The 115343-nt window shown below is 55.1% G+C and carries 108 protein-coding genes, 2 tRNA genes and 2 rRNA genes (2 of these 112 only partly in view); 73 read left to right on the top strand and 39 right to left on the bottom strand.

The features are described 5' to 3' along the window. From J4G78_RS08830 to J4G78_RS08815, 4 genes are all read left to right on the top strand, one after another. Nucleotides 1-683: ribosomal RNA gene (locus tag J4G78_RS08830) — 23S ribosomal RNA — on the top strand; it begins 2114 nt to the left of the window's first position. 165 nt (nt 684-848) lie between these two features. Beyond that, a 5S ribosomal RNA gene (gene rrf, locus J4G78_RS08825) occupies nt 849-963 on the top strand. Between the two features lie 132 nt (nt 964-1095). Continuing rightward, nucleotides 1096-1172 (top strand) — tRNA-Met (locus J4G78_RS08820). Nucleotides 1173-1454: 282 nt separating this feature from the next. Continuing rightward, a complete protein-coding gene (locus tag J4G78_RS08815) occupies nt 1455-2021 on the top strand; it encodes a hypothetical protein (protein WP_207990205.1) in 567 nt (188 codons plus the stop codon). 36 nt (nt 2022-2057) lie between these two features. Here J4G78_RS08815 and J4G78_RS08810 read toward each other — a convergent pair whose 3' ends face one another. Next, nucleotides 2058-2489, bottom strand: a complete 432-nt coding sequence (locus J4G78_RS08810) for an MAPEG family protein (protein WP_207990203.1) — start codon at nt 2487-2489, stop codon at nt 2058-2060. A 216-nt stretch (nt 2490-2705) separates the two neighbouring features. Here J4G78_RS08810 and rpmF point away from each other — a divergent pair, with 216 nt between their 5' ends. From rpmF to J4G78_RS08790, 4 genes are all read left to right on the top strand, one after another. Then, on the top strand, nt 2706-2885 hold the full coding sequence (gene rpmF, locus J4G78_RS08805; RefSeq protein ID WP_207990200.1) for a 50S ribosomal protein L32: 180 nt from the start codon (nt 2706-2708) through the stop codon (nt 2883-2885). A 68-nt stretch (nt 2886-2953) separates the two neighbouring features. Next, nucleotides 2954-3997 carry a phosphate acyltransferase PlsX gene (gene plsX, locus J4G78_RS08800; RefSeq protein WP_207990198.1) on the top strand — a complete coding sequence of 348 codons (1044 nt, stop codon included), beginning with the start codon at nt 2954-2956 and terminating at the stop codon, nt 3995-3997. Continuing rightward, the gene (locus tag J4G78_RS08795; protein WP_207990197.1) at nt 3994-4965 is read left to right on the top strand and encodes a beta-ketoacyl-ACP synthase III; all 972 of its coding nucleotides are present in this window, start codon (nt 3994-3996) and stop codon (nt 4963-4965) included. The genes plsX and J4G78_RS08795 overlap by 4 nt, the downstream gene beginning before the upstream one ends. A 121-nt stretch (nt 4966-5086) precedes the next feature. After that, nucleotides 5087-6127: a helix-turn-helix transcriptional regulator gene (locus J4G78_RS08790; RefSeq protein ID WP_207990195.1), complete on the top strand. Its 1041-nt coding sequence runs from the start codon at nt 5087-5089 to the stop codon at nt 6125-6127. A 17-nt stretch (nt 6128-6144) separates the two neighbouring features. Here the strand turns inward: J4G78_RS08790 and J4G78_RS08785 are convergent. Further along, nucleotides 6145-6219, bottom strand: a tRNA-Val gene (locus J4G78_RS08785). Between the two features lie 43 nt (nt 6220-6262). After that, a complete protein-coding gene (locus J4G78_RS08780) occupies nt 6263-6640 on the bottom strand; it encodes a response regulator (protein WP_207990193.1) in 378 nt (125 codons plus the stop codon). A 142-nt stretch (nt 6641-6782) separates the two neighbouring features. Between J4G78_RS08780 and J4G78_RS08775 the strand changes: the two genes are divergently transcribed. Then, nucleotides 6783-7670: an N-formylglutamate amidohydrolase gene (locus J4G78_RS08775; RefSeq protein WP_207990191.1), complete on the top strand. Its 888-nt coding sequence runs from the start codon at nt 6783-6785 to the stop codon at nt 7668-7670. A gap of 312 nt (nt 7671-7982) precedes the next feature. On the opposite strand, the gene J4G78_RS08770 is transcribed toward J4G78_RS08775, so the two are convergent. Both J4G78_RS08770 and J4G78_RS08765 read right to left on the bottom strand, forming a co-directional pair. Beyond that, on the bottom strand, nt 7983-8762 hold the full coding sequence (locus tag J4G78_RS08770; RefSeq protein WP_207990189.1) for a SapC family protein: 780 nt from the start codon (nt 8760-8762) through the stop codon (nt 7983-7985). Between the two features lie 49 nt (nt 8763-8811). After that, nucleotides 8812-10263 carry an FAD-binding oxidoreductase gene (locus J4G78_RS08765; RefSeq protein WP_207990187.1) on the bottom strand — a complete coding sequence of 484 codons (1452 nt, stop codon included), beginning with the start codon at nt 10261-10263 and terminating at the stop codon, nt 8812-8814. Between the two features lie 140 nt (nt 10264-10403). On the opposite strand from J4G78_RS08765, the gene J4G78_RS08760 reads away from it, so the two are divergent. Next, nucleotides 10404-10898, top strand: coding sequence for a hypothetical protein (locus tag J4G78_RS08760; protein ID WP_207990185.1), 495 nt, complete (start codon nt 10404-10406; stop codon nt 10896-10898). A gap of 140 nt (nt 10899-11038) precedes the next feature. Then, entirely contained in the window at nt 11039-12400 is a 1362-nt protein-coding gene (locus tag J4G78_RS08755; protein ID WP_207990184.1) for a DEAD/DEAH box helicase, read from the top strand. A gap of 35 nt (nt 12401-12435) precedes the next feature. Here J4G78_RS08755 and J4G78_RS08750 read toward each other — a convergent pair whose 3' ends face one another. Both J4G78_RS08750 and J4G78_RS08745 read right to left on the bottom strand, forming a co-directional pair. Next, a complete protein-coding gene (locus tag J4G78_RS08750; protein ID WP_207990182.1) occupies nt 12436-13038 on the bottom strand; it encodes a hypothetical protein in 603 nt (200 codons plus the stop codon). A gap of 98 nt (nt 13039-13136) precedes the next feature. Beyond that, on the bottom strand, nt 13137-14564 hold the full coding sequence (locus tag J4G78_RS08745; RefSeq protein WP_207990180.1) for a sigma-54-dependent transcriptional regulator: 1428 nt from the start codon (nt 14562-14564) through the stop codon (nt 13137-13139). A gap of 179 nt (nt 14565-14743) precedes the next feature. Between J4G78_RS08745 and J4G78_RS08740 the strand changes: the two genes are divergently transcribed. The 9 genes from J4G78_RS08740 to J4G78_RS08700 all read left to right on the top strand — a co-directional run bounded on the left by J4G78_RS08740 (nt 14744) and on the right by J4G78_RS08700 (nt 22760). Further along, nucleotides 14744-14869 carry an aa3-type cytochrome c oxidase subunit IV gene (locus tag J4G78_RS08740; protein ID WP_207990178.1) on the top strand — a complete coding sequence of 42 codons (126 nt, stop codon included), beginning with the start codon at nt 14744-14746 and terminating at the stop codon, nt 14867-14869. 12 nt (nt 14870-14881) lie between these two features. Continuing rightward, on the top strand, nt 14882-16009 hold the full coding sequence (locus J4G78_RS08735) for a Re/Si-specific NAD(P)(+) transhydrogenase subunit alpha (protein WP_207990176.1): 1128 nt from the start codon (nt 14882-14884) through the stop codon (nt 16007-16009). 11 nt (nt 16010-16020) lie between these two features. After that, a complete protein-coding gene (locus J4G78_RS08730; RefSeq protein WP_207990174.1) occupies nt 16021-16380 on the top strand; it encodes a PH domain-containing protein in 360 nt (119 codons plus the stop codon). Nucleotides 16381-16388: 8 nt separating this feature from the next. After that, nucleotides 16389-16685: an NAD(P) transhydrogenase subunit alpha part 2 gene (locus J4G78_RS08725; RefSeq protein WP_066743604.1), complete on the top strand. Its 297-nt coding sequence runs from the start codon at nt 16389-16391 to the stop codon at nt 16683-16685. A 149-nt stretch (nt 16686-16834) separates the two neighbouring features. Then, entirely contained in the window at nt 16835-18256 is a 1422-nt protein-coding gene (locus J4G78_RS08720; RefSeq protein ID WP_207990563.1) for an NAD(P)(+) transhydrogenase (Re/Si-specific) subunit beta, read from the top strand. 37 nt (nt 18257-18293) lie between these two features. Further along, a complete protein-coding gene (locus J4G78_RS08715; protein WP_207990172.1) occupies nt 18294-18989 on the top strand; it encodes an aspartate/glutamate racemase family protein in 696 nt (231 codons plus the stop codon). Between the two features lie 506 nt (nt 18990-19495). After that, nucleotides 19496-20254 (top strand): hypothetical protein, encoded by a 759-nt coding sequence (locus J4G78_RS08710; RefSeq protein WP_207990170.1) that lies wholly within the window; start codon nt 19496-19498, stop codon nt 20252-20254. Between the two features lie 299 nt (nt 20255-20553). After that, nucleotides 20554-21744 carry a parallel beta-helix domain-containing protein gene (locus tag J4G78_RS08705; RefSeq protein WP_207990168.1) on the top strand — a complete coding sequence of 397 codons (1191 nt, stop codon included), beginning with the start codon at nt 20554-20556 and terminating at the stop codon, nt 21742-21744. Next, on the top strand, nt 21744-22760 hold the full coding sequence (locus J4G78_RS08700) for an SO2930 family diheme c-type cytochrome (RefSeq protein ID WP_207990166.1): 1017 nt from the start codon (nt 21744-21746) through the stop codon (nt 22758-22760). The genes J4G78_RS08705 and J4G78_RS08700 overlap by 1 nt, the downstream gene beginning before the upstream one ends. A gap of 299 nt (nt 22761-23059) precedes the next feature. Here J4G78_RS08700 and J4G78_RS08695 read toward each other — a convergent pair whose 3' ends face one another. Both J4G78_RS08695 and J4G78_RS08690 read right to left on the bottom strand, forming a co-directional pair. Further along, entirely contained in the window at nt 23060-23488 is a 429-nt protein-coding gene (locus J4G78_RS08695) for a DUF2147 domain-containing protein (protein WP_207990164.1), read from the bottom strand. A 21-nt stretch (nt 23489-23509) separates the two neighbouring features. Continuing rightward, on the bottom strand, nt 23510-24784 hold the full coding sequence (locus J4G78_RS08690; protein ID WP_243457283.1) for a multidrug effflux MFS transporter: 1275 nt from the start codon (nt 24782-24784) through the stop codon (nt 23510-23512). Between the two features lie 108 nt (nt 24785-24892). On the opposite strand from J4G78_RS08690, the gene J4G78_RS08685 reads away from it, so the two are divergent. Next, a complete protein-coding gene (locus J4G78_RS08685) occupies nt 24893-26464 on the top strand; it encodes a hypothetical protein (RefSeq protein WP_207990160.1) in 1572 nt (523 codons plus the stop codon). Continuing rightward, nucleotides 26461-27564: a DNA polymerase IV gene (gene dinB, locus J4G78_RS08680; RefSeq protein WP_207990159.1), complete on the top strand. Its 1104-nt coding sequence runs from the start codon at nt 26461-26463 to the stop codon at nt 27562-27564. Before J4G78_RS08685 ends, dinB begins: the two co-directional genes overlap by 4 nt. 162 nt (nt 27565-27726) lie before the next feature. Here the strand turns inward: dinB and J4G78_RS08675 are convergent, their stop codons facing one another. From J4G78_RS08675 to J4G78_RS08660, 4 genes are all read right to left on the bottom strand, one after another. Then, nucleotides 27727-30003 carry a TonB-dependent receptor gene (locus J4G78_RS08675; protein ID WP_207990157.1) on the bottom strand — a complete coding sequence of 759 codons (2277 nt, stop codon included), beginning with the start codon at nt 30001-30003 and terminating at the stop codon, nt 27727-27729. Nucleotides 30004-30516: 513 nt separating this feature from the next. Continuing rightward, nucleotides 30517-31890 (bottom strand): glutamate--cysteine ligase, encoded by a 1374-nt coding sequence (locus J4G78_RS08670; protein WP_207990155.1) that lies wholly within the window; start codon nt 31888-31890, stop codon nt 30517-30519. Between the two features lie 340 nt (nt 31891-32230). After that, nucleotides 32231-32812 carry a YqaA family protein gene (locus tag J4G78_RS08665; protein ID WP_207990153.1) on the bottom strand — a complete coding sequence of 194 codons (582 nt, stop codon included), beginning with the start codon at nt 32810-32812 and terminating at the stop codon, nt 32231-32233. 234 nt (nt 32813-33046) lie between these two features. Continuing rightward, on the bottom strand, nt 33047-34618 hold the full coding sequence (locus J4G78_RS08660) for an alanine/glycine:cation symporter family protein (RefSeq protein WP_243457282.1): 1572 nt from the start codon (nt 34616-34618) through the stop codon (nt 33047-33049). 184 nt (nt 34619-34802) lie between these two features. Here J4G78_RS08660 and J4G78_RS08655 point away from each other — a divergent pair, with 184 nt between their 5' ends. The 4 genes from J4G78_RS08655 (at nt 34803) to J4G78_RS08640 (ending at nt 39358) form a co-directional block, all read left to right on the top strand. Next, nucleotides 34803-35882, top strand: a complete 1080-nt coding sequence (locus J4G78_RS08655; protein ID WP_243457281.1) for a DUF2855 family protein — start codon at nt 34803-34805, stop codon at nt 35880-35882. Nucleotides 35883-35971: 89 nt separating this feature from the next. After that, nucleotides 35972-37759, top strand: coding sequence for a patatin-like phospholipase family protein (locus J4G78_RS08650; RefSeq protein ID WP_207990151.1), 1788 nt, complete (start codon nt 35972-35974; stop codon nt 37757-37759). 195 nt (nt 37760-37954) lie between these two features. Then, a complete protein-coding gene (locus tag J4G78_RS08645) occupies nt 37955-38611 on the top strand; it encodes a DUF6151 family protein (protein ID WP_207990149.1) in 657 nt (218 codons plus the stop codon). Between the two features lie 153 nt (nt 38612-38764). Beyond that, nucleotides 38765-39358, top strand: a complete 594-nt coding sequence (locus J4G78_RS08640; RefSeq protein WP_207990146.1) for a PEPxxWA-CTERM sorting domain-containing protein — start codon at nt 38765-38767, stop codon at nt 39356-39358. 130 nt (nt 39359-39488) lie between these two features. On the opposite strand, the gene J4G78_RS08635 is transcribed toward J4G78_RS08640, so the two are convergent. Beyond that, complete coding sequence (locus tag J4G78_RS08635) at nt 39489-41477, bottom strand: hypothetical protein (RefSeq protein WP_207990144.1); 1989 nt, start codon at nt 41475-41477, stop codon at nt 39489-39491. A 499-nt stretch (nt 41478-41976) separates the two neighbouring features. On the opposite strand from J4G78_RS08635, the gene J4G78_RS08630 reads away from it, so the two are divergent. The 5 genes from J4G78_RS08630 (at nt 41977) to J4G78_RS08610 (ending at nt 46712) form a co-directional block, all read left to right on the top strand. Beyond that, a complete protein-coding gene (locus tag J4G78_RS08630) occupies nt 41977-42687 on the top strand; it encodes a hypothetical protein (RefSeq protein WP_207990142.1) in 711 nt (236 codons plus the stop codon). Beyond that, on the top strand, nt 42677-44023 hold the full coding sequence (locus tag J4G78_RS08625) for a DNA-packaging protein (protein WP_207990140.1): 1347 nt from the start codon (nt 42677-42679) through the stop codon (nt 44021-44023). Before J4G78_RS08630 ends, J4G78_RS08625 begins: the two co-directional genes overlap by 11 nt. 262 nt (nt 44024-44285) lie before the next feature. Beyond that, nucleotides 44286-45422 carry a phage portal protein gene (locus J4G78_RS08620; RefSeq protein WP_207990138.1) on the top strand — a complete coding sequence of 379 codons (1137 nt, stop codon included), beginning with the start codon at nt 44286-44288 and terminating at the stop codon, nt 45420-45422. Nucleotides 45423-45960: 538 nt separating this feature from the next. After that, entirely contained in the window at nt 45961-46269 is a 309-nt protein-coding gene (locus J4G78_RS08615; RefSeq protein ID WP_207990136.1) for a DUF6127 family protein, read from the top strand. After that, entirely contained in the window at nt 46266-46712 is a 447-nt protein-coding gene (locus J4G78_RS08610; protein WP_207990134.1) for an HK97 family phage prohead protease, read from the top strand. Before J4G78_RS08615 ends, J4G78_RS08610 begins: the two co-directional genes overlap by 4 nt. Nucleotides 46713-46882: 170 nt before the next feature. On the opposite strand, the gene J4G78_RS08605 is transcribed toward J4G78_RS08610, so the two are convergent. Then, a complete protein-coding gene (locus J4G78_RS08605; protein ID WP_207990132.1) occupies nt 46883-47992 on the bottom strand; it encodes a hypothetical protein in 1110 nt (369 codons plus the stop codon). A gap of 137 nt (nt 47993-48129) precedes the next feature. On the opposite strand from J4G78_RS08605, the gene J4G78_RS08600 reads away from it, so the two are divergent. From J4G78_RS08600 to J4G78_RS08525, 16 genes are all read left to right on the top strand, one after another. After that, the gene (locus tag J4G78_RS08600; RefSeq protein WP_207990130.1) at nt 48130-49299 is read left to right on the top strand and encodes a phage major capsid protein; all 1170 of its coding nucleotides are present in this window, start codon (nt 48130-48132) and stop codon (nt 49297-49299) included. A gap of 397 nt (nt 49300-49696) precedes the next feature. Beyond that, entirely contained in the window at nt 49697-50260 is a 564-nt protein-coding gene (locus J4G78_RS08595) for a head-tail connector protein (RefSeq protein ID WP_207990128.1), read from the top strand. After that, on the top strand, nt 50257-50601 hold the full coding sequence (locus tag J4G78_RS08590; RefSeq protein ID WP_207990126.1) for a phage head completion protein: 345 nt from the start codon (nt 50257-50259) through the stop codon (nt 50599-50601). The genes J4G78_RS08595 and J4G78_RS08590 overlap by 4 nt, the downstream gene beginning before the upstream one ends. Next, nucleotides 50601-50819, top strand: coding sequence for a hypothetical protein (locus J4G78_RS08585; RefSeq protein WP_207990124.1), 219 nt, complete (start codon nt 50601-50603; stop codon nt 50817-50819). The genes J4G78_RS08590 and J4G78_RS08585 overlap by 1 nt, the downstream gene beginning before the upstream one ends. Then, on the top strand, nt 50816-51220 hold the full coding sequence (locus J4G78_RS08580; protein WP_243457280.1) for a DUF3168 domain-containing protein: 405 nt from the start codon (nt 50816-50818) through the stop codon (nt 51218-51220). Before J4G78_RS08585 ends, J4G78_RS08580 begins: the two co-directional genes overlap by 4 nt. Nucleotides 51221-51652: 432 nt before the next feature. Next, nucleotides 51653-52060: a phage tail tube protein gene (locus tag J4G78_RS08575; RefSeq protein WP_207990122.1), complete on the top strand. Its 408-nt coding sequence runs from the start codon at nt 51653-51655 to the stop codon at nt 52058-52060. Beyond that, nucleotides 52053-52367, top strand: a complete 315-nt coding sequence (locus J4G78_RS08570; protein WP_207990120.1) for a gene transfer agent family protein — start codon at nt 52053-52055, stop codon at nt 52365-52367. Before J4G78_RS08575 ends, J4G78_RS08570 begins: the two co-directional genes overlap by 8 nt. A 407-nt stretch (nt 52368-52774) precedes the next feature. Then, nucleotides 52775-52990, top strand: a complete 216-nt coding sequence (locus tag J4G78_RS08565) for a phage tail assembly chaperone (RefSeq protein ID WP_243457279.1) — start codon at nt 52775-52777, stop codon at nt 52988-52990. Next, entirely contained in the window at nt 52983-53567 is a 585-nt protein-coding gene (locus J4G78_RS08560; protein ID WP_207990118.1) for a tail tape measure protein, read from the top strand. Before J4G78_RS08565 ends, J4G78_RS08560 begins: the two co-directional genes overlap by 8 nt. A 3-nt stretch (nt 53568-53570) precedes the next feature. Further along, a complete protein-coding gene (locus J4G78_RS08555; protein ID WP_207990116.1) occupies nt 53571-55922 on the top strand; it encodes a DUF2460 domain-containing protein in 2352 nt (783 codons plus the stop codon). Then, complete coding sequence (locus J4G78_RS08550) at nt 55919-56749, top strand: phage/gene transfer agent baseplate hub protein (protein WP_207990114.1); 831 nt, start codon at nt 55919-55921, stop codon at nt 56747-56749. Before J4G78_RS08555 ends, J4G78_RS08550 begins: the two co-directional genes overlap by 4 nt. Nucleotides 56750-56751: 2 nt before the next feature. After that, a complete protein-coding gene (locus tag J4G78_RS08545; protein WP_243457278.1) occupies nt 56752-57183 on the top strand; it encodes a peptidoglycan endopeptidase in 432 nt (143 codons plus the stop codon). Then, nucleotides 57184-59400, top strand: a complete 2217-nt coding sequence (locus tag J4G78_RS08540) for a phage tail protein (RefSeq protein ID WP_207990112.1) — start codon at nt 57184-57186, stop codon at nt 59398-59400. A 55-nt stretch (nt 59401-59455) separates the two neighbouring features. Beyond that, the gene (locus J4G78_RS08535; protein ID WP_207990110.1) at nt 59456-59929 is read left to right on the top strand and encodes a DUF2793 domain-containing protein; all 474 of its coding nucleotides are present in this window, start codon (nt 59456-59458) and stop codon (nt 59927-59929) included. Between the two features lie 162 nt (nt 59930-60091). Further along, nucleotides 60092-61198 (top strand): OmpA family protein, encoded by a 1107-nt coding sequence (locus tag J4G78_RS08530; RefSeq protein ID WP_207990108.1) that lies wholly within the window; start codon nt 60092-60094, stop codon nt 61196-61198. Between the two features lie 192 nt (nt 61199-61390). Beyond that, complete coding sequence (locus tag J4G78_RS08525) at nt 61391-61900, top strand: AHH domain-containing protein (protein ID WP_310737261.1); 510 nt, start codon at nt 61391-61393, stop codon at nt 61898-61900. A gap of 8 nt (nt 61901-61908) precedes the next feature. Here J4G78_RS08525 and purQ read toward each other — a convergent pair whose 3' ends face one another. The 6 genes from purQ to J4G78_RS08495 all read right to left on the bottom strand — a co-directional run bounded on the left by purQ (nt 61909) and on the right by J4G78_RS08495 (nt 67646). After that, nucleotides 61909-62565: a phosphoribosylformylglycinamidine synthase subunit PurQ gene (gene purQ / locus J4G78_RS08520; RefSeq protein ID WP_207990104.1), complete on the bottom strand. Its 657-nt coding sequence runs from the start codon at nt 62563-62565 to the stop codon at nt 61909-61911. A 3-nt stretch (nt 62566-62568) separates the two neighbouring features. Then, a complete protein-coding gene (gene purS / locus J4G78_RS08515) occupies nt 62569-62823 on the bottom strand; it encodes a phosphoribosylformylglycinamidine synthase subunit PurS (RefSeq protein ID WP_207990102.1) in 255 nt (84 codons plus the stop codon). A gap of 117 nt (nt 62824-62940) precedes the next feature. After that, nucleotides 62941-64395, bottom strand: coding sequence for a surface lipoprotein assembly modifier (locus J4G78_RS08510; RefSeq protein WP_207990101.1), 1455 nt, complete (start codon nt 64393-64395; stop codon nt 62941-62943). 9 nt (nt 64396-64404) lie between these two features. Then, nucleotides 64405-65652, bottom strand: a complete 1248-nt coding sequence (locus J4G78_RS08505) for a HupA family protein (protein WP_207990099.1) — start codon at nt 65650-65652, stop codon at nt 64405-64407. A 154-nt stretch (nt 65653-65806) separates the two neighbouring features. After that, a complete protein-coding gene (gene purC, locus J4G78_RS08500; RefSeq protein ID WP_207990097.1) occupies nt 65807-66586 on the bottom strand; it encodes a phosphoribosylaminoimidazolesuccinocarboxamide synthase in 780 nt (259 codons plus the stop codon). A 121-nt stretch (nt 66587-66707) separates the two neighbouring features. Continuing rightward, nucleotides 66708-67646 carry a DUF4349 domain-containing protein gene (locus J4G78_RS08495; protein ID WP_207990096.1) on the bottom strand — a complete coding sequence of 313 codons (939 nt, stop codon included), beginning with the start codon at nt 67644-67646 and terminating at the stop codon, nt 66708-66710. A gap of 314 nt (nt 67647-67960) precedes the next feature. On the opposite strand from J4G78_RS08495, the gene parC reads away from it, so the two are divergent. Both parC and J4G78_RS08485 read left to right on the top strand, forming a co-directional pair. Continuing rightward, on the top strand, nt 67961-70234 hold the full coding sequence (gene parC / locus J4G78_RS08490; RefSeq protein WP_207990094.1) for a DNA topoisomerase IV subunit A: 2274 nt from the start codon (nt 67961-67963) through the stop codon (nt 70232-70234). 186 nt (nt 70235-70420) lie between these two features. After that, nucleotides 70421-71146, top strand: a complete 726-nt coding sequence (locus J4G78_RS08485) for a PEPxxWA-CTERM sorting domain-containing protein (protein WP_207990092.1) — start codon at nt 70421-70423, stop codon at nt 71144-71146. A gap of 107 nt (nt 71147-71253) precedes the next feature. Here J4G78_RS08485 and J4G78_RS08480 read toward each other — a convergent pair whose 3' ends face one another. The 5 genes from J4G78_RS08480 to J4G78_RS08460 form a co-directional block, all read right to left on the bottom strand. Next, complete coding sequence (locus tag J4G78_RS08480; RefSeq protein ID WP_207990090.1) at nt 71254-72093, bottom strand: SDR family NAD(P)-dependent oxidoreductase; 840 nt, start codon at nt 72091-72093, stop codon at nt 71254-71256. A gap of 31 nt (nt 72094-72124) precedes the next feature. Then, nucleotides 72125-73339 carry a CCA tRNA nucleotidyltransferase gene (locus J4G78_RS08475; protein WP_207990088.1) on the bottom strand — a complete coding sequence of 405 codons (1215 nt, stop codon included), beginning with the start codon at nt 73337-73339 and terminating at the stop codon, nt 72125-72127. Continuing rightward, nucleotides 73336-73938 (bottom strand): CoA pyrophosphatase, encoded by a 603-nt coding sequence (locus J4G78_RS08470; protein ID WP_207990086.1) that lies wholly within the window; start codon nt 73936-73938, stop codon nt 73336-73338. Before J4G78_RS08470 ends, J4G78_RS08475 begins: the two co-directional genes overlap by 4 nt. A gap of 5 nt (nt 73939-73943) precedes the next feature. Then, a complete protein-coding gene (locus tag J4G78_RS08465) occupies nt 73944-74522 on the bottom strand; it encodes a DUF1285 domain-containing protein (RefSeq protein ID WP_207990084.1) in 579 nt (192 codons plus the stop codon). Between the two features lie 76 nt (nt 74523-74598). Beyond that, a complete protein-coding gene (locus J4G78_RS08460; protein WP_207990082.1) occupies nt 74599-75123 on the bottom strand; it encodes a GNAT family N-acetyltransferase in 525 nt (174 codons plus the stop codon). Between the two features lie 164 nt (nt 75124-75287). Between J4G78_RS08460 and J4G78_RS08455 the strand changes: the two genes are divergently transcribed. Both J4G78_RS08455 and J4G78_RS08450 read left to right on the top strand, forming a co-directional pair. Beyond that, entirely contained in the window at nt 75288-76151 is an 864-nt protein-coding gene (locus tag J4G78_RS08455; protein WP_207990080.1) for a DUF1499 domain-containing protein, read from the top strand. A gap of 34 nt (nt 76152-76185) precedes the next feature. Further along, nucleotides 76186-76908 carry an extensin-like domain-containing protein gene (locus tag J4G78_RS08450; RefSeq protein ID WP_375140363.1) on the top strand — a complete coding sequence of 241 codons (723 nt, stop codon included), beginning with the start codon at nt 76186-76188 and terminating at the stop codon, nt 76906-76908. A 54-nt stretch (nt 76909-76962) separates the two neighbouring features. On the opposite strand, the gene J4G78_RS08445 is transcribed toward J4G78_RS08450, so the two are convergent. After that, nucleotides 76963-78132, bottom strand: a complete 1170-nt coding sequence (locus tag J4G78_RS08445; protein ID WP_207990076.1) for a PQQ-dependent sugar dehydrogenase — start codon at nt 78130-78132, stop codon at nt 76963-76965. Nucleotides 78133-78308: 176 nt separating this feature from the next. Between J4G78_RS08445 and J4G78_RS08440 the strand changes: the two genes are divergently transcribed. From J4G78_RS08440 to J4G78_RS08420, 5 genes are all read left to right on the top strand, one after another. After that, nucleotides 78309-79643: a methyltransferase family protein gene (locus J4G78_RS08440; protein WP_207990074.1), complete on the top strand. Its 1335-nt coding sequence runs from the start codon at nt 78309-78311 to the stop codon at nt 79641-79643. Between the two features lie 63 nt (nt 79644-79706). Beyond that, on the top strand, nt 79707-80282 hold the full coding sequence (locus tag J4G78_RS08435) for a DNA-3-methyladenine glycosylase I (protein ID WP_207990072.1): 576 nt from the start codon (nt 79707-79709) through the stop codon (nt 80280-80282). A 58-nt stretch (nt 80283-80340) separates the two neighbouring features. Next, nucleotides 80341-81555: an FAD-binding domain-containing protein gene (locus J4G78_RS08430; protein WP_207990070.1), complete on the top strand. Its 1215-nt coding sequence runs from the start codon at nt 80341-80343 to the stop codon at nt 81553-81555. Further along, nucleotides 81555-81734: a hypothetical protein gene (locus J4G78_RS08425; protein ID WP_207990068.1), complete on the top strand. Its 180-nt coding sequence runs from the start codon at nt 81555-81557 to the stop codon at nt 81732-81734. The genes J4G78_RS08430 and J4G78_RS08425 overlap by 1 nt, the downstream gene beginning before the upstream one ends. Nucleotides 81735-81824: 90 nt before the next feature. Further along, entirely contained in the window at nt 81825-84179 is a 2355-nt protein-coding gene (locus tag J4G78_RS08420) for a putative bifunctional diguanylate cyclase/phosphodiesterase (RefSeq protein WP_207990066.1), read from the top strand. 10 nt (nt 84180-84189) lie between these two features. Here the strand turns inward: J4G78_RS08420 and J4G78_RS08415 are convergent, their stop codons facing one another. Continuing rightward, nucleotides 84190-84930, bottom strand: a complete 741-nt coding sequence (locus J4G78_RS08415; RefSeq protein WP_207990064.1) for a helix-turn-helix transcriptional regulator — start codon at nt 84928-84930, stop codon at nt 84190-84192. A 163-nt stretch (nt 84931-85093) separates the two neighbouring features. Between J4G78_RS08415 and J4G78_RS08410 the strand changes: the two genes are divergently transcribed. The 5 genes from J4G78_RS08410 (at nt 85094) to J4G78_RS08390 (ending at nt 89891) form a co-directional block, all read left to right on the top strand. Further along, nucleotides 85094-85591 (top strand): hypothetical protein, encoded by a 498-nt coding sequence (locus J4G78_RS08410; protein ID WP_207990062.1) that lies wholly within the window; start codon nt 85094-85096, stop codon nt 85589-85591. A gap of 100 nt (nt 85592-85691) precedes the next feature. Further along, complete coding sequence (locus J4G78_RS08405; protein WP_207990060.1) at nt 85692-86693, top strand: threonine aldolase family protein; 1002 nt, start codon at nt 85692-85694, stop codon at nt 86691-86693. Then, a complete protein-coding gene (locus tag J4G78_RS08400; RefSeq protein WP_207990058.1) occupies nt 86690-87616 on the top strand; it encodes a DMT family transporter in 927 nt (308 codons plus the stop codon). The genes J4G78_RS08405 and J4G78_RS08400 overlap by 4 nt, the downstream gene beginning before the upstream one ends. A 159-nt stretch (nt 87617-87775) precedes the next feature. After that, entirely contained in the window at nt 87776-88174 is a 399-nt protein-coding gene (locus J4G78_RS08395) for an MAPEG family protein (protein WP_207990056.1), read from the top strand. A gap of 10 nt (nt 88175-88184) precedes the next feature. After that, complete coding sequence (locus J4G78_RS08390) at nt 88185-89891, top strand: N-acyl-D-amino-acid deacylase family protein (RefSeq protein WP_207990054.1); 1707 nt, start codon at nt 88185-88187, stop codon at nt 89889-89891. A gap of 78 nt (nt 89892-89969) precedes the next feature. On the opposite strand, the gene J4G78_RS08385 is transcribed toward J4G78_RS08390, so the two are convergent. The 5 genes from J4G78_RS08385 to J4G78_RS08365 form a co-directional block, all read right to left on the bottom strand. Continuing rightward, nucleotides 89970-91310: a TrkH family potassium uptake protein gene (locus J4G78_RS08385; RefSeq protein WP_207990052.1), complete on the bottom strand. Its 1341-nt coding sequence runs from the start codon at nt 91308-91310 to the stop codon at nt 89970-89972. 48 nt (nt 91311-91358) lie between these two features. Further along, a complete protein-coding gene (locus J4G78_RS08380) occupies nt 91359-92024 on the bottom strand; it encodes a potassium channel family protein (protein WP_207990051.1) in 666 nt (221 codons plus the stop codon). Between the two features lie 141 nt (nt 92025-92165). Continuing rightward, nucleotides 92166-93518, bottom strand: coding sequence for an ABC1 kinase family protein (locus J4G78_RS08375; protein ID WP_207990049.1), 1353 nt, complete (start codon nt 93516-93518; stop codon nt 92166-92168). Nucleotides 93519-93521: 3 nt separating this feature from the next. Beyond that, a complete protein-coding gene (locus J4G78_RS08370; RefSeq protein WP_207990047.1) occupies nt 93522-94019 on the bottom strand; it encodes a DUF427 domain-containing protein in 498 nt (165 codons plus the stop codon). Further along, nucleotides 94016-94375 carry a thiol-disulfide oxidoreductase DCC family protein gene (locus tag J4G78_RS08365; RefSeq protein ID WP_207990045.1) on the bottom strand — a complete coding sequence of 120 codons (360 nt, stop codon included), beginning with the start codon at nt 94373-94375 and terminating at the stop codon, nt 94016-94018. The genes J4G78_RS08370 and J4G78_RS08365 overlap by 4 nt, the downstream gene beginning before the upstream one ends. 138 nt (nt 94376-94513) lie before the next feature. On the opposite strand from J4G78_RS08365, the gene J4G78_RS08360 reads away from it, so the two are divergent. Continuing rightward, entirely contained in the window at nt 94514-95449 is a 936-nt protein-coding gene (locus J4G78_RS08360; RefSeq protein ID WP_207990043.1) for an NAD(P)/FAD-dependent oxidoreductase, read from the top strand. A gap of 28 nt (nt 95450-95477) precedes the next feature. On the opposite strand, the gene J4G78_RS08355 is transcribed toward J4G78_RS08360, so the two are convergent. Beyond that, entirely contained in the window at nt 95478-96278 is an 801-nt protein-coding gene (locus J4G78_RS08355) for an SDR family oxidoreductase (RefSeq protein WP_207990041.1), read from the bottom strand. Between the two features lie 94 nt (nt 96279-96372). Here J4G78_RS08355 and pepN point away from each other — a divergent pair, with 94 nt between their 5' ends. The 4 genes from pepN to J4G78_RS08335 all read left to right on the top strand — a co-directional run bounded on the left by pepN (nt 96373) and on the right by J4G78_RS08335 (nt 102712). Next, nucleotides 96373-98985 carry an aminopeptidase N gene (gene pepN, locus J4G78_RS08350; protein ID WP_207990039.1) on the top strand — a complete coding sequence of 871 codons (2613 nt, stop codon included), beginning with the start codon at nt 96373-96375 and terminating at the stop codon, nt 98983-98985. Beyond that, nucleotides 98978-99760, top strand: coding sequence for a peptidoglycan editing factor PgeF (gene pgeF, locus J4G78_RS08345; protein WP_207990037.1), 783 nt, complete (start codon nt 98978-98980; stop codon nt 99758-99760). The genes pepN and pgeF overlap by 8 nt, the downstream gene beginning before the upstream one ends. 172 nt (nt 99761-99932) lie before the next feature. After that, nucleotides 99933-101339: an SLC13 family permease gene (locus J4G78_RS08340; protein ID WP_207990035.1), complete on the top strand. Its 1407-nt coding sequence runs from the start codon at nt 99933-99935 to the stop codon at nt 101337-101339. A gap of 47 nt (nt 101340-101386) precedes the next feature. Then, nucleotides 101387-102712, top strand: a complete 1326-nt coding sequence (locus J4G78_RS08335) for a cystathionine gamma-synthase family protein (RefSeq protein ID WP_207990034.1) — start codon at nt 101387-101389, stop codon at nt 102710-102712. A gap of 163 nt (nt 102713-102875) precedes the next feature. Here the strand turns inward: J4G78_RS08335 and J4G78_RS08330 are convergent, their stop codons facing one another. Then, nucleotides 102876-103547, bottom strand: a complete 672-nt coding sequence (locus J4G78_RS08330; RefSeq protein ID WP_207990552.1) for an HAD family hydrolase — start codon at nt 103545-103547, stop codon at nt 102876-102878. Between the two features lie 115 nt (nt 103548-103662). On the opposite strand from J4G78_RS08330, the gene J4G78_RS08325 reads away from it, so the two are divergent. The 4 genes from J4G78_RS08325 (at nt 103663) to J4G78_RS08310 (ending at nt 107226) form a co-directional block, all read left to right on the top strand. Next, nucleotides 103663-104775 (top strand): ABC transporter permease, encoded by a 1113-nt coding sequence (locus tag J4G78_RS08325; RefSeq protein WP_207990032.1) that lies wholly within the window; start codon nt 103663-103665, stop codon nt 104773-104775. Then, nucleotides 104775-105578: an ABC transporter ATP-binding protein gene (locus tag J4G78_RS08320; protein WP_207990030.1), complete on the top strand. Its 804-nt coding sequence runs from the start codon at nt 104775-104777 to the stop codon at nt 105576-105578. The genes J4G78_RS08325 and J4G78_RS08320 overlap by 1 nt, the downstream gene beginning before the upstream one ends. 76 nt (nt 105579-105654) lie before the next feature. After that, complete coding sequence (locus J4G78_RS08315; RefSeq protein WP_207990028.1) at nt 105655-106602, top strand: MlaD family protein; 948 nt, start codon at nt 105655-105657, stop codon at nt 106600-106602. A 27-nt stretch (nt 106603-106629) separates the two neighbouring features. Beyond that, on the top strand, nt 106630-107226 hold the full coding sequence (locus tag J4G78_RS08310; RefSeq protein ID WP_207990025.1) for an ABC-type transport auxiliary lipoprotein family protein: 597 nt from the start codon (nt 106630-106632) through the stop codon (nt 107224-107226). 31 nt (nt 107227-107257) lie between these two features. On the opposite strand, the gene J4G78_RS08305 is transcribed toward J4G78_RS08310, so the two are convergent. Both J4G78_RS08305 and lgt read right to left on the bottom strand, forming a co-directional pair. Beyond that, a complete protein-coding gene (locus J4G78_RS08305) occupies nt 107258-108322 on the bottom strand; it encodes a class I SAM-dependent methyltransferase (protein WP_243457277.1) in 1065 nt (354 codons plus the stop codon). Next, nucleotides 108315-109175 carry a prolipoprotein diacylglyceryl transferase gene (lgt, locus tag J4G78_RS08300; protein ID WP_207990024.1) on the bottom strand — a complete coding sequence of 287 codons (861 nt, stop codon included), beginning with the start codon at nt 109173-109175 and terminating at the stop codon, nt 108315-108317. The genes J4G78_RS08305 and lgt overlap by 8 nt, the downstream gene beginning before the upstream one ends. Before the next feature lie 105 nt (nt 109176-109280). Between lgt and J4G78_RS08295 the strand changes: the two genes are divergently transcribed. Further along, nucleotides 109281-110987, top strand: coding sequence for a class I adenylate-forming enzyme family protein (locus J4G78_RS08295; RefSeq protein WP_207990022.1), 1707 nt, complete (start codon nt 109281-109283; stop codon nt 110985-110987). Further along, the gene (locus J4G78_RS08290; RefSeq protein WP_207990019.1) at nt 110984-113767 is read left to right on the top strand and encodes a [protein-PII] uridylyltransferase; all 2784 of its coding nucleotides are present in this window, start codon (nt 110984-110986) and stop codon (nt 113765-113767) included. The genes J4G78_RS08295 and J4G78_RS08290 overlap by 4 nt, the downstream gene beginning before the upstream one ends. Here the strand turns inward: J4G78_RS08290 and J4G78_RS08285 are convergent. Together J4G78_RS08285 and J4G78_RS08280 are read right to left on the bottom strand one after the other, a co-directional pair. Beyond that, nucleotides 113764-114306, bottom strand: coding sequence for a YceD family protein (locus J4G78_RS08285; protein ID WP_207990017.1), 543 nt, complete (start codon nt 114304-114306; stop codon nt 113764-113766). The genes J4G78_RS08290 and J4G78_RS08285 overlap by 4 nt on opposite strands. Beyond that, nucleotides 114303-114830 (bottom strand): ubiquinol-cytochrome C chaperone family protein, encoded by a 528-nt coding sequence (locus J4G78_RS08280; RefSeq protein WP_207990015.1) that lies wholly within the window; start codon nt 114828-114830, stop codon nt 114303-114305. Before J4G78_RS08280 ends, J4G78_RS08285 begins: the two co-directional genes overlap by 4 nt. Before the next feature lie 213 nt (nt 114831-115043). On the opposite strand from J4G78_RS08280, the gene J4G78_RS08275 reads away from it, so the two are divergent. Then, nucleotides 115044-115343 carry the 5' portion of an outer membrane protein assembly factor BamE gene (locus tag J4G78_RS08275; protein ID WP_375140356.1) on the top strand. The gene runs 183 nt beyond the window's last position, so only the first 300 of its 483 coding nucleotides appear in the window; it begins with the start codon at nt 115044-115046; its stop codon lies beyond the right edge, outside the window.

Genomic DNA, 115343 nt, shown 5'->3' with positions numbered 1-115343 from the left:
CTAGATCCGTTATCCGGATCAGGGACCCTCTGTGGCGGGTAGTTTGACTGGGGCGGTCGCCTCCTAAAGAGTAACGGAGGCGCGCGATGGTGGGCTCAGGACGGTTGGAAACCGTCTGTTAGAGTGCAATGGCATAAGCCCGCCTGACTGCGAGACTGACAAGTCGAGCAGAGACGAAAGTCGGTCATAGTGATCCGGTGGTCCCTCGTGGAAGGGCCATCGCTCAACGGATAAAAGGTACGCCGGGGATAACAGGCTGATGATTCCCAAGAGCTCATATCGACGGAATCGTTTGGCACCTCGATGTCGGCTCATCACATCCTGGGGCTGGAGCAGGTCCCAAGGGTTTGGCTGTTCGCCAATTAAAGTGGTACGTGAGCTGGGTTCAGAACGTCGCGAGACAGTTTGGTCCCTATCTGCCGTGGGCGTCGATAATTGAAAGGAGTTGACCCTAGTACGAGAGGACCGGGTTGAACATACCTCTGGTGTACCAGTCATGCCGCCAGGCGTGCCGCTGGGTAGCTATGTATGGACGGGATAACCGCTGAAAGCATCTAAGCGGGAAGCCTCCCTTAAGATAAGTTATCATAGAGTCGTGGGAGACCACCACGTTGATAGGCTGGGTGTGGAAGTGCAGTAATGCATGAAGCTAACCAGTCCTAATTACTCTATTCGCGCTTGTAGAATCCCGCCATCAACAACAATGTTGGATTAATTCAACTTGTCGTAGATGCTGGACATTATAAGCTCAGCCCACGGTAATATGTGCATGGATTTAACATGCATATCTTACCAACGATATATCGATTAAAAGACCCGTGATTACAGCTTATGCGCTTGCTTCATTGCTTGGTGGCCATAGCGTCTGTGCCCCACCCGATCCCATCTCGAACTCGGCCGTGAAACCAGATTGCGCCGATGGTACTTTGTCTTAAGGCATGGAAGAGTAGGTCGTCGCCAGGCATTGCAGCAGGCGCATGGAGATGTGGTCACGAGGAAATAACCCATTCACTTTTTCAAAAAGCGGCCTGTCCGGCAACGGGCCGGCCGCTTTTTTAGTTTTGGACGCTGTTGCAATATGGCTTCCATTGGTGGCGCGGGATGGAGCAGTCCGGTAGCTCGTCAGGCTCATAACCTGAAGGTCGTAGGTTCAAATCCTACTCCCGCAACCAACAAAAAGCCGCTAACCTAATGGGTTGGCGGCTTTTTTGTGTTTTGCTGACGGCGCAGGGCGTTGCTTAGCATATACCGGCCCGCATGACCGATATACCTCGCTTTAGCGGGTTCTGACCTGTCTCCAGCGCGCCGGATTGACACTATCGGTCACGTGCTTGTTCGATCAATTTCTCATCGATATGACCCGCTAGCGGTTCATCAGGGAGTTAACTATGACGCGTGCTGCATTGATGGTCATATTGGTCATATGTTTTGGCTTTATAGGATGCTCAGAACCAGTGGAAGCCCAATATCTTGCCTTCGAGCAAGATGGTAGGCGGGTTGAAGCGACCCTAGTTGATGGAGTGTATGAAGTCGCTCTGAAAGCAACGGAATTTAGCATTATTCCTCATCCCGATTTATTTGAGGGCGATGCGTTTGACAGTGAACTGGGGATAACCGTTGGCCGCGAAACATTGCTTCGGCCTCAGGTGCAGAAGTGCCAGAGCTTGATCGATGGCCCGCTGTTTGAGGCTTTGAATAAATACTCAGTGAGCACCGATCCGATAGCTACGCTATTTCTCGATACCCCGCCTCGCGGGGGACGATTTGGCTGGCATGGCGTTGGTGGTGAAGATCCTGGAGTAGTTGACACAGGAGCTATCACCATAAAATCTATCATTGATTTGAAAAACGATAGGACAGAAATTTTGCGCGCTGGAGAAGAAATTTTCCTTATTTCTTATGACTTTCCGCCGGCATCAATATTTTTGTCGCGCCCATGTGATCCCCCGGCTGGCACTGACACCAGCCAGGGAGTTGTGGATCCCAAACGCATGCAATTGTGGCGATTGGTATTTAAGTAAGACCGTCTCCATAAGGTCCATGGCCATCGTTTGCCATTATCCCGCCTGAACTGTTACCGGGGCTGTGCTGGCGTCAGTTGTACTGAAATAGGGTATTGAAATGGCATATGCGCCGAGGCCCAGCATGATGAGCATAGTCAGGATTGTTCCTACCATCCGCCCCTTGCCCAGCTTGCCGCCGTCCATACCAATGCCGTGAGCAACCCGACCGAGCATATAGACACCGCCAACAATCCAGAGCCATGTTTCGGAACCGCTAGCCAGTTCTATTGCTGCGAGCAGGATCAACACGATAGGCAAGCTTTCGCCATAATTGGCATGGGCACGCATCCGTCTTATGACTTTGTCATTACCGCCGTCCCCGACGCTTACTTTCTCCGACGTACGCACTTGTCCGACACGGATCATCAGCCAGATATTGACCAACGCAGCTGCACCGGCGATGGTAAGTGTAATAGGTAAAATCATGGTTCCCCCAAAAGCTTTTGAAATTATCACGCCCCTATAGAAGCACAATGCTTGCAACGCACAGGAAAATCGTTATACGCGCCCATTCGCGTGGAATAAACCAATCGAACGGGGCTAGTGATTCTCTATAAAGTTTAGAGGTTAGCTTGCTCCCAATTGGCATTTGGCTTATTACACAGTTATATAAAATTTGAAATTTAACGAACAGGCTGAGCAATGGCTGTCCCTAAACGAAAAACTACGCCGTCCAAGCGCGGTATGCGCCGTTCCCACGATGCTTTGAAAGTCGAAGCTTATCAGGAATGCTCGAATTGCGGTGAACTAAAGCGCCCACATCATATGTGTGGTTCTTGCGGTCATTATAATGGCCGTGAAGTCATGGCCGTCGATCTATAGTCTTTTTGACTTTAATCGACTAACGTCACGACTATCACACAGCTAATCAAGGGGAATAACCGGTGGGGATGAGGCCGCGAATCGCAATTGACGCGATGGGCGGCGATATCGGCGCACGCGTAATGGTCGCAGGTGCGGCCCTCGCTCGACATCGACACGAAGGTTTTCAATTCCTGTTTGTTGGCGATGAAACCCAGATTAAAGAGGCGCTAAAAAGCCACCCTAACCTCAGCGCAGCGTCCGAAATATTGCATGCTGAAGATGTTGTTTCGGCAGATGCCAAGCCCAGTCAAGCGCTGCGCGGTTCCAAGAAAACATCAATGGGTATGGCAGTCGGCGCCGTGAAGTCCGGAGACGTGAGCGCTGCGGTGAGTGCCGGCAATACTGGCGCACTTATGGCTATTTCGAAACTTGCGCTACGAACTATGCCGGGCATCGATCGGCCCGCACTGGCAGCTTTATTGCCGACGATGAAAGACAGCGATGTCGTTATGCTGGATCTCGGCGCTAATGCTGAATGTGACAGCCGCAACCTGGTGCAATTTTCTATCATGGGCGCGGCCTATAGCCGAATTATGCACGGCTTTGAGAGACCAACGGTCAAGTTGCTGAATATCGGTACGGAAGACGGTAAGGGGACTGGAGCGCTGCAAGTCGCCGCTGATGCGTTAAAAAGTTCCGACGGGCTGGCAATGGACTTTCAAGGTTTTACGGAGGCCGATAAAATATCGACAGGTGACGTGGATGTTATTGTGACCGATGGGTTTTCCGGAAATATTGCCCTGAAAGCGCTTGAAGGAACCGCCCGTTTTGTTACCGATCTTTTGAAGCGTAGTTTTTTAAGTTCTTTACGATCCAAAATCGGGTTTCTCATCTCTCGGCCTGCGACAGAGCTGCTTAAGGAGCATCTCGATCCCAACAATCATAATGGCGCTGTATTTCTTGGTCTCAACGGCGTGGTTGTAAAAAGCCATGGCAGTGCGGACGAAAAAGGCGTAGCCAATGCCGTGGAAGTGGCAGCACGGTTGGTAGAGGATAGCATTTTGGAACGTATCAGCGAAGATTTGAATAAAATCAGCAATGTGACGCCTCTGGAGGCAACCGCGAAATGAGCGCCGTGACCGCTCGCCGTGCGGTCATTAAAGGCACTGGTTCTGCTCTGCCGCGAACGAAAGTCTCAAATGCGGATCTTGCGCAAAAAGTTGATACAACCGACGAATGGATTGTTGAACGGACGGGCATAAAATTCCGTCATATTGCTGAGGATGACGAAACAACTTCAAGCTTGGCCACCGAAGCCGCACGCAGAGCGCTCGAAGCATCGGGTATGGCGGCACAGGATATTGACTTGATCGTATTGGCCACGGCTACACCTGATCAAACTTTTCCTGCGACAGCTACGACCGTACAAGATCAACTAGGCTGCAACGGCTGCGTTGCTTTTGATGTCGCTGCGGTCTGTTCCGGATTTCTATACGCTCTGTCGGTTGCCGAAAGCATGATTCGCGCAGGCAGCGCGCAAAATGCGATTGTAATCGGTGCGGAGACGTTCAGCCGTATTCTGGATTGGGAGGATCGCACAACATGCGTCCTGTTCGGTGACGGTGCTGGCGCAATTATCCTTTCGGGCGAGGAAACGGACAAAGGTGTGCTGTCCACCCGGTTGCATGCCGACGGCGAGCATAACCAATTGCTCTACGTCGATGGCGGAGCCGGGACTACCGGAACAGTCGGAAAGCTAAGGATGAAAGGTCGAGAAGTATTTCGCCATGCCGTCGTTAATCTTTCGTCCGTTTTGAAAGAGGCTTTGGATGCTGCCGGTGAAGATATGGACAATATCGACTGGGTTGTGCCTCATCAAGCCAACGCGCGGATATTGGACGCAACAGCAAAGAAACTAAAATTGGCGCCGGAAAAAGTGATCAAGACGGTTGATCAGCACGCCAACACTTCCGCGGCTTCTGTCCCCCTGGCACTTGATACAGCTGTGCGGGATGGCCGTGTTAAGGCAGGTGACCTGTTGGTCTTAGAAGCTATGGGTGGCGGGTTCACCTGGGGTGCGAGTGTCATTCGTTACTGAAAATCTAAGCATCAGAGCCATTATCTCACTCGATATAATGTAAACGACCTGTTCGTCGTCAATTTTACATCTTGGTCGAAAGAGCGTTGAGCTTTTAAACCTGCTGCTCCTAGCTGTTGCAATGGGGCAGACTAATTTAGACGATATAAGCGTTTCGTCGCAATTTTTATTCAAGGTTTTCCGTAGTTGCCAAGATCTCGGCGCGCGCAAGCCAGTTTTATTAGCTGCACTAAATGTTACAGACTTCAAGTTGCGCGATCCCCAAGCGCGTTTCGATAGCGATGCCATAACCGCATTATACCAAGCCACGGTTCACGAACTTGAACGCGACAATATCTTCCCCGACATCGGGCATGAGATGATACCGACAGGATTTTCGGACATCGGTTACACCGCGATGTTTGGTGAAACGGTTCAAGATGTAATGCAAGCGGCAGCGGCAGCTGTTGATTTTGGCACTAACCGACCGCTGCTGAGATGGGAGCAGACTGCCTCAACTTGTCGTATGGTGTGCGATCCAACTTCCAGCGCTGGGAAAGACCTTATCTTCCTTATCTTTTCAATCTTGTCGTACATCGGTGCTCAGATAACAGGCGGCGGGCTCCCGCCCATTAAGGCGGCCTATTTCAAACATCGCGAACCGAAGACTTGTGATGATTTTGGTCGCACTGAGAATCACCCCCTGCATGTCCCTTGTTTTTTCAATCAATCGCAGACTTATCTCGAGTTCTATCCGCACGTGATGCTTCTATCCAATCCTCTGCGAAACCGGATGGTGGTGGAGGCGGCTCGGGAACATTTTGACGAGTCTCAGCCCGATGAAAAGCAGGTAATGCTGCTGGCGGATCTCAGCTATAATTATCTGTTCTACCTATTGGACAAATCTGGACTTAGTTTGGACGCCGCGGCCGAAACTTTTGGCATGGCTGAACGCACCCTGCGCCGCAAACTAGTCGCAGAAGGAGCTTCTTTTCGTCAAATATTGGAACGCGTGCGCCGGGATGCCTGCCAACTCTATTTCCTGGAAGGCACAAGGTCTCTTTCCGAGATTGCCACAAAATTGGGTTATAGTGAACTGAGCGCATTTACCCGCGCCTACACCGCGTGGCATGGTCGTTCCCCAAGCCGGGACCTGGCCGCGCATATTGCGCTTGCAGCTTAATCACAAAATTCGAAAAATGGTGGGCGTAGAGAGAGTTGAACTCCCGACCCCTTCGATGTCAACGAAGTGCTCTACCACTGAGCTATACGCCCACGCTGCAGGCCGTCTAGCTAGCCCCTAGACAGGGTGCAAGACTTAATTCAATTCGCCGATACTATCCGGTTCAAATAGCCGCTGCACTTCGAGAACCAGGTCCTTAAGATGAAACGGTTTCGAAAGAATTTTTGCTTTGGGAACAGACTCGCCTGCGCGAAGGGTAACACCTGAAAAGCCGGTAATGAACATGACCTGGGTATCGGGCGAAATTTTGGCGCAATGCTGTGCCAACTCAATCCCGTCCATTTCTGGCATGACAATATCGGTCAACAGCAAGTCGAATTTCTCTGTTTCAAGATAAGGCAGTGCTGCCGTCCCGCGATCAACCGCGACAACGTCATAATTGGACTTGGTCAATGCACGGGTCAGATGTTCGCGCATTGCTTGCTCATCTTCTGCAAGAAGAATTCTGATCATCGGTTGAGTCATTCCCTATCAATATCAACTAAAAATATTATACTGCTTATGCCTAATATGGCTTTTAGGCGCAAATCTCTTAATAATTTGGTTCTGTCGGCGGTTTTTTTACGATATTGAGCATCCTAACGAGTGGAGCATCATGCCTGATCAAATCGACGATAACTTGCTGCAATCAGAGCCCTATGATGGACCTTTTTCATTCTACAACATCGATGATTTGCAATTTCCCCTCCTGATTAGCGTCCCGCATGCTGGACGGCTCTACCCAGAGGAGATTGTGGAGAATCTTGCCGTGCCAGCAACACATTTGTTGCGGTTGGAAGACCGTTATGCGGACCGTCTCGCTAGCTCGGCTATTGCCGCCGGTTTTCCCGCCATCATAGCCCGTCGACCGCGTGCTTGGGTGGATTTGAATCGCAATAGGTCGGAAATCGATACAGCTATGGTTGTCGGGCTGTCATCCTCGCAACTGCCGACACCCAGCCGAAAAGTGCGCGGCGGATTGGGCGTTGTCCCAAGCCGTTTGCACGGTATTGGCACTCTGTGGAAAAAAAAATGGGCGTGGGAAGACATAAGCAACCGATTAGAATGTGATCATGAGCCGTATCACAGCAATATCACTACGATTCTGGAGAATATGCGCCGGAAATTCGGTGGCGCTATTTTATTGGATCTACATAGTATGCCCCCGTTAGATGAAGATGATAGTGTTGATATCGTCATCGGCGACCGTTTCGGGCGTAGTGCGGGGTCGCGTTATTCAGAGCTCAGCCTTGCTTTATTTCGCCGTTCGGGCATCGCAGCGCGGCTGAATCACCCCTATGCGGGCGGCTATATCTTGGAGCGGCACAGCAAGGTGGAAGCGGACATTCATGCGCTGCAATTAGAGGTGAATCGGGCCTGTTATCTGGACGCGGCTTTGCGGGAACCGGGTGATCAAATATCTATGATGGCGGATCACATCGAGAATTTGTCAAGGCGGCTAGCGGATCAGGTTAGTGGCCAGTTTCTGCTTGCCGCGGAATGAAACAGGTACCGGTCAAGTCGAAAAAAAACCACCTCGCCAATTCGGCGAGGTGGCCAAGGTTCAGGGAGGTGGCATTCTGAGAATGCCCGTACCGGTCCAATCGGGGGAGATAGACCCGTACGACTCGTAATGTGGTCGCTTATGTAACGAGTTGCAAGACCCAATCAGGAATATTTGATCCGATTTCGTGTGATTTCCAAGTCTATGGCGCACAAGCCCTCCGGCTAGCCCCTCAAATACCAGTAGCAGCGGTGTTTTATTCCGCCGCTCTCATCGGATGATGATATTTTCTATCGGTTGATTGTATAAGATTTAAACGGTCGGAGCCTCTGTTACCTGAGGTACTTTTCCGGCCTGAACCTGTTTGGCAAAGACTTCCCGCATGATTTGCAACGAGAAAAGATGTGCATAAATCAATGGCAACATCCCGTTCTGGTTGATCTTGCGTAATTCGTCGCCGCGCATGTCGCGGAGCTTCTCTTCGTTGACCATTTGGAACCCGCGATAAACAAATGGCTTTTCGACACCTGTTTGTTGAATAGCGACTTCGCCTTCCATCAAAAGGTCCAGTTTTTTGAGCTCTTCCACAAACTGACCAGTGCGTTGGCCTGCCTGTTCAAATTGCTCACAAAATTCCAATATGCTCTTGGTTTTCTCAGAAGGTTGATCTTTATCGAACAACGGCTCGCCGTCTTTATAGTCGCCAATCGCGCCTGTAGTGGGGTCAAAGCAGAGTGACAGCTCATCGGCGTCTGGCTGTAATTTGGCGAGCATGAAGGGATAGCGGCGAACATAGGCGGGAACGTAAGCAGGTTGATTGAACCGACCATCTTCGCCCATGAAAGTATTCACGCCTTCGTTGAGGCCCATCAAGATCAACGGAACACTATTTTCGCCGACTGAAAAGACGATCGGATAATTGCGCGCTGCATTGGAAAATTCGTCAATCGTCAACGGAATCGCATGCTGTTCCTGCATGAACGATGCATCATCGAGACCTTTCACTTTCCACTTGGCATGTTCCTTGGAGTTGAGCGGAACGAGGTCCTTGTAAAACATAGGAAGAGCTTGGGCTTGAGGCGCGCTGGCCATATGGGTTCTCCGAAAATAGACTAAAATATATAAATCTGTTGCAGTCGCTTTAAGAGGCTGGCGTGTTCGACGCAAGAGGAACTAGCTTGCCCGGATTCATTATGTTTTTGGGATCAATGGCGGTCTTGATTGCGCGGAGCGTTAACATACGCGCATCACTGGATAGGCGGCCAAGCTCATCGCGTTTGGTTTGGCCGATACCATGTTCTGCCGAAATGGAGCCATTGGAGGCTATAACCAGATCATGAACCATCGGCGAGATCACCTGCGCGGATTGGGACATCCAATCTTGCGGACCGCTGGTGCCCGGAGGAGCCTTGACGTGAAAATGGACATTGCCGTCACCCATATGACCGAAGGCTGCGACCTCGGTACCGGGAAAGCGGGCTTCGATTTTCGCGCCAGCTTCGGTAATGAAATCAGCCATTTGCGCGACAGGCACACTGATATCATGCTGCAAGGCCGGTCCATCGGCGCGCTCGGCTTCCGAGATTGAATCGCGTATCTTCCAAAAGGCTTCGGCCTGACTTTCATTGGCGGCGATTGCGGCATCGCTAATCAGCCCCTTGTCCATCGCCTTGGCTAGCAGGCTTTCGGTCAGCTCGCGCGGGTCGATAGAATCGGATTGATCGCGAATAATTTCAATAAGCACATTCCAGGGCGCGGCTGGCTCAAGCGGGGCGCGGGTATCAGGAATATGGGTAAGCACAGCGTCTAGGCAGGATTTTGGGATAATTTCAAAGCCCTCCAGCGACTGGCTCTCGCGTGCGTTGAGAAACTGAAAGAGCTTATACGCCGCTTGCGGGGACGAAACACCGGCCCATGCCACGCATCGATCAATTAGGGCAGGAACGGTTTTCAGCGTTGCCGCCGTGACAATACCCAAGGTGCCTTCACCGCCGACCAGCAGCTGCTTCAGGTCATAGCCGCGATTGTCTTTTTTCAGTGGCGCCAGCCCATCGTAAATCGAGCCATCGGGCAAAACCGCTTCCAGTCCGGCGACCAGCGCCCGCATTGTACCGTGACGCAGAACTTGTGTGCCCCCCGCATTGGTCGATACCAGTCCGCCAATGGTTGCCGATCCTTTGCCGCCCAATGTCAGCGGGAATCTTTGGCCATGTTCATCCAGCGCTGCATGAAGGTTTTGCAATATGACACCAGCATCGCAAACTGTCAGCTGGCTGCCTGCCGAGATTTCCCGAATCCGGTTCATCCGGCGCAGGGACAATAAAACTGATTGTCCTTTGCTATCGGGTGTCGCGCCGCCGACCATGCCGCTATTTCCGCCTTGCGGTACCAACGCAACCGAATGGGCATGCGCAATTTTTACAATCGCCGAAACCTCCGCGGTAGACGCTGGCGAAACCAGCGCATGCGCTTTGCCAGTATAGCGCCCGCGCCAATCGGTCAGCCATGGCTGCATGTCTTCCGCGGCACGCGTAAAACCTTTTGGTCCCACGATTTCTGCCATGTTATTCAGCCAATCGGGTGTTTCCGACATGATTTGCTCCGGCTATTTTCAGGATAATTACGAATATAGATGCTTTATGTGAAAACACCAATATACCAGTGGACACGATAGTTCATCAAATGTTCAATCGGCGTTGTTATAGGCTTGGCGATGATAACTAGGGGTTTTCAGTGAGTCTTTTTCTCTATGGATCATTGCTGTTAGCCGCGCCCATTGCCGAGGAACCGCCGGCAACTGACGGTCTTTCTGATCCCGAGGGTATATTTGTAGCGCCTGTAGAGCGCCGATTTGCGCAAGTCCGCATAGAGAAAAGGGTCATTATCCGGGTGCCTCGCCGGCGTAACGTTTTCTCTTCGGCTTTGGCTGACATCAACCGCCGATCCGAGCCGCCGACCTACACACAAAAGAAGATAGGCAAATGCCTGCCGATGAATAACATCCTGGGCGTGCAAAGATTTGGCAAGCGTTACGTCGATCTGGTGACAAAAGATCGTAAGCAAATCCGTGCCCGGCTGGAAAAAAAATGCCAGGCGCGCAGTTTTTATTCCGGCTTTTATATGGAGAAATCCAGTGACGGGAAAATCTGCGCAGACCGGGACATATTGCATTCGCGCACCGGGTCGAAATGTGAGATTGACCGGTTCCGGTTGTTGGTGCCGGAATGACCGTAGGCATAGCGGCGGTTTGCTGACGAGGCCAACACGCTAGATAACTTGACAAAAGTGATGTTTGGCACCATCCCCCGATGCGGCTTTTACACGCCTGCTAATTGTGCAATATTGCACCGTTATTTTCCGGAAATATTATGAAATTTGCCGACCTCGGCCTCTCTGATGAATTGTTAAAAGCGGTAGCCGATGCAGGCTATGATGAACCGACGCCGATTCAGGCGCAGGCCATTCCGCCGGTGCTGATGATGAAGGACATTATCGGAATCGCGCAAACTGGTACCGGAAAGACGGCAAGCTTTGTCCTGCCGATGATCGACATATTGGCACATGGCCGGTCGCGCGCGCGGATGCCGCGGTCGCTGATTCTGGAACCAACCCGGGAACTGGCGGCGCAAGTTGCAGAAAATTTTGAAAAATATGGTAAGAACCATAACCTCAGCATGGCATTGCTCATCGGTGGTGTTTCGATGGGGGATCAGGTCAAGGATCTGGAAAAAGGCGTGGATGTTCTGATTGCGACGCCAGGCCGTTTGATGGACCTGTTTGAACGCGGACGCATCTTGATGTCCGGCTGTGAATTGCTGGTCATCGATGAAGCGGACCGGATGCTCGACATGGGTTTCATTCCCGATATCGAGGAAATTTGTTCGAAATTGCCGGCGACCCGGCAGACGATGCTGTTTTCGGCGACGATGCCGCCACCGATCAAGAAATTGTCCGACCAGTTTCTCAATAATCCAAAATCGGTTGAAGTTTCCAGACCGGCCACCGCCAACACCTCGATTGACCAATCGATCATCCATGTTGCTCCGAAAGCCAAGCGCAAGCTGCTCTATGGCATATTGGACAATGAGGGCGTCGACACCGCGATCATTTTTTGCAACCGCAAAACCGAAGTTCGTGACCTGTGTCAGCAGATGCGTAAAGATGGATTCGACGCCGGACAAATCCATGGCGATATGGATCAAAGCTCGCGTCTTGCGGAGCTGGAACGCTTTAAATCGGGCGAAATCAATATCTTGTGCGCGTCTGACGTCGCGGCCCGCGGGCTAGATATCAAAGGCGTCAGCCATGTCGTCAATTACGATATCCCGTGGCATCCCGATGATTATATTCACCGAATCGGCCGGACCGGTCGTGCCGGCGCAACCGGCGTTGCGATAACTTTTGTCACCAAGCGCGATGATGAGCATGTCGACAGCATCCAAAAGCTGACCGGAATGAAATTGCCGGTACGTGACAGCAAGTCGGTCAAGCCCGAGAAAAAGCAGGGCGGCAAAAAGCCCGCCCCAGAAAAGCCTGCTGCTGGCAAGCCAAAAACCGACAAGCCCAAACAACAGCGTTCTGACGATCAGGCGACGGATACAAAAAGTCGCCCGAAGAAATCTTCAAAACCACCTAAGCCGTCACCTAAGTCACAGCCCGTTGATGATGCGGATGATGATGGTTGGAACGGGCCAGTTCCAGGTTTTCTGGACGCGAAACTGGATCGTTAAGCCAAGTTTTCAAAACTGCATTTTTGCGAATTCCGCTATTGCAGCGTCAGGCTATCCAATATTTGTTGGGCCAGCGGATCGACCGCTTCGGCGCTATCGGCAGGATAAGTTACTATGGCCCTGATCATGGTGCCATCGGGTTTGCGCAATATGCGCTGGGCCGTTTTGCTACCTTCTTCGATAAAGCCAGAGGCGCGATATTCGTTTTCATTGACATAATCGCCGGTCATGCCTTCCCCGGCCTCTTCCAGCGTTTTGACTGCGGCGGTCAGATCGGCATCTTCGCGATTCTCTATCCAGCCAGCGGTTAGCGTGGCTTTTGAATCTGCGTCATTAAATACCTGGCCATTGTCATCGCTGGCGGCTTCATCAATGGCCCAGTTTTTTGGCACCATGATCGAAAAACCGCGCAGCGCATTCGCATAGCTGGTCATTTCTGCGCTATCGACAACCGGTGCGCCTTCGGCACTAGCGGCGGCCTCTTCATCGCGAATGGCTTTGCTTGCGGCATCAGCCTGTTTGGCCAGTTCATCGCTGGAAGGAACGTCGCCAACAGCTTCCTGTTTGCCGCAAGAGGACAGAAGCACAGCCGCAGTGAGGGCAATGCTAATCGAGAATGGAGATTGGATGTTTTTCATATTCGCTAGACTTAGGGAGTAGCGCGTTAAACATCAACTTAGAAGATGAAGCAATTCGCTTGCGCTGTGCAAGTGAGCGCGCGTTGACGGTGTCTCGATCAAGCGGCGTTGTCGATTCCCAGGTCGGCCAATTTGCGATAAAGAGTCGACCGACCAATGCCAAGTCGGCGCGCGACTTCGGTCATCCGGCCGCGATAATGGCCGATGGCAAGGCGAATGACGTCCGCTTCAATTTCTTCGAGCGGCCGCAAATTCCCATCTTCCTTGTAAAGCGTTATCCCAATGCCTTCGGGGCTGCTGGATAAATGCGACGGGGTGTCACCAGAATCGGCCACGAACGAAGCGATTTGCGGAAATTCATCACAAGTCAGTGCATCACGGTCGCACATGACAGCAGCGCGAAATAAAACGCTTTGCAGCTGGCGGACATTGCCCGGCCATTGATAACTGCGCAGCAGGTTCAGCGCTTCATCGGTAATGCCGAGACTGCGAAGCCCCGGCTGGTGCGCAAGCCGAGCCAGAAAATGCCGCGCAAGCGCTGGAATATCACCAGTGCGATCGCGTAGCGGCGGGATGGTGAGCTGCACGACATTCATGCTGTAATAGAGATCTTCGCGGAATCGTTCCTTGCCGACTTCCTTCTCCAACCGCCGGTTGGTCGCGGCGATGATGCGGACATCAATCTGATAGCTGTTGGGGCTGCCAAGCGGTTGAATTTCGGATGTCTTCAAAAAACGGAGCAAGCGAACCTGCGTTTCCGGCGGAATCCGGTCCACTTCATCCAGGAATATTGTACCGCCCTCCGCCTGTTGCAACAGGCCGATTTTGCGGTCAAAGGCACCGGTAAACGCGCCTTTTTCATGTCCGAACAGGATCGAATCGAGCAAGTTGCCGGTGATTGCACCGCAATTTATCTTCAGCATCGGGAGTTTGGAGCGCGGGCTCGCCGCGTGAATGGCATCGGCGATGACTTCTTTACCGACACCGCCTTCGCCTTCAATCAGAACCGGAACACGCGCCCGTGCGGCCTTGGCGGCAATGGCGAGCGCGGCCCGAAAGGCGGGTGCTGCGCCGACAATTTCTTCAAATTCCAGCGGCGCCGAAATTTTCTCGGTCAGCGGCTGAAGTTCGCCGGTTTCCTTGGAGCTTTCCACCGCTGCGGTCAGCGCCTGTAGCATTTGTTCCGGTGCAACTGGCTTGATGAGATAATCGGTTGCCCCAGCGCGAACCGCATCAACCGCTTCGGTAATCGAACCAACGGCGGTGAGCATCAATATCGGCAGGGCTGGACGGCGGGATTTCAGCTCGGCGATCAATTCGGTTGCTTCGGATCCCGGCACCCAATGGTCAAGGATGATCGCGTCCAGCATCATCCCGTCTTGCGTGCCCAATGTGGCAATAGCGGTTTCGGCATCGCGCGCGAATATGGTGCGATAGCCAGCCCGGGATGCGAGAGCAGATATTAACCGGCATTGTGCCGGCTCATCATCGATTAACATCAGCAATTTCGTGCCGTTTTGAGCCATTTTTATCCCATATGTGCCAGAATGAACCAATTCTGTAACAACGAGGGGTAAAGACTGGATTAAGAAGCCACTATGTTTTCTATCACTCTTATTAGGGCGAATCAGGCCGCGAGGCCTTGAGCGATGCGATATATATGGTTAGAGCATCGGCAATCTTTATTCGAATATTTGGAGGAATCATGGCTTCTGACAATAATATGAAATCTGCAGAAGAGACTTATGAGCGGTTTTTGGGCTGGCTGAAAATCGGTTCGATTATTACGGCTCTGGTGACAATATTGGTCATCATTCTTCTTGTTACCTGATTGGAATAATCCTTGAAAATAGCGGTATTGAAAGAACTCGCCGAGGGTGAGCAGCGGGTGAGTGCTTCCCCGGAAACGGTGAAGAAGTTTACAGCACTGGGCGCTAGCATGGCGGTCGAAAAAGGCGCCGGCCTATCCGCCTCGGTAACAGATGCCGATTATGAAGCGGAAGGGGCCAGCATCGGCACCCGGGCGGCGGTTCTGAAAGATGCCGATATTGTGCTGGGTGTGCAGGGGCCGGACCCGAAATCGCTCAAGGGTATGAAAAAGGGGGCTTGGCTGGTTGCCAGCCTCAATCCCTTTGGTGAGCGGGCACGGGTTGATGACTATGCCAAGCTTGGCATTGACGCGCTGGCGATGGAATTCATGCCGCGGATTACGCGCGCGCAGTCGATGGATATCCTGTCCTCGCAATCAAACCTCTCCGGCTACAAGGCCGTCATTGAGGCGGGTTCGCATTATGGACGCGCTTTTCCGATGATGATGACGGCTGCGGGTACAGTCAGTGCGGCTAAATGTTTTGTCATGGGCGTCGGTGTTGCCGGCTTGCAGGCCATTGCAACGGCCCGGCGTCTCGGCGCTCAGGTATCGGCAACCGATGTGCGTGCCGCGACCAAGGAACAGATTCAATCGCTCGGTGCGAAACCCATTTTTGTCGAAGATGTCGCGGGCATCGAAGGCGAGGGCACAGGCGGCTATGCCACCGAAATGAGCGAGGAATATCAAAAAGCACAGGCCGAACTGGTATCCAAACATATCGCCAAGCAGGATATTGTGATCACCACCGCGCTGATCCCGGGGCGCCCGGCACCGCGGCTGATCAGTGACGCCCAGATCGCGACAATGCGCACGGGCAGCGTGATTGTCGATCTCGCCGCTGAGCAAGGCGGCAATGTCGAAGGCGCAGTTGCTGGCAAAGTCGTCGAAAAGCATGGCGTGAAAATCGTCGGCGCTGATAATATGCCATCCAGCATGGCAGCCGATAGCTCGGCTTTATTCTCCCGTAACCTCTATAATTTCCTCAGCGCTTATTGGGACGAAGAGGCCAAACGGCCTGTGCTGCCCGATGACGATGAAGTGACGATTGGCATCCGGCTGACCAAAGACGGCAAAGTTGTGAATGAGCGATTGCTGGGGTGAGGGGGCGATAAATGGGATTATTGAACGCAACAGCGTCAGACCCTTCTGCATTCGTTGATGCGCATGGGCATGTCTTAACTGATGGCGAAGACGTGCTTGTGGTCTTCAAAACTGTTCGCGATTGGATTGCGTTTACAGATTGGCGCGTCATTTACATTGACGTTCAGGGGCTCACAGGCAGCAAGAAAGAATATCTTACGATTCCGTACCGTTCAATAAGCGCCTATTCGATCGAAAGCGCAGGAACGCTGGATCTGGATGCAGAAATCAAAATCTACTTGTCGGGACGCGACCCTGTGGAGTTCAAGATTGGCAAGAATTCTGACGTGTCAGGTATGCAAAAACTCATGGCTGAAAAGCTAAACCGTTAGGGCAAAAAATGGACTTTATATCAATTCTCTCAATTTTCGTGATGGCCTGTTTTGTTGGCTATTACGTCGTCTGGTCGGTGACACCGGCGCTGCACACACCGCTGATGGCGGTGACCAATGCGATTAGCTCGGTGATCATTGTCGGGGCGCTGATTGCAGCGGCTGCGGGGTCGCAGGCTGACGGTGGTCAGACCGCGAAATGGCTGGGTCTGGTGGGCGTTGTTCTGGCCAGCGTGAACATATTTGGCGGCTTTGCCGTGACCGAGCGGATGCTCGCCATGTATAAGAAAAAGGAGCGCAAATAATGCGCCGTGATCAATCTGCTGTTACCGTCATCCCAGCGAAAGCTGGGACCTCCTCAAGTATAGCGCCGAGCATCAGGCAGATCCCAGCTTTCGCTGGGATGACGAAAGTCTTGATGGCCGCGCTTATGTTCTGTTTTGCCACGCCGGCCATGGCGGCATCAGGCGAAGCGGTAAATCCATGGGTCGCCGTGGCTTATCTTATCTCGGGCGTGTTGTTCATTCTCGCTCTGCGCGGTCTGTCATCACCGGAAACCAGCCGTGCGGGTAACCGCTATGGCATGATCGGCATGTTGATCGCGGTGGTGACCACTTTGGTCACCCATGATATTGCCAGCCTGCCGGAAATTGGCGTGGCGATTGCCATTGGTGGCGGTTTCGGATTCATTGTCGCGCGCAAGATTGCGATGACCGACATGCCCCAACTGGTGGCCGGTTTTCACAGCCTTGTCGGGATGGCGGCGGTGCTGGTCGGTGTGGCTGCCTATCTTAATCCCGGTGCCTTTGGCATATTGGATAGTGCCGGCGAGATACTGGTTGTCAGCCGCGTTGAACTGGGCCTGGGCGTTGCCATTGGTGCGATTACCTTCTCCGGTTCCGTCATTGCCTTCCTGAAACTCAACGGCAATATGTCCGGCGCGCCGATCATGCTGCCGGGCCGCCACGTTATCAATCTCGGCGTGCTGACCGGTATTATCGGCTTGACCGCCTATTTTGCGATCCTGCCCACGGCGGAAACCGCGCTGGTCTTCTGGATCATCCTGGCGCTGGCCTTTATCATCGGCTTCCTGCTGATCATTCCCATTGGCGGCGCGGATATGCCGGTCGTCGTGTCGATGCTGAACAGCTATTCCGGCTGGGCCGCGGCAGCAATGGGCTTTACGCTTGGCAACACCGCCATGATCATTACCGGCGCGCTGGTGGGCTCGTCCGGTGCGATCCTGTCCTACATCATGTGTAAAGCGATGAACCGCAGCTTCATCAGTGTGATCGCCGGCGGCTTTGGTGCCGACAGCGGGCCATCGGAAGGGGCGGAGAAGATTGACCGTCCATGGAAACGCGGCAGCGCCGAAGACGCGGCCTATATGATGAAACAGGCGGAAAATATCATCATCGTGCCGGGCTATGGTATGGCGGTGGCGCAGGCCCAGCATGCTTTGCGCGAAATGGGCGATATGCTCAAAGAAGAAGGCGTGAACGTCAAATATGCCATTCATCCGGTCGCAGGCCGGATGCCGGGCCATATGAATGTGCTGCTGGCTGAAGCCAATGTGCCTTATGACGAGGTATTTGAGCTCGAAGATATTAACAGCGAATTTGCCCAGGCTGATGTGGCGTTTATCATCGGCGCCAATGATGTCGTGAACCCGGCGGCGAAGACCGACAAGGGATCACCTATTTATGGCATGCCCGTTTTCGATGTCGAGAAAGCCAAGACCATCTTCTTCATCAAACGTTCGATGGGCGGTGTCGGTTATGCTGGTGTCGATAATGAGGTGTTTTATATGGACCAGACGATGATGTTGCTCTCCGACGCAAAGAAAATGTGTGAGGATATTGTAAAGGCGCTATAGCCACCTGATTCGACATTTATCGGGGAAGTTTCTCATCATGCGTAAAATTGGTCTTATTGGCGGGATGTCCTGGGTCTCGACCGAGAGCTATTATCGCCGGATCAATCGGGAGGTTCAGCGTAGGCTGGGCGGTTTTGCCAGTGCGCATCTCTTAATCGAGAGCGTTAATTTTAACGATTATGCGCGGCTGCAACTAAGCGACGATTGGGATGCCGCCGCCGGTCTGATGACGCGCTCTGCCAAGCGGCTGGAGCAATCCGGTGCGACCGCTATTTTGATCTGCTCTAACGCCATGCACAAGATTTACGAGCAAGTCGCACCGGAAGTCGACATTCCGATTTTTCATATCGCGGATATGGTGGGCGACAAAATGATTGCCGATGGCGCCAAAACGGCAACCCTGATTGGTACGCGCAACGTCATGACAGAAGGTTTTTACCGCAAGCGGCTGGTGGGCAAGGGCATCACGCTGACCCCGCCAAATGAAGACCGGGTCGAAGAGATCGACCGGATCATCTATGAAGAATTGATGTTCAGTAAGGTCAAACGGGATTCGGAGCGTACGCTGAAAACCTTCATCACCGATATTGCCAAGCAGGACGTTGATGCGGTTATTCTGGCCTCTACAGAGTTAGCGATGATCGTTGACCCGAAAGCCAATATCCTGCCGATTTATGACAGCACTGAAATTCATGCCGATGCCGCGGTCGACTGGATTTTGGCGGAAGATTAGCCCGATCGGGTCTGATTTACTGAAAGCTTATATTTTTTAGCAGGTTACGTCGTTTTTCCAGTTGGACAACGATGGACACATTATACGGCTTATACACAGAATCGCCTAAAAATTTTCCGCAGGTTTGGGGCGCAAAATTGCAGCGTATAATATGCGGCCAATAGGCTCTAGTGAGCGAGAACGGCTTGAAAATATCACAGCCTGATCCGTGTAGGAAAGCGCTTTTTCTGGCGGCAGTGGAATGCCGAGAGCGGGTATTAGGTTTAGTAGTGTTTAACAACAACAACTGGGTGGGAAGCTGAAGTGCGGGTTTTGGTAGACATTCTAGAAAAGCGAACGTCTAAAGTGCGGATACCGTCACTGCACATAGAAAGCCAAAATGAGCAGAGCTAGAGCTGAACAAATGCATTTTGAGTCCCTCACAAGAGATAGAGTTTGATTGCCCCATTTCCGTAAAGTTAACCAATCAGTGCCTATGATACTATACTAATATCATAGGAATAAAGATGTTTGGAAAACGTACTTCAGTTTTTGGAAAGAAAGCGGTGGATACTCCGCCTTCTCCTCCTCCCGGCCCCCCAGTTGATAGCTGGGAGCCTGAAGACAAGATGATTATAGCGCTCGAAGCCGCGATCCGTTTGTTCTCCCGAACGCTTGAACAAGCTGGTCTAGATTGTGGTCGCCTCGCTCTGTCAGGAGAACCCCCCGCCAAAGTTTCTTTGCTACTCGCCGATTGCATCGTATACTCCGGCAAAGAAGGTAAAGAATTTCTGGCGCTTGGACGCTCGAAAGATTTTCGCAGCTTTAGCTTTGAACCTCACTTTCGCATGTTCCTAATTTTAAATGCAGTATTAATATTGGAGGACTTGCCACCCTCGGTCGAAAGGTCGCAAATTGCCATTTCTGAAGTTCCTCGGCAATTGATGGATGCCCACCTAATGCTATGTTGGGTGCGATTCATAAGGCCCCTCGGCAAGGCTTGGACGGGGCCGGAAGCAGAAATGGGGGAAATGATACACGACATGCAGAATGAACTGGTGGCAGTAGGCCAAAGCGCTCCGGGTTGGTTGACAGAGCGGGTTTCAACAAAAGATTGCGTACAGGAGTGGGGTTCTGCTTTCCCTGCGACTTTGGGCCAAACACTGGAAAAAGATACTCCGCGCATCAATGGATTGCCAATGACCGATATTATCGAGGAGGCAACCACAAAATTTCTCGTCGATACACAGGTCCAAGGATTGAAGCAAAGTCAGGGTCGCATTTAACCTAGCGAACTCAAATCGTTGGAAGGGTCTGCTTTCGGGAATAGTCAATCAATGTCAGAATGACCGTCTATGGGGTCGTTTGCCGACAAACCCCTATAGTATCCACAATGTCGGCTTTTGCGCCTAAAGTGGGCTTTAGCTTAGCGGGGCGAGAATTCCTCTTTCAATCCCGATAGTTGGGCTGCATCTGGTGTGGAGGACAGCCTGTGCTTTTGCTTTCCCCTATTGACATCCCTGTCAATGCCCTTGGCAAGAGCGCAAAATTGCGTCATTATTGCTTGTAACTGGGAGAGAGAAATATGATCCGGACGTTATTGGCCGCAACGGCATTATGCTGCACTATGCCAGCCCTGGCAAAAACCATTGCCGTAGAGGCGGGCGCAGACGCGCAGGAACGCTTGCAGGAAGCGCTGATCCTTGCGGAGCCGGGTGATGTTGTCGAACTGGGAGCCGGTAGATTTGAACTGACCGATGGCTTGTCGCTGGATGTCGATAATGTGGTCGTGCGCGGCGCCGGGATGGATAAAAGCATTCTAAGCTTTGCCGGACAGCTTGGCGCTGGCGAGGGCTTGCTCGTCACGTCCGATGATGTGGTACTGCGCGATTTTGCGGTTGAGGACAGCAAAGGTGACGGCATTAAATCCAAGGGTGCGGACCGGATTGTCTATCATGCAATCCGCGTCGAATGGACCGGCGGTCCCAAGGCGAGCAACGGCGCCTATGGCATCTATCCGGTCGAAGCGAGCGACGTCCTGGTGCAGGATAGCGTCGTGCGCGGCGCGTCGGATGCCGGTATCTACGTTGGCCAGTCCAAAAATATCATCGTCCGCCGCAATACCGCGATTGAAAATGTCGCGGGGATCGAGATAGAAAACAGCTTTGATGCGGAAGTAACCGAAAATCTGGTGACCGGAAATACCGGCGGTATATTGGTGTTTGACCTTCCCAATCTGCCGCAAATGGGTGGTCATAATGTGCTGGTCGCGCGCAATGCGATCATCGACAATAACACGGATAATTTTGCCCCCGAAGGTAATATTGTGGCCAGCGTTCCGGCGGGTACCGGCGTGATGGTCATGGCCAACCGCAACGTCCAAGTCGTCGAAAATGCGATGATCAATAATGGTACGACCAATGTGATGGTGGTGGCCTATACCCAGAGCTTTGATGACGCGAACTATGATCCGACCCCGCGCGAGGTCTATATAGCTGGAAATGTTTATGGCAGGGCAGGATTTGCGCCGGATTTTGAAGGCGGAAAACAATTGGCCGCTGCTTTTGGCGGGGCCTTGCCGGGAATCGTGTATGACGGACTCGGGCGCGACCTTATCGTCAATGATGCGGTGCCAGTTCTTAGCCTCGGTCTCACCAAGGTCGGTCAGTCGCCGACCGAAGCACAGCCGTCGCTCTATAAACAAGATGGAGCCGGAGAAACGGTTGCATTGTCGCCAATCGTCTTGCCCGCTTCCATGGAGGCGGCGCTGAAATAATGCGCACCTTCTTTGCCGCCATTGCCTTGTGCCTCATCGGTTTTGCGGTCAGCGCCGCACCAAGCCGGCCGGTTGCGGACGCGGTGATTATATCGGCGGGGATGCCGAAAAAGCTCTCGGACTTTGGCTTTTTCAAGGATGCTGCGGGTTGGCAGCCTAATGCAGGCGTTGAGCTTTATCAGCTCAACAGCGCGCTATTCACTGACTATGCCGAGAAATATCGCTATATCTATGTTCCCGCAGGGCAGCAGGCCGTGGCCGAAAACGCCAACGGCCTGCTGAAATTTCCGGTTGGCTCGGCGATTATCAAAAGCTTTGGATATCAGATTGACGGTAAAGACCGCTTGCTCGAAACCCGCGTGTTGCTGCACCGCGCTGATGGCTGGCTTGCCTTGCCTTATGTCTGGAATGCGGATCAGACAGAGGCCACGTTGAAGGTGGCGGGCACCCGTATTCCGGTGCGTTTTACTGATCCATCCGGAATGGTGCGCGACATCAGCTATGCGGTGCCGAACAAGAACCAGTGCAAAGAATGTCATTCGCGCGACGGGGCGGTGGTACCAATTGGGCCAAAGGTGAGAAACCTGTCGCATGACAGCCTGGATATGTTGCTCAGTAACAATATGCTGCAATCACTATCCGGGGACCATCCGCCAATACCCGACTATGCCGATGCCGCGATGCCGCTGCAATCACGCGCGCGGGCCTATCTTGATATCAACTGCGCGCATTGTCACAACCGGCAGGGCTCGGCGAGCAATTCCGGCCTGTTCCTGACCTATGAAGAGGAATCGCCTGTCCATATCGGTGTCGGCAAACGGCCGGTCGCCGCGGGACGCGGTAGCGGTGGTTTTGCCTTTGCGATTGCGCCAGGCGCGCCGGACCAGAGTATCCTGATGCACCGGCTGAAAAGCTTGGAGCCCGGCGTCGCCATGCCGGAAGTGGGGCGTTCGTTAGTGCACAAAGAAGGCGCGGAATTGCTCAGCCAATGGATCGCGGAGATGGGGAAAGACTGATTTCTTGCCGTTAAGGGAAAGTCTTTATCGAACCTCAAGCGCCAGGCGCGAGGGATTTATTTATTCCCTCAAGCGCCGGGCGGGCACATCCGTGCCCTTGGCTATCGCGCCAATAAGGCGCGGCGGACGCCATCTGATTCTTGGCGCCCTTGCCTCGCTTCGCGTCGGTCTGGTGCCAAACTCTAGAGGATTGTCCGAGCGCAGCGAGGCAAGCGCGACCGCGCGCCCGAGCTTATGCGAGGAAAGCCAAGCGGGCGGATGCCCGCGCCCGGCGCCTGAGGGAATAAATAAAAACTCCCCTATTTCGCCCGCGTCCAATTCTGGCCCTGGCAGATAAAGGCGATACAGCCTTTCATCTTAAGCTTAGTTGGTGAAATCCGCTGCACTTCAGAACGATAGGTCTTGCCGCTTTTGGGATCATAGACCTTGCCGCGCCAGATTTTGCCATCTGGTTTGAAACCCGTCAAAATAGCTATGCCGAGCACTTTGCGGTCGCGCAGTTTCTTGTTGGGGTTATTGACGTCTTTTTGGTCCGTACCATTAGGCGGCGTGACGAGATATTTGTGGATGCGTCCGCACACGGTATTGCCGCATTTCCCGATTTTGATAATCGCGTCGCGGTCTTCCGTGACCCAATTGCCGTCAATCGAATCAGCGGCCAGGACCGGCGTGGCCAGCATTAGGCCGCCAGTTAAAATCATGGTTTTTGCGATCAGATTGCGTTTCATATCGTGCTGTTCCTATCAATTCTATACGGCGCGTTGGTCTGGCGATAACGGTCCGCTTGTTGCCGCTGTCTGAACGCGGCGGAATAGACGCCCTTTTTCAGCCCAGAGTACAAACAAAAAAGCGCCGCTACCGCAAATGAAAAATCCGATGACGAGCGGCAGAGTTGTGCCATCAAATTGAAGGCCGATCGCCCCACCAATCGCGGCGGAGATCAAGGTCCGTGTGAAATTCTGGAATGAAGAGGCTACACCAGCAGTTTTACCAAATGGTTGCATCGCCACTGAACTAAAATTCGCGCCAGTGAAGCCGACCATACCCATGGATGCGGCGAGTAAGACGACGAATATCCACATGGTCAGCCAACCCGCCAGCGTGATACCCAAGTGTATTATCGCGATCACGATGAAAAATATGAGGGCGGCTTGCGACACGCGCCGCGCGCCAAATCGCATGACGATCCGGCTGTTGATGAAATTGCAAAAGGCCATCGCGATGGCATTGACCGCAAAGATGAACACGAAAATATGGGCTGCATCAAAAGTGTTGAAGAATATTTGCTGCGCCGATGCGATGAACGCAAAAAGCGGTGCCATCATCAGGCCGCTGGCCAGCACATGGCCAACAGCGTTGCGATGCAGAATCACATGGGCCCATGCGCTAGCGACTGATGAAATGTTGATTGATGTTTTGTCATCAGGGTTCAGCGTTTCCGGCAACCGGATAAAGACCCAGATCAGCGCGAGCAATCCGAAACCGGACAAGACGATAAAAATTACCTGCCATGGCGCAAAGACCAGCACGAGCTGGCCCAGCATCGGCGCAAGCACCGGCACGGCCATAAACACCATCATGATGGTCGACATGGTCCGCGCCATCGCATCACCTTCATAGCGGTCCCGGATGATGCTGTTCGCGAGAACACCCATAGCGGATGCAGCCAGCCCCTGAATGAACCGCGCGGCAAGGAGCAGATCGTAATTTTCGCTAAACGCGCAGAGGATTCCAAAGCCGACATAAATTGCGGTAGTCACCAAAAGTACAGGCTTCCGTCCATAACGATCGGCCAATGAGCCATAGAGGATCGAGCCTATGGCCATGCCGTAAATATAGGAGGTGATGATCCATTGCCGGTCATTCTCGCCCGCCAGGGCAAAGTCATCGGAAATAAGGCCAAGCGCAGGCAGCATGATGTCGATCGCCAACGCGTTGAGCGACATCAAGCTGGCCATCATGATGATCAGCTCAATCCGGCCAATCGGAAAGGGAAGAGACGTGTTATTCGCTTTGTTGTGCACGTTGTTATTCACGGGCGGCCTATGGCAACTAATATTCATCGTGGCTATAGGTGAAAATGCTATTGCTATTCAGACAGGGAGTTTTCTGAGATTTTCGATAAACACATTATGTTGTCGCTTTGGAGCAAGGCTCTGACCTTCCTTTTCATTGCCACGCCAGCGGCGGCGCAGCTGCCGACCCCGCCCGTTCCGGGTTGCCAATATGCCTATGGCAATATCTATGGCGGTGTTGACGGCGAGCGAGCAGGCGAAGCGATGCGAACCTATGACGGCACGAAAATCACATCGCCGGAACAAATCGCGAGCTATTCTCGAGCCGCAGGCGACAAGACCATATTGATCGAGGGCGGCAATTTTTCGGGTTGGGATTTCACAGGCGTGGAGCTATCCAATATCTGTTTCGTAGAGACCGATCTCAGTCGCTCCGACTGGACCGGGACGAAGGCGCCGGGCCTTGGTTTCATTAAATCAAATATGCAACACGCCGGAATGATCGGCGCGAGAATGCAGGATATCCTGATCCGCAGCAGCATCTTTGCCGGGGTTGATGCCAAGGCCGCGGACTGGACCAGTGGAAAGCTTGACGGCGGCTGGGAAGGCGATGTCGAGGGTCTCAATATCGATGCTGCCGACTTGACCGGATTCAAATTTGACTGCGGCATTACCGTGTCTGATGGCTGCCCGATTGCGCGTAATGGCATCAGTGCCCGCGGTACAAACTTGGCCTTTGCCGATATTAGCAGCTTTGGTTTCTACGATGCTGATATGACAGGTGCTATTTTGAACCAGACGGTGATCAGCCCGCGTCAGCTCACGGCTTTCAAGGATGCGAGCAATATGGGTGCGGTCTTTGTCGCCGGCGGCGATGAAAAGGTCATGGTGCTGCCCGAAACATGGTTGGTGTTGATGTCATCCGCACTGACAGCGCAGGGAAATGACGCGCCCTCTTTCGATTGCGGCGAAGCCAGAACCGATATTGAGAAGGAAATTTGCGGCGAATATAACAGCGACTTGCGGCAATATGACCGGCAAGTTGCTGCTTTATATAAACGGGCTCGCAAGCAGGGCGGCGGCGTGAAAGCGAGCCAGAAAGCGTGGCTAAAACAGCGCAATACTTGCGGTGCTGCGGAATATCCGACCGATTGTTTACGCCGGTCTTATGATAAGCGGGTTGGACAGTTAATTGGGCTTTTGGGGGAACAAGATTGGTTGAGGCCCGGCGAAGAGGCTTTGTTCTTGCAAGACGTTCTGCCGCTAACGGACGATATCAAACAATCGCCAAGCTATACGCAGCTGGTGCCGATACTGGCGGGAGCGGGGCGCTCCAGCCTCTGGGTCAAACGCAGCGTGGATGGCAGCCTTGAAGCTTCTGGCGATGCAGTCGGGGCCAATGCACATCTATGCAATCTCGGTATCAAAGGTTTGCGGTTTGATCCGGCTACCGGTTGGTACAGCATAGCGGAATCCAAAAATGGTGTGGCCCGCAACTACCCGGTTCTGCGGTATCATGACGGACAGATTGAAATTTATAAGCGCGGGAAGTTTCTGGGTGAAGACGATAGCCCGGCGATGAACTATGTCAGCTGCGGCGCGCGGGCGAGTTTTCCGCCGATGGTCCGGATGGCAGTTCCTGCGGCGGTGATGGAACGATACCGCAAGGCTGCCGAAACCGAACGATGACGGAACAGCTCGGCATCCGCAAAATCATCCATATCGATATGGATGCGTTTTTTGCGAGTGTTGAACAGCGCGACCATCCCGAATTGCGCGGCAAGCCTGTTGCCGTCGGCGGATCGGCCGCGCGCGGCGTGGTTGCGGCGGCAAGCTATGAAGCAAGGCAATTTGGTGTGCGCTCCGCCATGCCATCGGTCACCGCGAAACGGCGCTGTCCCGACCTGATATTCGTCAAGCATCGCTTTGATGTCTATAGGGAGGTGTCACAGCAGATCCGCGCCATCTTCCGCACCCATAGCGATCTGGTCGAGCCGCTATCGCTGGATGAGGCCTATATCGACGTGACCCAAGATAAGATGGGGATTGGCAATGCCACCCGGATTGCCGAAATGATCCGCGCCGAGATTAAGAAGCAGACGCAGCTGACCGCCAGTGCCGGGGTGAGCTACAACAAGTTTATCGCCAAGATCGCGTCTGACCAGAACAAACCCGATGGCATGTGCGTCATCAAACCCCATCAGGGTGCGGATTTTGTCGCGCAATTGCCGGTGCGACGTTTCTTTGGCGTGGGGCCAAAGACAGGGGAGCGGATGGCGAAGCTCAATATCCATACCGGCGCGGATTTGCGGGCGCAGTCGGAGGAGTTTCTACGCCAGCATTTTGGCAAGTCGGCCGGTTATCTGTTCCGCGCCTCTCGCGGTGTCGACCACCGCGAGGTCAAACCCAATCGTATCCGCAAATCCGTCGGCGGAGAGCGCACCTATGGCAGTGATCTGGTCAGCGATACCGATCTGGAAGAAGCGATGGAGAAGATTATCGAGATCGTCTGGAACAGTATCGAGAAATCCGGTGCGCGCGGCCGGACAGTGACACTGAAGGCCAAATATGCGGACTTTCGGCAGATCACCCGGTCAAAATCGCTGGAGCGCAATATCGAGGGCAAGGCGGAATTTGCCGATATCGGCCGCGAATTGCTCGCGAGCATCATGCCGGTTGAAAATGGCGTGCGGCTATTGGGCCTGACGCTGGCGAACCTTGAGGGTGTGGTTGAGGCGGCGGAAGAAGCGTCGGCCGGTGAGGCGGGACAATCGGCGTTTGAGTTTTAGGGCAGGCCGGTGCCCCCGCGCAGGCGGGGGCCCATCTCCTAACTGTCATCAAAAGCGTTATGGTTTGGAAGGCGAAGGGTTCGGGTTCAACAGCGCCCCAAAACGGCTGTATATAATCGCGATGTCTGGAGATAGACCCCGGCCTGCGCCGGGGCACAAGGCCTAGAATTTCGTACCAATCTCCAAGCCATAAATACGCGGCTGATTTACAAATGTGGTCAGGTTGTTGAAGTCAATGCCGCCCACAGCGGACTCATCACCCGTGATGTTCCGCACAAACCCGGCAATATCGATTTTGCCGTTTCCTGTGCGATAACCAACCCGCAATCCACCTTCGAGCAAACTATCGTCGCTGAACTCAATGGACTCGTACAAGAAGAAGTTGATTTTCGAACGGTAATACCAGTCGGTAAAGGCGTAAAGCTCGCCGCTGCCAAGCGGGATATTATAGCCTGCAGTCCAGTTGACCGTCCAGCGGGGAGATTGCGGTAAGGTATTGCCATCTATAGAGAAAATACCCGGACTGCCCGCCACGGCGGGGTCCAGAACGGTGCAGGGCGCGCCGCACCCAGCTACCGCAAGATCATCGTCCTTGATCTCATTTTCATTATAGCCAACACCAACGGTGAAAGTCAGATTTTCCACCGGGCGCGCTTCCAACTCAGCTTCAAAGCCATAGCCTTCGACATCATCAGCGTTGAGGAGAGTGGTGAAGTTTGAACCGCCACCAACAGCTGTCAGCTGCAGATCTTCGGTATTGTAATAATAGCCTGTCAGGTTGAACCGGGCACGGCCATCCAGGAAGGTGGTTTTTATGCCCGCTTCATAGGACATGGTGCGCTCATCCGTGGCGGTCGATAGTGTGCGACCAAAGGCCAGCCGTCCCTGGATTGCCGGTGCGCGATAGCCGCGGGCTGCGCGGGCAAAAACATTAATGTCCGGGCTGACTTCATAAAGCGCGCTTAAATCCCAAGTTAGCAAGTTTGCATCCACGCTGGTGCGCTGGAACGGAACAGGTCCGCCGTTGCTGACAAAAGGATTGCGAGTATCAAACGTTCTCCCAGCAACAAAGTCGCGCTGGTCGTCATTATAACGCAGGCCGCCCTGCAGTTTCAGGCCATTATCGAACGCATAAAAGATAGATCCGAAAATACCGAAGGCTTCGCTGACCTGCCTTTGACGCGCTATTGCTCCGGGAATGAAATCCTGTGGGTTGCTAAAATCGAGCGTTGTAATGTCCAGACGTTCGTTAAAATAAAAGCCGCCAAATTGATAACCAAGACCTTCTTCATTGTTCGAGGCAACGCGGATTTCCTGGGTATATTGGTTGAGGCTTGGGACATCATCCTGAGTCTGGGCAGAGAAAGGTATGGAACCTGGCCCGCCCGGCGGGGTGAATGGAAAGTCGTTGCTAAAGCCGCCGTCGATATCGCCGCGACTTTGCAAATCGCCTTCCCAATAGGATGTAACCGAGGTCAGCGTAACCGGCCCGAAATCATATTCGACTGTCAGCCCGAGGTTGTAATTGTTCAGCTTCTGGAAGTTTATACCATCCGACCGGGTTAAATCGCGCTCAAATTCTGTACCCGGTCCGCCGAGGCCGACAAGATCGTTGCTGCCAGTGGCAAAGCTATTGGCACGAAAGACGATAGCAGAACCATCCATTGTACGGACCTGCCCGACCAGCCTTGCGGTCAGTGGACCATCTTCATATTGTAGCTGCAGACGGGCAGCGACGTCGTCATATCCGCCCAGATCATCGCCAGGGCCATTGTCGATATTGTCGATCCAGTCATCACGGTGCTGATAAAGCGCCGATAGACGAACCGAGAAACCATTATCATCGGTAACGCCAGCTGCGCCCTCCACCTGATAGGTGCCGAGGCGCGCGACACTAACCTTCGCATAGCCACTCGTCTCACCTGGTTTCACTGTGTCGAATTTCACGATACCAGCTGGTGTATTGCGACCGAATAATGTGCCTTGCGGACCGCGCAATACTTCAATCCGGTCCAGATCGAATACCGGGAAGCCTTTGAGGATTGGGTTTTCCAGCACAACGTCATCGTAAACCAAGCTAACCGGCTGTGACGCGTTGAGGTCAAAGTCGGTATTGCCAAGGCCGCGAATGAAAAACCGCGGGAAGGTCCGGCCGAAGGAGCTTTCGATATTGAGGTTTGGAACGCGGCCAGCCAGGCTGCGAATATCATTACCGCCAGATTGTACGGCGTTCAGGGCATCGTTGCTCAATGTTGAAACGGACAGCGGTACATCCTGAATATTTTCCTCGCGCCGCTGGGCGGTTACGACAATCGTACCGAGCTGGTCATCATCCGCACCCGCCTCGTCCTGCGCAAGCACAGGTTGGGATATGCCGCCCGTGAGTAAAGCTCCAGCTAGCGCGAAACGTGAAATTGCAGATACAGATATGCGGCGCATGACGATGTTCTCCGGCAATGAATTTGATAATGGATTCGGAGAGGTTCCCTGTTCCCCGTGCGCAAACCCCTGACCCTCTGAAGGCCCATGGTCAAGTTTACGGCGGTGTTAAGGGGCGGAAACGTGCGGAATCCAGCGCGAGTGTTGCAATTGCGTTACAAAATGAGAGGTTTGGGTGGAGAGATGGGTTGGTCTGCCTTCTCAATCCTTTTTCGTCATCCTGAAATAAGTTCAGGATGACGACATGGTGGGAGCAAGATGATGAAAAAGCGGTGCAACAAGCAATCAGTGCTCCCGCGCAGGCGGGAGCCTATCTCCAGTTCGACCGAAAACCACGCGCCAGCAGAAGATCGCGCGATGGCTGTTCCTCAGCTACCCCAAATGCATGTGTCTGACGTGACGACGAGGAGATGGACTCCCGCCTGCGCGGGAGTACAGCGCCTGAAATGGCGGTTGATATTCCGCAGGCGCGTCAACCCGGTCTCCTTCGTCACCCCCCTGCGGCGGGGGCCCCTAAAAACTCATCTCGTCATAGATGCGGCTGACATCGCCATCCCATTCACCATGATAGCGATCGAGCAGCTGGGCGGCGGGGGATTTGCCTTTGGCGACGACCTCTCGCAGCGGGTCGAGAAAGCCGCTTTCATTGTCGCCGCTGGTGTTGAGCCGACCGCGTGCGGTCAGACCAGCGGAAGCAATATCGAGAATTTCTCCCGCCAGATCGAGCAGCTTTCCGCCATTAGGCAACGGCGCGCTGAGTCCCTGTTTCGGCACGGCATTACGCAGGGCCTCGCGCTCTTCCATGCTCCAGCCTTTGACCCGATCCCAGGCCGCATCCAGCGCGGTCTGATCATAAAGCAGTCCGACCCAGAAAGCGGGCAGGGCGCAAATCCGGCTCCACGGTCCGCCATCGGCCCCGCGCATTTCGAGGAAGCTTTTCAGGCGCACTTCGGGGAAGGCGGTGGACAGATGGTCATTCCAGTCGGCCATTGTTGGTTTCTCACCGGGCAGCACCGACAATTCACCTTTCAGGAAATCGCGGAAACTGAGACCCGCCGCATTGATATATTTGCCGTCGCGAAAGACGAAATACATCGGCACGTCGAGCATATATTCCGCATAGCGTTCATAGCCAAAACCCTCTTCAAACACGAAGGGCAGCATGCCGGTGCGGTGCGGATCGGTGTCCGACCAGATATGGCTGCGGAAGCTTTCAAAGCCATTGGGCTGGTTTTCCGTGAATGGCGAGTTGGCGAATAGCGCGGTGGCGAGCGGTTGCAGGGCCAAGCCGACGCGGAATTTCTGCGCCATGTCGGCTTCGCTGGCATAATCGAGATTAACCTGGATCGTGCAGGTACGCAGCATCATGTCGAGGCCGAGACTGCCGACGGTCGGCATATGGTTCAGCATGATGCCGTAACGGCCCTTGGGCATGATCGGTAACTCGGCGCGGGTCTTGTCAGGCCACATGCCCATGCCCAGAAAGCCCTTGCCGGTCTTCTCACCAATGGCTTTTACTTGCTGTAAATGGCGGCCGGTTTCGTTGCAGGTTTCGTGCAGATTTTCGAGCGGCGCACCAGATAGTTCCAACTGCCCCGCCGGTTCAAGACTGACCGTGCCGTCATCGCCCGCCATGGCAATAACTTTCCCGTTTTCCTCAACCGGCTTCCAGCCAAATTCCTGCAGCGCCAGCAGCAGGTCCCTGATCCCGCCGGGCTCGTCATAAGTCGGGGCATGATAGTCGGTGGTGCAATAGACGAATTTCTCATGCTCGGTGCCGATGCGCCATTGCTCTTTCGGCTTCTCGCCGCCTTGCATTGGCTCGATCAGCTGGCTGACATGCTCGATCACAGGATCGTTGCTATTTGAAACTTGTCTCGTGCTCATCATTTGCGTTTAAGCAAGTGTCCGAAATATCGCTAGAAATATTTTATATGGGCGGAAGAAGGATTCTTTATTTAACCTCAGGCGCCGGGTGCGGGCATCCGCCCGCTTGGCTTTCCTCGCATAAGCTCGGGCGCGCGGTCGCGCTTGCCTCCGCTTCGCGTCGGATCGGCGCGACCTTGAGAGATATCACCAAACCGAGCGCAGCGAAGGCAAGGCCGACCGGCCGCCGCGCCTTATTGGCGCGTAGCCAAGGCGACGGATGCCCGCACCCGGCGCCTGAGGTTAAAAAGAGAATCCCCGCGCCCGGCGCTTGAGGTTAAAAAAAACAAAAAACCCTTGCTCAAACCAGCAACTTCACCGCCGCAAAACCGCCAACGAACAATATTCCGCCAACCGTAGTGGCCAATGCGAAATTCTTGTCGATCCATTCCTTCATCGGTGGGCCGAAAAAGCGCAGCAAGGTTGCGACGAGAAAAAAGCGCGCCGAACGCGCAATAATCGCCGCAATAATCAGGATATAGAGCGGCATCGCAGTGCTGCCAGCCGCTATGGTGATCACTTTAAACGGCAGCGGCGTGAACCCGGCGAGGATGACCACGACCCAGCCCTGCTCATTGAAACTCTGCGCAAATGTATCGAATTTGTCTGCCATGCCGTAGAAGTCGAGGATCGCAATGCCGATGGTTTCAAACAGGAAGAAACCGATGGCATAGCCGAGTAGCGCACCGAGAACCGACGAGACCGTGCAAATAAACGCATACCAGAAAGACTTTTCCGGCTTGGCGAGACACATCGGCGCGAGCAGGACATCCGGCGGGATCGGGAAGAAGCTGGATTCGGTAAAGCTGAATCCGGCGAGCCATTTCGTGGCGTGCGGGTGGCCTGCTTTGTTGAGCATCCATTCATAGAGACGTTTGAGCATTTTTATTGGACCTCAAGCGCCGGGCGGCGACATCCGTCGCCTTGGCTACGCGCCAATAAGGCGCGGCGGCCGGTCGGCCTTGCCTTCGCTGCGCTCGGTTTGGTGATATCTCTCAAGGTCGCGCCGATCCGACGCGAAGCGGAGGCAAGCGCGACCGCGCGCCCGAGCTTATGCGAGGAAAGCCAAGCGGGCGGATGCCCGCACCCGGCGCTTGAGGTTAAATAAAGAATCAAACTAATGCCCCGGCGCTCCCGAGATTTCTTCTTGTAGCTCAACCGGCGTTTCACGCCCATGATCAGTGCCTGCGGTGCGATTGCCTTTCGCCAGCGCAAAGACTACGCCGGATAGGGCCAGCAGCGCGACAATGTTCGGCAAGGTCATCACCGCATTGGAAATATCGCCGAGCCGCCAGACCAGCTCCAGCGGCGCGAAGGAGCCGAAGAAAATGACCACGCACCACACGACCCGCCACATGAAATGCAGCTTCTTCTCTCCGCTTAGCGACGCGCCGGGCAGCAGATCATAAAGATAGGTGATCGCGCGCTCGCCGTAATAGCTCCACGTCAGCAACGTTGTGAACACGAACAGGATTAGCGCGACCGAGACGATCAGTGTGCCGATGGGAATGCTGAACAGTTCAAACGGGAAGGCGGCAGCATAAGCGCCTGATGTCATGGCAAAGCCGTTAAGATCGGATTGCCAGGCATGTTCGACCGCTGTTTTGACGCCATTGGCATCAGTCACGGTAAAGTCACCGGCCACCGTCAGCATGACCAGCGCGGTCATCGTGCAGATCACGATAGTATCGATAAACGTGCCCATCATCGCAAAGCGGCCCTGTGCCGCCGGGTCATTGGTCTGTGCCACAGCGTGGGCGATCGGGGTCGAGCCCTGACCAGCTTCGTTCGAAAACAGCCCGCGCGCAACACCGGCCCGAATGGCAATCATGATCATGGCGCCGAGAAACCCGCCAGCGGCTGCGTCATAACCAAAGGCACCGGCAAAAATGCGAGAAAAGGTTTCCGGCAGATAGGGCAGGTTGATCATCAGCGCGACGAAAGCCATCACGAGATAAGCGGCAGCCATCCATGGAACGATGGTTTCAGCGACTTTACCGATGGACTTGATACCGCCGATAATGACCGCAAAAACCGCTACGGCAGCAACCGCGCCGCCAATCCATTCCTCCACGCCGAACAGTTCATTGGCGCTATCGCCCAGGCTGTTGGCCTGAATACCATTGCCTGTGACCAGCGCGGAAAACAGCGCGCCGAGACAGAAGAGCACTGCCAGCCAGGTCCATTTGGGTCCTAGGCCAATGCTGATATAGGTCATCGGCCCGCCGCGATAGACGCCATCGGCGGTCTTTTCGCGGAACCGCACAGCGAGCGATCCTTCGGCAAAAGCCAGCGCCATACCGAACAGGGCCGTGACCCACATCCAGAATATGGCGCCGGGTCCGCCCAATGTGATTGCGGTTGCAACCCCGGCGAGATTACCGGTCCCGACTTGCCCTGACAAGGCCGTTGAAAGCGCGGCAAAGGGTGAAATCTCGCCTGCGCCCTTGCCATCGGATTTCTTGAACAGACCGGCAAGCGCAGGAAACAGACGGCGCAGCGGATAGCCGCGCAAGCCGATCATGAAATAGATACCAGCGCCCAAAAGGATGATCACCATCGGCGGGATTGGCTGGCCAGCAATGGCGAGAACCGGTTCCCCGTTCCAGCTGCCGCCCCAGATAAAGTCTGATACGTTGGTGACGGGCTTAATCGCGGCTTCAAACCCCGAAACTGGCGCTGTACTCACTCAAATTCTCCCCGTTTCGCATGCTTTGATGCTGAAATTTGCTCTGTAATTTAATTACAATCGCAACAGGATTAGCAGTCCCGCCGTTTTTGGCAAATGCTTTTGCCAATCGCTTGTGAAAGCCTATGATAAAGTTAGAAAATCAAAACCAATAACGTGATTCTTTTCAGATGGAGCAGCGCATATGAGTGACCAGATCAGCAGTCTTTGGGTAAAGAAATCCGATCTCCCCCAAGCCGAATGGCACGATAACCCGGTCCCGGAACTGGCCGATGGACAGATTTTGCTGGAGATCGAGAAATATGCACTGACCGCCAATAACATCACTTATGCCGCGGTGGGTGACGGCTTTGGCTATTGGAATTTCTTCCCAACGGGCGACGCGGATTGGGGTATCGTGCCAGTCTGGGGTTTCGCCAAGGTGGTGGCATCCCACCACGCTGATATTGCGGTTGGCGAACGGATCTATGGTTATCTACCAATGGCCAGCCATTTGGTGGTGTCGCCCGCTAACGTTACTAATGCCGGTTTTGTCGATAGCGCGGAACATCGCCAGGGCCTTGCGATTATCTACAATCAATATAATCGGCTGGGTATGGATGCCGGACAGATGGAAGCTGAGCGTGCACTCTATCAACCGCTATTCACGACCAGCTTTCTGATCGAGGACATGATGCGCAAGGCCGAATGGCATGGCGCAGAGGCTGTATTGCTTACCAGTGCCTCATCGAAAACGGCTTTGGGTCTGGCATTGGTGGCCAAAAATCTGAGCCCCGATATCAAGCGTATCGGCCTGACGTCGCCGCCCAACCGTGATTTTGTCGACAAGACGGGACTTTACGATCAAGTGCTGACCTATGATGATCTTGGCAAGGCGGTGAAGGATCAACCCACCGTCTCAGTCGATTTTGCCGGTAACAGCAAGCTGCTCGCGGCGATCCATGATCACTGGCAGGACAATCTGAAATTCAGTTCCATGGTCGGGGCCACCCATTTTGAGGAGCGTGATGGAACCGGCGATCTGAAAGGACCAAAGCCGGTCCTGTTCTTTGCGCCGACTGTAGCGGAATCGCTGATGAAAGAAGTCGGCCCTGCGACATTTCGCGCGATGGTGGACGAGCAATTTACGGCCTTTGTCGCTAGCGTGCAGGGCCATTTATCGGTCGAACATATGGCTGGACAAGATGCTTTGCAAAGCGCTTATCTGGAGATGCTGGCCAACAAGGTTGCGCCCAATCGCGGTTTGATCTGCGCCTTTGGCTAGGATGCAGGACCGACACGAAAAGCCATTGATTATCGGGGCATAACCGCCGATAACCGAAGCAACGGGGTCGCACCTGTTGAGGGGATCGAATGAGCTTAGTACCGGTTTCTGGCCCAAATCTGGCCCGGCATGCGCTGTTTGACGGCGTATCTGCGGCCGCGATTGATGCGCTGGAATCGGTATCGACACTGAAAGCTATATCCGGCGGCGAGATCCTGGTTGCCCAGGGCGATGATGCCGATGCTCTGTACTTCGTTGAATCCGGCCGGTTCCGCGTGGTGGTCAACAAGGTCCATATTGTCGCCCATATCGAAGCCGGCGAAGCGGTAGGCGAGCTCGCCTTTTTTGCCGGCGGAAAGCGGACCGCCGATGTCATTGCGACCCGCGACTCTGTGGTTCTCAAGGTCTCGCGCAGCGCCTTTGACGATATTGCGCAGACGCACCCTGAACTCACGCAGGCGATGCTCAAACTGGTGTCCGAACGGTTGGTGGTTGCCACTAGCCGTGCCGGTTCCGTATCCAGCAGCACGCCGCGGGTTATCGCGCTGATCCCCGCCGGAACCAGTCAGTTGCCTGATGGCTTTCTGGCGCGGTTGACCGAGGCGTTTGAAGCGGTGGTGAAAGCCGACACGCCGGTGATCGCGGTGGACCAAGGCACCAATGAAGCCTCAGACAGCGCCGCCTATCAGGCCTGGCTGGCGGAGCAGGAGGCCAAGGGCGCCTATGTCCTGATTGATGGCAGCGGGTCAGAAGAGTGGGGCAGCCAGGTCTGTCGCAACGCCGATGCGCTGGTTATGATGGGGCGTCCCGGCCGCGCCGAACCGGAACCCAATGCGATGGAACAGACCGCAATGCGCTGGATCGCTCCGCCGCAGCGCACGTTGCTTCTGGTCCGCGAGAAGGCCGAGAAGACGATCACCAAAAGCGCGGTGTGGATCGACCCGCGCGATCCCAAGCTGCACCATCATGTCGCGCTCGACAGCGATGCCGACTTTGCTAAGGTCGCGCGCTTCCTGACCGGCGGTGCAGTCGGCTTGGTGCTGGCCGGCGGCGGCGCGCTGGGCTGCGCGCATCTCGGCGTCGTGCAGGCGCTGAGAGAGGCGAACGTCCCGATTGACTTCATTGGCGGGGCGAGCGCAGGCGCGGCGATGGGCGGGGCGATTGCGCGCGGCATGACGGTGGACGAGACGCTGGACCAGATGGAGGCCATGTTCATCAAAGCCAAGGCGATGCGCCGGCTGACCCTGCCGCTCTACTCGCTGCTCGACCCGACGGTGTTCGATGCGGAGCTGCGCAGCCGTTACGGGACCAAGGACATAGCCGACCAACCCATTGCTTTCTTTGGAGTTTCTACCAATTTATCGACCAACGGCCTGCACGTCCACCGGCGCGGGCCGCTGTGGGAATGTGTCCGCGCGTCAGGCTCCCTGCCGACGATTTTACCGCCCTTCATTGACGGCGAGGGCAACATCCTGGTCGATGGCGGGGTGCTCGATAATGTCCCGGTGAAAGTCATGCACGGCCTGAAAACCGGACCGAATATCGTCGTGTCGCTGGGCGATCCCGATGAAGTCTGGCGCACCAATGTCGAATATGACGATATTCGGGGGCGCTGGACCCTGATGAAGGACGTGCTGCTGCGCCGCAAGCGCGAGGCGGAGTTCCCCTCCATCGTCGAGATCATGTCGCGATCTATGGTCGTCGCCAGCCGCATGGCGTCGAAGGAAATGCTGGGCGAGCACGACATTCTCGTCAACCCGCCGATCATCCCCGATATGCAGATTCTCGACTGGCATCTCGGCCGCGAACTGGCCGGGATGGCAGCGGATTATATCACGCATAATGTCGTCGAAAGTGCCGGTTTGAAGGCATTGTAAGTCCGCTGTGCCCCTGCGCAGGGTGGAACGAGTCACCTGCCGCGATCCACCCAGCGCAGAGCCACAGATGGGGTGACGTTCCCGGCGTCCGCCGTTTCCCTTCACCACGGTGGGGAGGATAAGCTTGCACCGAGCCCGGCTTTGGGGATAAAGCCTGCGCCCCGTGGGGTTGCAAAATGTGTATAAGGACTGCGTATGACCCCCACCGCCAACCCCTCTCAAACCCTTGATTTCCAATGCCAATGCGGCGCGATTAAAGGCGCCGTTACCGAATCAACCCCGCCAACCGGCCGCCGTCTGGTGTGCCATTGCAACGACTGCCAGGCCTTTGCCCATTATCTCGGCAAGGAAAAGCGGATGCTCGACGACCATGCCGGGACGCATGTTTATCAGATGGACTCCGCGAAATTCACCCTGAGCCAGGGACAAGACAAGCTTGCTTGCGTAACCGTCACCGGCGGTCCGCTGCTGCGCTGGTATTGCAACGATTGCCAGACCCCGATTGCCAATACACTCAGCAGCACCCGCTTTGCCTTTCTGTCGCTGATCCTCTCAGCCTTTGACGCTGGCAAAACCGATGCGGTGCTGGGGCGGGAGGTCGAGCATGTCGCGATCGCATCCGGCGTCGGCGACTTGGGTCAGGTCAGAACCGCAAGCATGCCGGGCATGTTATGGAATTTGCTGGTCCGCACCATCAAAGCGCGGTTCAACCCAGAGCTTAAAAAATCGCCCTTATTCGATGACGCGACGGGCGAGCCGCTCGCTGTCCCGATCAAGCTGGAGCCAGCGCAGCGGCTGGCGATTGACGAAAAGGCGGATATCTACCGCGAGGTTTTGGGAGAGGCGGGTTAGCATGTGAGGGGCCGCAGCCCGCGCACGCTCGTTAAAATAGCGTTAAAAATCCGTTAAAGCTTGGCCAAACAGGTTATTCCGCTGGTCGCTGGATTGACCTGGGCCGGGGCTTTTCCTTTACCTTTTTGGCACCAGTCAAACAGGAAATAAATTATGAAAATAAAAAGTGTAGTTCAATTGGCAGCGACCACGGCATTGGCGCTTGCGGTGGCCGCGCCGGCGTCGGCGGCGGTCTTTGTCGGGTCCCGGGATGTCGGGGCTGCGACGGCGACATTCACAATCACCACGGACGATACAATCGGCGTGCTGGGTCGTGACAATATTCTCGATTACCGTGTAGTCTTGGACAATGGCATAAACACCGAAAGGCTTTTCTCCGGCGATGCGTTCGGCACCGACCTGGATGTCGAAGGCACTTCCTTGAGCGCCACCGCCACGCAGCTATTATTCGACTTTGACGTCGAAGGCTTTTTTCAGTTCGACCCGCGCCCGACCGGCAATGATGGTTATTGTGCGGCAGGTAGTGTCGGTGCTTTTGCAAATTTCTGCAATGCCGGTGCGGGCAGTAACGAGCTGCTCATCGTGGACTTTGACTTTTCGAACAACGCGATCAGCAGCGGGACGCAGGTCCTTGCCGCTGCTGTTCCAGAGCCGGGGACATGGATGATGATGATCCTCGGATTTGGAGCCATTGGGGGTGCCATGCGGTCCCGGCGTCGGGCAAATGTACAACTCAATTACAGCTAAAAGCTCTTGATGCTCCCTTAAGCATCATTGCGGGCGAAATGCGGCAGGCCAGGCAATATACGTCAAAGCTCTGGTTTGCCGCCTATTCGCTGGGTTTCAAACAAAGTCGCTGAAAATTGCCGATCGAATATTATAGTGTTGAAGCTGCGGTCTTGCATGCAATGGGCAATTCTTCATCTTCACAGAAATCGGGCCAACGACCGGTTTTCTGCCAATAGTCCAGCAGGCCGATCCGTTTGGCCAGAGGCCAGAATCTGGGATCTCTGCGAAAGGCAGCGGTATCTGAATAATATAATATCATGGTCGACCCGGCTATGGTGCTCCAGTCAAATCGCTCTGCCAGATCAAATGCACGGTCCAGTTCGCCCAACCCGACATACATGCGGATCAGCCAGTGCTGTCCCTCGTCTTTGCAAGCCGCCTCAAGCGCTGCAAGATCGGGTTTGGCCGCTAATCTCGCGCGCGCGAAAATTTGCGAGCATTTCAGTTGTGTCGTCGTCATAACTAGTGGTTCGCGAAGACGTCTTAAAGCGGACTCAGCATCCTCCAAGTAAAGATCCTGTTGCAGCCTCCTGATGTGCAATTCGGGCCAGTCAGGGTCCAGCCGTTCGGCCATGGCTAAGGCGCGTTTGGCGCCAATTTTATCGCCTAGTGAGATATACATCCAGCCTAGCCGTGCATGCGCAAAAACATCTGCCGGATTAGCAGCCGCCAGCTCCTCGAACACTTTGGTCGCGTCTTTCAAACGCCCAACCTGTCGCAGCAGGCTCGCTTGATGTCTGTAAACGGCATCCGGCATTCTGGTCTGCGCTGTTGCGAGCAGGCTCAGTTTTTCTACAGCAGCCCAATTCCCGGACATGGGCATATTGTTGGCGAGCAGATAATTCGCATAGGGTGCGTCCGGATCATCGGCAATGACTTGATCGATAAGCATTCGAGACTTTTGTCTCAGCTTGGATCGCTCAGTTTCCGATAGCGAGTCACCCCATTGGGCCTGTCGCGCCAGTGTATCGGCATAGAGGCTGATGGCACTGGGATTGTCGGGTTCCGCCAGATAAATGGGCTCAGAGAACAGCACATAATTCTTGTTATAATCGCCATCCGAACTTTCGGCGCAATATTGTGCATAAAGAGGCAGCGACTTTCCCGTGCTTTTATAGACATCGGACCGTAACTGGGCGATGCAGCGCAATATTCCGGCTGGTTTGGACGCAATATGAGTGGCAAATAAGTCTATCTGACTCTGCGGGCGCGCAAATATTTCAGACCAGATGACGCGCCCGGTTCCATGATCCAAAAGCTGGAGAGTAACCTGTCGATCAGCCCCCTGGGTACTGATACTCCCCTTCAGATCAAACTCCTGAAGGGCATTTCCTGGCTTGTTTTCCAAAATGGTGGAAATACGATTGGCCGTAAGCGCCGATAACAGCTGCGGGGTGATATCCGCAGCCAATTTTTCAAGATCAGCGTCATCGCCAATCACCTGAAAAGGTTCGATTCGCACCAGATTGGTCGCCGGGGCTGGCGACCGAAAGGCATCGAACGTGATATAGGCGATCAGAGCAAGCAGAATTGTTGCCGCCGCAACGAGCCATCGGAAGCGTTTTATCTTGCTTTTCGATTTATCCGTTTTTGTTTGGTCAGTGGTGGTTGCGACCATATCGACGGCCTCAGGATGCCGGGTGCGCCAGCTATTCAGCAAACGGCGGCGGGTTTTTTTGTCGCCACCTTTTTCCAGCTTGCCCAGCGCTTTTTTCACTGCCTGTTTCAGTCGCTGCTCGACCGTTTCGCGCTGTGCTTCCAGCCAGTCGTCAAAACCATCGCCAATTTGCATCTGTTCGAGCAATTGCTTCGATCCGATAAAATCGAGCATTGTAATAGCCTGATCATCTTCGCCGAAGGCAAGGCGGTCTTCCAAGGCATCGAGATCGGACTGTAGCGCCGACCGGTTCAGATGGATCGTTTCGCGCGTAATGCTAAGAATATTGTGCTGAAAGGGATTCAGCAATTTGCCCAGATAGTGCAAACATTGTCGCAAGCTGGCCTTGGCCTGGGCTTCAAACCGATCGGGCCAAAGCAGCTTGCTAAAATATGTTCGCGACACGGGTTCGTCGGGCATGACGCAGAGCATAGCCAACAGCGCGCGGGCGCGTTGATTAGATATCGATATCTCCTCGCCATCCGGCGCAAAGAGTTGAAATGCCCCAAATAGCCTCGCGCCCATGACATTATCAGGATTCTCTGGCGAGATTATCCGCTTCGAGTAGTTTATGCCCAGCCCCTTCCCGCGTCTTCTTATGTTCGAACATAGGGCAAAAACGATTGGATATAAACGAAAATTACCAGCGCGCGGTGTTTTGGATTTCTGTCGTCTGTAATGGCAAGGTCAATCCCGGCCTGCGATATACACCCGCTTTCCCTACTGTTGACCAGACAAAAATAACCAAATAGGCACAAAACGCTTGACATCGTCACGCTGTTTAGGTACAAAACAGGAACATCGAGAAATTGTGATTCGGGCCGAGCGGCTCTGAAACATGGCTTGGTCCCTTTGGGCTGGTCCTGGTTTCAGCGCTTCAGCCCTTTTTAACGCCCGCGATCCGGGCGGAAGGATAGTTATGTCTGAAACCATGGAAAACAGGAAACAACAGCCGCATGCACAAAAGGATGCCCAACCGGATGCCCAACCGGATGAACAGGTGGAGCATGAAGGCGATCCCCGAGCCGGGCACAAGATGGCCAAGAAACGCGCTTTTCTGGAACATCTGGCGATCACGTCGAGCATCAAGCAATCGGCAGACGTGGCCGATATTGCCAATAGCACGCTTTATTTATGGAGAGACACTGACCCTGATTTCGCCGCCGCCTGGTTAAAGGCGCTGGCCGCCGGTTACGAGCTGCTGGAAATGGAAATGCTGGAGCGCGCCCGCCACGGGGTGGAGCGCAAGATTTATTACCATGGCAAGCATGTTGCAACCGTGCGCGACTATGACCACAAAACCGGGCTGCAATTGCTGCGCTTGCATAAGGAGTCGGTGGCGCTGGTCCGCGCGGCGCGGGCCGAACTGGCGGCGGAGCCGGAACCGGTGCGCGATACGCTCGACGAGAAGCTCAAGAAGATCAACGTCCGCTTGCGCGCCTATCAGGCGGAGAAGCGGCGCAAAAAGCAGGCGGGTGCGGCGCATGGGGATGCCAGAGACGATGCCGGAGACGAAGGCGGGATCGATAGCGGGTTCGATGCCGGGTTCGATAGTGGTGCCGATAATGGTGAAAGCCATGCCGAAGGGGAGAAAAATGGCAAAAGGGTTCGCGTGATTGATGACGCATGATGTGATCACGGCGCGTCAAATCAACCAGATTGAAGATGACGATGATCGGGCATTTTTCCTGGGTTGCATGGATAGTGAGACCCGCCTCGAATATGAAGCGAGCTGGCACAAATGGGCACGCCAGGAACAGCTCGCGCCCACCGGCGACTGGACGGTGTGGATGATCATGGCGGGCCGCGGCTTTGGCAAGACCCGTGCGGGCGCCGAATGGGTCCGCGAAATTTGTGAAGCCGATGGCAGCGCGCGCTTTGCGCTGGTCGGCGCGAATTTTGCCGAGACACGGATGGTGATGGTCGAGGGGGAAAGCGGTTTGTTGTCGATTGCACCCGATGATACGCGCCCGCTTTGGGAGCCTTCGCTCAAACGGCTGCGCTGGTCGAGCGGTGCGGAGGCTTATCTCTATTCGGCGGCGGAACCAGAGGGCCTGCGCGGGCCGCAGCACAGCCATAGCTGGTGCGATGAAATCGCCAAATGGGCGAATAATAGCGGGCAGGCGCTGGCGGCGTGGGATAATCTGAAAATGGGTTTGCGGCTGGGGCATGCGCCGAAAATTGCCGCGACGACCACGCCAAGGCCGGTGGCATTGGTGCGGAATCTCGTGAAAGGCGATTACCAGACCAGAGGCGTGGTGATTACGCGGGGCGGGACGACGGATAATGTCGCAAACCTGCCTGGTGAATTTATCAAGGTGATGGAGGCGGATTATGGCGGCACGCGGCTGGGGCGGCAGGAGCTGGACGGCGAGCTGATCGAGGAGCTGGAAGGCGCGCTGTGGAGCCGGGCAATGCTGGAGGCGTGCCGGGTGGCGGCCGACGATGCGGCGAACGCGGTCCGCATCGTGATCGGCGTCGATCCTCCGGCTTCACAAACCGGTGATGCCTGCGGGATTATCGTCGCGGGATTGCGGACCGATAACAAGGCGGTGATTCTGGCCGATTGCAGCGCCGAAAAAGCCAGCCCCGAAACATGGGCGCGGGCGGTTGCAAAAGCGGCGCGTAATTGGGGCGCGGACCGGGTGATTGCCGAAGCCAATCAGGGCGGAGCGATGGTCCAATCGGTGCTGCATGCGACAAATGTTTCGCTACCGGTGCGGCTGGTCCACGCGTCGCGCGGCAAGGTGGCTAGGGCGGAACCGGTGGCGGCGCTGTACGAGGCGGGCCGGGTGCTGCATGCGGGCGCTTTCCCGCGGCTGGAGGACGAGCTGTGCGGGCTGCTAATCGGCGGCGGTTATGAAGGGCCGGGGCGGTCCCCGGACCGTGCCGACGCGCTGGTCTATGCGCTGACGGAATTGATGCTGGGGAAGCGGCGCAAGCCGCGGGTGGGGAGTCTTTATTGAACCTCAAGCGCGTTTTTTATTGAACCTCAGGCGCCGGGCGGGCCCATCCGGGCCCTTGGCTACGCGCCAATAAGGCGCGGCGGCCGGTCGGCCTTGCCTCGCTGCGCTCGGACGATGCTCATAGACGTGGCGTAAAAGGTCGCGCTGATCCGACGCGAAGCGGAGGCAAGCGCGACCGCGCGCCCGAGCTTATGCGAGGAAAGCCAAGCGGGCGGATGCCCGCGCCCGGCGCTTGAGGGAATAAACAAAGGAATCAAAAAACATGAAATTTTGGGAAACCCTATCCCTCGCCTTCAAGGGCGGGGGTGGACAATCACGGCCGCCTTTGGGGCGCAGCTATATTGGTACCTATGGCGGTGCTTCTTTCACCGGCGCGGCGCCCTATTCTTACGAAGGACAGGTGCGCGACGCTTACATCAATAACCCCGTCGCGCAGCGCGCCGTGCGGATCGTCGCTGAGGGCATCGGTAGTGCGCCGCTCTTGCCGATGGAGGATAGCGTCGCGACCTTGGTCAACGCCACCAGCGCGGGCCAGTCTCTGCTCGAAACCATCGCGGCGCATCTGTTGCTGCACGGCAATGCTTATGTGCAGGTACTGGGCGGCGCTGACGACCAGCCGGTCGAGCTTTTCGCCCTGCGCCCCGACCGGATCACGATCGAGCCGGATGCAAAGGGCTGGCCGGCCGCTTATGCCTATCGGGCTGGCGAGCATCAGACCCGCTTGGCCGCGCAGGATGCGATGGGCCGTCCGGCGATCATCCACATCAAGGCCTTTCACCCCACCGACGACCATTATGGCCTCGGCTGTCTTGGCGCCGCGGCCAAGGCGGTGGCGGTGCACAATGCGGCGGCGCAGTGGAACAAGGCATTGCTCGACAATGCCGCGCGGCCCTCAGGGGCGTTGGTGTTCGATCCCGGCCCGGATGGATCGGCGCTGTCGGCGGATCAGTTTGACCGGCTCAAGGCCGAGATGGAGGCGAGCTTTGCTGGTTCGGGCAATGCGGGGCGGCCGATGCTGCTCGAAGGCGGGCTGAAATGGCAAAGCATGAGCATGACCCCGGCGGATATGGATTTTGTCGCGCTGAAAGCGGCCGCCGCGCGGGAAATTGCGCTGGCCTTTGGTGTGCCGCCGATGCTGCTCGGCCTGCCGGGGGATAATAGCTATGCGAACTACCGCGAGGCCAATCGCGCGCTGTGGCGGCTGACGATATTGCCGCTAGCAGGGAAGATTTTGGACGGGCTGTCGGGTGCGCTGAGGGCTTGGGGAGAGGATGCGGGTCTGGCGGTGGACCGCGATCAGATCCCGGCGCTGTCCGAGGACCGCGAACGGTTGTGGAGCCAAGTGAGCGCGGCGGATTTTCTGTCGCCGGAGGAAAAGCGGGCGATGTTGGGTTTATGATTCTCTCCCCTTGAGGGAGAGAAAAGACTTGGCTTGGCAGCTTGCTGCCTAGCAAGTCTTAGAGAGGGGGGGGAGCGACAATCGCAGCCCTTTGCGTGTGCCGCCCACCCCTCTCCAAGTTTCGCTAGCGCCCCTGGACAAGCCCAGGGCCGCAAGCTTCACTGTCCTCTCCCTCAAGGGGAGAGGAAGGAGGAGTCTTTATTGAGCCCTCAGGCGCGTTTTTTATTGAACCTCAAGCGCCGGGCGCGGGCGTCTTCTTTTTAACCTCAGGCGCCGGGCGCGGGAGTTTTTATTGAACCTCAGGCGCCGGGCGGCGACATCCGTCGCCTTGGCTAGGCGCCAATAAGGCGCGGCGGCCGGTCGGCCTTGCCTTCGCTGCGCTCGGTTATATGGTCTCAAACGAAGCGTTTAGTGTCGCGCTGAACCGACGCATCGCGTCGGCAAGCGCGACCGCGCGCCCGAGCTTATGCGAGGAAAGCCAAGCGGGCGGATGCCCGCGCCCGGCGCTTGAGGGAATCAAAAAAAGGAATCATTACACATGCTAAACGAAGAAATGCTCGCCCGCCTGGTGGCGCAGGCGGAAGGCGATGGGGCAGATCTGGTTACCCTCCGCGCGATTGTGGAGGAAGCGACCGATAGCGGCGCGGAACGCGTGCTCGACCGGCTGGGTCTCGCCGACCACAAGGCGCAGGATGATCTCGACGAACTGCGCGAGTTGCTCCGCGCCTGGCGCGATGCCAAGGCGAGCGCTTGGAAAGCGGCGATTACCTGGATCATTCGCGGCGCACTGGCACTGCTGTTGATCGGTATCGCGATGCGGTTGGGGTTCGGGAATCTGGTTACATGAGCGCCATCCGCTTCGCTGGCTATGCCGCGATTTTCAACCGCATCGACAAGGGCGGGGACATAATCCGGCCCGGCGCGTTCGGTGCGCTGGCCCGGGGACAATCACTCCCTTTGCTTTGGCAGCACAGGCCGGACCAACGCATTGGCAGCATCAGCTATGCCCGTGAAGATCAGCGCGGCCTGCGGGTCATCGGTAGTCTTTCAACCGCTACCAGAGCCGGGCGGGAAGCGGCAGCTATGTTGAAAAACAGCGCGATCAAGGGGCTCAGCTTCGGCTATCGCGTGCAGCAAGCAGCGGGCCAAAAGCCGCGTGCGTTACTTGCTCTCGATGTCGCGGAGATCTCGCTGGTGACCTGTCCGATGCAGCCCTTGGCTCGGGTGCATTGTTTATTGGACCTCAAGCGCCGGGCGCGGGCATCCGCCCGCTTGGCTATCGCGCCATAAGGCGCGGCGGCCGGTCGGCCTTGCCTCCGCTTCGCGTCGGTCCGGTGCCAAACTTTAGAGGATTGTCCGAGCGCAGCGAGGCAAGCGCGACTGCGCGCCCGAGCTTATGCGAGGAAAGCCAAGCGGGCGGATGCCCGCGCCCGGCGCTTGAGGTCAAACAAAAACACCTACTATCGCGGCGGCAGCGGTTTGACCCCTTCCGAAGCTGGGACACCATCGGCCATATTGTCATCCAATCCGGCAATGATCGCCTCGCTGCAGCCGAAATCTTTCAGCTCGGCGGCGATGCGCGGGTCGCTTTGGGTGGGAGAGACAACTTGCGGGAAGTAAAATTCTATCGGCTTGTCATGTTGGCACAAATTGCGGCGCGACAGACTGTTGAAAGTCTTTAACTCGGCCAGCACGCCATCATAATCTTTCCGGCCCGCCAATATGTAGATTTTCAATATCCGGATCGGATAATAGACCAAATCCTGGTGGCGGCTGTGGCGCTCGGTTTTGTCGAGGAACATATTAATGGCGCCCAGCGCGCGATCCTCGTCTTTCGCGATGATCGCATCATAGGCGATCAGCTCGGCATGTTCGACATTGGATATCATGTCGATCGGCTCGCGGTCGGCAAGCGCGGTTGCGGCGGTGAAATTGGCCAGCGCTTCATCACGGCGGCCCAGTTCAAGGAGATATTCGCTTTTGTCTTTATAGAGATAGCCGCGCAGGAATGTCGGATTGTTCATCAACGTGCGTCCCTGCAAGGCAATATAATCATCATGCGCGGCGAGGGCGGCCTCATGATCGCCAAATGCTTTCAGCATAGCGATCAGCGGTTGATAGCCGCTTTGCGCGACATAATTTTGCATCGGCCAGCGGCCACCGACATGCTGTGAGTGCAGCTGGTTGGCTAGTGATAGGGCGCGGTTTTTGGTAGCTATCGCATCGGGTGCCTGGCGTTCCTGTTTGGCAATGGCTGACTTGCTCGCACCGCGCAGTCGGATCAAGGTCTTATAAGCCTGCAGGACCGGCCAGCAGTTTTTGGCGACAAATTCGATCGACCGTTTGTCGCGGCTGGCGCAGTCGGACAGATCACCGCGCTTTTCGGGCGGAATGTCATGGCTGAGCATCGGGTTGGGCGGACGGCGCGGTCGCGGGATTACCGGGGGAGCGCCTTGGGTGGTCGGTTCGGTTGTTTGTTGCGGTGCCGGCTTTTCCGCTTGCGCGGCCAGAGGTGCCGCCGGAAAAAACGCGGCCAGGAAAAGAGCAGCCAGCGCTGCCAAGCTGTTCAAATAATGCATGGCTCCATGGCTATCGCCGGAGCCGGTTTTTGTCGACCCCAATATTCATTCTGAATTCGCTTCAGCCGCCTGATTTTAGGTGGTTTTTTTCATCTACGAGATTTCATCACCCCCAAGAAAGGAATAACATGGACATTTCCAATACCCCTCTCGAAACGAAAGCCGATACGTTGGAGGACAGTTTCGACACCGTGCTGATGGCCGAGGATATCGCCGTATTGCGCACGGATGTTGATGGCCTGAAAAGTCAGATGGACGACATTTCGAAAGCATCGGCGCGGCCCGTTCTGGCCGGTAACGCGGACGGCGTAAAAGGCATGGCGCCTTCCGCCGCCGCACAGGATTTCGTCACAAAATATCTCCGCCGGGGCGATCATGCAGGGGTCGAGCTGAAAAGCTTTTCCGGCGCGTCTGGCCCCGAAGGCGGCTTTGCCGTACCGCAGGAGATTGACGCGCTGATCGGGCGGACGCTGAAAGACATCTCGCCGATCCGGTCCATCGCCACCGTTGTGCAGACCGGCAGCGCGGGCTATCGCAAGCTCGTCACCCATGGCGGCACGCCATCGGGCTGGGTCAGCGAGACGGCGGGACGGCCCGAAACCGACACGCCCAATTTCAACGAAATCGCGCCGCCGACCGGAGAGCTTTATGCCAACCCGGCGGCGTCGCAGGGGATGCTCGATGATGCCGCCTTTGATGTCGAGGCCTGGCTGGCCGATGAGATTGCCCGCGAATTTGCGCAGGCCGAGGGGGCCGCTTTTGTTGGCGGTTCCGGGGTCAACCAACCGCGCGGCTTTCTCAACGCGCCGGTGACGGACGAGCCGGACGGCGCGCGCGCGTTCGGTTCGCTGCAATATGTGCCGTCGGGCGCGGCAGGCGGCTTTGCCGGCGCGGATGGCGAGGATGCGCTGGTTGACCTGGTCCATACGCTGAAACCCGCCTACCGGCAGGGCGCAAGCTTTGTGATGAACAGCGCCACACTGGCGCAGATCCGCAAGTTCAAGACCGCCGATGGCGCGTTTTTGTGGCAGGCGTCTCTGGCGTCTGGACAACCCGATATGCTGCTCGGCTATCCGGTGGTCGAGGCCGAGGATATGCCGGATGTGGCAGCGGACAGCCTGTCCATCGCCTTCGGCAATTTCCGCGCCGGTTATCTGATCGCAGAGCGCAGCGCGACGAGCATCCTGCGCGACCCGTTCACCAACAAACCGTTTGTGCATTTCTATGCGACCAAGCGCGTCGGTGGTCAGGTGATGAACAGCGAAGCGATTAAGCTGATGCGCTTTAGTGTGAGTTGATTGTGTTTGATTAACCTCAAGCGCCGGGCGGCGACATCCGTCGCCTTGGCTTTCCTCGCATAAGCTCGGGCGCGCAGTCGCGCTTGCCTCCGCTGCGCGTCGGACTGGTGGTAAGCTTGAGGTTTCGCCGGTTCTTCTCTCCCCTTGAGGGAGAGAAAAGACTTGGCTTGGCAGCTCGCTGCCTAGCAAGTCTTAGAGAGGGGTAGGCGGCAAACGCTGTGGTTAGCGATAACCGCTCCCCCCTCTCCAAGTTCCGCTAGCGCCAGTCGGCGCAAGCTCCACTGTCCTCTCCCTCAAGGGGAGAGGATGAAGGAGCGGCCACCATTGTGTACAACATCGACACTACCGCCTGAGGTAAAATAACAAACCCTCCCACACCACCCCACCCCATCCCCCAATGAAAGGACGCCCGACCCGTGAGCTTCCCCCCAAAGATCTGCCCGCATTGCCGGTAGAGTTAATCCAGGAGGTCAAAGATTTCCTCCGCCTTGATCATGGCGAAGATGATGCTGCCATTGCCCGGTTCGCCAGCAGCGCCGCGCATCTGTGTGAGAATTTCACCGGACAAATGTTGATAGTCCGGTCGCTATGTGACCGGATACCGGCGCGGGCAGACTGGCAGAAACTGAAGAGACGCCCGGTGCAAGCGATCACGTCTGTGGAAGCTATTGCACCAGATGGTAACGCCAGGGCGTTGCCCGCCAACGACTATGCGATTGATATCGATGGGGACGGTGTCGGTTGGGTTAAGCTGCGTGCGGCGAGCAACTTTCAGCGCATCGCGGTCACCTATAATGCCGGGCTGGCAGTGGATTGGATGACAGTGCCGACGACCTTGCGGCAGGGCGTGGTCCGGCTGGCGGGCTATCTCTATTCCCATCGCGATGGCCTCGATGCTGCGCCGCCGCCGAGCGCGGTGACAGCTTTATGGCGCCCCCATCGCCGGATGAGGTTGGCATGAGCAGGTCAAATTTTACCGGGCATGAATTTAGCGGGCTTTTGCGCGAACGTATAAGCATCGCGCGGCCATCTTCACAGCGTGACGCCATCGGCTCTGCGACCAACCAAAGCGTGCCGATTGGCGAATTCTGGGCTTCCGCAGAACCGCTGGGGACGGGCTTGGAGGCGCTTGGCAACAGCCGGTCGGCATTGCCGCGGTGGCGGTTCACGCTGCGGCAAACCGATGCCATTCGCGTTGGCGATCATCTGGCTTGGGGCGACCGGAAGATGGTTGTCGGCTCTGTGTCTGCCGATCATCGATTCATTCCGAAAACTATCCTGAAAGCCGAGGAGAAACGGTGATGGAGAATCTAATACGCAAGGCAGAGGCGGTGGCAGCAAGGGAGCTGCAAAAAACCAAAGCGGAAATGCAGGCGGCGCTGGACCAGGAATTACCTGAGGATGTTTCGGTCGCAGAAACGCGTGATGGCATTGTGGTTGCCGGTCGCGGTCTTGGAGCGGAAATTATCGAAAATAACAGTCTGCGCGATGTCGCGTTTTTGATGCGGGGTGTCCGGTGACAAGCGCGCTTGAAGCAGTGCAGCGAGAGCTGGTTGTGGCGATGAATGCGCACCAGCCGTTGCTGGATGAAATCAGCGGCATTTATGACGGCCCACCCGCGCGCGCTGCCTTTCCCTATATCGCCTTGGCGACGGGTGCCGCGCTGGACTGGAGCTTCAAGGGCGGGACGGGCCGGGAATTGAGCTTGGCGCTCAGCGTGCACGACGATGGCATGAGTGCCGCACGGCTGCACCGGGTGATGGCGTTGGCGGAAGCGGCGCTGGAAAATGGTGTGCCGGAGCCGGAGGGTTGGCAGATCGTGACGTTCGATTTCCGCCGGACGCGGATATTGCGCAGCGCGGTGAGCCCGTGGAGCGGATTGATCGAATATCGCGCGCGGGTCCTCTCATCGTCATCCTGAACCAAGTTCAGGATGACGAGAGATTGTACCTGTGCTCAACACACCAATTCTCTCCCCTTGAGGGAGAGAAAAGACTTGGCTTGGCAGCTTGCTGCCTAGCAAGTCTTAGAGAGGGGTAAGGCGGCAAACGCTAAGGTCAGCGATGGACGCTCCCCCCTCTCCAAGTTCCGCTAGCGGCCAGGGCCGCAAGCTTCACTGTCCTCTCCCTCAAGGGGAGAGGATGAAAGGGGCCACCGCCGTATACAACCTCAAGCCTGCCAACGGAGTGACGCGAAGCGGAGGCAAGCGCGCCAAGAATCAGATGGCGCGCGCCCGAGCTTATGCGAGGAAAGCCAAGCGGGCGGATGCCCGCGCCCGGCGCCTGAGGTCAAAACAAAAACTCCCCGGCGCTTGAGGTCCAATAAAAATCACCCACAAAAAAAGGAACCAACTATGGCAGCAGAAAAAGGCAGCGCCTTTCTCCTTAAAATCGGCGACGGGCAGGACCCAGCGACCTATTCCACCATTGCCGGCCTGCGCACGACGCAATTGTCGGTCAATGGCGAGCCGGTCGCGATTACGAACAAGGATAGCGGCGGCTGGCGCGAGCTGTTGTCGGGCGCGGGTGTGCGCTCGGTGTCGGTGTCGGGCGCCGGGGTGTTTACCGGGTCGGATGCCGAAATCCGGGTCAAGAACCATGCGCTCGCCGGGTTGATCGACGCTTATGAGCTGAGCTTTGAAAGCGGCGAGCGGATGCGCGGCGATTTTCTGGTCACGCGGCTTGATTATGCCGGCGATTATAATGGCGAGCGCAGCTATACGCTGAGCCTCGAAAGCTCCGGCGCGGTGTCCCATGTCTGAGCGGGCGAATGCATTGCGCGGCGAAGCGGAATTGACGGTGGCGGGGGAGCAGCTGGTGCTGCGGCCGAGTTTTGCTGCGCTCGTCGCGGCGGAGGAAGAGCTGGGATCGCTGTTCGATCTGGTCGAGCGAGCGGCGAATGGGCAGCTGACCCTGGCCGAAGTCGCGGGGCTGTTGTGGCACGTGATCCGGGACCGGCCCGATGGTCTGACGCGCGAGGATTTTGGCGAAGCGATGCTGGCGCTGGGGCTGGCAAGCGTGACGCCGGTGCTGAAGATCGTGCTGCGGCAGATACTGGCGGGGCGGTGAAGGGGAAGTTTTTATTGGGCCCTCAAACGCCGGGAGTTTTTTTTAAGACCTCAGGCGCCGGGCGGCGACATCCGTCGCCTTGGCTTTCCTCGCATAAGCTCGGGCGGCCGGTCGGCCTTGCCTCCGCTTCGCGTCGGTTTGGTGGCAGCGTTGCGGTTTCGCCTGTTTTTCTCTCCCCTTGAGGGAGAGAAAAGACTTGGCTTGGCAGCTTGCTGCCTAGCAAGTCTTAGAGAGGGGAAGGGGGAGCCGCCACCTTTAACGATAACCGCTCCCCCCTCTCCAAGTTTCGCTAGCGGCCAGGGCCGCAAGCTCCCCTGTCCTCTCCCTCAAGGGGAGAGGATGAATGGGGCAATCCTACCTGTGCTTCGCATCCAGCGCGGAGCATGTTGCACTCAGATTTGAGCATAATGATGATCAATAATTTCCGCACCTCTGCCGCCCATCTCGCTGGGCTGATACCCGCCGCTCTTGGCTGGACGCCCGATCAATTTTGGAACGCCACGCCTGCTGAATTGGCGGCTGTTCTGACCGCTTTGTCCGGTGCTGGTCCGGGTCATCAAACCGCCCCGCCGCTCACCCAAAGCCAACTCCAAACACTGAAAGACACTCTCAACCATGGATGAAGAAATCGAACGTCTGGTCATCGCCGTGCGCGCCGATACCGCCGGATTTGCAAAAGATGTCGCGGATATGAAGGCACAGCTTGACGGGCCGCTGGCGCGCGGAATGGAACGCGCCGGTTCTGCACTCGAAACCGGCCTCAGCCGGGCGATCCGGCGCGGGTCGCTGGATTTTCAGGATCTCAAAAGCGTCGCTCTGTCGGTGATGGATGATATTGCCAGCGCCGCAGTGAATAGCGGTATTGGCAGCCTGTTCGGCGGCGGCGGATCGGGTGGCGGATTGCTGGGCCTTGGAACGTCGCTCTTGGGCGCGGCTCTGGGCCTGCCGGGTCGCGCGACCGGCGGGCCGGTGACGGGCGGGCGCGCTTATATGGTGGGCGAGCAGGGGCCGGAGCTGTTCGTGCCGACCGCGGCCGGGCGGATTGAGCCGTCTGCCGGTACAGCACCGGCGCAGCCCAATATCCGCCTGACCATCAACATATCCGACCATGGCCAGGGCAGCGCACCCGACCAGTTGCGCCGGTCCAGCCGCCAGGTCGCGCGCGCCGTGCGCGGTGCGCTGGCCTATCGGGAGGGTTGAGCCATGGGTTTCTGGTTAGCCAAAGAGCGCGGCGCGCAGCAGGCGGGTTTTATCCCGCGCTTTGATCCGCGCTTCTGGACGGTCAATTTTCCGCGCCCGATGATGGCTTCGGTGGTGACGACCGCGCCCGATGCGCTGCGCGTCGATGCGGTATTTTATAACTCCGATGATCTGGCGGGGTTGATCTGGGACAGCGAAGATACGCTCGATCACCCGCTGCTCGCTTATGAAACGAATCGCGATTATGCGCGGCTGCGGCTGAAATTCCGCTGGCGCTCGCAGGGGATCATGCCGCTCAATCGGGTCAATGGCCCGACGCTGACGATTGAGGGGCGCGATGCCAGCGGCCAGCCCAAGGCCTGGTATGTCCGGCTGTGGAACTATGCCAGCGGCACGCCGACCGATGCGCTGATCGATCTGGAATTTTCCGCGCTCGATGGCGGCTTTGTGCTGCCGGGTGAAGCGGACCCGGTGCATCCGAATGATATTGACCGGATGTTCATCTCGATCATCCCGCCCGATTATGACGGCGCAGGCACACGCTATGCGACGCCCAAAACCGGCTGGGTCGAGATGAGCGCGATTGCGGCCGATGGCGGCGGCGCGGTGCTGGAAATCGGCGATATCATGGTGCCGGAAAACGGTCTGTCGATGGCGACCGGCTATGATGACAGTTTCAACCAGACGCCCGCACGCCTGCTGCGCGCGATCCGCGCGCTCGGCTATCGCGGGGCGATTAATCATTATGTCGGGATGAGCCATTATTTCCGGCTCGAGACCAATGGCGCGGGATTGTATGTCAGCCTGTCCGCGCCGCAGCCGGGCGAGGAATTTGCCGCGATCAATCAGCCCTGCGCGGTCTGGCACCGTGATTTTGTGGAGCGCGCCACGGCGATGGATTTTACTGTCATCCTCTCGCTGTCTTATGAGCTGTTTGATGCCCATTGCTGGAACAACTGGAAACAGCGGGCGGAAAATGGTGATCCGGCGCTGACCGGCTGGGTGCCGCCATCGGCTCTCTTGTCTCCCGCGCGCGCGCCCGCGATGCGCTATCTGCAGGCGGTGGCGCGCGCCTTTACCGCGATTGCGCGCGATGCCGGGGCGGCGATCAAGTTTCAGGTCGGCGAACCGTGGTGGTGGGTGATGCCGGATGATGGGCGGATCTGCCTCTATGATGCAGCAGCGCGTGCGGCCTTTGGTGATGCGCTGGTCAGCATAGCGGATATACGCGGCCCCAAAACCGCCGCGCAAAAGGCGATGCTGGATCAGGCCGGCGAGATGCTGGCTCAATCGACCGCCGATCTGGTCGCAGCGGTCAAGGACGAGGCGCTTGGCGCGCCGGTCGAGACGCTGCTGCTCGCCTATCTGCCAACGATATTGGACGCCGCTGCACCAGAGGCAAAGCGCGCCAATCTGCCCGTCGGTTGGGCCAGCCCGGCCTTCGATATATTGCAGCTGGAGGATTATGACTGGGTCATCGCGGGCGACCAGTCGGAAACCCAGCGCGGCATTGATCTGGCCACACAGCGGCTCGGCTATCCGATGGCGCGGCAGCATTATTTTTCCGGCTTTGTCCTTCGCGCCGAAGACGCTTTCATCTGGGCCAATATGGTCGATGCGGTGGAGACCGCCCGCGCCCGCGGTACGCCGGATATTTTCATCTGGGCGCTGCCGCAGGTGGCGCGCGATGGCTTTACTTATTTTCAGGAACAGGAGGATGATATGAACGCGTTTGACGACGTGCAGTTTCCGCTCGCCATCGGGCAGGGCGCGGCGGTGTCGCCGGGCTTTTCGACCGATATCGTCACCACCCTGTCGGGCCATGAAAAGCGCAATAGCGACTGGGCCGACGCGCGGCTGGAATTTGATGCCGGGCCGGGGGTGCGGTCGGAGGACGAGCTGCGCCGCCTGATCGCCTTTTTTCGCGCGCGGCGCGGCGCGGCCAAGGGGTTTCGCTTTGCCGATCCCTTTGATCATAGCAGCAACAATATGGTCGATCCGCCGACTGCGACGGATCAGGTCATCGGCACCGGTGACGGTGAGCAGACGCGTTTTGCGCTTATTAAAAATTATGGCGAGAACGGCGGTGACGCGCAGCAAAGACGGATAACCCGGCCGCGCGCGGCCTCTGTGCTGGTCGCGGTTGATGGCGCGCTGGTCAGCAACTGGTCGCTTGGCCCGCTCGGTGAGATTGTCTTTGATCAACCCCCTGCCGCCCCTGCCGCGATCACCGCTGGCTTCCTGTTCGATGTGCCGGTCCGTTTTGCCGAGGATCGGCTCGACGTCAGCGCCAGTACATTTTTGGCCGGCGACATTCCCGAAGTGCGCCTGATCGAACTGCGGGAAGGGGCATGAGCGGGGGGATGGACGGGCACTGGCTTGACGCGCCGCTAACGACCTGTTGCTATGCGTGGCGGCTGGAGCGCAGCGACGGCGTGACCATCGGCTTTGTCTCGCATGACCGCGATCTGGTGATCGACAATCTGCGCTATCGCGCGGCGCCGGGCATGGTCCCTTCGACCATCGCGCTGTCGGACAGTCTGGAAATGGACAGCGTTGATATTGCCGGCGTGATGACGAGCGCGGCGATTGCCGAACCCGATCTGGTCGCGGGCCGCTGGAACGGCGCGCGGCTGCACATATCGCTGGTGAACTGGGAAAACCCGGAGGACGAACCGCTGCATCTGATCAGCGGCGAATTTGGTGAAATTGCGCGCAGCGGCGATGCGTTTCGGGTGGAGATGCTGGGCGGCACATCGTTTCTGGACGAGGCGATTGCACCGCTGACCTCCCCCACGTGCCGCGCGCGTCTGGGTGACCGGGCGTGCAAGGTCAGTCTGGCCGCGCATCAGGCGGAGATGGAGCTTTCGCAAATGGCGGAATCACAGCTGATATTTGCCGATCTGCAAGGGCGGGCGTCCGACTATATCTATGGCGAATTGCGCTGGCTCAGCGGGCGCAATTGCGGGCTCAGCTTCGCGATTATCGGCGGCGCGGGGGACGCGCTGCGGCTGGCTGACCAACCGACACAGCCGGTCTCCGTGGGGGATCGGGCGCTGCTGACCGCCGGGTGCGACAAGACTTTTGCCACCTGCCGCGCACGATTTCACAACAGCATCAATTTTCGCGGGGAGCCGCATCTGCCCGGCAACGACCTGCTCACTCGCTATCCCGGAGCATGACTATGTCATCAGACAAACCGATTGCCAAATCCTCGACGATGATTGCCGAAATGGCTTTGCAGCTATGCGGCACAGATTTTCGGCTCCACGGCCGCAGTGCAGAGCACGGGCTCGACTGCATCGGGCTGGCGGCGCAATGTTTGGGAGCGGCTGATATGGCCTACGATGTCCCCACCGGCTATTCGATCCGCGGCGGCTCAATCGCGCAGATTGCCGAGGTGATGACGCTCGCCGGATTTGCGGCGCTGCCACGCGATGAACCGCTTTGCGAAGGGGATATCGTGCTGGTGCGGCCCAGTCCGATCCAATGGCATCTGATGGTCAGGACCGAAGGCGGCTTTGTCCACGCGCATGCAGGGCTCGGCGAGGTCGTTTTTACGCCCGGCGAGGCCCAATGGCCGCTGGAAGCCATTTTTCGAATTTTGGAGGATTGAATGGCGACTTTGGTTTTGACCGCCGTCGGTACAGCTTTGGGCGGACCAATTGGCGGCGCATTGGGCGGATTACTTGGGCGGCAATTTGATCAGAATGTCCTTTTCAAACCCAAAGGCGTGGAAGGCCCGCGCTTGCAGGAATTGGCCGTGCAGACCTCTAGCTATGGATCGCAAATCCCGCGTATTTTTGGCAGGATGCGTGTCGCCGGAACGGTCATCTGGGCGACCGATCTCAAGGAAACAAGAGAAAGACGGGGCGGCGGCAAAGGCCGCCCCAAGAGCACGATCTACAGCTATTCAGCCTGTTTTGCGGTGGCGCTGTCGAGCCGGACCATAAAAAATATCGGCCGGATATGGGCCGACGGCAAAATTTTCCGTGGCAGCGCCGGCGATTTTAAAACAGAAACCGGCTTTCGCTTTTATCGCGGCCAGGAAGATCAAGCCGTTGACGGCCTAATCGCCAGTGCGGAGGCGGCCAGTGGAACGCCGGCTTATCGTGGCCTGGCGCTGGCGGTGTTTGAGGATATGGACCTGACGGATTACGGCAATCGCATCCCGTCTTTGACCTTCGAGGTTATCGCGGACGACGGGACAGTCAGTCTGGCCGTCATCATTGACGATGTTTCCGGACAAAAGATTAGCGCATCTGTTGACGAACCGCTTCATGGATTTGCAGCGGGCGGCCAGAACCGCCGCGAGGTTCTGGACGCGATTGGTGATAATTTTTCGCTGTCTTTTCAGATGACGTCTTTCCGATCCTGGCCTTCGCACATGATGGAAGCGGCCGCGCGTGATCTGGACCCGGATGCGGTTATATTGCCCATTGGCGATAATATATTGTCCCGGCAAAATGGGCAGCCGGTCGACCGCGCGGAATCCCGAATTTTGCCAGAAACAAAATTGCCCCGGCAATATACGCTGCGCTATTATGATCCCGCGCGGGACTATCAGTCCGGTTTGCAAAATGCGTTTCGTCCCGGGATGAGCAGGGTGGTGCTCGATCGCGACTTTCCCGCCGCTATCTCGGCGGCACAGGCAAAGAATATCGCGCAGACAAAGCTATGGTCGCTCTATCAGGAACGGGTCACCGCGCAGGCCCATATCGCAAGGACTGGAGAGCCAGTCATGCCTGGAACATTTGTTCGAACAGATGATGGCGATGATATCTGGCTGGTCCGGAACTGTGAGCTGAACCATGGCAGTATCGCGTTGGGCTTGTCGAAAGCGACCAGCAGTCTGGTGACCGCAGACAGGCCAACGGACAATGGTCGCCCGGTCAAGGAAATGGATGCTCTGGCAGGGGTTACGCGGCTGGCGTTGATCGATCTGCCTTTTGCGCTGGATGCGCCGATACAAGTATCCGATGTTCCGCGCCTCTATGCCGCGGCTGCTGGCGATATTGGCTGGCGCAATGCCCAGCTTTTCGCGACCGGCCCAAACGGGAGCAATACCGATCTTATCGGGCAGATTGCCGCACCAGCGATCATCGGAACCGCGCCAGCACCAATCGGACCCAGCGGGGCGCATATTATTGACCGGAAGAACAGGCTGGTCGTGCAAATGCACAATCGCAATATGGTTTTGAATGACGCGGACAGGGCGCAGTTGTCGGCCGGCTATAATATCGCGGCTATTGGCGCGGAAATTTTCCAATTTGGCTTTGCCAAACCGATTGGCGATGGCCGGTTTCTTCTATCCTATTTCTTGAGAGGTCTGGGAGGTACCGAAAAAGAAATGGATCGCCACAGCGCGGGTGAGAATTTTGTCTTGCTCGACGGTTCCAGTCTGACCGAGATTGATCCCCGTCATTATGTTCCGTCGCAGCCTGCTGGGATTGCGGCGATCGGCAGGGGAGACGAGGAGGCGGTATCGCAGGTGATCGATGACCCGGGACGCGCGCTCAAGCCCTGGTCTCCGGTGCACCCGCGCTTTGCTTTCAATAGGCTCGATGATCTGGAAATCAGCTGGACCCGGCGGTCGCGGGCTGGACTGGCATGGCCGGATAATATCGAAACGCCCCTGGCAGAAGAGACAGAGCAATACCGGATAACGATCGGCTCCAACGCACCGGTCGAACAAGCGCAGCCATCTGTCGTCATTCCGGCGGATCAGGTTCAAGATTATCGGGATACCGGCGCGGCCATGCTGCCGATCAAGGTACAGCAGGTTGGCCGCCATGATATCTCCGATCCTCTATCATTCACTGTCAAAATATAGGTTGAAACGGGGAGCAACTGTCCCCGGTCCGTTTTGTCTATTCAAAGGAAAATAAATGACAATATTTGAAACCGCGCGTTTTGCCTTGCCCTTGTTAGCCGCAGGACAGGCCCACAAGGAGCTTTTTCATAATGAAGCGCTTCTATTACTTGATTTTTTGATCCATCCCGTGGTTCAGGCTGTTGCCGATGACCCGCAGATATTGTCGCCCGTTGCTGGCCAATCCTGGCTGGTCGGCCCATCGCCCGTGGCAGAATGGAGCGGAAGATCCGGGCATATCGTCGGATGGTCTGATGGTGGCTGGCATTTTGTTAAGTCACAGGAATCGATGAAGATTATGGTGATCGAAACCAACCAATCAGCGGTTTATCGCGATGGCGAATGGCATTTTATCGAGGCTATTAATGTGCCGGTTGATGGCGCTATTGTGGATATTGAAGCCCGATCCGCAATCGATTCGATTTTGGCCGTTTTAAGAATAGCGACGATTCTACCGCAAATCCCGTCCAATGATTCTGGTTCCGGCTAACAATTTAGCCGGATTGCAGCACCTTAGAAGGCATTTTTTCCAGTAAATCACGAAAATGGCGACATTTTCGCAACAGTTACGTGATTTGTCGGCTTGCGCTGTCTTTGGGGAAAGGTTACAAAGCGCCGTGAATTCAGAACCTAAATGAGAAGGGGAATATAAATGCGGAAGCTTGCCATAGGATTGGCGCTTGCCTCCACGGCGCTCGCTTCACCTGCCCTGGCCCGTGATGGCCAATGGTATGTGGGCGTAGAAGGCGGCGCGATGCTGGTTGAAGATATTACATCGGACATCGGCACAAATAATAATACTTCAGAAGTTGATCATGACATTGGTTATGACTTTGACGGTATCGTAGGTTACGATTTCGGCGGTTTCCGTCTGGAAGCGGAAGTTGGCTACAAAATGGCCGCTGCTGATCGTCTTCAGATCGGCGCGCCAGGCGTTCCAAGCAATGCTAATGGAACTGGCACTTTTGCTGGCACCACCGACATTAACGGCGAAGTCAATGCATTGAGCTTCATGCTCAACGGTATGCTCGACTTTGGCGACGATGACGGCATTCAAGGCTTTGTCGGCGGCGGTGTTGGTGTGGCTCGTACCGAGATCACCAATATTCTGGCCGGACCGTATCTTGACGATTCGGACACCGGTTTTGCTTGGCAGGCGATTGCAGGTATCCGTGCGCCACTGAGCGACAGCTGGGACGTTGGTCTGAAATATCGTTTCTTCAACGCGGACAAGATCGACCTGGTTGACCAGCGCGGTCTGGACGTCAGCACCCGTTTGCGGACACACTCCGTATTGGGTAGCTTGATCTACAACTTTGGCGGCGAGCCAGAGGCACCACCACCACCGCCTGCTCCGCCACCACCACCGCCTCCACCGCCACCACCGCCGCCGCCACCGGCTGCAGTATGTGCGCCTGGACCGTATATCGTGTTCTTTGACTGGGATCAGTCAGACATCACGCCAGAAGCAGCTACTGTTCTGGATAACGCGGTTACAGCTTATGGTGATTGTGGTTCGGCCCAGGTTATGTTGGCGGGTCACGCTGATAAATCTGGTTCCGCTAGCTACAATGTTGGTCTGTCCCAACGTCGTAACGCTTCGGTTCGGGCTTATCTCGAATCACGCGGCATCGGCGGCGGAGCGATCTCCAGCGAAGCCTTCGGTGAATCGCGTCCTCGCGTTGAAACCGCAGACGGCGTTCGTGAGCCACAAAACCGGCGTGTTGAAGTTATGTATGGTCCTGGTTCAGGAAACTAATAACTTTCAATCTCGAAATAATGAAAAGGGCTGGTCTTCCGACCGGCCCTTTTTTTGTTTATATGCACTGATTTTGCTGCCCGGTGGGCATACGCATTATTACCAAGATAAATAGCACCAATATCGACCAATTGGTTCACGTCATGACACCGTTGATACTTGACTGCAAAGCCGCAACCACCTTTCCTGCGGATGATGGCTATCACTCGTTTTTCTGCGGTAAACCGAAAAAATGCAGTGGGATATAATCCCAACTATCAACGCCATCATCTGATACCGCTGCAGGCGGCTTCGATGACCGATATTATCAAGCCGCTAAATGACGATCTATCAGACAGTTTCGACTTTGATGACTTCGATCGAAACGGGGTTCTGCTGCCATCTGATGAACAAACAGCTTTAGAAACCGGGCGCCCGCTGCATCGCGGGCCCCATCCACGCTATAATGAATTGGTGATCGACCGCCTGTTTTTGATTGTCAGGCTTAGCGAGCAAATCGCAGGCGAGGCAAAACGACAAGAATTTTTCCGCTTCCGGATCGGCTTGTTGCAACTGGCGCTGCGGCATGCCCTTCTCGGAAAAGGGTTGGCGCAGCTCCGCCTGAACAAAAGGGATCCTGGGCCCGCTTCCGATGCGTTTCGGGATTTGGATGCCTGTATCGACACACTTTATGTGGCAACCCGGTGGCCGCCGGTAAAATAATGATCGGATTAGCCTAAAAGACTTTGGAACAATCGCAAGCCGTCAGTCCTGCCATGTTTGCTATCAATAGCCCGTTCGGGATGCGGCATCATGCCCAGGACATTGCCTTCAGCATTGAAAACACCCGCAATATTGCGTGCAGAGCCATTGATATTTTCGGCATAGCGAAACGCGACTTGACCATTAGTTTCCAAACGGTCCAAGCTTTCATCATCTGCAAAATAATTACCATCGTGATGGGCCACAGGAATCGAAATTGTCTCACCTGCCTTATAGCCAGATGTAAATGCCGAACCGGCCCCATCAACGGTCAGCACCGCATCCTTGCAGATAAATTCAATATTCTCGTTACGCATTAAAGCGCCCGGCAACAGGCCGATTTCCGTCAATATCTGGAAGCCATTGCATATACCCAGAACCTTGATCCCTTTGCGAGCTGCCTGCACCACAGCATCAATAATATTGGCGCGAGAAGCCATCGCACCTGACCGCAAATAATCTCCATAAGAGAATCCGCCCGGAATCGCGATAATATCGAGCCCGTCAGGCAGCGCGCTATCACCGTGCCACACCATATGCGGCTTCTTCCCGGTGACGGTTTCCAGCGCGACGGCCATATCGCGATCGCAGTTGGAACCAGGGAAAACAAGTACAGCGGATTTCATCGGTCAGGCTTCTTCTGTCGCTTGATCGGTCAGTTTCTCGATTTCAAAATTTTCTATCACGGTATTGGCGAGCAGCTTTTCGCACATTTTTTTAAGGTCGCTGTCGCTTGTATCATCTGCAACATCCAGCTCGATAAGCTTACCCGCGCGAACATCTTTCACACCTTTGAAATCCAGACTTTCGAGCGCGTGATGAATGGCTTTGCCCTGAGGGTCGAGGACACCGTTCTTCAATGTCACAAATATTCTTATCTTCATGAATCTCGCTTTTCCGATGGCCGACGTGATGCGCTATTTCCTATAGCGTGGTCGCCGCAAGGAGCAAGAGTTGGTTGTCGGGCGATGCCAAGAATAGCCATCGCAAATCAGCTACCGTCAGAAAAACTTCGCAAGTTTGAAATTCACCCGGTGCCGGTTCATCTGGTACAGGTCATAATTGCTGTCGACGCGCGAATAATTATAATCGACGGACGGCGAGAAACCGAGAAACTTGATTTTGCGGCTGCCAATATAGGCACGACCGAAACTCCGCCAGTCTTTGCGTTTTTCCCTTGAATAGAAATCCTCAACCTCGTCAAAGGTGGACCGACTGATACTCCCCGATACACCGGCATTCAAACCGAAGGGTAGCTCGCCGCCAATTCCCAAGTTCACGCCATAATTTAGATTGGAATATTCGTCCGATTTGAGAAGACTGCGTTGGGCAAAAACGCCGGCGGTTGCGATTAGCGATTTGCCAATCAGATGCTCATATGTCGCATTGCCGCCGATTTGCCAGCCGCTAAAGCTATCACTCAACTTCGATTCGGTTCGGCGACCATCCAATTGAATACCAAGACGCTGCCCCTGACTGAGAGCTGCTTGAAAGCCCATGCGACCTCCATATTCCCGAGTGACCAATCGCCCGCCATACCAACGCTGCTGGCCGACAGCCTGCAACGAAATGCTGGCATAACGCGCGATGCGAAATTCTGGGCCGGCCGCGATTTGACCAATAATATCGTCCGATGCCTTGCCTTTATAGTTGATAACTCTGGTTTCTGCATCAAACAGAAAGGCAAGTCTGTCGCTCGCTTTCAAACGCACACCGCCGGAAAATCCTGCGGTCTGGCCGATACCAGAGGTTTGCCTAGCGTCCTCATCCAGCGTCAAATCTCGCTTTCCGGGACCGAAGATTGGGCTGATGACTTCAGGATATACATCGATGGTCTCGGCATTGGTCGCACCGTTAATATTGGTATCGGGCGCAAAGCCAAAATCGAAACTGAAGCGCCAAACGCGCTGATCTCTTAAAATGCTGCGGGTATTGCGGATGGTTCGGGCTATTTCATCCGGCAAATTGTCATCATTTTGCGCCAGGCGAAAATGATAATCCGCGCTCGCCTCTTTTCCGCTCATTAAATAGGAGCGTGCGAGTTCCAACCGAACTCTGGTCTGTCCGGGATTCTCGTCAAGAATGGAACGGAACGTTTTGATCGCCTTTTTCAGATCGCCGGTTTCGACCGCAATATAGCCGGCCAGAAATTGCTGTTGCATCCGCAAACCTGGCACTTGTCCAAGAACTTCAACCAACGGCAGTGCGCGGTCATATTCTTTGGCTTGAACCAGCGCTTGTGCTTTGGCCAGCAGCTGCGCAGGGGTAACCTGAAATCGACAGGTTCCGGTTGCATCGCATTTCGGCGTCGATGCCGGAACGATATTATTTGCTGCGATTGCTGCACCACCATCATCGCTGATCGCGTCCTCAGCGACCGCTGGCACAGCGCATAGAGAAGCGGCGAGACCGCCTCCCATCAGAAGCGCTCGTTTTGTGGCAACCTGTAGGGACATGTTTGGTCCTTAGTTTCCGTTCCGGCCAACAAAGGTCCCGAGAATATCAATCCGCTCATCTGGCGTGCCGCCGACAATACGATACCCGCCGCCAATCTCTTCACCATTGGGGCCATAGAAGGCGCCATCAATGCTCGATCCGGCGATGTTTATGTCCAGACGTCCTCCGCCCGGATTGACAACCCATGCTTCATTAAACTGACCTAAAAAACCGCCCGCTGCGACCAGATCGATCTGGCCAGCACCGTTGGCGCGGAACTGCGCATTTTCGAAAACGCTGTGCGCCCGGCTGGTGCCGTCGAACAACGGGGCGCTAACATTGCCATCAAGCGACAGCGAAAATGTGTTGGCGCCGAAATCGATGGCGGTCGTTGCCCGGCCTGCGATCCATTGGAAATAGGTGTCGGTGTTGCCGATTGCATCCGGCAGGTTGTTAAATACCATCGAGGCTAGCATTGCGCCTTCGAAAGAGCCTGTACCGGTTGTTGGAATGGCATCAGTTGCCGTCAGCTCGCCGTAAGCAAAAGCACCACGTTCGAATGTATTGGTTTGGGTTAATATGGTGCTGGTGCTGCCATCTGCATTGTCTATTTCGGATTGAACGACGCCGGCCGTGTTGCGGAGATAACCAGCAAATGTAACATGTTGGGTCTCCGTGCCAGGGGTCTGGTAGAAGAACGTGGTCACATCACGGCTACCGGGTGCCCCAGTGTCGATGAGATCAAAAATAAATTCTCCGCCGGGTCGGCGTGTAAGATTATTGCTGCTGCCTGCTTCAAGATAGTTGATTCCCTCAAATCCGAAAGCCGCGGATTCCAGATCGGGTGTGCCGAATTGCGGTTCTAGCGCCCCGCCAAAATCGGTACGATGCAAGGGATCTTGAAACCGACTGGTAGCAGATGTGCCGGCCAAGCCATTTGAGAAGCTGACATTAAAAATAGCGTCACGCGGGTTATAATCGACGGAAAGATTAGAGTTCCGAACGGTTTTCGCATCGCCTCGATAGAGCTGTGCGCCTTGGCTAGCGCCGGGTCTGCCAGCTTCGATTACCTGATATTGATAGCTGTGTGTACTTCCAACTGCTTTGTAGGTCCTCTGTTCGGTCGGATTGACAAATGTATGGGTTTCCCCGCTGCCATCTCCGACACCGCCGCCACCTGATCCGGTTGGGGGAGCGCCGCTGCCCGCTGACTGGGGGCCGGCGCCGCCGCATGCGGCAAGCATTGTTGTACTGGCTAACAAGATCAAAAGGCGCATCGGAAAAATTCCTCACATGAGTTCCACATGAGGGCGGTGCTATCAGTCTAATGGTTAAATTCGCGTAAACCATCGGGTTAATTTATGGCTGTTTTGCCCGCCCCTTGAGCGGACAATGCGCATCATCATTTAACAATAGCCCGAAAAACTATGGTTACTTTCCGCGCTTTTTCCGTTCACTATCAAGATCGAGTACTTCGCTGAGGCCGCCTTCGGGGAATAACCCCATGCGCCGGGCAACTTCTTGATATGCTTCGGCTTCTCCGCCCAAGTCGCGGCGGAACCGGTCCTTGTCGAGCTTCTCATTGGTCTCGATATCCCACAGCCGGCAGCCATCCGGGCTGATTTCGTCGGCCAATATGATGCGAGAAAAATCGCCGTCAAAAAGTCGGCCAAATTCCAGCTTGAAATCGACCAATTTTATGCCGATTCCGGCAAACATTCCGGCCATGAAATCGTTAATGCGGATCGCCATCGCGGAAATATCCTGCATTTCCTCCTGCGTGGCCCAGCCGAAACAGGCAATATGTTCTTCCGCCACCAGGGGATCGCCCAGCGCATCATCCTTGTAGCAATATTCGAGCAAGGTGTGCGGCAGCGGCGTGCCTTCCTCAATGCCCAGACGTTTGCTTAAGGATCCCGCGGCGACGTTGCGGACGATGACTTCAATCGGGACAATCTCGACCTGTTTGACCAATTGTTCGCGCATGTTGAGGCGGCGGATGAAATGGCTGGGTATGCCGATATGGCCGAGCAGGGTAAAAATATGCTCGCTCACCCGGTTGTTGATCACGCCCTTGCCGCTGATCGTGCCCTTTTTCTCGGCATTGAAAGCGGTCGCATCATCCTTGAAATATTGGATGATCGTGCCGGGCTCGGGTCCTTCATAGAGGATCTTGGCCTTGCCTTCGTAAATTTGGCGACGACGGGACATAACGGGTTCCTACTCACAGGAAGAAGGTTCAAAAACCAAGCCCCGATCGTGCGAATCAACAGATCCGGACCGATCGGGGCAAGCTCGGGCTTTCTATAAGCCAAAGCGGTCAGCGGTGCAATCAGTCCTCTGCTGGGGAATCTTGTTTGATTTTATGGCCCCAAAAGGTGCGATCTGCGCCCTTGAACCGGCGGCGCAGATAGATGGCGAGCGCAAGCAGCAATATCCACGGCAATGTGACCGCAATCAGCGTGATCAGCGCCCCGATGGAATAGCCGAGCATCGATGATATGTCGTTAAATGACTCGCGAATGGGTCCGGAGAAGCTGCCGGAGCCCGGCGCGCTGGAATAATAGTTGATGATGACCGTGCTATAGGCCACGCGCCCGCGCATTTCCTTTAGCCAGCTGCGCGCCTGGTCAATCTCTTCATTGACATCGGTCACGGCGCGTTCGGCCTCGACCAGCTCCGCAACCGTGCCCTTGCGTGTGCGCAGCAATTCGGTCAGCCGCTGGGACAACAGCACCCGGCTGCGCAGGCGGGCTTCGGTATCGACGATTTTCTTGGACAGGTCTTCGCCGGCAATGGTCGCGGAAATCTGGCTGCCGCCGCTTTGATCGACTGCTTCGGCCAGCCGCTCGCCAAAAGCAGGGGCCTTGGGCGCCGCGACTTCGAGATGGAGGTTGCCGGTGCCATATTCCCCTTCGCCGCCGCTATTGGACATGTTGAGCACGCGGCAGCCATTGTCGGGCATCTGGTTGCACAGGGCGATATGGGCCTGCTGCGCTGTGGGAATTTCGGCGGAGGGCAAGCGGAAACCATAGTCATATTTATAGGCGATCTGGGGCTTGCTGACCGGAATTTCGGTGCTGTTCTCGGCGCCTTCTTGCGGTGGCGACATGGCAGCAGCAGGTTCCGCCTGCATCGCGCCATCAGCGGCGGATTGCGTGATGTCCGCCTCGGCCATATCATATTGCACTGCCGCTTCATCGACCCCGCTGCACGCCGCGAGGCCGAGCATCGCTGCGGCCGTCAATGTTGTGAATATAGTCTTGCGCATGGCATCACTCCTCCAACTTTGGGGCAGCAGGTTTAGGGCGTGATTCGAATAAGTCAACGACGAAACGTGTATTTTTGTCGATGAATTGCTGGAGTGCAGCCGTACCCCGGCGCAGGCCGAGGCCCATCTTCTGTCCAGGAATTCTACGCCGCGGATATGGAACATGCAGAGCGCGATGACGCGCCCACCATCACGGTTCCGATCAGGCAACCCGTTCGGAGATGGACCCCGGCCTGCGCCGGGGCACGCCTATCATCTTTGCGGCACCACTTTCCCACTACCCAGCGCAAATTCACCCTGCTATCGCTCAATCCATGAGTGATGTTACCGATGCGCCTGGCGCTGAACCTGAAGATGAATTTGACGCGATTGTGGATGCGCCTTTTGATGCGGCGCTGTCTGAGCGCTACCTGATCTATGCGATGTCGACGATTACCGCGCGGTCGCTGCCCGATCTGCGCGATGGGCTGAAGCCCGTGCATCGCCGCCTGCTCTGGGCGATGCGGCTGCTGAAACTCGATCCGGCGCAAGGCTATAAGAAATGCGCGCGCGTGGTCGGGGACGTCATCGGTAAATATCATCCCCATGGCGACCAGTCGGTCTATGACGCGATGGTCCGTCTCGCGCAGAGTTTTGCGATGCGCTATCCTTTGGTCGACGGGCAGGGCAATTTCGGTAATATCGACGGCGATAATGCCGCGGCCTATCGCTATACCGAGGCGCGCCTGACCCGCACGGCGATCGAGCTGATGCATGGCCTCGACGAAGGCACGGTGGATTTCAAGCCCACTTATAATGGCGAAGATGAAGAACCGGAAATCATGCCGGGCCTGTTTCCCAATTTGCTCGCCAATGGCGCAAGCGGGATCGCGGTCGGCATGGCGACCAGCATCCCGTCGCACAATGTTCATGAAATTATCGATGCCGCGACCTTGCTGATTGATAGCCCCAAGGCGGAACATGTCGAAATTATGGCGATCATAAAGGGGCCTGATCTTCCCACTGGCGGCACGCTGGTTGATCCGAAATCGGTCATTGATGCGGCTTATGAAAGCGGTCGCGGCGCGATGCGTGTGCGGGCGAAATGGGAAAAGGAAGATGCTGAAGGGCGCGGCGCGTGGCAGATTGTCGTCACTGAAATTCCTTATCAGGTCCAAAAGGGCAAGTTGATTGAGCAGATTGCCCAGATTATTGCGGATAAAAAGCTGCCCATATTGGCAGATATCCGTGACGAATCCGATGAAGACGTGCGTATCGTGCTCGAACCGAAAAGCCGCGCGGTCGACCCCGGTGACCTGATGAACGCCTTGTTCCGGATGAGTGATCTGGAAAATCGTTTCTCGCTCAACATGAATGTGCTCGACAAGGACCGCACGCCCAAGGTCATGGGCATAACCGAAGTCCTGAAACAATGGATTGTCCATCAGATCGAAGTTCTGGTGCGCCGTTCGCGCCACCGCATGGATAAGATTGATGCGCGGCTGGAGCTGCTGGAAGGCTATATCATCGCCTATCTTAATCTCGACCGCGTGATCGAGATTATCCGCAATAATGACGAGCCGAAACCAATGCTGATGGAGGAGTTCAAGCTTAACGACCGTCAGGCAGAGGCGATCCTCAACATGCGGTTGCGGTCGTTGCGCAAGCTTGAAGAAATGGAGCTGCGCAGTGAGCGCGACAAGTTGCTCGAAGAACGCGAGGGTCTGGAAAAGCTGATCGACAGCCCGGCGCGGCAGAAGACACGGCTCAAAAAAGATCTTGCCGCGATGCGCAAACTCTATGCCGAGGATACCGCGCTGGGTGCGCGCCGCACGATGCTGGAAGAAGCAGCGCCTGCGCGCGAAATTTCGCTAGAAGCGTTTATCGAGAAAGAGCCAGTCACTGTGATCATGTCGCAGCGCGGCTGGATCAAGGCGATGAAGGGGCATGCGGATCTCAGCGCGCCCGAAAGCTTCAAGTTTAAGGAAGGCGACGGCCCGAAGTTTGCATTCCATGCACAGACGACCGACAAGTTGCTGATGTGCTGTGACAATGGCCGGTTTTACACATTGGGCGCGGACAAATTGCCTGGAGCCCGAGGCTTTGGCGAGCCGGTGGCCTCGATGGTCGATATGGATCCGGGCACCGAGCCGATTGCGATGATGGCGGCGGATATGGCCGGCAAGCTGCTCATCGCCTCCACCTGGGGCCGCGGTTTCATCACCCATATCAAAGATGTGGTCGCCGAGACTAAGAAGGGACGGCAAGTCGTTAACCTGAAAGGCGATGCGAAATTGCTGGTGGTACGGCCAGTGCCAGAGGGCGCAGATCATATCGCGGCGATTGGCGAGAACCGGAAACTGGTGGTCTTTGCGCTGTCCGAAATGCCGGAAATGGCCAAGGGACAGGGCGTTATGCTGCAACGTTATAAAGACGGCGGACTATCTGACGCCACGGTGTTCAAGCTGGAAGAAGGCCTGAGCTGGGCAATGGGCGGCGATACCGGCCGCACCCGCACCGAACATGACCTGACCATGTGGCGGGTAGCCCGCGGGGCGGCTGGGCGTTTGCCGCCGACAGGTTTCCCGAAGACGGGGAAGTTTGATTGACGTGTAACGCAAAGTCTCATTTTGACACAGACTTGTAAAAGGTTAACAAATCCTTGCTAAAAATTTGACTTTGCACCCTTTTTTAGGCCAGTTGCGGTTCAACGAATGGTCGTGAGGGGTCGCGCTCGATTCGATTTCGTCAATTTTAACGTTTTAACGCCGGTCGTTCTGGCGAAGGGAAATATGATGAAGAAATTTTTCGCAGCGCTGGCACTATCTGCAGCCACAATTGCGCCAGCAAATGCCGGTATTGTCTTTTCAGACAATTTTGATGGTGAAAACGGCGGCGCTTCGCAGCTAAACTACACCGGCTATGCCAATTTTAATACAACCGGCAGTGGTTCGACCGATTTGATTGCAAGCGGTGGTTTTGGAATCTCATGCGTGACCGGATCGTGCATAGATTTGGATGGTTCGCCTGGGCCTGGAACCCTTACAAGTATCTCTTCTTTTGCGTTCAATACAGGTGATCTCGTTCGGCTTTCTCTCGATGTGAGCGGTAATCAGCGAAATGCTGGACAGTCCGATAATTTCTTTGCCGGATATTCTTTTGGTGGCGTCACAACCGAAATTTTTAATATTGGCTTTAGCAGCGGCGGTGGCGATGTCATCCTTGCGCCAACACTGTCTGACGAAGGCTTTCAGTTCTCCTTCTCGGATATCGCAGGCAATGATCCATTTTCTACGCGGTCGCTTTTCTTCACCGCCGGCCAAGCCGGATCATTGACCTTCAATTTCGGTTCGCTAAGCGCAGACAATGTTGGTCCCATCGTAGACAATGTTGTACTGGAAATTGGTGCGCCGGTTCCAGAGCCAGCAACCTGGGCGTTCATGATCTTTGGCTTTGGTCTCGTCGGCAGCGCGCTGCGTCGTAATCGCAAGTCGCTGACGGCCAAACCAGCTTTGGCATAAATTCTTTGATCCAGCGTTGCTGGGTCAAGGTTCGATATTAAAAAGGCTCCCCGTTGATGCGTGGAGCCTTTTTCTATGGTCGTGCGGTAAGCTGGAGGTGTGTCATATTATTGCGCGTCCTTTTCCTGAAACGCTGGAAATTCAGAACAGGCATCATAGTCGGCATTGATCATCGCGTGGCGATAATCAATGGCTCCGGAAAATTCGGGATGGGTGAAGATATAGAGCCGGTCTGCTTCAACGCATTGCGCGGTCCATTCCGCGACGTCGGCGGGGTCGATTCCGGCGTCGATGACAGCAGCCATTTCCTTGTATCGGGGATCGCTCTCGTCGCTTCCGCCCGTGGGTTTGTCAAAAGCGCTGCGGTGAATGTTGGTTTTGACCCATGCCGGACAGAGGATGCTGACACCGATATTACTGGGTGCCAGTTCCTGCTTCAAAGCTTCAGAATAGCCAACTACCGCGAATTTGGTCGCGTTATAAGGCGCCATTCCCGGTGCGGCACCGTGACCGGCCATCGAAGCGGTGTTGATGAAATAACCGCCTTCGCCGTGGCTTTGGATCAGCGGCGTGAATATCTCCACACCATGTGCCACGCCGATTAAATTGATGTCCACGATCCAGCGCCAGTCTTTCATCGCGATTTGGCCGGGTGTGCCGCCCAGGGCAACACCGGCATTGTTGACCACGATATGGACTTTGCCGAACCGATTAATCGTTGCATTGGCGGCATCACGGACCTGTGCCTCGTCCGCGACATCGCATAAGACGGTGCCGACATCAGCGCCGCTTGCAGTCAGCGCAGCTGCGGCTTTGTCCAATTTGCCCTGATCGATATCGGCCAACATAATCCTGGCGCCGCGCGCCGCCAGCGCACTTGCAATGGCAAGTCCAATACCGCCCGCCCCGCCGGTGATAAAACTGACCATGTCCTTTTTGATTTCCATATATTTGTCCTTTTGCGATCGTATTGGGGGGCTAAGCGTTTTCTATGATCTGGCGCGCAAGCGTGCGTACGCGATTTTCGCCGGGAAAACCCTCGGCAATCCAAGCGGCTTCAACGGCCTCCAGGCTCTTTGCCACAATCGGCCCGGGTTCAAGGCCTATGGCTATCAAGTCGCCGCCCGTTATAGGAAAGACCGGTTTGACCCAGTCATCTAGTTTGGCGAGGCCGGTGCCGAGTTGGTCATCTGCGGCAAAGAGCAACGCGATATCCTGTGCAGCATCCTTGCCATATTGATAGGCGATCGCGGGAATATTTGGAACATGGGGTTTCGAAGCCGTCAACCGGTTGGCCACAGCCCGGCGCATTTTCTTTGAAAATCTGAGGCTGGTGACAATCTCTATCGCCTTGTTTGCATCTTTGGGAAGCAGGCCAACCAAGCGCCTTATCGGATCGGGCGGGATATTATGTGCTTCTTCGCGCAAGATCAACATAGCCAATATCTCTCCCGCATTGGCATCAATTTCAGACACAATATTGGCAAAGACATCCGCCTGTATCATCTCCTGTACGGCATAGACCGGATCAGCGGCACCGAGCAGTTTCATCAACTCGTCCGCCACCCGTTCGCGCGACAATTTGGAAAGCTCGCGCGAAGCGTTGCGGCAGGCATCAAATGTCGCCTGGTCGATAGCATGTTGTCCGAACCGCGCGAGAAAACGGAAATAACGCATGATCCGCAGATGATCCTCGGCGATCCTTTGTTCCGCAGACCCGATGAAGCGGATATGGCGCTTTTCGAGATCGGCCAACCCGCCAAAATAGTCAGAGATTTCCAGCGTTTCTGGATCGGCAAATAGCGCGTTGATGGTAAAATCCCGCCGCGCGGCATCTTCTTTCCAGTTATCGCTAAACGCCACTGTCGCACGCCTCCCGTCCGTCGATACATCGCGGCGCAGCGTGGTGATTTCCACCGGGCCATCGTCGGTGACAGCCGTTACGGTGCCATGTTCAATGCCCGTTGGAACTGCCTTGATGCCTGCTTGTTTCAGCCGCGCCATAACAGCGTCTGGTTTCAACATTGTGGCGGCGTCGATATCTTTGACCGGCAGCCCCAATACCGTGTCGCGCACCGCGCCGCCGACAAAGCGCGTGGCGCCCTTATGGCCATCGAGAACTGTGATCAAATCTTTCAATGACTGTCGCTGATGCCAAGAGGCATGCGGCATTTTTTGTGGCGGTAATGTCATGATGTCCAATCCAGTCGCTTCGACAAATTGACCAATATACCGGCGGTAATTCCCCAGATGCGGCGCTTTTGCCAATTAATCTGGTAATATTCGCGCCGCTCGCCGCGCCATTCGCCGACATGCGCGGCTTGGTTTTTCGGATCGAGCACGAAATCGAGCGGTGCTTCAAACCAGTCGTCCACCTCCTCTGGACAGGGTATGAGCGGCAGGTCGGGCGGGATAACAGCTAATATCGGCTGGATATTATAGCCGCTGCCCGAATGATAGCGGTCGGTTGGCCCGATAATGTCGACCTGCGCGGGGTCAAGGCTGACTTCCTCATTCGCTTCACGCAGGGCTGCGTCAATGGCATCCTTGTCCTCGGGATCAATCTTGCCGCCGGGAAAAGCGACTTGTCCCGGATGATTGCGCATATAATCAGGTCGCTGGACCAATATGACGCCGGGTTTCGGTCGGTCAGTGATTGCGATGAGCACGGCGGCATCTCGCAAGCTGTCCAAATCTTTAACGAAATCACGTTCGTCGGACAGCGCATGATCCAGATTATTGGCATGACCGCTTTTAAGCGCCCGCGCTAAATGTGCCCTGAGATCAGGCATGCCCGTCATTCTGGTTTATCGATCGGGAAAAAGGCACCGTGACTCCATAAACCGAACGGATCAAGATCATCAGCCAGCGCCTGTTCGGCCAGCTCATAGTAAACCGGTCGTGCTAATACAGCCTCCAGACCGCCGCGGACGTGCAGATAAGGGCGGCCATCTCCATTGGATTTTGGGTCAGCCTTGGGAAAGCTCAGTTTATGCCAGTCATCGGCGATGACCAAGTGATCGGTATTGAGGCGGAAGGCGAGCTTGCGCGATGGGCCTTCACCTTCACTCTCCATCTCGACTGCAACAAATGGCGCATCTTCCACCTGAATATGGAGCTTTTGATAAGGTGTCACCAGCGCATAGCTATTGTCTTTCTCGTGCCGCAGCAGCGTGGAAAAAGCGCGCACCATGGCGGGGCGGGTGATCGGTGATCCCTGATGAAACCAGGTGCCGTCAGCGGCGATGCGCATTTCACTGTCACCCGTTTCCGTCGGCGCCCACTGGTCCACCGGTGGTAATGTCTGGGCTTCGACCATTTCTGCAATATCGGAAAGCGAGAGGGAGGCGAGTTCGGGCGGCGGTGTATAAGGCATGGTTATGGCCTATTGCGGGTGAGGGGCCGTGTAAAGTGCTGGCTTTAAGTGAGATAATGACGCGGCCGCCAATCCATCATGCGGGGTCGGGTTTCTGCCACGGCCCCAGCTTACCCTTTTCAGGCAATGGCGCATCTTTTGGAGCACGCACCAGCAATCGCTCCGGGTCCCATGGACCAGGCAGGGTCCATCCGCCAGTGCGTTCAGGCGAGAAATTGAAGAAGCGGTCATAATAAGCTGGATCACCGATCATCACGAGCGGAAGGCTCTCATCCTGTTGCAATTCTTTAAGCAGGCCGTTCATAAGTGCCTGTCCAATGCCGTCGCCCTGGCAATCGGGATAGACGGCGACCGGCCCCACCATGATCATCGGATGCATTTTTCCTTTGTCATCGGTGAGCGCAACTGGCCAGCATTGCAAAGAGCCTAGCAGTTCGTTGGCGGCCATGTTGACAGCCGCGACACTCAACCCTTCCAGCATCTCCATGCCTTCCCGGACCTTGTAGGCCGTGCGCTGGCTGCGGCGCTTGCCGAACGCGGCGTCAAGCAGATCTTCGACCAGCGCAGGATCAATTTCGGCAAGGGGTATGATGGTCGTCAAATCACGGATCCAATATTGTGGAGCATCTCAAGAGGACAGGCGTTTAACGCTATTGAAGGGTGCTGTCGAGCGGCACATTGAAAGGAACCGGTCAGGGCTTGCAGTGTTGATTGCACTATGGCGTAACCATGTCTAAAAGAAAGAAATTCAAGGGAGCAAGACGCGTGAACAACCAACAGGACCAGCAATCACAAATGGATCAGTCTAGTGCTGATACCAGCGGATCAGCGGCCGGAAAACTGGCCATTTTACGGAAGGATCTGAAAGGCTGGACAGTATTGGTTCTGGCCTTGGCTGCTGTCATCGTATTTTTTGGCGCGGCTTTTGGGGCTGGCATTGGTTTATGGGGCTGGCAAGCGGGTCTCGGCGCATTGCCATGGACCGGTCTGGTGGCTCTGATCGCTTTGATCATTGCTATCATCGGGATCATATTGGATCGCCGGAAAGATCGCAAAACCCGCTGGCCGTTACTTGGTCTTGGCACGATCGTTTCTCTGGGTTTCATTGGTTACCTGGCGAGCTATGCGATAACGATTGCGTCGCTGCCTGCGATCCACGACATCACAACCGATCTGGCTGACCCACCGCAATTTTCTGCTCTGACATTGCGGGCGGATAACTGGGATAATATTCCTGGTGCTGATGACAGTGCAATGCGCGGAATGAACCCGCGTCAGCGCTGGGCCACCGTTCACCAGGACGCTTATCCTGACATCCGCTCGGTGAGAATTGACCGGCCCGTTTCAGAAGTGATTGAAAAGGCGAAACGGCTAGCAGAAGCGCGTGGCTGGGAAGTCGTCAGCGTTGATCCGGCGTCAGGCAATCTGGAGGCGACGGCAACCATATCGCTGTTCCGGTTCAAGGATGATGTAGTGATCCGCGCCCGTTCAGCGGAAAATGGTGCATCCAGCATTATTGATATGCGCTCTGTATCTCGGGTGGGTGTCCATGATCTTGGCGCCAATGCCAAGCGGGTGCGCCAGTTCCTGAGTGATCTTTCGGGCACCACCACTGCTGCTTCGCGATAGATTTAGCGCCGAGGACCGGTGACCAATGACGCTGTTGCGATGGGTCAGAGGTTCGATCAGATTTCTCATATATCTTTCGATTTTGGCGGTTCTCGTGCTGATTGCACTGTCCTATCTGCGGCAGCGGCCGCAGGACTTACCCTGGACGGAGCTTCGTCTGGATCACCCTATCGGGATATTTACCGGCAGAAAACTGGCCAAGCTGGGAGATGATTTTGCCGGCTGCCGGATGCTTTTGGATGCCGCCGGCGTTGTTTACGAACCCTTGCCGCCTGTCGGTACTGATCAATGTGTTCGGGACGACAATGTCCGGTTACTGAAACCGGGAACCGGGCAGATAAGCTTTGCTCCGCAAACAGTGGCGCCCTCATGTCCCGTGGTAGCAGGACTGACAGTCTGGCAGGATCAAGTGGTCCAACCTGCTGCAAGGGAAATTTTCGGGCAGCGCGTGGTGAGCATCCGTCATCTCGGTTCGTATAGCTGCCGAACAATTGCTGGCGGCGACGCCTGGAGCGAGCATGCAACGGGCAATGCGATTGATATCGCCGCGTTTACGCTCGCTGATGGTACGGTGATTTCTTTGAGCGGGCATTGGGATGAGGACGGACCGAAAGGCAGGTTTCTCCGCATCATTCGCGATGGATCTTGTGATCTGTTTTCCAGCGTGCTGTCGCCAGACTATAATGCCGCGCATGCCGACCATTTTCATTTTGATCAGGCACAGCGCGGCACCATGGGTTATCGCATCTGCCGTTAGCTAATGATCAACATGGTTTGCGAAGCTTAACTTGGCATCGGTATCTTCGACCGCTTAACGGCTGGTTGGTGTCAGTTTTAGCAGCCGGCCCCCTTCACCATCTTCCAGTACCCATAGAGCGCCTTCGGGTCCCTGTTCAACTTCGCGAATGCGTTGGTCCATAGCATAGCGCTCTGCCTCTTTTGCCGTTTCGCCATCAAAGGATACACGAATAATCGCCTCACTTGCGAGGCCCCCGATAAAGGCATTGCCCTTCCATGCCGGAAAGAGATCGCCGGAATAGATGATCATTCCCGACGGCGCGATGGTTGGAACCCAGGCTATTTTTGGTGCAGCAAATTCCGGGCGCGTGTCATGATTGGGTATTTTCTTGCCATCATAGTGATCGCCTTCGGAGACGATGGGATAGCCATAATTGGCGCTGCGCTGAACCAGATTCAGCTCATCACCGTCTTTTGGCCCCATTTCCTGGTTCCAAAGTCGCCCTTCGGCATCAAAAGCCATGCCGAGAATATTACGGTGGCCCAACGACCAGATTTCCGGAAGCGCATCGTCCTGACCTACAAATGGGTTATCTTGTGGGACACTGCCGTCGGGGAAAAGCCGGACAATCTTGCCAAGGTTTCCGGTCATATCCTGCGAGGGATCGAATTTTTGACGCTCACCTGATCCAATGAAAAGATATTTGCCATCGGGCGAGAATATCATGCGATGGGAATAATGGCCGCGCCCGGTCACTTTCGGGTTTTGGGTCCAGATGGTTTTCAGCTCTTTTAAATCCGGCTGGGTGCCTTGCAAATCAAGCTTGGCATGAGCCACAACCGCGCCGCGCGTATCATCATCGCCGCTTTCGACCCAGCTCAGATAAATCAGGCCGCTAGTTTCAAAATCAGGCGCGAGAATGACGTCACCAAAACCGCCCTGACCACCATAATCAACCTCGGGCACATTGCCGATTTCGGTCTTGGCGCCTTTCTGGTCTACCAGCAGCAGCTTGCCTTTCTTTTCTGTGACCAGCATTCGGCCATCAGGCAGGAAAGTCATCGCCCAAGGCTCGTCAAAGCTGGCCACTTCCGCTTTTTCAAAAGGTTTGCGATCGACCGGCGAGATATCGGACGAAGCCTGCGCCTCCTCCGAGCCACTTTTTGTAGCCTGGGCATCGTCGCCGTTGCTGCAGGCGATAAGAATGATTGATAATCCAGTAGCGAGGGTGAGATTTCTCATTTTGGTTCCCATGATCATTTTATGTAGTGATCCAATAATTTATAAAGTGGTCGAAAAATTTGCGAACTAGCAATTACGCAGAAAATATAGCGGATTACGTCAGTAATTCCTAGAATATTCGGGTCCAAAACCGATGTTCACTGGTTAATTACCATTTCTGGTTAAAGGCCTGTGCTATGTCTGCACGCAAATCAGAGGTCCACGATCCGCGTCCGCCGTCGGCGGTGTCGGCTGGCGTGGGTGTAGCAGGTCTGTTTGGTTTGGTGTCCTGGATATTGATTGCGCGGCAATATGGCATGGACGGCCCTTATTCGGCGCTGGTCGCTTGCGCGGCTTGCGGAGTTCCGATGGTGATCTGGTCATTATTATATGACAAGGTGCATTTGCGCGCATCCACTGGCATTGATTGGAAAAACCCGAAACCGCTCAAACAGACATTTGATATCAGCGTGGCCAAGCTAGCGGGCCTTTGGGGAACCTGGGCGATTATTGCCCTCGTTTACTGTGTAGGTCGCTGGTATTGGACCGGTCAATATCAGTTCTCGATGGACATGATGGAGGCTGCTGCGCCGTTCCTATTGGGCCTGTCCATTCCCTATGTGATGTGGATGGACCGGCGGTTTGTTGAACCACGTGACGGTGCCTGGCATTTCGGGCAATTTCTGATGGGCGCAGGCAGCAAAGAGCGCGGCGGTGAATATGATCGCGAACAGATTTATCACCACCTGCGTGCTTGGGCTGTAAAAGGCTTTTTTCTTGCGTTCATGATTTCGATCGTACCGGGCGGATTTGGCGATATTGTGCGCCTCGACCTAGCGCAGGTCATGGGTAATCCCGTGGCCATCGCCCATTGGCTGATTATCGCGATGTTTGTGGTCGACGTGCAGTTCGCCACGGTGGGCTATCTGCTAACGATGAAGCCGCTGGATGCACATATCCGCACGGCTAATCCTTATCTTGCGGGCTGGGTTGCCGCGTTGATTTGCTACCCACCATTTATTCTGATGGACGGTCCGCTCAACTATCATGTCAACACCGCGGATTGGGCCTTTTGGCTGGAAGGGCATGATATTCTGCTGGCGATATGGGGTGGGATATTGGTTATCCTGACCGCGATATATGCCTGGGCGACGGTGGCTTTCGGTCTGCGTTTTTCCAACCTTACCCATCGCGGTATCCTGACCAACGGACCTTATCGGTTTACCAAACATCCGGCCTATGTCGCTAAAAACCTCTATTGGTGGCTGGCGACCATGCCGTTTCTCGTCACCTCAAGCAGCTTTACCGATATGGTGCGTAATACCGTCATTATCGCGGCGGTTAGTGGTGTTTATTATTGGCGAGCGAAAACGGAAGAAAAACACCTGCTGAATGATCCCGCTTATAAAGAATATGCCGAATGGATGGACCGCAATGCACCTATCCCGCGCGCGATTAACTGGTTAAAAGTGAAGATCGGCTGGTGGCCGCCGGCGGAGAAGCCAGACCAGGAAATCCAACCAGCCGAATAAGCCAGCAAAATGGCAATGCCATAGGGGCTTCCCAAAGGCTTGGCACCGCCATAAGCTCCAACCATGACAGTAATCGGCACAGACGGAAAACATCGCTGTTTCGGCGGACAAGCAGGCAAAGAATTTTACGGCGTCTATCATGACGAGGAATGGGCGGTTCCCGAACATGATGATCAAACACTGTTCGAAAACCTGATATTGGAAGGCGCGCAAGCGGGCCTTAGCTGGGAAACCGTGCTGCGGAAACGGGATGGTTATCGCCGTGCTTTTCACGGTTTTGATATCGCCCGCGTGGCGGCGATGACCGATGATGAGCTGGAGGCGCTGCGTGAGGATGAAGGGATTATCCGAAACCGGCTGAAAATCTATTCCACCCGCAAAAACGCTTTGGTCTTTCTGGATATACAAAAGGAATTTGGTAGCTTTGACAATTGGCTATGGGCGCATGTCGACGGCACGCCGATAGTCAATCGGCCTAAGAACGGTTCCGAAATGCTGGCCACATCCCCGATTAGCGACGCTATCTCGAAAGACCTGAAAAAGCGCGGGATGAGCTTCGTCGGCAGCACGATCATCTACGCCTATATGCAGGCGATTGGCATGGTCGATGATCATATGGCAGATTGTTGGCAGGCTTGATCTACCTGTCCGAACGGCACAGTTGGCAAGCGTCAGCATAGCTGCGATAGGGGCGGCAATGACACAACACCAACCAACAAGAGCCGCCGCTTTATCGCGGCTTGCCAATTTTACCGCCAATATGGGTCATAATTACGCGCATAAACGCAATTTTGACTATGGCGCGGATGCTGATATCGAACAGGATAAATGGCGTGATAATGTTTCGAAGCTATCGCCTTATATCCGGCACAAACTGCTTACCGAACAGGAATTGATAGCGGCGGCGATCAAGGCCCATGGTGCGACGGGTGCCGATAAATTTGTCTCGGAAGTGCTCTGGCGTGGCTATTTTAAAGGCTGGCTGGAACAGCGGCCGGAAGTTTGGGCCGACTATGTCACGAGCCGGGATGCCGCATTCAAACAGCTGAAAGCGCAGGGCGGTCTTCGCAAGATTTACGAGCAGGCGACCGAGGGGCGGACCGGTATCGACGCGTTTGATCACTGGGCGAAAGAGCTGGTCGAAACCGGTTATCTCCATAACCATGCGCGCATGTGGTTTGCTAGTGTCTGGATTTTTACGCTGAAGCTGCCTTGGCAACTGGGCGCAGATTTTTTCCTCCAGCATTTGTTGGACGGCGACGCGGCATCTAATACCTTGTCATGGCGCTGGGTTGGCGGATTGCACACCAAGGGTAAAACCTATCTCGCGACCAAAGAGAATATCGCGCAATTTACCGATGGGCGTTTTGCGCCGACAGGCTTGGCCGCCGAAGCGATCCCGCTGGAAGAAGACAAAAATTACAAGTTGCGGCCGCTCAAAATACCACCTGCACCGCCTGCCGCCTCGGCCTTTGCGCTTTTGGTGCATGAAGAGGATTGCCATCCCGAGAGCCTCATATTGCCGCAAAAACCATCGCTGATCCTTGGTGTGAGTGGACCAGATGGCAAGAGCCCCAAGGGTGTTTCGGAAAAGGTCAGTGCATTTTCAAACGGAGCCGTTAGCGATGCTGTGACCCGTGCTGCAGCGCATTTTGATTGCGATAGCGTGATGTGGAACAAGGGCGAGAAACTGAGGGATGTATTGGCCAATGCAAAGCTGGAACGGCTATTGTCGCCATGGCTGCCGGTAGGAGCGCTGAAAGATGCCATTGGCAAGGAAATCAACGGAAATAACGTCCGGTGGATAATCCGCGATTATGATGCCGCGATCTGGCCCTTGGCCACAAAAGGGTTCTTCCCGGTCAAGAAAAAGGCGCCAGACGCACTGCGCGGCATAGGAATGGAGCTATAATGAAAGAGCATTTTGAACGCCACAAACAGCCATGGAACAGCGAGGAAATCCAGAAGCTCCATGCTTTTGCGAAAAAGGGTATGACTTTGAAAGCGATATCCAAAGCGCTGACCCGTAGCGAAGAATCGATCAAGAAACGCGCCCAGGCTGACAAGGTGAAGATAGCAAAGAAGCGCTAGCATATGTGCTAGCCAGTAAACCTATGTAAAATAGGCATAATAGTAAAATATTTACGATTATCCGCTACCCCGCCGGATGTGGGGACTAAGATGATTGCAAATAGTAATGCCTGGGGACAGGAACAGTCCGATCAGGATTTAATCCTGCGGGAGCAACTTACCGAACATGGTAAGTCTGTTCGCGTGACGGTATTCGCTAATTTGGTGAATGCAGCGATATTGTCGTTCCTGTTCTTTGATCAGGCGCCGCTTGCCATGCATATCCTTTGGTATGGTATGTTTGCCTATCTCTCGATCACCCGTCTTCACTTGGCCAAGCGTTCCAAAACTACGGATATGTCCCGCCGCCAGATGCTCAAACTGAAACGGCACATCGTTTTTAACGGGGCAGGCTACGCGCATATGTGGGGTGCAGGGGTGGCATGTCTGCTGCCGGTTGCGACTTCCAATCAACTTATGCTTCTCGCCATCATCGGTGCGGGGAAGATGAGCACGGCCGTGGTTTCCTATCGGCATATTCCAGAGGCATCGCGCGCCTGGACTATCATCATGTATGTAGGACTCACCGCCGGTTTGCTCTATCTTGGCGGGATTGAAAGCTATGCCGCGATCATATTGCTGACGATGTTTGGGTCGGTATTATATGCCAATGGTAACAATATATTCGAGAACTTTGCCAATCAGCTTGTTGCCAAGCAAGAAATCGAGCGATCAGCGGAAACTGTTAAATTGCTACTCAATGATTTTGAAGAGCAGGCATCCAATTGGTTGTTTTCAGCCGATGCGGACGGGCGCTTGATCGATGTGTGTGAACGTTTTGCTGAGGCGGCGCATCAACCGCGTGAAGCGATGAATGGCATGAAGCTGATATCCTTGATTGAAGATAAAGATCAACGCGCATTGCTAACGGACCATATCGATAAGGGGCGGTCATTTCGTGATCTGACCGTTTCTGTTGATGTCGACGGTGAACAGCAATGGTGGACGATCAGCGCGCGCGCGATCACCAACGAAACCGAAGGTAACGACCACGCTGCTTTCCGGGGTGTGATAGAAGATATTACCGCGCAGAAAAATGCCGAAGCAAAAGTCAGCTATATGGCGCATTTTGATGGCCTTACAGATTTGCCCAACCGGCGTCTGTTTACCGATACGCTTAACCGCACCATCCACAGAGCAAGCGCTGACGATACGGTTTCCCTGATCTTTTTCGATCTCGACCATTTTAAAGCAATTAACGACACTTTGGGTCACCCGATTGGCGACAAGTTGCTGCAGATGATTTCGCGCAGGCTGGAGAAGCTGACCAAGCCGGGCGATCTGCTTGCCCGGATTGGTGGCGATGAATTTGCGCTGCTCTTGACCGGCGAACGCGCGACTTCGGCTGAACAGGTGGCCGAAGCAATTGTGTCGCGTATTGGCAAACCTTTCCTGATTGACGATCATAATATTGTATCAGGGGTCAGCGTCGGCGTGGCGGCATGGGAACCCGATATGACGGACGCCAATCAGCTTTTAAAATATGCCGATTTGGCGCTCTATTCAGCCAAAGGGTCCGGACGAAACCGAGTTGCCTGTTTTGAAAAGGGTATGGATGTGGCGGCGGAGGCGCGGCGAAATCTGGAGCTTGATTTGCGTACTTCGCTTGGCCGCGATGAAATGCGTCTGCATTATCAGCCGCTTGTAGATCTGAAAACGCAAAGCAAGATTGGCTATGAGGCTCTGCTGCGGTGGGAGCATCCGGCTCGCGGTGTGGTCATGCCGGATGATTTTATCGGTGTGGCTGAAGAAACCGGGATGATCGTCCAGCTGGGTGAGTGGGTCATACGCAAAGCGCTGGACGATGCCGCGAACTGGGATGAAAAATTGACGGTGGCGATAAACCTGTCCCCGACCCAGATGCGCAGTGCAAGCCTGGTGTCGACGATCGTCAATGCCCTTGCGCATTCTGGTGTTGATCCGGGGCGGTTGGAACTGGAGATAACCGAGAGCATCCTGATGCACGACAGCGAGACCAATATCCGGACCCTGCATACGCTCCGCGATCTCGGCATCCGCATTTCGCTGGATGATTTCGGAACCGGCTATAGTTCGCTAAATTATCTCCGCAGTTTCCCGTTCGACAAGATCAAGATTGACCGCTGTTTTGTAAGCGAGATTGATACGCGCGAGGATTGCCGGGCGATTATTCGGTCCGTTATCAACCTGGCCCAGAATCTCGGCATGACCACGACGGCCGAAGGCGTCGAGCGCCAAGACCAGGTGGAAGAATTAAGGGTGGAAGGCTGTGATCAGGTGCAGGGTTTCCTCTATGGAAAAGCCGAAGCTCTGCAAGAAGCCACAGATCTGCGGTCAGACGATAAAATGGTTCCCAATGTGGAAACCATCTATCTGCCCGCAGCAGAAGTTCCCATCGCGCCGTATCCGAAGCGGAAAAAAGCCTGATTTCGTAAGATTAGAGTCGTAAGACCCCGAGCTCAAGGGCACGAATTGATGCTCCTGTTCGATCGCTTGCATCAAGTTTCGCAAAAACCCGCCGGACATATGTATCTGCAGTTGATCCGCCAATTTCTAGCTCTGCGGCAATCGCCTTGTTTGAGCGACCGTGCGCAATCAGCCGGATGACTTGCGTTTCCCGTTCCGACAAGTGAACCTTTCGCTCGAATTTCTGATCCAGAATATAGCATATCCTGATATGGGCAGCGCTCGCTAAAGCAGCAACTGTCGCTATTATGCTGTCATCAAAAGTGAGTTCTAGGGGATCAAATGTAAATGCCGAATAGGCATCGCGCCCTTTCGGTCCAAAAAGTGGTATTCCAACGCCTTCGATCAGACCATGCGCTTGGAGTTGATCCACAAAACGCCGTTCATTTTCATTCAGCCGACGCGATTCAAGAGCGTCCCGCCACAACATGGGCTCGCCATGTTGCATTATGATATCCGGGATTGGATCGCTTTTTCGGAAACCTGCTTCTTCATAAAGCGTCAGCCATTCTTTGGAAAAACCTGACGTTGCCAGTTGAACTGTGTGATCGGTTTGCGATTTCAGCTTGGGGGTAAAATGATAGCTGGTTCTGTTTGCGCCAAGACTTGTAACCGCCATCCGCACTAGCTCGAGTATATCCGACAAGGACGATAATGCCGCAATCTCCCGGAAAACATCGCCTATATGCAAATCCTGATCGTTGGTAGCCATGCCCTGCTACTCTCCTTCTCGGATAGACAATGGGCTTGTTTGCCCTTTTTTTCAAGTTGTCCCCTGTTTGCGTGACAATGGTTCAGGACACTATCTTTAGTGGGAAGTCGCTGACGATTGAAATTGAGAGTTTGCCCCCTTAAGTCTCAAATGGAGATACATCATGGACGATGCACGCGAACAAATAGCGCTGTTGGAAGAGATTCTTGAAAGACTGGAGCGGTTGGAAAACCAGCAACGGGACAGCGCGACAAGGAAGCTTGACCTCGGGCAATTTGCGATCGACCTCAGACGATCGAGAGCCGACCTGTTTCCCGATGAATATTGTAAGGGCAATATTTGGGATGTCTTGCTGGAACTCTATGATGCAAAGCGGTCTGGTGAAAAATTGCGACTGACGGATATTTCAGCAAGGACAAAAACACCGGAAAAATTGACGCTGCGATATGTGGACCTGCTGTCAGCAGACGGATTTCTGTATAACGAACAAAGCATGCAAGGCGGTAATCAACCGCATATATTAATGACAGACAAAGCTTTGAACCAGATTGATCAACTCTTTGAGCATATTCAGATGAAGAATAGCGAAAGGGGTGATTTGCCAGAAGCTGCGGATAGGCCCGCAGACGTTGCAAGGCGCAGTGCTGCTAACGAGTTTTAACGGATTTTAGGTCCTTTGCCGGTATAAATTGCCGTCCTAAATAGCGAACGCCGCCAATCCCAATCTTGACGCGGCCACTGCTACGCAGCATGGCGGTCTCATGCGATTTTTCTCCGACAATGCTGCCTCTGTCCATCCCAAGGTGATGACTGCTTTGGCTGCGGCCAACGGGCAGGATACGGCTTATGACGGTGATGCTCTAAGCGCGCGGTTGAGCGGCGTTTTTTCCGATCTTTTTGAAACGGATGTCGAGGCGATGTGGGTCGCAACCGGAACAGCTGCAAATTCGCTGGCTTTGGCAGCGATGTGCCAGCCGCATCAGGGAGTGATTTGCCATCAGGAAGCGCATATCGAACAGGATGAAGCGGGCGCTCCTGGTTTTTATACCGGTGGCGCGAAGCTTATGCTGGCAGGTGGAGAAGGGGCGAAGCTTTTGCCCGACACCATAGATAGCATGTGTGCTGCGATCCGGGATGACGTGCATCAGGTGCAGCCGGCGGCCGTTTCCATCACCAATGCGTCGGAATATGGGCTTGTCTACACACCGGACGAAGTTGCCGCCGTCTCGGAAGTTTGCAAGCAGCGCAGTCTGGGGCTGCACATGGATGGTGCGCGCTTTGCGAACGCGTTGGCGACGCTCGGCTGTCACCCGGCCGATGTCACATGGAGAGCGGGTGTCGATGCGTTGAGCTTTGGCTTCGTCAAAAATGGCGGCATGGGCGCAGAGGCTTTGGTTTTCTTTGACAAGGAACTGGCCCGCGACACCCATTATCGGCGCAAACGTGCAGGCCATTTACAGTCCAAGGGTCGCTATCTTACCGCGCAGATACTGGCGATGCTCGAAGATGACTTGTGGCTCGACAATGCGCGGGCGGCCAATCAGGGCGCGCAAATTATCGCTGGAGCCGCCAGTGACCGGTTGCTCTATCCGGTTGAGGCCAATGAAATCTTCATAAAACTCTCGGCAACGGAAGCGGAAAGCTTGCGCCGGGCAGGATTTGATTTCTATGATTGGGGTGAGGGACAGGCACGGCTGGTAACCAGCTGGAACCAAAGCGCTGAAGATATCCGGCCATTGGCAGAGGCTATCGGCGCCTTATGAACGCTGAGCAGGGCGGCGAACCGGGTTTGCTGACGCCGCGCATATTATTTCCGTTTCTGTTGGTTTCCCTGATCTGGGGCTCGACTTGGCTTGTCATCAAAGACCAGATCTCCGATGTCCCGCCGAGCTGGTCGGTCAGCTACCGGTTCATAATTGCCTCAGCCGCCATGTTCGTGTTGGTCGGTTTCAAGCGGCTGCCCTTTCGGCTGGGTGCAAAAGGTCAGTTCTGGGCGATCCTGATCGGCATTGCCCAATTCTCCTTCAACTTTAATTTTGTCTATAATGCTGAGCTTTATATCACCTCCGGCCTCGTCGCGGTGCTATTCGCGCTATTGATGGTACCGAACGCGATATTGGGACGCATATTTCTGAGCCAGCGTATCAATGGGGCCTTCCTGGCCGGATCAGCGATTGCTGCAGCGGGAATCGCGTTACTCTTCTGGCATGAATATAAAAGCTCTCCGGCGACACTGGCCGACGTTTTATTGGGCGTGGCTCTGACCGTCGGCGGGATATTGTCTGCCTCTGTCGCCAATGTGATGCAGGCTTTGCCAAAGCTTAAAAGCTACCCGATCCTGACCTTGTTGGCATGGGCGATGTTCTGGGGCGCGGCGATCAACATTCTTTTGTCCTGGATCACGGTCGGGCCACCGGTCATAGAAATGCGTGCGGCCTATCTCGGTGGGATCGTCTATCTCGCGATTGTTGGTTCTGTGATTACTTTCCCGCTTTATTTTTCCCTACTGCGCGAAATAGGTGCTGGCAAAGCGGCCTATTCCAGCGTGCTCGTGCCGGTCGTGGCGATGATATTATCGACCCTGTTTGAGGACTATGTCTGGACCGCATTGCCGGCCGTCGGCGCTCTTTTGGCGATGGCGGGATTGTTGGTGGCGCTCAGAGCGCGCAAGCCGAAGACCAGTTGATGTAGCCAGATGAATATAAGGGCGCTGAACCGCGACCGCCAATATAGCTACCGACCGACTTAGACCCTGTTGGCCAACGATCTTATCCAAATGCAGTATGGTTATCCGTATCCGGCTGTCTATGATCATTGCGTCAAATGGTCGGGAGACGGGTGGACTATGGATCCTTATAGCTATGTTGTGATTGTCAGCGCGCTGGCGCTTTTGGCCTATTATTTCACTCTTTTGAAGGCTGGACTGGCGCGGGGCAGGTTCAAAATTGAAGTCCCGTCACATAGCGGCCCACCGGAATATGAGCGCTATGTTCGCGCCCATCACAATACGCTGGAGCATCTTGTTCTGTTTCTGCCGGGACTATGGTTGTTCGCTTATGTCGTCAGTCCGGTTTGGGCGGCGGCCATCGGTCTGATCTGGCCTTTTATGCGGATTGGTTATGCTTTGGGCTATCACAAGGCGCCTGAAAAGCGCTTGCTGTGGCTTTATATCAGCATGCCGCCTATTTATATTTTCGTGCTAGGCTCGCTGATAGGCGGCGTGATGCGCGTGATCAGAGGATGAGAAAGAGGCTATGACGATGGAACATGATCTGGTGATCCGGGGCGGTACTATTGCTGATGGCAGCGGCGGGGCGCTAATCGAGGGCGATATCGCGATTTCCAACGGGAAGATTACTGCGATTGGACAGGTTACAGGCGGTGGCCGAGAAGAAATCGATGCGCGCGATCGAATCGTAACACCCGGTTTCATCGACGTGCACACGCATTATGACGGACAATGTATCTGGGCGGAGGAGTTAAGCCCTTCATCTTCGCATGGCGTAACGACGGCCGTGATGGGCAATTGCGGTGTGGGGTTCGCGCCTTGCCGAAAAGACGATCATGACATGCTGATCAATGTCATGGAGGGCGTAGAAGATATTCCCGGTGTTGTGATGGCAGATGGCTTGCCGTGGAATTGGGAAACATTCCCGGAATATCTCGACACCGTCGCAAAGGGTAAGCGCGATATTGATGTCGCAGCCTATCTCCCGCATTCGCCGTTACGGGTTTATGCCATGGGCGAACGCGGTGCCTCACGAGAGCCGGCTAATGCCGAAGATCTGGCTTTGATGCGCAAGTTGTCGAAAGAAGCGATTGAAGCAGGCGCCCTGGGTTTTGCTACTTCCCGCTTGTCGATCCACAAGACTGCCGATGGTGGCAGCATCCCCACATTTGAGGCGGATGTTCAGGAACTGGAAGCGATTTGCGGCGGTATGGCCGATGCCGGAACCGGCACGTTTCAAGTCGTTCTCGATGCTTTCGTCGGTTGGGACAAGGAATATAAGGTGATCGAACGCGTGGTGGAGGCAAGCGGCCGGCCCGCCACCTTTACGCTTGCTTCCGGAAATGACGGCCCGCCGCGCTGGCGCAAGGTGCTCGACATGATTGATCAGACCAATGCCAGCGGCGGCAAGGCCACCGCGCAAATCATGCCGCGCCCTATTGGCTTGATCGCTGGCCTGGAATTGACCGTGCATCCTTTTGTGCTTTGCCCAAGCTGGTCCAAAATTGCCGACCTGTCGGTCGAAGAGCAGGTCGCGGCGATGCGCGATCCCCAATTGCGCGAAGCCCTGATCACCGAGGACTTCGAAAAGGGCCACCCGTTTAACGAGTTGGCGCGGGATTGGAATTGGCTCTTCCCGCTCGATGATCCGCCGGATTACGCCCCGCCAAAGGAAATGAGCATGGCCGGGCAGGCAAAGGCCAAAGGCTGTTCGCCGCAGGAAATTGCTTATGACCGGCTGTTGGAGACCGAAGGCAAGGGCCTGTTCCTGGCGGCACTCGGCAATTATGAGGATGCCACGCTCGATAGCGCGCATGAAATGCTCAGCCATCCGCATTGCATTCCCGGCCTGGGTGATGGCGGTGCACATTATGGTGCGATTTGCGATGCCAGCTATTCGACCTTTTTGCTGACCCAATTTGTACAGAATCCGGGCAAGCTGCGCTTTGATCTTGCCGAAGCGGTGCACATGCTGTCCCACAAGGCGGCCAAAGCGGTCGGGCTGCCCAAGCGCGGTTTGCTGAAGCAGGGCGCCAAGGCCGATATCAATGTCATCAATCTGGAAGGCTTGAAACTGCACTTGCCGGAAATTGTCCGCGATCTGCCCGCAGGCGGTCAGCGCCTGCATCAGCGCGCGAGCGGCTATGATGCGACGATAGTCTCCGGCGAAGTGATCCGCAGGTTTGACCAGTCAACCGGCGCAAGGCCGGGGCAATTGATCAGGAGTGCGTGATATAGGGATGACTATGCCGGGCCTTATCTACCTTTACGCCGACATATCAGGAGCAGGTTTCGGCTATCGCCAGTTAGATCATCCCAGATAGATCTTTGTTTCGGGATATTTGATCCGCGTCGGCGTGGTCGTAGCCAGAAAAAACCCAAGCGTTAGAGGGCCGACACGCCCGAGGAACATGATCGCAATGATGGTGAGTCGTCCAAGCGTATCCAGTTCCCCGGTAGTTCCACGTGACAAGCCAACGGTTCCGAATGCACTCACGGTTTCAAAGGCCAAATTCAGGAAATCGCCATCATGGCTGATGGTGGTCAGGAACATGCCGGTCAATATCACCATTCCGGCGATGGTAAGTAATGCCATGACTTTCAACGCTTCTTCAAATCCCAGGCTGCGGCCGAACGCGCGCATGCGCGGACGGCGACGGAAAAAGGCGTAAGTGGCCAGCAACAGGACGATGAACGTGGTGACTTTGATGCCGCCGGCTGTTGACGTACTGCCACCGCCAATCAGCATCAGCGAGATGAACAAGAGCACCGTGGGATCGTGTAGTTGCGAAATATCGGTGGTGTTAAAGCCAGCGGTGCGCGGGGTGCTAGCCTGAAACCACGACACCCACAGCTTGTCCGCCGTGCTGTCCAACGCCCCCAGAGTACCTGGATTATTCCATTCCAACACCGCAAATAATATAAATGCCCACAGCAAAAGCCCAACCGTTCCAACCAGCATCAGCTTGGAATGCAAAGTGAGCGGGTTCCAGCGCCGATGCCTCGATACATCCCACAATACGCCAAAGCCCAGACCGCCAATAATATAGAGCGCCGGGATTGAAAGGTTGATGACCGGGTTGGTCGCCCACCGCGTCAAACTGTCAGGAAATAACGCGAATCCAGCGTTGTTAAATGCCGATATGGAATGGAACAAAGCCTGCCACAAACCCATCCCCCAACCAAATTCTGGAACAGTTACAAAACACAAAAGCGCGACGCCCATCGCCTCGCATAGCAAGACTACCCGCAATACAATTTTTACCAGGGAAAGTAGCTCACTAAGTGATGTTTGGCCCAAATCCTCTTTCAGAAAGACCCGATGTTCAAATCCGATGGGCAGGCCGAGCGACGACAATACTAGGGTCGCAAAAGTCATCAACCCTAGTCCGCCAAGTTGAATAAGGGCCAGTACAACGGCCTGACCGAAAAAAGATAGGTCGCTGCCCGTATCCACGACCACCAGCCCTGTCACCGTTATCGCCGATACCGATGTAAACAAGGCGTCCATCCATGTCAGGTTGATGGTTGCCGCAAAGGGGAGTTTGAGAAGCGCCATGCCCGAAAGCGCCAGCAACCCATATAGCAGCGCCAGCAATATCGGGGGTGGGAGGCCAATATTACGACCGCTAAATTGGGAAATAGCCGTCACCTAGCTATCGACATGGTTGCGGAATATTGGTGCATTATTTGCCCATGCCTATCGCGCGTCCGCAAAGTTTCGGATCGCTGAGCGGCTACCCTGAACCAATAGCCGGTCACCGGGTACCAGCAATTCTTCCTGATGCGATGTCGGGTTGATGAACAGACTGTGGCGCATGATGCCAAGGCATTCCACTTCGAGATTGCCGTCGACGTTCAGATCCTGAAGGGTTTTGCGCAGATAAGCCTTTTGCGGTTCTACCAGCGCGACATAACTGCCTTCGCAAATTTCCATGAAATCCTCGATCAGAGGATTGTGAAGGCGTTGCGCAATATGCTCACCGGCATCCTCTTCCGGGATGACAATATCGTCGGCGCCAAGCGCCTCCATGATCCGGCGATGTTGCGAATCAAACGCCTTGATCGTGATGTCGGATATGCCAATGCTTTTGAGGTTCATATGGCATAATATACTGGCTTCCAAATCCGATCCGATGGCCAATATCGCCGCATCATAGCTGGCCAGTCCTGCTTCGTGCAAAGCGCCTTCATCGCGTGCATCCGCAATTACCGCTTCGGTGATATCATCTGCAATCGCGCCAACCAGCCTCTCGTCAACATCGACGCCGATAACATGATTGCCATACGCGACCAGTTCCCGAGCGATCTTGCTGCCAAACCGGCCAAGACCAATAACTGCGAAGCTACGTTTCCTTCGTGCCATTCATTATCCAGTCTGTAGAATCGAACTGTTCTGCATCTGGTCCAACAAATCGGAATCGTCAACTGGCGCATAACTTCGATCGGCAACAAAATTGTGACTATTAGCTTGCCTCGAATGCAGGCACTGGCCTGTTTCAATAGATCATGAAGCGCCTTCAGTGCTTAAATCGACATCCAGATGCGCACTCACAATCGCACGCACGTCTATTTTTGCTTTTAGGCGGGCGGCCAGCAGGGCCATTCCACTGATTTTGCGTTGGATGAACAGCAGGTCGGTTGGCGGGATATGCCAGGCTGCTTTGTCCGCCGCAATATCCATGCCCTTTTCGCCCAATGCGGCCACAAAGCGACGGTCGCTAAAATCAAATAGGCCAGGGCGGTTCAGTTCGCCAAGAATGATGTCGATCATGCTATCAATCCGGGCGCGGTGTTTTGTGACTGCAATTTCGCCAACAAAACCAGCCGCCAGAGCTTCTTTACGAACGGCGTCGCGATCACCGTCGAACGCTGAGAGGATCAAGCGGTGATACGCTTTGGCTATATTGGCATCGACTTGCCGCGTCGCGCCAAAGTCAAGCAGCACCAGCTTGCCGGTATCCGGTTGATAGCGATAATTCGCAAAATTGGGATCGGATTGAATAACGCCAAATTCAAATATCTCGCGCAGGACCAGTTGGAATAACAAACTCATCACTGTGTCACGGGTTTCTTGCGGCGCATCTTCCAGCGTCTCAATCGCTTTGCCCTCCACAAAGCTCATTGCCAACACTTGGTCCGTGGTAAATTCCTCGTCGAGAACCGGTATGACATATTCAGGGGAACCAGCTAGCAATGTCCTGAACCGGGTCAGATATTTGCCCTCGCGAACATAATCCGCTTCTTCATGCAGCTGCTTTTTGGCCTCCGTCAATAGCGGCCCGATATCAAGTTCCCGCGGCAAGAGATTGGATATTTTTAGCAAGGCCGCAACATTGTCGACATCGGCATCAATGCTTTCGCGCACGCCAGGATATTGTACTTTAATGGCCAGATCTCGGCCGTCAGGGGGCATGGCGCGGTGCACCTGTCCGATCGAAGCGGCGGCAATCGGGGTTGCGCCAAAATGAGCAAAGCGTTTGCGCCAGTCCTTGCCCCATTGTTCCGCCAACACCTTTTGCAATTGTTGCGGCGGCATACGGTGCGCATTTTGGCGCAACCGTGCCATGATCTCGGTGAGCTCCGGTGGCAGCATGTCACCGGAATCCATTGAGATCATCTGACCCAGCTTCATCGCTGCCCCGCGCAGGTGAGACAATCGGTCAGCAACTCTTGAAACATTGCCGGGCGTCAGCATCATGTCGCGCACGGCCGGGCGTTCGCCATTGGCTAGGCGGCGTGCGCCTTCGGCAACCATTCCGCCAGCGACGCCGCCAGCCAGACGGCCGAACTGCCCAAACCGGGACATCCGTCCGCGCGGAACGGACCGGCCTTTTGGATCATCATTATCACTGGCCATCTCTTACCATCCCCGGCTTCCCGCGATGCCTTTGAAAGGGCCTGCTAGCTTGCTCGTGATCCAGCCGCCATAGAATTCACCCGGTTGTGGCGTAACAGTTTCTCCGTCAACCTTGCAGAGATCAAAAGGCGCGGCATAGAAAGCAATATGGTCTCGCAGCATCACGAATGTTTCGGTGGGATTGGGATAGCTCCAACCGACTCGCGGCAAGACAACGTCGCCGACGATCACGTCCCAATAGGCAGCCGCGCCCTTCCATTCGCAAAACGAGCTACCCTCTGCTCGGCGCAGCATGCCTGGCGTGATATCCTCGGGCGGAATATAGTAGCTGGGCGGGTGACTGGTTTCCAGCGTACGGATACTGGAGCGCGTATTTGCCACGATCAGTCCTGCATGCTCGATCACAATTCGCGAGGGGCATGGTTGAGCAATAGCCGGGCGGGGATAGTCCCACACACTCTCTTGGCCCTTGCTGACGGGATCGGGTTTCGGTCTGATCATGATTTTACCTTTCCTCCTGCCAGCTTTTGCAGGCGTGGTCGCCAACGCAGAAAAATCAGATACATGCGTTCCAGTAGATTTAATACCCAGGGTCGCCGCGCAGCCAGGCCCAGCGGACGCAGTAGCGGAATTGCGCGCCACATAGCTGCAAATGCAGCAGCGCCTGAGTGCAACGTACCATTTTCCGACGCATGAAAGCGATCCATCATCAATTTACGATCGACGGGGCAAGGTGTTTCAAAGCGGGTGAGATCCACAAATTCGATGGCGTTTTTCCTATCAAGCCGCCGCATCAGACCGATTTCGCGGATACATAACGGGCAATTGCCATCATACCAGACTGTTACGTTTGTCATTTTTCCACACTCGTTCTTTGGGACATATTGCCTGATCGCTGCATGGTGCTAGTTCCCCATAGGCAGCAATTGTTAAATCCTAAAACGCGGCATAGTCTCCAATGCTTCCACAACGCCATACGGCTGAAAGACATAGTTATGAAAATTGCCATCATCGGTTCCGGACTATCCGGCCTGGCATGTGCTAACCAATTAGTGGCTGCCGGGCATCAGGTTTCCCTGTTTGACAAGGCGCGTGGCCCCGGTGGCAGAATGTCTACACGGCGCATAGAAACTACTGCCGGAGACATTAGCTTTGACCATGGCGCGCAATATTTTACCGCTCGCGATCCGGATTTTCAGATGATTGTGGATAAATGGGGAGATAAGGGTGTAGCCAGTCGATGGCCTGCTGCGGGAACAGAAGCGTGGGTTGGCGTGCCGAGCATGAACGCGCCGGTAAAGGCACTTGCGACCGGTCATGATGTGACCTGGGCGACGCGGATAGAGAAATTGCTCAAGCGAGAAAATAGCTGGCAATTACAAGGCAGCACTGCAGCCATAGACGCGCTGTTCGATGCCGTTGTCTTCGCGATCCCCGCTGAACAGGCGGCTGATTTGCTGAAGCCATGGCAGCCAACATTCGCCGCCACTGCCGCTGCCACTGTTTCAGAGCCGTGCTGGACCTTGATGCTGGCGTTTGAGAAATCTTTGGGGTTGGAAAAGCCCATTTTTCGCGATGACCCGGTTATTGGTTGGGCCGCACGTAACTCCGACAAACCGGGGAGAAAAGGGCCGGAAAGCTGGGTGATTCAAGCTTCACCGACTTGGTCGACGGACCATCTTGAAGACAATCAGGATCAAGTTGTCACCAACCTTTCTGACCGGTTCGCGGAAATTTCCGGCACGCGACTTCCAGAGCCGTTGATCGCCTCTGCCCATCGCTGGCGCTATGCGCGATCGGGTCGCACACAATATAGCGCGCTTTATGATGATGACCTCAAAATCGGGGTTTGTGGCGACTGGATGCTGGGGCCTAGAGTTGAGTGTGCCTGGTTATCCGGGACCGCGCTTGCAAAAATGATATTGGACTGAAAGATGGCGTGAAACAGGTTGGTTCGGACTATTCCGACAGCCCGGCCATGCCCGCTTTATAATCAGGATATTGCGGTTCCCAATCCAATGAACGCTTTGCTTTACCATTGGCGACCCGGCGGTTTTCTTCATAAAATCCCAGAGCCGATGCCGATAAGTCAGCTTCTTCCAACGATAGCAATGGCGGTGGCTCGATTCCGATGAGCCGGGCGGCATGGGCGATCACCTCGTGCTGCGGCGCTGGCAGGTCGTCTGAGATGTTGTAGATGCCCGCGGGTCCATCAAAAGACGCTATCACGGCGGCAATTATGTCGTCGACGTGAATACGGCTGAACACCTGTCCGGGGACATCAATACGCTTGGCTTTGCCCTGCTGCACCCGTGTTATCGGATTGCGACCGGGGCCATAAATACCTGGCAGGCGCATTATGCGAACGTCGTCGCGTAATGTCTGCCAGCCAAGATCAGCATCGCTGCGGGCCTTGCGCCGTCCCGAACCAATCGGAGCGCTCTCATCGACCCATGCACCTTTGACATCGCCATATACGCCGGTGGACGAGAGATAGCCGGTCCATTTCAGGGACGCGGCCTTAATCGCTGCGGCATAGTCACCCAGCACCGGTTCGCTGCCGTCGCGAGCAGGCGGGACGGACGAAAGGACGTGTGTCGCCTCGTCAATTGCCGCTAAGACTGAAGCTTTATCGTCAAAAGCCATTGCTCCGTCCGATGCTTCGCGCCGCGTTCCTGTGACTTGCCACCCATCACTGCGCAATCGGTCCGCAAGACGGTTGGCTGTATAGCCCAATCCGAAGATCAGCATATGAGTCATCGTTGGAAATTCCCTTTAGATCGAGCATATAAACACCGGATCGGAAGCATAAACGCAATTGCACGGTGTGCAAATGGCTCTTATGGCTGAGTCCATGCTAGATATCCAAAAGACCGACGCGGCCACGCCTGCGACCGACCCCGCCATCATCCGCCGCGAAGATTATCGCCCGCCCGCCTGGTTCATTCCGACAATCGCTCTCGATTTTCAACTCGGCTTGAATCAAACGGTGGTACATTCCATGCTGGATGTGAGGCGCTCCAAATCGGCAAAATACCAAGAACCGTTGTTGCTTGATGGGGATGGGCTTATGCCCACCTCTGTCAAGGTTGATGGTGCCCCGTGGACCGACTGGCAGCTAATCGATGGAAATTTGCAGATACCACTTACAGGGTCGGCGCATGAAGTGGAAATTACGGTTGAGCTGGACCCTTCGACAAACACCCAGCTGATGGGACTTTATGCCTCACAGGGTATGCTCTGCACCCAATGCGAGGCAGAGGGATTTCGCCGAATTACTTTCTTCCCTGACCGCCCGGACATATTAAGCCGTTACTCTGTGCGGATGGAGGGCGACAAGAAACTGTTTCCGGTGTTGCTCTGCAATGGCGACAAAGTGAGCGAAGGCGATGGCGATAATGGTCGTCACTGGGCGCAGTGGAATGACCCCTGGCCCAAACCGAGCTATTTATTCGCTTTGGTCGCCGGTGATCTGGTCGCCAATACCGACAGCTTTACCACCCGTTCGGGCAAGCCAGTGGAGCTGAACATCTGGGTGCGTGATGGCGATTTGCCGCGCACGGGTCATGCGATGCAGGCCCTGAAAGACTCGATGCGCTGGGATGAGGAAGTCTATGGCCGTGAATATGATTTGGGTTTGTTCAATATTGTCGCAGTCAGTGACTTCAACATGGGCGCGATGGAAAACAAGGGGCTTAACGTCTTTAATTCGCGCTACATATTGGCTGACCCCGAGGTCGCGACCGACGCCGATTTTGATGGTATCGAAGGCGTCGTCGCACACGAATATTTCCACAATTGGTCGGGCAACCGGGTGACTTGCCGGGATTGGTTCCAGCTGAGCTTGAAAGAGGGCTTTACGGTCTATCGTGATCAGAGTTTTTCTGCGGACATGGGTTCTGCTGCGCTCAAGCGGATCGAAGATGTCCGGATTTTGCGTGCGGCGCAATTTCCCGAAGATGCCGGGCCACTGGCCCATCCAATCCGACCGGACAGTTATCAGGAGATTTCCAACTTCTACACCGCGACCGTCTATAATAAGGGCGCAGAAGTTATTCGCATGATGGCGACCTTGCTGGGCGCCGAGCGGTTTCGCAAAGGCACGGATCTATATTTCGACCGCCATGATGGCGAGGCGGCAACATGTGAAGATTTTGTCGTCGCGATGGAAGAAGGGGGAGACATTGACCTTTCTCAGTTCCGCGGCTGGTATCGCACGCCGGGTACACCACGTGTGTCTGCTAAATTGAGCCATGATCCGCAAACCGGAACCGCGACGCTGGCTCTCAAGCAGAGTTTGGCTGCAAGCGGAGCCAAGCCTGAACCGTCAGACATGGTCATCCCCCTAAAAATCGCTTTGCTGGATCCACAAACGGAAGCGCATGAAGGCGAGCAACTCATCACGCTCAATAGGCCGGAGGAGAGCTTCACCTTTGAAGGACAGAAAGAACATCCGATACTGTCGATCAATCGCGGGTTTTCTGCACCGATTATATTGGAGAGCAGCCGCACCGCCGAAGAACTGGCCTTTTTATCATCGCATGACGATGACCCGTTTGCGCGGTTTGAAGCGATGCAGCAGCTGATGACCAGCTATCTCCTTGCGCAGATCACCGGCACGCCGGCGGATCGCGATGTCATCCTGCAAGCCGTTGGCGCGGTACTGGCTGATGAAAATATCGACCGGGCATTCCTGGCGGAATTGCTGTTGCTGCCCAGCGAAGCGTTTCTGGGTGACCAGATGGTCGAAGTCGATCCGCAAGCGATCCATGATGCCCGCGAGAAATTGCGCGGCAAAATCGGCGTCCAGTTCGAACGCAAATTCCGCCGTCTCTACAAGCAATGTGTGCCTGGTGAATTTTCGCTGGATGCTGAGGCACGGGCCGATCGCAAGCTTCGCAACGTGACGTTGGGTTATATTGCCGCATCGCAGGTGGAGGACGCTGCTGAGCTGGCCTTTGACCAATATCGTGAGGCCAACAATATGACTGCGATGCAGGGCGCACTTGGCGTGTTGTCGCACATGGATGCGGACGAACGGACCTGGGCGTTTGAAGATTTCTTCAAGCGCTTCAAGGATAATGCGCTGGTGCTCGACAAATGGTTCACGCTGCAGGCGATGTCCCAGCGTGGCGATACGGTGAAGCGGGTCGAAAGCCTTGCCAAACATCCCGATTTCACGCTTTCTAATCCCAATCGGGTGCGCGCGCTTTATGCTGGATTTACAAACAATCCAGTGCGGTTTCATGATGCATCCGGTAAAGGCTATCAAATGCTTGCTGACATGGTAATCGCGCTGGATGGTCAGAACCCTCAGACCGCCGCGCGCTTCATTCCTTCTCTGGGTCGGTGGCGCCGCTATGAGCGCGGCCGGTCGGAATTGATGCGGTTGGCGCTGGAAAAAATTGCCGCTGCGCCGGGGCTATCGAAAGATGTGTCCGAGCAGGTGAGCAAGAGCCTTGCCTGAGCCAACCCGATCGGCGGTGGATGTCACGAAAGCCCCGTTGCTCCAAGGCGCGGCTCATGGATTTCTGGGCCGATCAGGCGGTTTTTCCACTGGCATCTATGCTGGTCTCAATGTCGGTCTTGGCAGCGATGACGACCAAGATGCCATTATCAAAAATCGTCAACAGGCCAAGGCTGCGGTCTTGCCGAATGGCGAATTGGTCACTTTGTATCAGGTGCATAGCGCCGATGTGGCAATTGTAACGGAGCCTTTTGCCATTGATGAACGGCCACGGGTCGATGCGATGGTGACAGATAGGCCAGGACTGCTGCTCGGTATATTGACCGCCGATTGTGTGCCGGTGCTGTTTTTCGACGCGGCAGCGCAGATTGTCGGCGCGGCCCATGCCGGATGGAAAGGCGCGATTGGTGGAGTTACCGATCATATTGTGGCGGCTATGGAAGAGCTGGGCGCATCGCGGGATAATATCGCTTGCGCCATAGGCCCTTGCATCGCGCAGGAAAGCTATGAGGTCGATGTCGGTTTTCAAGCGCGTTTTGTCGAGAAGGATCCTGAAAATGAAAGGTATTTTGCAGCTGGTAAAGCCGGTCATTTCCAGTTCGACATAGAATCTTATGTGGCCGATCGCTTGACCAAGGCAGGCGTGATGAAAATCGATAAGCTCGGTCTCGACACTTACGCCAATGAAGAGCGCTATTACAGCTACCGCCGTTCCTGCCATCGCGGGGAAGCGGGCTATGGTCGGCAGATATCGCTGATTGGTTTGCGACCCTAGCTTTGCCCCTGTGCAGGCAGGGGGCCATCTCCCGGTCTGGCCGCCAAATGCACTGGCTTGGTAACAGGCTCAACGAAAGACTTGCGATTGCTATTCCACCGCGGTTGCGATTAGATGGATGTTTAGGAGATGGGCTCCTGCTTATGCAGGAGCACAAGGATCGGGGAAATATATGAACGCCCAGCGCGTCGGACTTATCGGTGGCCTAGCGGTGTTTGTTGCGATGCTTATGCTTCCAGCGCCAGCCGCTATGAGTCCAGCAGCATGGCATGTTGCTGCGCTGACGGTTCTCATGGCGACATGGTGGATGACACAAGCGGTGCCGTTGACCGCGACCGCGTTGCTCCCGTTTTTGGCGCTGCCGGTAATGGATGTCATGGATGTCCGCACGACCGCCAGCCAATATTATTCACCAATCCTGTTCCTGATCCTCGGCGGCGCATTTCTCGCGCTGGCGATTGAGCGGGTTGGCCTCCATCGACGGCTGGCGCTCGCAATTGTCAGCATGGCGGGCAAAAGCGCATGGGGAATTTTGATCGCCTTCATGGCCGCGACCGCCCTGTTGAGCATGCTAATCTCCAACACGTCATCGACGCTGATCATGGTCCCGATCGCGGTGGCGGTGCTGGTGGCTGGCGGAATCAAGGATGGCGAGACAGATGGCTTTGCCGGGGCGCTGATCATGGGTGTGGCCTTTGCCGCATCGATTGGCGGGCTTGGCACATTGGTGGGCAGTCCGACCAACGCCATTGCCGCTGGCCTGATCAACAAGACACTCGGTATGGATATCGATTTCCTGAGCTGGCTGAAATTCGGGCTGCCGATTGTCATCATTGGTCTGCCCGTCTGCGCAGCGATCCTCATCACGGTGCAGAAAGTGGGCAAACATAGTTTCGACGGGGTAAGTGCAAAGGAAGCTATCGGGTCCGCTGGAACTTGGAGTCTGCCAGAAAAGCGTGTTGTGCCAGTGGTTGCGCTCGTTGTGCTCGGTTGGTTGTTCCTGCCTCAGATCAAGGCTGTGCTGCCTGATGGTGCCGTGCATGATGGCAGTATCGCGATATTGGGTGGCATGCTGCTGTTTATGTTGCCTGACGGCACCGGACGTCGACTGCTGAACTGGGACGAAGCGGACCGAGCGCCATGGGGTGTAATCATGATGTTCGGCGGTGGTCTGGCACTCGCGGCTGGGATAATCGAATCCGGACTTGCCGACTGGCTAGGACTGGCGTTGGAACCGCTCAAGAGCGTGCCCGTAATCGTGATCGCCATCGCACTGGTTGCGCTTGTCATCCTGGTCACCGAATTTGCGTCGAACGTGGCGACTGCCAGCGGCATCATGCCTGTGGTCGCTAGCCTTATCCTTGCCACTGGCGTTGATCCAATCCTGCTTGCCATGCCAGCGGCGATGGCCGCAAGCTGGGGCTTCATGTTACCTTCCGGCACGGGGCCGAACGCGATTGCCTGGTCCACCAACCATATTGAATTGCCAAAAATGCTGAAATCGGGGTTGGTGCTTGATGTTGCCGGTATCCCGATCATCATCGGCTGCATCTGGATAGTTTCATTTGTAATCAGTTAAGTTTTGCGGCATGGCGCGTTCAAGATAATTTAGGCTGGAGAGAGAAAATGTCCGATCAGAACGACGATCCAATTGTTCCGGTAACGCCGCGCCGGATGCCGAAAGCACCGATTGAAAAAATTGGTGGACGCAAGCTGAAGCCATCCACTTTGATGATGGGTCATGGCTATGACCCGGTCCTGTCAGAAGGGTCGCTCAAGCCGCCAATTTTTCTGACATCAACCTTCGCTTTTGAAGATTCCGCTGCGGGCAAGCGTCATTTCGAAGGCATTACCGGTAAACGTCCGGGGGGTGCTGATGGTCTGGTCTATTCGCGCTTCAACGGCCCCAATCAGGAAATTCTCGAAGACCGCCTCAGCATCTGGGACGAAGCGGAAGATGCTCTGGTATTTTCCAGCGGCATGTCGGCGATTGCGACGGTTTTGCTCGCCAATGTCAATCAAGGCGATGTGGTGGTCCATAGTGGCCCGCTTTATGCCGCCACCGAAACGTTAATTAACAAGATTTTGGGCCGCTTTGGTGTGACCTTCATCGATTTTCCTGCCGGTGCGACACCGGATGAGGTTTCCGCATTGCTGGAAAAAGCCAAGACACAAGCGGCAGATAATGGCGGCAAAGTTGCTGTTATCTATCTCGAAAGTCCTGCTAACCCGACCAATGCGCTGGTAGACATCGAAGGCGTAGCCGAGGCGCGGAATCAGGTTTTTAAAGATGAAGCTTCGCCTCCTATCGCGATTGACAATACCTTCCTCGGCCCCTTGTGGCAGCAGCCGCTGAAACATGGCGCCGATATCGTGATCTACAGTCTGACCAAATATGTTGGCGGGCATAGTGATCTGGTCGCTGGTGGTGTTCTGGGTTCAAAAGCCCATATGGACCCGATCCGGGCGATCCGGAACACAATCGGCACAATCTGTGATCCTAACACGGCATGGATGCTGATGCGCAGTCTCGAAACGCTGGAATTGCGCATGACCCGTGCGGGCGAAAATGCAGAGAAAGTCTGTGCGTTTCTGCGCGACCATCCGAAAGTCGAAGGACTCGGCTATCTCGGTTTCATTTCCGATGCTTCACAACAGGATATTTATGATCGCCATTGCAGCGGCGCTGGCTCCACCTTCTCGGTATTCATCAAGGGCGGTGAGGCAGAGGCCTTTGCCTTTCTCGATGCGCTGAAAATCGCGAAGCTTGCGGTGAGTTTGGGCGGAACCGAGACCCTGGCAAGTCTGCCAGCGGCGATGACTCACTTGTCTGTGCCCGATGATCGCCGGGCGGCGTTGGGCATCACCGACAATCTGGTGCGTATTTCCATTGGTGTGGAAGACCCGGATGATCTGATCGCCGATTTTGAGCAGGCGCTGGAAACGGTTTAAGCCAAGTTGGTGTGCGCAAAAATGGATAGGGTCACACAGGGTCACACCCCCTAATGCGGAAACATATTCTTGCTAGCATAGGTTTGCCGATGCACGATATTTAAGACTGAGAAAGAGCCATTATCTACATAGCATAGCGGCCCGAATGTAGGAAAGCCTGCTATCAGGCCCAGTCGAGTATTTTCCAGCCGCGTCTCTTTGCGAGTGCTCGCAAAGGCGCGCTGGGCGTCGTCGCAACCGCTTCATCGGCAAATTCAAGCATAGGTGCATCGCTGACATGGTCGGAATAGGCCCGGATATGGATGTTGTCGCGCGTCAGGCCTTGGTCGTCTAGAAAAGTCTTGATCCGGTCGAGCTTGGCGACATCATAGCAATTTTCACCGATAATTTCCGGTAGTACTTGCCCCTGTTCGTCGATTTTCAAGCGCGTGGCGATGACATCATCAAACCCCAGACGCGCGGCTATCGCATTGACATAGAGTTCGTAGGATGCGGTCGCGAGCACGAGCTTGCGTCCCTCTGCCCGATCTGCTTCGACCTGACCGATTGCTTTGGCATAGCTATTGGCCCGCATTACTTTATCCGCATAGCGTTCAATATGCGGCTCCAGCTTTTTGATGCTCGGCTTACTCCCAAGCAGCAGCCTTTGGTTATAGGTTTTGAGAGTCTTACGGCTGATCAATTTCAGACCATAGCCGATAAACCCGAATGGCAGCAGTGGAAGCAAGGCCAACCGCCATGGCGCGCGCGCGAAAACCATGTGCAATAAGAACGGCGTATAAGTACCGCGGATCGTAATTGTTCGATCCATATCGTAAATAGCCAATTTCGTCATCACGCCCAGTTTCCCAATAATTTGGTCCCCTTAGCAGTGCCGGTAAAAAATCGTCAAATCATGAAGCATCATAATTACTTGAGCTTTTGATATTTTTCAGTCACCAAGGATCAGGATGACAGTGTCGAGCGATTTTATCGAAGAAACAACCGAAGACGGAGGCATTATACTCCGTTTTTCAGGTGATCTTTCCATCGCCGCTATTGGTGACCTTCCAGAGCGGCTGCAAAGCTATGATGGTGAAGTGCAGCAGTTGGACCTGACTGATATCGGCTATATCGACACGGTGGGCGCTTGGCTTATCCACCGGACTGCGCGCGATAACAGTGCGGAAATTGCTGGAGTGGACAACGAGGCCGAACGTCTGATTGCAGCTGTGAGGGGGGTCGACCAGCCCGCCGAAGTGCGCCCTGAGCCGCCGAACCCGCTGATCCGCGTGCTGAATGAGGTAGGCGAATCAACCACGATTGCTTTTACGACCCTGGCCGGCTTGATCGGATTTTTCGGGTCCGTTGTTTCTGCTGCCGGTTCCCTGATTTTGCATCCCCGCCGTATCCGCTGGAACGCTGTGATCCAGCGTTTTGATGTTGTCGGTGTCCGCGCGCTTGGCATTATCGGTTTGATGAGCTTTCTCATCGGACTGGTGATTGCTCAGCAGGGCGCGGTGCAACTCAGGCAATTTGGCGCCGAGGTTTTCACGGTCAATCTGGTTGGACGACTGACCTTGCGGGAACTCGGTGTCTTGATGACCGCCATCATGGTCGCGGGGCGGTCGGGCTCGGCTTTTGCTGCACAAATCGGTACTATGAAGCTGACCGAAGAAATCGATGCAATGCGTACTATCGGTGTGTCACCTGTAGAAGCGTTGGTGCTTCCGCGCTTTTTGGCGGCTGTGTTCATGCTGCCATTGCTGGGATTTTATGCGTCCGTGGTCGCGATTATCGGCGGGGGGCTGTTGAGCTGGGTAGAACTGGATATCCCGCCTGCGACCTTTTTTGCGCGGATCAGGGAAGTCGTGCCGCTTACGGACGTCTATGTTGGTCTCGTCAAGGCCCCTGTATTCGGCGCGATTATCGCTATTTGCGGCTGTTATCAAGGGATGCAGGTCAAGGGCAATGCCGAAGAAGTCGGTAAGCGCACTACTGCAGCAGTGGTGCAGGCCATTTTCCTGGTGATCGTGCTCGACGCGTTTTTCGCAGTGTTCTTCAGCTGGATCGGGTGGAACTGATGGCGGAAGAGGACTCCATGATTGTGAACCGTGATTTTGACGGACCGGTCATCTGCGTCAAAGGGCTGCGCAACAGCTTTGGTTCGCAAGTCGTGCATGAAAATCTCGACCTAGACGTCCGGAAAGGCGAGATTTTAGGCGTTGTTGGCGGGTCGGGAACGGGTAAGTCGGTGCTGATGCGTTCGATTATCGGCCTGCAACAACCCGATGAAGGCTCTGTTGAGGTTTTTGGAGAATCGCTGCTCGGACGGTCGGAAGCGGAGACGATTGACGTGCGTAAGCGCTGGGGGGTACTATTTCAGGGTGGCGCGCTGTTTTCCACGCTCACCGTCGCGGAAAATGTGATGGTGCCGATGCGCGAATTTTACCCCGATATGGACCGGGCGTTTCGCCGGGAAGTTGCGAAATACAAAGTCTGCCTGTCGGGGTTGCCGCCCGAAGCATCGCCCAAATATCCCTCCGAGCTGTCTGGCGGGATGCGAAAACGTGCCGGAATTGCCCGCGCATTGGCGCTGGACCCTGAGCTGTTGTTTTTGGATGAACCGACGGCTGGGCTGGATCCGATCGGAGCCGCCGCTTTCGACAATTTGACCCGTGAATTACAACAGACCTTGGGCCTTACGGTATTTCTGATCACCCATGATCTGGATACGCTGCACGCGATTTGTGATCGGGTCGCTGTACTAGCTGATCAACAGGTGATCGCGGTCGGCACGATACCCGAACTTCTGGCCATGGATCACCCATGGATACAGGAATATTTCAATGGTCCGCGCGGGCGTATGGCGGCATCACAGCGATGATGGAGAGATTGATAATGTCGGATCAACACAGAGATAGGTTGCAGGGGCCGTTTCGGCTGGCCATAAAGGTGAGATAATGGAAACACGGTCTAATCATATACTTGTGGGCAGTATCACCCTTGCGTTGCTGGTTCTGTTAGCGGTGTTTCTGGTCTGGATTGTTCGCTTTGGCGATGGCGCGACCAAGGAATATGACATATTTTTCGCGCAATCTGTGGGCGGCCTTGCCAAAGGCACGGGCGTTACTTTTGCGGGCGTCCCATCGGGGCAAGTTGAGTCTGTCGAACTGTGGAAGAAAGATCCTGATTTTGTGAGAGTGCGCATTACGGTGAGTGAAGAAACACCGATTTTGCAGGGTACAACAGCCACGATCCAAAGTATCAGTTTCACCGCTCCGCCGAACATTCAATTGGATGGCGCTGTTAAGGACGCGCCGCCGATCACGGATTTGGGACCGGAAGGCGTGCCTGTAATCCCGACCAAACCCGGTGCGCTTGGCGAACTGCTGAACAGCGCGCCGCTGGTGGTCGAACGACTGGCAACGTTGACCGACCGACTGACCTTGCTGCTATCTGACAAGAATCAGGAATCTATCGAAGGTATTTTGGCCAATACAGAGCGGATGACCGGTACGTTGGCGCAGCAGGCGCCCAATCTGGAAGCGCTCATGGCTGAGTCAACTATTGCCATCCGCAATGCCGGGGAAACGGCCGAGAAGCTTTCCGCCGTTGCGGATAACGCCAATCAGCTGTTGAACGATAATGGCGAACCATTGGCGAAAAACCTCACCAAAACCTTGGCCGCTGCCGAAAAAAGCATGGCGGCGCTGAGCGTCGTGCTTGATGACGCTCGCCCTGGCGTTCAACAATTTGGGAACAAAACACTGCCGGAAGTGGATCAACTGGTTCAGGACATGCAGGCATTGACCAAATCACTGACCAAAGTAACGGAGCGTCTTGATCAGGGCGGTGCCGGGTCATTGTTATCGGCCCCTGCGTTACCGGACTATGAGCCGGGCAAATAGAGGCATTCAATTGAAAGGGCTGGCTTCATGACCACCATTCGTAAGGGCAAATCATTGGCAATATTAGCAGGTTTCAGCTTGCTCAGTGCCTGTGTGAGTTTCGGCGGTACCAAGCCGCCGCCTTATCTGCTGTCGCTGACATCCGACAGCAAACCGGGCGCTGGCGCGGCGCGGTCCGGGCCGCAATCTGGTGCGCTTGTTGTCCGTTTGCCGTCAGCGCCGCAAAAACTTAATAACGTGCGGGTTCCGGTGCGGGCAGGCGCTACCACTATTGCCTATCTCAAAGATGCCATATGGGTGGATAAGCCGGCGCGGCTGTTTCAGGGGTTGCTGACAGAAACTATCGCCGCCAAAAATGATCGGCTCGTACTGACACCCGCGCAGGCAAGTGGCAGAGCCGAAACCTATTTGTCCGGCGAATTGATCAATTTCGGATTGGACGGGCCCAGCCTGACCGTCACTGTCACCTATGACGCCGTGAAAATGCGCGATGGCCAACCGGTTGAAAAACGCCGGTTTGAAGCCAGTGAAAATGTCTTTGCGGCCGAGGCTGGACCGGTTGGAGAGGCTCTGAATTCGGCTGCGAACAAAGTTGTTCTGGAAGTCGCCGAATGGGTTGGCTAGCGGCCGCTTCAGTATTGTCAAAGCCTGTTTTCTAGCTACCGCTGTAAACAAAACCCTCGGGTTCCGGCCAGTCCATCGATATCGCCGCCATTACCCGAAATAACCGGCCCATTTCTTCCACATGGGTCAGCCTGTGATGGGCGGCCCGGATTTCTTCGGCTTGATCCGGCCGGCTCTCAGCCAGTTTTTTCGCTCGCTGATCAATGCCAAGCGTCTTGAGCCATTGCCCCTGTTCTGTCGGACCATGAACGGATAACAGCCGCGTTTTGGCGATATTGCCGAGGCTGTGAAAATTGACGTGGGCGGTGAGGTCCGACGTTCCGGGGCTGTCAAACGGACTGATAGGCAGATGATTTTTCACGGCTTGCAGGGTGCTGCCTGTGCCGGGATGATCATAACCATAGTCGATGATCAAAATAGCGCCGCCCTGTTTGGCGACCCGGTTAGACAGGTCGCCCAAGATCTCGACGCTAGCGGGAGAACTTTCCAATATTGTACCAGCGGGCAAGCCAGCAGAGGATTTTAAAACCTGGTTTTCGATAGTTGTCGTGCCGGGAATGGCGATGAACTTGTTGCGTTCCCGCGCAACCATTTGGCGGCGCCACCCCGCCTGCGTCGAAATAAACTGCTCTACCGGCAAAGCATCAAAAAATTCGTTAGCGACGATCATCAGCGGGCCATCAGTCGGCAGACTGTCTATGGTCTTGTGCCATGCAGCACTGTTGTGGAGAGCGGCTTGTTTGGTTTTCAGGGCCGGGCTGGTTTCGACAAAGTGGATTTGCGGTTTGCAGCCAAATTTCGCCATCGTGCGCAACGCATCTGATGCCAGCGTCCCGCGGCCGGGTCCGAGTTCGATATAATGGCTGTTGTCAGGCTTGGCTTTGCGCATCCAAAGATCGGATAGCCAGATACCAACCAGTTCCCCGAACATCTGGCTGATTTCTGGCGCGGTGACAAAATCGCCATCTTCGCCAATCGGGTCTTTGGTTGCATAATAGGCCGCATTGGCAACGCCCATATATTCGCTGAGCGGTATCGGCCCGTCCCGGTCGATTTTTTCAGCGAGGATATGAGCGGCCGACGGGCTCTCAGGCAACGCTTTTGTCTCCGGCGGTTGGCTCAACACGAACGCGGCGGCCTTTGGCGGTAAACACCAGATAGATGCCCAGTAGCAACATGGGGACCGTCAGTGTCTGTCCCATGGTCAATCCCCAGCTGAGATTCTCAAGGCCCTGATCCGGCTGACGGAAAAATTCGACGATGAACCGGCTGAGGCCGTAAACCAGCAGGCCTGTGCCGACCAGCTTGCCAGGATGATAGCGCGCATCGGTTTTCCAAAAGAGCAGCGAAGTGATGATGAAATAGAGCAGACCTTCCAGGCCGGCCTCGTAAAGCTGGCTGGGATGGCGTGCGACTTCTCCGCCCATCGGGAAGATTATGGCCCAAGGAACATCGGTAGCCCGGCCCCATAGCTCGCCATTGACGAAATTGGCCAGGCGGCCAAAAAGCAGGCCAAACGGGATGACACACGCGATATAGTCGCAAATGCGCAGAAAAATCAGCTTTTCTTTGCGCGATATATACCAGATCGCCAGCACAACGCCCAACACACCGCCATGGAGCGACATGCCGCCGTTCCATACTTGCAAAATCTCGATCGGGTTTTGCAGGATTTCCGGCTTGTAGAAAAATACATAGCCCAATCGTCCGCCAAGAATAATCCCCAGCGTCGCGTAAAAGATCATGTCATCGGCATGACGGCGCGCCAATGGAGCGCCCGGTTCCTTGATCAGTTTCGTAAGATACCAATAACCGATCAATATACCGGCGAGATAAGCCAGCGAATACCATTTTAATTGGAAAAAACCGAGGTCAAGCGCGTTGGGAGACAGTCCCAATTCCTCAAATCGCGTAAATTGCGCCGCACTTGCAAGAATAATATCAATCAACTCTTTTCCCCATCAGGTTTCATCGTCATATAGCAAGGGCATATAACGGGAAATTCTCCGATACCAAGAGAGAAACCCATACTGACTTTGCGGGAGAAAAAAGAAATGCCATCGCCATTAGACACGATGATCGACGAAACGCTGGCCGCGATGACGCAGCCGGGACAGCTTTTGGAGCTGGATAGCGTCCAGAAATATGGCGTGGACATGCCCATTTTCAAAAATGCGCCCAATAATGTTTCCGATTATTTTGCCTTTTTCTGCATGCAGCATGCGGACAAGGAGTTTCTGGTCGATGGCGATATCCGGCTGACTTTCAAGGAAACTTATGCCGCTGCACGGGTGCTGGCTGGCGGACTGGTGGCCGGGCATGGCGTTCAGAAAGGCGACCGGATCGGGATTGCGGCGCGCAATTCGGCAAACTGGATCATCCTCGACATGGCGATCACCATGGCGGGCGGTATATCCACCAAGCTCAATGGTTGGTGGCAGGGCGATGAGTTGGCCGATGGTATTGAAGATGTCAGCTGTTCGATTGTTTTTGCCGACAAACAGCGCGCTGCGCGCCTGACCGAATCGGGTCGCGATCACGGGGCCGAAATTATTCTGTTCGAACATGACGTGCCGCCGCTTGAAGGTTTGAAGGCCTGTCTTGCCAACGGAGGCGATGCGGAAACCGCGCTGCCCCAGATGGGGCCTGAGGATAACGCGACTATCCTGTTTACTTCTGGCTCAACAGGACGCTCAAAAGGCGCTTATGCAGAGCATCGGTCGGTTGTTCAGGGCGCAATGAGTTTTGTCGGTGCTTTTGCCGTCATGGCGCATCTGATGGAAAAGGCGGGAACTCTGCCGGATATTCAGCCAACCGCCTTAGTCGCTGTACCGTTATTTCATGTCACGGCTTCCGTGCCGTTGATCCTGGTCAGCTTTGCGATTGGCCGCAAGCTAGTGATGATGAAAAAGTGGGATGCGGAAGAAGCCATGCGTCTGATCGAAAAAGAAAAAGTCACTTATTTCGTGGGCGTGCCGCTGATGAGCATGGAGATTTATTCGCACCCCAAACTAATGGATTATGATCTTAGCACCTGTGTTTCCATGGCTGCTGGCGGCGCGCCGCGGCCGGTGGATCATGTGAAGCGGATCAAGAAAGGCATGGGCAAAGGTTTCCCGCTGATCGGCTACGGCTTGACGGAAACCAATGGTGTGGGTTGCTCGAACACCAATGAAAATTATCTTGAGAAGCCGGATAGCACCGGACGCGCGACCCCGCCGATTGTGGATGTTGGCATATTGGATGATGATGGCAAGAAAGTTCCGCAAGGCGAACGCGGCGAAGTCTGTATTCGCAGCAGCGCGAATTTCACCGGCTATTGGAACAACGAACAAGCCACAAAAGACGCCTTTACCGACGACGGTTATTTTCGCAGCGGTGATATCGGTTATCTCGACCCCGATGGTTATCTCTATATTGTCGACCGCAAGAAAGAGATTATCATCCGCGGCGGTGAGAATATTAGCTGTCAGGAAGTCGAAGCAGCGATTTATGCCCATACCGCCATTGCCGAGGCATGCATTTTCGGTGTTGATGATGAAAAGTTCGGCGAAGTTCCGGCATTGGTCTATCATGTGAAGGAGGGCGAAAACCTGTCACAAGACGCATTACTGGACTTCCTGAAAGACAAGCTGGCACCATTTAAGATGCCGGTGCATATTTGGGAATATGAAGAACCGTTGCCGAAACTGGGAACAGCGAAAATTGCCAAAATCGTGCTTGCGAAGAAGCACCGGGAAATGCTGGCCGGTACGGGATGAACGCACGCGCCAATATACCTAAGCCGGCGGCGGACCCGGGGAAACGGATTGTCCGGCAGCGGGATATTATCAATCGCCGTACATTGGCGGAGACGATTGAGGCGCTGATCGCTGAACATGGTATAACCCAAGCCCGTCCGAAAATATTGCCATTGTTACAACAGGCACTGGCCGATGGCCGGGCCGAAATTAGCCGGCGATTGATCGAAAAACCATCGGCTGGCCACGAAGCCGCAGCAGCTCAGTCTTTCTTGATCGATCAACTGGTGCGGATTATCCATGACATTGCTGTGGGCCACCAATATCCGGTGAACAATCCTTCATCCGGTGAACGGATCGCTGTGATGGCCGTGGGCGGCTATGGGCGCGGAGAGATGGCACCGCATAGTGATGTCGATATCGCTTTTCTGACCCCATTTAAGCAAACCAGCTGGACCGAACAGGCCATTGAAGCGATGCTTTATTGGCTATGGGATCTCGGCTTGAAAGTCGGTCAAAGCAGCCGCTCCATCGACGAGATGGTGCGGATGGCGAATGAAGATCTCAGTATCCGGACAGCCTTGCTGGAAGGACGTTATATTTGGGGCGATACTGGTGTTTACGAAGAATCGAAAGCGCGATTTTTTGCCGACGTAGTATCCGGTACAGACCGCACTTTTGTCTCTGAAAAACTGGCAGAACGCGACGCCCGCCATGTCCGTATGGGCGATAGCCGCTATGTGGTTGAGCCCAATGTCAAGGAAGGCAAGGGCGGCCTACGTGATCTGCAGACGCTGTACTGGATCGGCAAATATATTCACCGTGTCGCATCAGCCGAGGAGCTGGTTGATGTTGGCCTGCTGACCACTGACGAATTTAAACGCTTTCGCAAAGCAGCCAACTTCCTTTGGGCCGTGCGCTGCCACATGCATGATATGACTGGTCGCGCGGAAGACAGGCTCACGTTTGATTTGCAGACTGGTGTCGCCAAGCGCATGCGCTTTGCCGAGCGGACCGGCAAGTCCGCTGTAGAGCGCTTCATGCAATATTATTTCCTCAACGCCAAAGTGGTGGGCAACCTGACCGGTGTTTTTCTCGCTCATCTCGACGAGACCCACAATGCGGGCGTACGCCGGTTCATTCCCAATATCACGCGCCGCCCGAAAAAGCTGAATGGCTTTACGCTGGATCGCGGACGGCTTGCCTTGCCGGATGAAAATTTCTTTGAAGAAGATCCGGTGCGGTTGATTGAGATTTTCCAGCTCGCCGACAAGCATGAACTGGAAATTCATCCCCTGGCGATGCGCGCAGCGCGCCGGGATGCAAAGCTTATTACTAACAAAATCCGCAAAGACCGACGCGCGAACAAGTTGTTCCTTGATGTGCTGTGTTCCCCGCGCGATCCAGAGCTGGTGCTGCGCTGGATGAATGAAGCCTCGATCTTCGGTCGTTTCATCCCCGACTTTGGCCGCGTTGTCGCGCAGATGCAATTTGACATGTATCATCACTATACTGTGGACGAGCACAGCATTCGCGCCATCGGACTGCTCGCGCGGATCGGCAGTGGAGATCTGGTGGACGACCATCCGAATTCGACCGAGACAATCAAGAAACTCAAGAATCGGCGTGTGCTGTTCGTGGCGACCTTACTGCATGATATCGCTAAGGGGCGGGGCGGCGATCACAGTATACTCGGCGCGGAAGTGGCCATGAAACTGTGCCCGCGCCTGGGGCTAGAGCCCTACGAAACCGAGTTGGTGGCATGGCTGGTGCGGCATCATTTGCTTATGTCGGCAATGGCATTCAAACGGGACCTGTCTGATTTTAAAACCATTCAGGATTTCGTCAGTCAGGTGAAAAGCATCGAACGGCTGCGCTTGCTCACTGTTTTGACGGTGGTGGATATTCGTGCGGTCGGGCCGGGCGTTTGGAACAGTTGGAAAAGACAGCTGCTGACCGACCTGTTTCAGGCTGCTGAGGAAATGTTGTTGCTCGGCCATAAGCAGCGTGGCCGCAGGGAACGGATAACCCAGAAAAAGGCTGCGCTGGCAGAAACGCTGGACTTACCGAAAGCGCAATTCACGAAACTGGTCAAACGGTTGACTGATCCTTATTGGATCGCTGAACCGGATGATATTATCGCCCATAATGCCCGGCTGATGATCCATGCAGGTGATGATAATCTCGCGATATCAGCGGAAGCCTATCCGGAACGCGGTGCGACCCTCGTTACCATCTACGCGGCCGATCACCCTGGTCTTTTCTATCGGATTGCAGGCGGCATCCACGTTGCGGGCGGCAATATCATTGACGCGCGTATTCACACCACGCGCGATGGCATGGCGTTGGATAATTTTCTGGTACAAGACCAACACTGCAGGCCATTTGCGGAGGATACACAGCTGGAGCGGCTGAAGCAGGCGGTGGAAGATGCGTTAGCCAATCGTTCGAAATTGGCGACCAAGCTGGAGGCTCGCCCATTGTCTCATTCACGGGCTGGCGCATTTAATATCGTGCCTAATGCAATGGTCGACAATGACGCTTCTAATCGCTTCACGGTGGTTGAAGTGACCGCGCAAGACCGTCCGGCTTTACTTAATGAGCTCGCTTATGTGTTGTTTGAATCAAAAGTCACCGTGCACAGCGCCCATATTGCGACCTATGGTGAGCGCGCTGTAGATACGTTTTACATTACCGATCTATTCGGTGGAAAGATTACCAGCAAAGCCCGATTGAACAGTTTGAAGAAGAAGCTGATAAAAGCAGCAGGGCAGAAGGAAGCAGAAAAAACGGCGGCTTAGCCAAGCTTGTCTTTCAGTGCCGCCAACGCGCCAAAAGGTCCCGCCTCCTCTTCACTTTTCAAGCCATTTTTCTCTGCAGCACGATCCGCATCTGGTCCGCGAGGATAGGGATCGAGCGCCAAATATAGTGTTTGTGCAATCGCTTCGCCAAGATCAATTTGCGCCGCATCATATTCAATTACATCGCAGTCTTCAGGCGCCAGTTCGATTTCTTCATCACTGGCCGGTATTTCAGTTTTTTCGACGAATATGATGTTAAATATTTCATCGATTTGTACTGGAAATGGCTGACCGCTGATCGCGCAAGCCTGATGCAGACTGGACTGAATGGTGCCGGTGAAACTGATCTCATGTTCCTTCGCCGCAAGGCGATATTCCGATGTGATTGATTCTATAGAAGGTAGGTCAAAGCGTTTTGCCAATGCCTGACGCTCTTCATCATCCGCAACAATTGTCCCTGTCAAAGCTGAGCTGCCAATTTCAGAAAGCTTTATTATCTTTGACAATTCCGGTTGAGGAAGCGGAGATGATGCGGTCATGAATTGGCCCTAGCGATATTCCCGGCAATGACTTGGCCGATGTCGGTTTTGACAATGTGATCGTAAAAACTGGAAAAACATTTGGTGGTGAAATTCAATGCCTCTTGGGCCGGCGCTTCGCCGCGATACAGGTTACGAGTTAATGCTTCTGCAAGATCCGCGGTGCCGGTCAGCGCATTGCGATAGGCACCAAGCCGCCCGCCAAGCGCACCCATCATTTCGCCAACACGTTTGCCGACAATCAAATCACCGATACCAATCTGGCGCAGCTGACCTTCCATATCTGTCACAAATAGCTCGGTAAGCCAGGCAATCTCCTGTCTTGCCTCTTCTGCCTGTTCGAGGCGGATCATTACGGCACATAAAATCGCAGCAATCATGTCAAACCGGCCATCCAGCGTATCCGGGACTGCGCCCTGTTCATACCAATCAAGCTGTCGCCCTTCTGCAATTACAGCATTGTACAGCGGTTGCATCACCAGATTCGGGTTTTTGCGCCCCAGGAGATCGTTTAGAAATGACATTATATTTGAACCCTGATTTTGATGGATAGTGAGAAGATCTGAAGGTCGCTTATGTTAAGACTACATACAGGGGATATTGATATTTGTACTGCGAGATGCAATGGGTTTTACCATAAGCGGTATTTAGCCCGCTGCAATGATTGAAACCTTCCTGTTTTGGCCCGTTTTTTGGGCAAACCATCTCAACAGGTGGCTTTTTGGAGAAGTGAGTTGATGCGTAGCCAATTGAAAATGCAATTTGTGCTGACCGGGCTGGTTGCGGGCGGACTGTTACTATCCGGCTGTTCGCAGGTCCGTGGCCATCAAGGTTATATTGTTGACCCGGTGCTGACCAACGCCATTCAACCCGGAGTAGATAACCGCCAATCCGTAGAAGCTTCTCTCGGCCGGCCGACATTCACCGGTCAATTTGATGAAAATACCTGGTATTATGTGTCGCGCGAGACGAAACAGCTTGCGTTTAATTCACCTACGCCAAGAGACCAGATGGTGATGCGGATCAACTTTGATCAG

It is taken from the genome of Parasphingorhabdus cellanae, assembly GCF_017498565.1.
GTDB lineage: Bacteria > Pseudomonadota > Alphaproteobacteria > Sphingomonadales > Sphingomonadaceae > Parasphingorhabdus > Parasphingorhabdus cellanae.
This window is presented reverse-complemented; position numbering and strand designations above follow the sequence as displayed.

What these genes read in the sequence shown, in the direction of transcription:
- J4G78_RS08810 (WP_207990203.1), bottom strand. Translation starts at nt 2,489, where the DNA reads ATGATTTTACCTATTACACTTACCATCGCCGGTGCAGCTGCGTTGGTC.
- rpmF (WP_207990200.1), top strand. Translation starts at nt 2,706, where the DNA reads ATGGCTGTCCCTAAACGAAAAACTACGCCGTCCAAGCGCGGTATGCGC.
- plsX (WP_207990198.1), top strand. Translation starts at nt 2,954, where the DNA reads ATGAGGCCGCGAATCGCAATTGACGCGATGGGCGGCGATATCGGCGCA.
- J4G78_RS08795 (WP_207990197.1), top strand. Translation starts at nt 3,994, where the DNA reads ATGAGCGCCGTGACCGCTCGCCGTGCGGTCATTAAAGGCACTGGTTCT.
- J4G78_RS08790 (WP_207990195.1), top strand. Translation starts at nt 5,087, where the DNA reads ATGGGGCAGACTAATTTAGACGATATAAGCGTTTCGTCGCAATTTTTA.
- J4G78_RS08780 (WP_207990193.1), bottom strand. Translation starts at nt 6,640, where the DNA reads ATGATCAGAATTCTTCTTGCAGAAGATGAGCAAGCAATGCGCGAACAT.
- J4G78_RS08775 (WP_207990191.1), top strand. Translation starts at nt 6,783, where the DNA reads ATGCCTGATCAAATCGACGATAACTTGCTGCAATCAGAGCCCTATGAT.
- J4G78_RS08770 (WP_207990189.1), bottom strand. Translation starts at nt 8,762, where the DNA reads ATGGCCAGCGCGCCTCAAGCCCAAGCTCTTCCTATGTTTTACAAGGAC.
- J4G78_RS08765 (WP_207990187.1), bottom strand. Translation starts at nt 10,263, where the DNA reads ATGTCGGAAACACCCGATTGGCTGAATAACATGGCAGAAATCGTGGGA.
- J4G78_RS08755 (WP_207990184.1), top strand. Translation starts at nt 11,039, where the DNA reads ATGAAATTTGCCGACCTCGGCCTCTCTGATGAATTGTTAAAAGCGGTA.
- J4G78_RS08750 (WP_207990182.1), bottom strand. Translation starts at nt 13,038, where the DNA reads ATGAAAAACATCCAATCTCCATTCTCGATTAGCATTGCCCTCACTGCG.
- J4G78_RS08745 (WP_207990180.1), bottom strand. Translation starts at nt 14,564, where the DNA reads ATGGCTCAAAACGGCACGAAATTGCTGATGTTAATCGATGATGAGCCG.
- J4G78_RS08740 (WP_207990178.1), top strand. Translation starts at nt 14,744, where the DNA reads ATGGCTTCTGACAATAATATGAAATCTGCAGAAGAGACTTATGAGCGG.
- J4G78_RS08730 (WP_207990174.1), top strand. Translation starts at nt 16,021, where the DNA reads ATGGGATTATTGAACGCAACAGCGTCAGACCCTTCTGCATTCGTTGAT.
- J4G78_RS08725 (WP_066743604.1), top strand. Translation starts at nt 16,389, where the DNA reads ATGGACTTTATATCAATTCTCTCAATTTTCGTGATGGCCTGTTTTGTT.
- J4G78_RS08720 (WP_207990563.1), top strand. Translation starts at nt 16,835, where the DNA reads ATGGCGGCATCAGGCGAAGCGGTAAATCCATGGGTCGCCGTGGCTTAT.
- J4G78_RS08715 (WP_207990172.1), top strand. Translation starts at nt 18,294, where the DNA reads ATGCGTAAAATTGGTCTTATTGGCGGGATGTCCTGGGTCTCGACCGAG.
- J4G78_RS08710 (WP_207990170.1), top strand. Translation starts at nt 19,496, where the DNA reads ATGTTTGGAAAACGTACTTCAGTTTTTGGAAAGAAAGCGGTGGATACT.
- J4G78_RS08705 (WP_207990168.1), top strand. Translation starts at nt 20,554, where the DNA reads ATGATCCGGACGTTATTGGCCGCAACGGCATTATGCTGCACTATGCCA.
- J4G78_RS08700 (WP_207990166.1), top strand. Translation starts at nt 21,744, where the DNA reads ATGCGCACCTTCTTTGCCGCCATTGCCTTGTGCCTCATCGGTTTTGCG.
- J4G78_RS08695 (WP_207990164.1), bottom strand. Translation starts at nt 23,488, where the DNA reads ATGAAACGCAATCTGATCGCAAAAACCATGATTTTAACTGGCGGCCTA.
- J4G78_RS08685 (WP_207990160.1), top strand. Translation starts at nt 24,893, where the DNA reads ATGTTGTCGCTTTGGAGCAAGGCTCTGACCTTCCTTTTCATTGCCACG.
- dinB (WP_207990159.1), top strand. Translation starts at nt 26,461, where the DNA reads ATGACGGAACAGCTCGGCATCCGCAAAATCATCCATATCGATATGGAT.
- J4G78_RS08675 (WP_207990157.1), bottom strand. Translation starts at nt 30,003, where the DNA reads ATGCGCCGCATATCTGTATCTGCAATTTCACGTTTCGCGCTAGCTGGA.
- J4G78_RS08670 (WP_207990155.1), bottom strand. Translation starts at nt 31,890, where the DNA reads ATGAGCACGAGACAAGTTTCAAATAGCAACGATCCTGTGATCGAGCAT.
- J4G78_RS08665 (WP_207990153.1), bottom strand. Translation starts at nt 32,812, where the DNA reads ATGCTCAAACGTCTCTATGAATGGATGCTCAACAAAGCAGGCCACCCG.
- J4G78_RS08655 (WP_243457281.1), top strand. Translation starts at nt 34,803, where the DNA reads ATGAGTGACCAGATCAGCAGTCTTTGGGTAAAGAAATCCGATCTCCCC.
- J4G78_RS08650 (WP_207990151.1), top strand. Translation starts at nt 35,972, where the DNA reads ATGAGCTTAGTACCGGTTTCTGGCCCAAATCTGGCCCGGCATGCGCTG.
- J4G78_RS08645 (WP_207990149.1), top strand. Translation starts at nt 37,955, where the DNA reads ATGACCCCCACCGCCAACCCCTCTCAAACCCTTGATTTCCAATGCCAA.
- J4G78_RS08640 (WP_207990146.1), top strand. Translation starts at nt 38,765, where the DNA reads ATGAAAATAAAAAGTGTAGTTCAATTGGCAGCGACCACGGCATTGGCG.
- J4G78_RS08635 (WP_207990144.1), bottom strand. Translation starts at nt 41,477, where the DNA reads ATGCCCGACGAACCCGTGTCGCGAACATATTTTAGCAAGCTGCTTTGG.
- J4G78_RS08630 (WP_207990142.1), top strand. Translation starts at nt 41,977, where the DNA reads ATGTCTGAAACCATGGAAAACAGGAAACAACAGCCGCATGCACAAAAG.
- J4G78_RS08625 (WP_207990140.1), top strand. Translation starts at nt 42,677, where the DNA reads ATGACGCATGATGTGATCACGGCGCGTCAAATCAACCAGATTGAAGAT.
- J4G78_RS08620 (WP_207990138.1), top strand. Translation starts at nt 44,286, where the DNA reads ATGAAATTTTGGGAAACCCTATCCCTCGCCTTCAAGGGCGGGGGTGGA.
- J4G78_RS08615 (WP_207990136.1), top strand. Translation starts at nt 45,961, where the DNA reads ATGCTAAACGAAGAAATGCTCGCCCGCCTGGTGGCGCAGGCGGAAGGC.
- J4G78_RS08610 (WP_207990134.1), top strand. Translation starts at nt 46,266, where the DNA reads ATGAGCGCCATCCGCTTCGCTGGCTATGCCGCGATTTTCAACCGCATC.
- J4G78_RS08600 (WP_207990130.1), top strand. Translation starts at nt 48,130, where the DNA reads ATGGACATTTCCAATACCCCTCTCGAAACGAAAGCCGATACGTTGGAG.
- J4G78_RS08595 (WP_207990128.1), top strand. Translation starts at nt 49,697, where the DNA reads ATGAAAGGACGCCCGACCCGTGAGCTTCCCCCCAAAGATCTGCCCGCA.
- J4G78_RS08590 (WP_207990126.1), top strand. Translation starts at nt 50,257, where the DNA reads ATGAGCAGGTCAAATTTTACCGGGCATGAATTTAGCGGGCTTTTGCGC.
- J4G78_RS08585 (WP_207990124.1), top strand. Translation starts at nt 50,601, where the DNA reads ATGGAGAATCTAATACGCAAGGCAGAGGCGGTGGCAGCAAGGGAGCTG.
- J4G78_RS08575 (WP_207990122.1), top strand. Translation starts at nt 51,653, where the DNA reads ATGGCAGCAGAAAAAGGCAGCGCCTTTCTCCTTAAAATCGGCGACGGG.
- J4G78_RS08570 (WP_207990120.1), top strand. Translation starts at nt 52,053, where the DNA reads ATGTCTGAGCGGGCGAATGCATTGCGCGGCGAAGCGGAATTGACGGTG.
- J4G78_RS08565 (WP_243457279.1), top strand. Translation starts at nt 52,775, where the DNA reads ATGATGATCAATAATTTCCGCACCTCTGCCGCCCATCTCGCTGGGCTG.
- J4G78_RS08560 (WP_207990118.1), top strand. Translation starts at nt 52,983, where the DNA reads ATGGATGAAGAAATCGAACGTCTGGTCATCGCCGTGCGCGCCGATACC.
- J4G78_RS08555 (WP_207990116.1), top strand. Translation starts at nt 53,571, where the DNA reads ATGGGTTTCTGGTTAGCCAAAGAGCGCGGCGCGCAGCAGGCGGGTTTT.
- J4G78_RS08550 (WP_207990114.1), top strand. Translation starts at nt 55,919, where the DNA reads ATGAGCGGGGGGATGGACGGGCACTGGCTTGACGCGCCGCTAACGACC.
- J4G78_RS08545 (WP_243457278.1), top strand. Translation starts at nt 56,752, where the DNA reads ATGTCATCAGACAAACCGATTGCCAAATCCTCGACGATGATTGCCGAA.
- J4G78_RS08540 (WP_207990112.1), top strand. Translation starts at nt 57,184, where the DNA reads ATGGCGACTTTGGTTTTGACCGCCGTCGGTACAGCTTTGGGCGGACCA.
- J4G78_RS08535 (WP_207990110.1), top strand. Translation starts at nt 59,456, where the DNA reads ATGACAATATTTGAAACCGCGCGTTTTGCCTTGCCCTTGTTAGCCGCA.
- J4G78_RS08530 (WP_207990108.1), top strand. Translation starts at nt 60,092, where the DNA reads ATGCGGAAGCTTGCCATAGGATTGGCGCTTGCCTCCACGGCGCTCGCT.
- J4G78_RS08525 (WP_310737261.1), top strand. Translation starts at nt 61,391, where the DNA reads ATGATGGCTATCACTCGTTTTTCTGCGGTAAACCGAAAAAATGCAGTG.
- purQ (WP_207990104.1), bottom strand. Translation starts at nt 62,565, where the DNA reads ATGAAATCCGCTGTACTTGTTTTCCCTGGTTCCAACTGCGATCGCGAT.
- purS (WP_207990102.1), bottom strand. Translation starts at nt 62,823, where the DNA reads ATGAAGATAAGAATATTTGTGACATTGAAGAACGGTGTCCTCGACCCT.
- J4G78_RS08510 (WP_207990101.1), bottom strand. Translation starts at nt 64,395, where the DNA reads ATGTCCCTACAGGTTGCCACAAAACGAGCGCTTCTGATGGGAGGCGGT.
- J4G78_RS08505 (WP_207990099.1), bottom strand. Translation starts at nt 65,652, where the DNA reads ATGCGCCTTTTGATCTTGTTAGCCAGTACAACAATGCTTGCCGCATGC.
- purC (WP_207990097.1), bottom strand. Translation starts at nt 66,586, where the DNA reads ATGTCCCGTCGTCGCCAAATTTACGAAGGCAAGGCCAAGATCCTCTAT.
- J4G78_RS08495 (WP_207990096.1), bottom strand. Translation starts at nt 67,646, where the DNA reads ATGCGCAAGACTATATTCACAACATTGACGGCCGCAGCGATGCTCGGC.
- parC (WP_207990094.1), top strand. Translation starts at nt 67,961, where the DNA reads ATGAGTGATGTTACCGATGCGCCTGGCGCTGAACCTGAAGATGAATTT.
- J4G78_RS08485 (WP_207990092.1), top strand. Translation starts at nt 70,421, where the DNA reads ATGAAGAAATTTTTCGCAGCGCTGGCACTATCTGCAGCCACAATTGCG.
- J4G78_RS08480 (WP_207990090.1), bottom strand. Translation starts at nt 72,093, where the DNA reads ATGGAAATCAAAAAGGACATGGTCAGTTTTATCACCGGCGGGGCGGGC.
- J4G78_RS08475 (WP_207990088.1), bottom strand. Translation starts at nt 73,339, where the DNA reads ATGACATTACCGCCACAAAAAATGCCGCATGCCTCTTGGCATCAGCGA.
- J4G78_RS08470 (WP_207990086.1), bottom strand. Translation starts at nt 73,938, where the DNA reads ATGCCTGATCTCAGGGCACATTTAGCGCGGGCGCTTAAAAGCGGTCAT.
- J4G78_RS08465 (WP_207990084.1), bottom strand. Translation starts at nt 74,522, where the DNA reads ATGCCTTATACACCGCCGCCCGAACTCGCCTCCCTCTCGCTTTCCGAT.
- J4G78_RS08445 (WP_207990076.1), bottom strand. Translation starts at nt 78,132, where the DNA reads ATGAGAAATCTCACCCTCGCTACTGGATTATCAATCATTCTTATCGCC.
- J4G78_RS08440 (WP_207990074.1), top strand. Translation starts at nt 78,309, where the DNA reads ATGTCTGCACGCAAATCAGAGGTCCACGATCCGCGTCCGCCGTCGGCG.
- J4G78_RS08435 (WP_207990072.1), top strand. Translation starts at nt 79,707, where the DNA reads ATGACAGTAATCGGCACAGACGGAAAACATCGCTGTTTCGGCGGACAA.
- J4G78_RS08430 (WP_207990070.1), top strand. Translation starts at nt 80,341, where the DNA reads ATGACACAACACCAACCAACAAGAGCCGCCGCTTTATCGCGGCTTGCC.
- J4G78_RS08425 (WP_207990068.1), top strand. Translation starts at nt 81,555, where the DNA reads ATGAAAGAGCATTTTGAACGCCACAAACAGCCATGGAACAGCGAGGAA.
- J4G78_RS08420 (WP_207990066.1), top strand. Translation starts at nt 81,825, where the DNA reads ATGATTGCAAATAGTAATGCCTGGGGACAGGAACAGTCCGATCAGGAT.
- J4G78_RS08415 (WP_207990064.1), bottom strand. Translation starts at nt 84,930, where the DNA reads ATGGCTACCAACGATCAGGATTTGCATATAGGCGATGTTTTCCGGGAG.
- J4G78_RS08410 (WP_207990062.1), top strand. Translation starts at nt 85,094, where the DNA reads ATGGACGATGCACGCGAACAAATAGCGCTGTTGGAAGAGATTCTTGAA.
- J4G78_RS08405 (WP_207990060.1), top strand. Translation starts at nt 85,692, where the DNA reads ATGCGATTTTTCTCCGACAATGCTGCCTCTGTCCATCCCAAGGTGATG.
- J4G78_RS08400 (WP_207990058.1), top strand. Translation starts at nt 86,690, where the DNA reads ATGAACGCTGAGCAGGGCGGCGAACCGGGTTTGCTGACGCCGCGCATA.
- J4G78_RS08395 (WP_207990056.1), top strand. Translation starts at nt 87,776, where the DNA reads ATGGATCCTTATAGCTATGTTGTGATTGTCAGCGCGCTGGCGCTTTTG.
- J4G78_RS08390 (WP_207990054.1), top strand. Translation starts at nt 88,185, where the DNA reads ATGACGATGGAACATGATCTGGTGATCCGGGGCGGTACTATTGCTGAT.
- J4G78_RS08380 (WP_207990051.1), bottom strand. Translation starts at nt 92,024, where the DNA reads ATGGCACGAAGGAAACGTAGCTTCGCAGTTATTGGTCTTGGCCGGTTT.
- J4G78_RS08375 (WP_207990049.1), bottom strand. Translation starts at nt 93,518, where the DNA reads ATGGCCAGTGATAATGATGATCCAAAAGGCCGGTCCGTTCCGCGCGGA.
- J4G78_RS08370 (WP_207990047.1), bottom strand. Translation starts at nt 94,019, where the DNA reads ATGATCAGACCGAAACCCGATCCCGTCAGCAAGGGCCAAGAGAGTGTG.
- J4G78_RS08365 (WP_207990045.1), bottom strand. Translation starts at nt 94,375, where the DNA reads ATGACAAACGTAACAGTCTGGTATGATGGCAATTGCCCGTTATGTATC.
- J4G78_RS08360 (WP_207990043.1), top strand. Translation starts at nt 94,514, where the DNA reads ATGAAAATTGCCATCATCGGTTCCGGACTATCCGGCCTGGCATGTGCT.
- J4G78_RS08355 (WP_207990041.1), bottom strand. Translation starts at nt 96,278, where the DNA reads ATGACTCATATGCTGATCTTCGGATTGGGCTATACAGCCAACCGTCTT.
- pepN (WP_207990039.1), top strand. Translation starts at nt 96,373, where the DNA reads ATGCTAGATATCCAAAAGACCGACGCGGCCACGCCTGCGACCGACCCC.
- J4G78_RS08340 (WP_207990035.1), top strand. Translation starts at nt 99,933, where the DNA reads ATGAACGCCCAGCGCGTCGGACTTATCGGTGGCCTAGCGGTGTTTGTT.
- J4G78_RS08335 (WP_207990034.1), top strand. Translation starts at nt 101,387, where the DNA reads ATGTCCGATCAGAACGACGATCCAATTGTTCCGGTAACGCCGCGCCGG.
- J4G78_RS08330 (WP_207990552.1), bottom strand. Translation starts at nt 103,547, where the DNA reads ATGACGAAATTGGCTATTTACGATATGGATCGAACAATTACGATCCGC.
- J4G78_RS08325 (WP_207990032.1), top strand. Translation starts at nt 103,663, where the DNA reads ATGACAGTGTCGAGCGATTTTATCGAAGAAACAACCGAAGACGGAGGC.
- J4G78_RS08320 (WP_207990030.1), top strand. Translation starts at nt 104,775, where the DNA reads ATGGCGGAAGAGGACTCCATGATTGTGAACCGTGATTTTGACGGACCG.
- J4G78_RS08315 (WP_207990028.1), top strand. Translation starts at nt 105,655, where the DNA reads ATGGAAACACGGTCTAATCATATACTTGTGGGCAGTATCACCCTTGCG.
- J4G78_RS08310 (WP_207990025.1), top strand. Translation starts at nt 106,630, where the DNA reads ATGACCACCATTCGTAAGGGCAAATCATTGGCAATATTAGCAGGTTTC.
- J4G78_RS08295 (WP_207990022.1), top strand. Translation starts at nt 109,281, where the DNA reads ATGCCATCGCCATTAGACACGATGATCGACGAAACGCTGGCCGCGATG.
- J4G78_RS08290 (WP_207990019.1), top strand. Translation starts at nt 110,984, where the DNA reads ATGAACGCACGCGCCAATATACCTAAGCCGGCGGCGGACCCGGGGAAA.
- J4G78_RS08285 (WP_207990017.1), bottom strand. Translation starts at nt 114,306, where the DNA reads ATGACCGCATCATCTCCGCTTCCTCAACCGGAATTGTCAAAGATAATA.
- J4G78_RS08280 (WP_207990015.1), bottom strand. Translation starts at nt 114,830, where the DNA reads ATGTCATTTCTAAACGATCTCCTGGGGCGCAAAAACCCGAATCTGGTG.